This is a genomic window from Psychrobacter glacincola, from assembly GCF_965118485.1.
Classification (GTDB): Bacteria; Pseudomonadota; Gammaproteobacteria; order Pseudomonadales; family Moraxellaceae; genus Psychrobacter; species Psychrobacter glacincola_D.
In genome coordinates, this window is the sequence record NZ_CBCPJH010000009.1 from 1 (window position 1) to 115,343 (window position 115,343).

The window sequence follows — 115,343 nt, forward strand, 5'->3', positions numbered from 1 at the left end:
TAGCTAATAAAATTACAGGCTAGCAAATAGTACATTCAGCTCAAAATACAGCCGATACGCTAATAGCGACTTGCTACTACTATGAATTTTTCTGGCTTGCTGTTGGCAGTCCTGACAGAGGGTGCAAAAAATTTATACCAGCAGCACTGTATCGGTCTTAAGATGAATCAACTATAAATAAACAATATCATCAGGAGGCGACTATGTTGTCCATTAATAATAAAACTGCTTTATTAACCTCACAAGGCATACAAACATTATTGCTTAGTAGCGCATTGATGATCTTTGCTACAAATAGTGCGGTTGCTAAAAATAGCGACACTCCTATCCGTTTTGCGCAAGGTCAGATTAGTAAGACAATTACAGGCAAATTAAGCCCAAAACAAAACGAGCACTGGTATAAATTTAATGCCAGCAGTTGGCAATATATTGTGATTAATATTGCGCCCTTAGCTGGGACAGCTGAAACTGCCAATGTCGGCGTGCTGCAGATGCCTAATGGAACGCAAGATGGCACCAAAGGCGGTATTATTTATCAAGGCTGCTTGCCAGCAACGGGAGAATATCGATTACGCGTTGCGCGCAACCTTATGGTGACCCAAGGTAAAACGGCCGGTTATACTGTGGAAGTTGTGGTTTTACCTAAGTCTGCTAGCGAATCTTTGTGTGAATATTTATAAGCAATACAAGACAGATTATCGTTTATTCATTCAGCATTTTTTTATGATAAACAGCACTGATCTCTTCAACCTCAACGCATATTTGTAACGCTGCTCGCCCAAATTGCTCTGCTCCTATTGTCTCTTCGATTGTTGCAACCAGTAACTCAGCGAGCTGATTACGGATGACCATATCACGACCGCTCATTATTTTTAGATGGGCATAAATAAAGCCATTCACTTGTTCATCGTCTTCAATACCAACCAAAAACTTTGTGACTGGTAACAGTCGCGCTTTAATATCAGTCGGTTTACCAAAGTGCCCACTGTCCCACAGCGCTTTATTTAACGCATGAAGCAATGACTCTTCATGGGCAATACTAACATTTGGGGTCACTTGGATGGTTAAGTGTGGCATGACTATATCCTTATAAAATATCAATGCGTAGTGAAAAAAACGTTTGTACGAGGCTAAAATTTGCTAACAATCAATAATTTTTAATCGTCTACAATATCTTCAAACTTAGCAGCAAGCGTCGTCGCTAATTGTGTGGCTGGCAATTCAATCTCTAAACCACGGCGTCCGCCACTGACGTAAATAGTCGCTTGTACGAAAGCTGAACTATCTATGATAGTGGTTAAGCGCCTCTTTTGTCCCAATGGACTGACGCCTCCAAGCACATAGCCGGTAGTACGTTCGACTTGCTTAGGATCTGCCATCTGTACTTTTTTGCAGCCCAGTGCTTTTGCCATCTTTTTAAAGTTTAACGTTTTATGCACTGGCAGAATAGCGACCGCTAGCGTTCCAGATTCGGTCAATATCACCAAAGTTTTAAAAACTTGGCTCACATCAACACTCAATTTTTCGGCTGCTTCCAAACCAAAAGAAGCAGCATTACTGTCGTGAGTATATTCGTGCAATTTATAATCAAGAGCGCATTTTTTAGCAAGATTGATAGCTGGAGTCATAATATTTTAACTTAATTAAGTAACATGAATGATGGAGTGAGTAGGCCTACAATTCATCGTATCTTCTGCAAAACTATTATTACGCTAAACACTTTCATTTTCAAATCATTGCGCACCTTAACGGGTATTTACCTCACGATATGTTAACCAAATAGTATTAATATTAGTAGTATATACAGACACGATATATCGCTTTAATCGCTTTTATGGCATTATAAGGGCAATATATTTGACTAATTTTGATACTGATTATGATACCAAAGTTCTTAAAAAAACGGATTTTTAAAGCGCCAGTCGTTAGCGATAACGCTCCAGTAGCTGAACAGTCAGCAGTAGCAGAAACGGCTGGCAGCCCGATTGCAGCAAAGCCCTATACCAATGCGCCGATTAATCAGCTATATCGCAAGCTGTCGGGGCAGATGCTTGATGTTGCGGTCAAGCCAAAACTGTTAGGCGAGTTGCCTGAATTTGATCATGATGATAAGACACTAAGATTTTATGTGCTGCAAGATTACTCGCGCTCCAACAGTATTTTGATTGATTTGCAAACGCAAGAGCACAAGCTGCCGCCCGCATTGGTTGGAGTAAATGACAGTGCTCATAATATCAAAGAAAACGCTGCCATTATATTTTTGCACCACCCACACGCCAAAGACAATCAGCTATCTCCGCGTCTATCGCGTTTGGTATCTGCAGTTCTACAGTATCCGGAACTAAAAATACGTCTGGTACCGGTATCAATCCTTTGGGGACGCGCTCCAGAAAAAGAAGACTCCTTATTTAAGTTACTGACCGCTGATAACTGGGAAGACCCTAGTATCACTAAACAGTTATTTAATATCGGTGTCATGGGTCGCGATACCTTTGTACAATTTCATCCACCGCAAGACTTGCGTGCCTTAATTAATGATAGCCTTAAAGGTGATGATGAAGATGCTGCTGATTTAAATTTCGCTATCTTTGATTCTACTAACATTCATGTAGATGACAACACTGCTATAGATAGCACGCCTAAAAGCACAATCGATATAGCGCCAAGCTATACTATGGTCGCGTCGGCTGATGGCAATCGTGAACTTGTGCGTTCATTGCAACAACAGCTCAATATTTACTTAGATAAGCAGCGTGCCAGTATGCTAGGCCCTGACTTATCAGACAGACGCAATTTGGTAGATAAACTGGTTTATTCGCCAGCTATCAAACATGCGATAGAGGCTGAAGCTGCTGCGACAGGCACCAGTGCTCGCGAAGCCCGTATGCTCGCCAAAGGCTATGCCAATGAAATGGTTAACGATTACTCACACTCTATCGTTCGCGGTTTTTATAAGTTTTTAACTTGGTTGTGGACGCAGCTATATGACGGTGTGGAGGTGCATCATTTTGAGCGAGTGCGTGAGCTTGCGGCAGATTATGAACTCATTTATGTGCCCTGCCATCGCAGTCATGTCGACTACCTTCTACTGTCTTATGTCATCTACAAACGCGGCTTGAGTATTCCTTATGTCGCTGCCGGTGACAACTTAGATGTGCCTGTATTAGGCCCATTATTACGCGGTGCCGTTGCCTTTTATATTCGTCGCAGCTTCCGTGGTAATGCGCTTTATACCGCTGTCTTGCGTGAATATATGCATACTCTTATTACGCGTAACACTCCGATTGAATATTTCATTGAAGGTGGGCGTTCGCGTTCAGGACGGTTGCTGCCACCGAAAATGGGTATGCTTGCCATGACGGTACACAGCCAATTGCGCCAAAGCAATAAACCTGTAGTCTTTATCCCGACCTATATCGGTTACGAGCGTATCATGGAAGGCGGTACCTATATAGGCGAGCTAAAAGGCAAGCCGAAAGAGTCTGAATCTTTAATTGGGTTGTTGAAAGTCGGTCGTAAGATTGAGCGTATTTTTGGCAATGTACATTTAAGCTTTGGTACACCACTGCATTTAACTGATTTTATGACCAAATTTGATGTACCAGAAAACAGCTTACCTGCTGATCGTACTGATACACCACTCGATAGTAAAGCCAGTGCCATGGTCGATAATATCGGCGTCAAAGTCATGCAACATATCAATAAAGCGGCGGTAGTTACGCCGGTATCCTTACTGTCACTGGTGCTACTATCTGCACCGAAATCGGCGCTAGATGAAGCTATTTGCCGCGAGCAAATCGCCCTTTATCAAGGTCTTGCTCAGCAGCTACCATATTCGAGTGATACTGTGATCACCGACATGTCACCGCAGCAAATCATTGATTACGGCATTAAGCTAAAGCTGATTGAGCGCATCCCTCATATCTTGGGTGATATCATTCAGATTGCAGGCAAGCAAGCGGCACTACTGAGTTATTTCCGTAATAATATCTTGCATGTGTTTATTCTGTTGTCCTTCTTATCGGCATTGGTCGCACGTAACGGTCGTATCGAACGTAGCCGTTTGGATAATATTGCCAAACAGCTCTATCCATTCTTACAAAGTGAGCTGTTTTTATATTATCCTGCGCACGGCTTAGCGGATACGCTTAACAAAAAAATTGATATTCTTATCGCTCATGGACTGATTACAGAATTGGGCGATGGCATGCTGAGCGTCCCTGAAGCCAATAGTGAATGCTACCAACAGCTGCAAGTGCTTGCCACACCTGTTGAGCAAAGTCTTGAACGTTACTTTATGACCCTTGCCCTACTTGCTCAGCAAGGCTCAGGCAACTTAACTGAAAATGAAGTGGTTGATTTATGTCACTTGCTTGGTCAGCGTTTATCAGTACTCTATGCTGATGATATTCCTGATTTCTTTGACCGCGCGCTATTTACCAGTTTCCTTGGTGCATTGACTCGTTTAGATTATCTGCAAAAAGAAGCAGAAACCGGTATCTTAACTTTTGATCAACGTATCAATGATATTGCCCATCACGCTAAATACGTGCTGAGACCTGAAATGATGCAAATTTTGCAGCAAGTTGCCAGTCTTAATGAAGAAGAGATTGCTCATGCTATTACTGAGATAAGCAATAAAAAGCAGCGTAAATTTGGGCGTAAACGTTAATTTTTTAACTATTTAACGACGCATAAAAAAGACCTCTAAATCATTAGAGGTCTTTTTTATTGTGCAAACTTTTAGACAGCAATCCTAGGTAGAAATTTTCTTATACTTCATACGCTTAGGATTGGCATCATCACCCATCGTCTTTTTGCGATAGGTTTCAAACTCAGAATAGTTACCATCGAACCAAACTGGGCCTTCATCTTCAAATGCCAAGATATGGGTGGCGATACGATCAAGGAACCAGCGATCATGCGAGACAACCATAACGGTACCTGGGAAGACTTGAATCGCATCTTCTAGCGCACGTAAGGTTTCGATATCCAAATCGTTTGAGGGTTCATCAAGCAGCAAGACGTTGGCGCCCTGTTTAAGCGTCTTTGCTAATTGCAAGCGGTTACGCTCACCACCAGACAATTGACCAACGTGCTTCTGTTGGTCTGAGCCTTTAAAGTTAAAGCGACCGATATATGCACGGCTTGGCGTGGTGTAGTCGCCAACAGTAATGATATCAAGACCGTCAGAGATTTCTTCCCAAACCGTTTTGCTATCATCTAAGTTATCACGTACCTGACCGACATAAGCAACTTTGACGCTTTCACCCAAATCGACTGAACCAGTATCTGGCGTATCGCGTTCGGTAATCATGTTAAATAGCGTAGTTTTACCCGCACCATTTGGTCCAATAATACCAACAATAGCACCAGCTGGGACGTTAAAGCTAAGGTTTTCATATAGCAAACGGTCACCAAATGATTTTGCAATATCATTCACTTCGATGACTTTATTACCCAAACGAGGACCCGGTGGAATATAAATCTCAGAGGTCTCGTTACGTTTTTGGAACTCCGTTGAGTTCAACTCTTCAAAACGCTGTACACGAGATTTAGATTTCGCCTGCTGACCTTTTTGGTTCTTACGAATCCAATCCAGCTCTTTTTTCAGCGCTTTAGCAAACGATTCTTCTTGCTTATTCTGCTGCTCTAAACGAGTGTTTTTTTGCTCGAGCCACTCAGTATAGTTGCCTTCATACGGATAGCCATGACCACGGTCAAGCTCCAAAATCCACTGAGCAACGTTATCTAAGAAATAACGGTCATGGGTAATGGCAACGATGGTACCGCTATAATTCTGCAAGAACTGCTCTAACCATGCTACGGACTCAGCGTCCAAATGGTTGGTCGGTTCGTCAAGTAGTAGCATATCTGGGCGTGACAATAGCAGGCGACATAGTGCTACACGGCGTTTTTCACCACCTGAGAGTTTACTAACATCGGCATCCCATGGTGGCAGACGCAAGGCATCAGCAGCTTTTTCAAGTTGGGTATTTAAATTATGAGCGTCCCATGCTTGAATGATGTCTTCCATCTTGCCTTGTTCTTCAGCAAGCTTATCAAAGTCAGCATCAGGCTCAGCATATTCGGCATAAATAGCATCTAAACGAGCAAGCGCATCTAGCGCTTCACGCATACCGTCTTCGACGTTACCACGTACGTCTTTGCTGTCATCCAGCTGTGGTTCCTGCGGCAGATAACCAATTTTGGTACCCGTTTGCGCACGAGCTTCACCGCTAAACTCGGTATCCACGCCCGCCATGATGCGTAGCAAAGTTGATTTACCTGAACCATTGATACCCAAAACACCAATTTTGGCACCGGGGAAAAACGATAAATTAATATTTTTTAAGATTTCACGCTTAGGTGGAACAAGTTTTGACACGTTGTTCATCGTGTAAATATATTGAGCCATTAACACTCCGATAGACTGCATAAAAGAGGCAAATAAGCAGACTTAGCAATACTGCCAAGCACACTGTACCTCAAAATCAGGGGTATTCATTGACTATCATTATCGCATTGTGATGAAGCCCCTGCAAGCTAACTGGCTGTTTTACCGCTTGTTTCATACTTTTTAACGCAAAGCTGCGAGCATTTTACCTAAAAGCTTCTATTAAAATTACTATTCAGCTTACTGCCGTACCTTTCTGATTCATTACTGTTTTATAAAAGCCACAAAAAAGAGCCTTAAAGCTTTCGCAAAATTAATCAATAGCAGTTACTATGTTAGGTAATCTTAATAAAATAATTTTATAAATAGCAGCTTTATAAAAAAGGTGTTCTATGACGACTGGCTATCGCCCTAAACTTATCCAACGTGCGTTTGTTGATTTTATCAGTACGCGCCTGCATCCATTTTGGTCATTAACCGTGCCCAAGCTGCGGCTTATAGCACGCCGCACACTCAGTGATGACTTGATAGCTCTGCAATTTGAGCCTAATATTGCCTTTAAACAGCGAGTTTTTGGTTCAAGTTATCGCTCAGATCATAGTTCGTATGAAGGCTGGCATGGCGGACAGCATATTAATTTAAGCGTACTTATCGATGGTATTTATCATCAACGTCACTATTCATTGGTTGGTTTATCGCAGCAGCAATTATGGTGGTATGACGATAATAATGAGAAAAGTAATGATAGGCTTAATGAGAAACTCAAATCGCAAGCTATTACCTCGACGATAACTATTGCTATCAAGCCTCAAGGTCTGGTTTCAGATTACTTAAGTAAACGTGCAGCACTGGGTACTATATTTGATAGCAGTTTACCCAGTGGTGAATTTACTCTAGCTCATACAGTGTTAGCAAAGCAAACAAGTCAAATAAGCGAAACATTACACCTTACTTCTTTATCAGTACCAACACCACTATTATTTATCGCTAGCGGCAGTGGCATTACGCCTATGCTAGGTCTGATTACGCAGGGACTGCAAAACGGGCATCAAGTAACGCTGCTACATTATAGTCGTACCACTTTCTATAAATCGCCATTGCAGTATCAATGGCAGCAGTTAGCTGTTAAATATCCAGCATTTACTTATCATCTTATTCATACTGAAGACTCCAATACTTATCTGGCAGGCTCGCGACATTTAAGTGTAGACACTTTAATAGCATTAAAGTTACCACTGATGGATACACAGATATTTGCTTGTGGTTCGCCAGCATTATTAGCAGCTTTATATGGCGCTTGCGATGAGATTGATTTACCACACGGTAAGCAGCTACGTGACAACATTATGATAGAAAGTTTTAGTGCGCTAGAAAGCTTCGATTATATTTTTTCTGCTATAGATAAATTAAACGAAGAAGCAATTACTAGCGACGTAAAAACTATTTATTTACGTGGGCGGCAACGACAATATAACAGCATTACGACTTTATTATTGGGTGCGGAGAACGCTGGTATTCGTTTGAACCACGGGCTGTAGGCAAGGTATCTGTCAGCTGTGCCGCTGTAATAAAATCAGCGGTAGAGTGAAAAACATTCAAACTGGTAAGATAAGTGGTGACAGCTATGAATCTATCCAGACCTGCATTAATGTACCAATAACCGATGTCGTATTGGATATTTAGCAGAGTTATCAAGGCTAAAATAGCCTTCCATGAATATTTATAATCTGGTTATAGTGGCTCCACTTTTAGAATAATACAGTGCTACTGGTATTGATCGTTCGCAACCTCTGTCTGCGTAGGCACAGCAAGCAAGAAGAATTGATGCCAGTAGCACGTTATAATTTTTGTATTTCTTTTATTTAGCATTGACTATACAACCAAAGAGAATTTATTCGTATTTTGTCTTAAAACTGACATCAATGATTAAACCGAATATTGCGATTACGACTTATTAAAGCATTTTCGGATAAGGATGATCTATGCGCTTGTTACCCCCACTATTTAAAGCTAAATCTGCGGTGCCTATGCTAACCGTATTAACCGATGCACCATTCAAAACCACGCGATACCCGACGTTAACGGCTGCGCCACTACCAAAATCGCAGACGGAAGCCTTGGCTGATGAATTAAATGCACTGTATCAAAGCGTGATGGAATCATTAGGCAGCGATGATGCGCGTTATATTCAGCGTGTTTATGGGACAGTAGTTTATAGCGAGGTCATTTCACGTACGTTACTGGCAGTCGCTGGACGATTATCATCAAAACGAAGCAAACTTGGCGTTTGGTTACTTGGCACATCCTTGCTGAGCTTTAGTAAAATCTTAAACAATATGGAGCTTGGTCATAACGTCATGCATGGTCAGTATGACTGGATGCAGCATCCGCATCTTAATAGCCAAAAATTCGATTGGGATATCGTTTGCCCTGCACCGCTATGGCAGCATTCTCATAATTACTTACATCATACTTTTACCAATATCGTCGGTCGTGACCATGACGTCGGCTACCATTTGATTCGCGTGACTGATGAGCAACCTTGGACGCCAAGCGATCGCTATAATTTATTTAAGACGATGATATTGGCGTTAGGCTTTGAGTGGGCCGTAGCCTTCCATGATATTCAAATTAGTGTTGACGAATATGCAGATTCAAAGCAAATCAATGAAATAATGCAGTCAAAATCGCGCGCGCTATTTGGCAAAATCGCTAGACAAGTAGGTAAAGATTATATTGCTTTCCCTGCGGTGGCAGCTCTAGCATTCGGTCGTGGTAGTGCTATGACGACTCTAAGCGGTAACATCACTGCCAATATCGCGCGTAATCTATGGACATGGGCGGTGATATTTTGTGGTCATTTTACTGAGCAGGCGCATATGTATACCCATCTTGATGCCAATGAGAGCAAAGGCGACTGGTACGTGCGCCAAATTCTAGGCTCCAGCAATATCCAAGGTAATAAATGGTTTCATATGTTGACTGGCAATTTATCGCATCAGATTGAGCACCATATTTTTCCCGATATGCCTGCTAGACACTATGCGAAGATTGCACCAGCTGTACAAGCCATCTGCGCTAAGTACAATCTAGCCTATAATACGGGGCACTTTGGTCAGCAGTTTATGCAAGTACTCGGACGCATTCGGCATTTTAGTAAACCAAGTAGCGACGAATGGCACGCTTATACACAATCGTTATCAAATAATAATAGAAGCATTGCCAAGTCTACTTCTAATAGTAATTCTGTTTCAGAAGACAGTTCTCAAGCAGCAATAAATGATGCACAAGCTAAACGTGGCTTTAGAAGATTTCTTCCTCAAGTTGTGCGCCAAGCTATGTTTTATGCCTAATTTTTTATTAACGAGACTAGCAGAGTATTTAAGCTTGAACAGAATTTTTAAAATAGAAGCTCGTTAAAAATGTTAACATTTGCCCTATCTACTCTTACGGTAAAGGACTAGAAACTTGGAGTAAAAAGCCTCACAATGCAAAGACTAAAATGCATGATTAAGAATAAACTTTAAGAAAAATTAGTACTAATCTAAATGAATATAAATAACTATAAAGTCTAATAACAGGGAGCTTTTATGAGTAACGACAATACCAAAAAAGACATAGAAATCGTCCATAATGAAGCAGCAAAGCGTTTTGAGACTTCCATTGACGGGCATATAGGCTATATAAGCTATAAAGAGCGGGACGATAAGTTGGTGTATGATCATACTATCGTGCCACAAGAGCTAGGCGGTCGCGGTGTGGGTTCAGCATTAGTCAAGCAAGCACTAAACTATGCTCGTGAAAACGACAAAAAAGTCGTACCTCAGTGCTCTTTTGTATCTTCCTATATTGATAAACATCCTGACTATCAAGATCTGCTATAGTCCAACGAGTTTATGAACGTTTCCAGCTATACATAGTGATGATAGTTTCCACTATCAATTATTATACTGGAGATATATAGTCTAAATAATTACGCCTTACTCCCCTCCTATTTTTTTGATATTCTTGATTGTCTATTTGTAGCCAAATATATAATAAGATATCCGTAATAGGTGGGTTTTTTGTCCCAGTTTGTTTATAGTTTAAGCGATTATTACTGCAAGAAAGACGTCTGAAACTCATCTTAATCGCCACACTATTTATTGTTAATACTTTATTGCTAACATTAACTTCTCCATCCACCATAATAATAAAGGATATCACCATGAGTAGTTTATCTAATCAACAAGTCGATTTGCAGTTAGAAGAATTGCCAGGCTGGCAGCGCGATGGTAACGCTATCGTAAAAACTTACCACTTTGGCGATTTTGTTGAAGCCATGAGCTTTATGAATCAAGCAGCTTTTCATGCTGAAGCGTTAGAGCATCATCCTGAATGGAGTAATACCTATAATGTGGTTGAAGTTCGCCTAACCACTGGTGATACGGGCGGTATTACGAGCCATGATGTTCGTTTGGCAAAACGTATGGAACATATCCTGCAACCAAAACGCTTTTAATATTAAAAGTCGTGTGTATTTCACATGACTCAGCAGGTAAATCCAACGCAGTAATCAAATAGCCATAAAAAAAGACCTCAGATATTATCTGAGGTCTTTTTTACTCGCCAGTTTTCTAACTGGCTAATGTCTTTATAGGACAGGTATACTTTTCTATTACATACGGCGGCTAACAAACGCTACGATGAATAGAATCACCGCTAATGCTAACAGGATATAGGCAAAGTTTGCAGACAAGCCAGCAACACCACCAAATCCTAAGAAACTTGCTAACAATGCGATTACGGCAAAAATAATAGCCCAACGAAACATAATAATTCTCCTAAAATAACGATTGAAAAGTTAGATAATAAGGATGCTACAGTAGACGTCAACAAGCCAATTAACCGCTAGTTGCTACTTACTCTAATAATCCTACTCATCTACTATTTTACTTTTTATTTTTAATACTGCTTTCAGTACTTAGGCAGCGCTTAGGAATATAGAGTAGCAATGATTTCCAATATAAAAGGTTCATTTTGGTAATAATGTCGATAGGTTATGTAAACTTTGTAGTGAGTCTTACCATTTGAGGTGATTTTCTTAGTTTTACAGTACTTATGTGTGGAAAGGGTAAAGATTATATTAGCTTATACGAGCTCTATGAGAAGATAATTTAAGAAAAAATGGCTTATCGTTTATAAAAAACATCTATCACACTGTTTTTTAATATTCATTAACCACACCGATAAAAATTTTATAACCATCATTTTATAAAGTACACCCATAAGGAAAGAATCATGAATACGGACATATCAAAAAACAGTATCTCATCAACTGATAACAAAAAATCCAATAGCGACAAACGACCTTATGCGGTGGTTTTATATGGTGCTACTAGCTTTGTAGGGAAAATCACTGCTCATTATCTAGCAGAATTTCTATCTGCTAATAAAGATGCTAGCGATACTACTGTCACTTGGGCGATAGCCGGTCGTGACCAAGAGAAGCTCAACGAATTGCAGTCTAACCTTGTAAGCAAAGTAGATATCATCATTGCTAATAGCGATGATGCGGCTAGCCTTGACGCAATGACTAAGCAAACGCAAGTTATCATCTCAACTGTTGGACCTTATCTAAAATACGGCGAATTGCTTATCAAATCGTGTGTCGACAATGGCACAGATTATGTTGATCTCACCGGTGAAGCAATATTTATCAAAGATATGATGGATAAGTATCAAGAGGGGGCAAAACAAAGTGGCGCCCGTATCGTCAACTCTTGTGGCTTTGACTCTATTCCATCAGATTTAGGCGTTTATTTTACCCAAAAGCAAGCCGAAGCGAAGTTTGATAGTGCTTGTGACGTGATTCATATGCGTGTCAAAGCGGCAAAAGGCGGATTATCAGGCGGTACGATTGCATCGATGGCGACTATCTTTGAAGAAGTTAGTCAAGATAAATCTCGCCGTAAGCAGGTGGCAAACCCCTATTTACTGAACGATGATAAAGATGCGCCAAACGTGCGTCAGAGCAATGTCAGCAAACCTGAATACGATAGCGAACATCAGCGCTGGCTGGCGCCGTTTGTGATGGCAAGTATCAATACGCGTATTGTGCATCGCAGCAACCAGTTGCTTGGTTATGAATATGGTCGCGAGTTTAAGTATGATGAGGCAATGTGGATGAAAGATGGTATAAAAGGCAAATTGACAAGCTATGCACTAAGTGCAGGCTTGCTTGGTTTCGCCACTGCCATGATGATTACCCCAAGCCGCGAGTTATTGTCCAAACACGTATTACCTAAATCAGGCTCAGGGCCTTCCAAAGAAGAGCAAGAAAATGGCTTTTTTGACATTCGCCTCTTTGGGCAAACTGCTAATCAAGAAAGCATTGTGACCAAAGTAACGGGCGATAAAGACCCAGGCTATGGCAGCACCTCACGTATGTTGTCGCAAGCTGCACTGTGCTTAGCGCAAGATATCAGTAAAGATGAAATAGGTGGTGGTTTTTGGACACCTGCCTCGGCGATGGGTGACAAGTTACTTACCCGTTTAGAAAAATATGCTGGTCTTAGCTTTGAAGTAATCGATAGCTAATTTCAGGTTTTAAATAGCATTTTTAGGGCTATTAATCAGCAGTATTAAAATAACCGTATCTTGGTAACAAGGTGCGGTTTTTACCTAACAATAACACTACAGTAATTGCACGATATCACTTATTAGCACGAGTCTGTTAGATTTTTCATGGATGTACTACTGAATCATTAGTATTAATATTGTTATTATTGCGCTCAGTGTTTATAACGTATTTATAAATGATGTTTTTTGCTAACTAACATCATTAAACAGAATTTTTATACAAATTAATCATGATAGTCGCTTATTGGTTATCATGATTTTATTTTTCCTATTAATTATATGTTAGATATTTTAAATATATAGATACAAAATACTAAATAAATATACCTTTTATTAAATAGCATTTACTTAAAGTTATATTTACGACTATTCTATCTGACATTAGAAGATTATAAACTGAGGAACAAATTAATGAAAAATCATACTCTATCTTTATCACTACTTATCGGCGCGGCACTTACTATTCCAACATTGGCAATGGCGGCTCCAGCTAATACTAAACCTGTCAAAAAACAAGCTGACACGGCTGAGATGAATGTTGAAGCTAAAGCGGATATTACAGGTAGCGACACTGATATGAATGCCTCTAAAACAGAAAAATTAAGCCCGTTTGCAATTAGCGAAACCCAAACTATTTCACGCGCACGCGTTAATAACAATCTTGGTCAGCAACCAATGACTACTGAGACAAAAGCACCAAACGGTCAACAGCCAATGACTACTGAAATAAAAGCGCCAGCAGAAGCCTTACAAGACCAAGAGTTACAGACAACTGAAATGATATCTGAAGATGCTGTGTTAGATGCGCCAGAAGAAGACGATCTATAAATAATTATTTAAAAAATTTCGCTCACGTAATCTATGATTGATATATCGTTATGAAAAAATTAAAATCGATATAGTGGACGTAATAAAAAAGGCAGCCTAATGGCTGCCTTTTTTATTACTACTTAAAATAAGACGTCTTATTTCTTAGCTTTAGTCACGCCAGCTTCTTGTAGTAGCGCACCAAAAGTACCCATTTTGCTAGGAGCTTCAGCTTTTTCCGCACGAGGAGCCTTGCTACGGTCATTGCTATTACGGTTGCTGCTATCTTGACGCTTAGGCTTAGACGGGCGCTTATCAGCTGCTGGGCGATTGCTACGTGGACGACTAGCCTTTTCGTCATTAGTAGTATTTGCTAAAGGAGGTTTCACGGCTGGACGTACTGGTTTTTCAGCTTCAGGTTTCATACTAAAGCCAATACGACCACGTTTTTCGTCAATAGCAATGACACGTACAGAGATGATATCACCCGGTTTGACACGGTTCATCGGGTCAGCGACAAAGTCATTGGCCATCTGTGAGATGTGCACTAGGCCATCTTGATGGACACCGACATCAACGAAGCAACCAAAGGCGGTAACGTTAGTGACTACGCCCTCTAAAGTCATGCCTTCGCTCAAATCTTTAATACTATTGATATCATCACGGAAGTTAGCGGTTTTAAACTCAGGACGTGGATCACGAGCTGGTTTGGCAAGCTCTTCTATGATAGCTTTTACGCTGATATTCTCGTCGTTAGCAGCTAGCGCCGTGGTATCGATACTGTTTAGCGCACTATCATTACCGATGATTTCTGGTAATGCTTTACCTGTTTGCGCCAGTAAGCTGTCAACTAACGCATAGCTTTCTGGATGTACGCCTGTCGCATCAAGTGGGTTACTGCCACCGTGTACGCGTAAGAAACCTGCTGCCTGCTCAAATGTCTTAGCACCTAAGCGCGGCACACTTTTCAATGACTCGCGGCTATCAAAAGCGCCATGCTCTTTGCGATAAGTGACGATTTGCTGCGCGACGTTTTTATTCAAACCCGCAATATGTGCCAAAATAGCTGGGCTTGCGGTATTCACATCAACGCCAACCGCGTTCACGCTATCTTGGGTGACTTTATCTAGGCTGTCTGCCAACTGGGTTTGATTGACGTCATGCTGATATTGACCAACGCCAATGGCTTTTGGATCAACTTTAACCAGCTCTGATAAGGGATCTTGTAGACGGCGAGCAATAGAAACAGCGCCACGTACAGAAACATCCATATTTGCAAGCTCGTCACTAGCGAGCTCACTGGCTGAATAAACAGAAGCACCCGACTCATTCACGATAACGGCTTTAGCTTTTAGTGCATTGTTAGCGGCCAAAATCTCTTTAATCATTGTATCGGTTTCGCGACTCGCTGTACCATTACCAATAGCGACCAAATCAACGTTATAAGTGTTTAATAGCTGATCAATAACGGCTTTGGCTTCAGTCATTTTGTTATCAGGAGCAAATGGATAGACAGTTGCGACGACAGGCTTATCTTCGCCGTCTAGCATGACATGACCTTGAGCATCAACAATCGCCATTTTTACGCCATGACGAATACCAGGATCAACACCTAAAATCACTTTGCGACCTGCCGGTGCTGACATTAATAAATGCTGTAGATTATTAGCAAACACATCAATCGCATCAGCTTCAGCGGTGAGGCGCTTCTCTGTTAATAAACGGTGTTCGATATGCGGACGCCATTTGTCTTTCCACAAACTGGTCGCCGCTTCGGTCAAAAACGCTTGACGCTCTGCTGGCACTTTTGTATCAACGTCAAAATGCTTAATGATTTTTTCAATAAAAGGAGTATCTTCGCCTTCAATCTTTAGACCCAAAACGTTTTCTTGACGACCACGTAACATCGCCAATAAACGATGATTCGGTAGGCGCGCAAGACTTTCGCTATGCTCAAAATAATCCTTGAATTTTTCACCGACTTCACGTTTTTCATCACTAGCAACGCTCGATACGATACTGGCAGTTTTAGCAAAACCACTACGTAAGTTATCAAGTAAATCTAACGCTTGCGTCCATTCATCTACGATGATGGCTTGCACACCCGCCAGTTGCTTTTCGATATCACTAAAGTCAACGTCAATCTTATCACCACTCTCATCGGTAATAGTGGATTGAGCTTGATAGTCTGCTAGCGCATCGGTCGGCGTGACTTCTTGTGTCAACACAGCTTGAGCAGCAACGTCTAGACCTGCGGCACGTGCTTTGGCAGCAGGAGAGCGGCGACGCGGACGATATGGCAAGTAGATGTCTTCAAGCTCAAGTTTCGACGTCGCATTATCGATACGCGTCTGTAGCTCGTCGGTCAAATTGCCTTGCGTACTTAGTAGCTCAGTAATTTTGAGGCGACGAGTTGCCATATCACGCTCATAATTAAGCGACTTCTCTAGCGCGCGCAATTGCGCATCGTCAAGATCTTGAGTCTTTTCTTTACGGTAACGGGCAATAAAAGGAACAGTCGCGCCGTCATCGTAAAGCTTCACAAACGCATTGACTTGAGCAGTCTTAATGCCAAGCGCGCGAGCAAGCTTGTCGTGAATATTCGCGTGTGTGGTTGCATCCAAAACCTGCGCTTTTGTCGAGGTTTGAGATGGCGTTAAGGTATCAGTGCTACTCATAGACGTATCAATCGTTGAGAAATGTAGCTTTGCATTATAGCAAAAGCTGCATGAATAGAAATCCTTTTTATATTTTCGTTATTTATGACATTATTTATAGCAAAAATCGTCTGATAAACACGTTTTTGCAGCTTTATTAAACAAACGCATACAGCATTTACCGTTATCAGTGATGCAATTATGACGGCAATCTTATACACTAAAGTCTCAATCGCACAAATATTGCAGTTTACTACCGTACTGAACAATTGCTTATTGAATTTATAAATTTTCAACAATCGATGGAATGATGCCTAACTAGCGGCACTATTATTGATACTTTTATGGATGCTTGTCTGAATTCTGGTGCTATTTTTTAATAAAGCTATTCACCCTTGCATTTTTAATCACGATGTCTACTAATGACAATTTCTACTAATAATAATTTTTATAAGAGGATGCCTGTATGTCTGAAAATAACAGCCCTGATACCTTAACTCAGCGTATTTTAGTCGTTGACGACGATGCGCGTCTGCGCTCGTTATTGCAGCGTTTTCTGGAAGATGATGGTTTTGTGGTTCGTACGGCGCACGACGGCAATCAGATGGATAAATTGCTACAGCGTGAGCTTTTCTCATTGGTGGTGCTTGATTTGATGCTACCTGGCGAAGACGGTATCAGTATCTGTAAGCGTCTGCGCGAAGACAATGGCGATATTCCTATTATTATGCTGACTGCTAAAGGTGGCGACGCTGATCGCATCGCTGGTCTCGAAGCGGGTGCGGATGATTATCTACCAAAGCCCTTTAATCCAAAAGAGCTATTGGCACGTATCAAAGCGGTATTACGTCGTCAAAACCGCGAGCTACCGGGTGCGCCAAGTCATCAGCTTGAAGTGGTTGAATTTGGACCATGGACGCTTGATTTATCGACTCGGACGCTTAAACGCGACGGTAATGTCGTGACTTTAACGACCGGTGAATTCTCCGTACTAAAAGCATTGGTTCAACATCCACGTGAGCCATTGACTCGTGATAAGCTGATGAATCTTGCTCGTGGTCGTGAATGGGGTGCGATGGAGCGCTCAATTGACGTACAAGTATCACGTCTGCGCCGCTTAATTGAAGATAATCCTTCACAAGCGCGTTATATCCAAACGGTTTGGGGCGTGGGCTATGTGTTTGTACCGGACGAAGCAGAAGTCGAGGCAGCGAAAAGCGAATCACTATAAATTCCTAAGCGTTGCTTACAGCGATTGATATATCATACTATTAATATTTTCTTCTATTAATAGTATGGACGCCGCATTGAAATCACCTATTATTCTTCAAAATATACCCTGCACCTTGGTGACAGGGTTTTTGGGTTCTGGCAAAACTACACTCATCAATCAATTGATTGCCAGTAAACCTACTGATGAGCGTTGGGCTTTATTGATAAATGAGTTTGGTCGTATTGGTATCGATGGCGCGCTACTGGCAAGCTCACAAGCTACAGATTCGGCAAAAAACAATATCGCCATCCGTGAAGTCAACGGCGGCTGTATCTGCTGTACCAGTCAACTGCCGCTCCAAATCGCGCTGAGTCGCCTGCTCAGTGACCATCACCCAAAGCGTCTGCTTATCGAGCCCACAGGGCTTGCTCATCCACGTGAGCTTATACAGCAACTTAGCGCGCCGCATTGGCAAACGGCTCTCAAGATGCAAGCAGTCATAACTGTGCTTAATGCTCTACAGTGGCAAACAGACAAGTATCGTAACCATGAAGGGTTCCAAGCGCATGTCCGCGATGCCGATGTGTTAGTGATTAATCGCTACGCCCAATTAAGCACTGACGAAAAACAAACGCTGCAAACGTGGATTGCTAAGCTGAATGCACAGGTCTTTATTATTTGGGCAGAATCTGACAACCAGACAGCGACTAATGATATAAGTGTATTAACTGACTATCCAACAGTGTTAAATGCACAGCTTTCCAAACCCAGTTTCGTTATCTCACAGCAGCAGAGGGTCAATATCACTGAACCGTCCAAAACTATTGTGAGTTTGAAACCATTAAGCAACCATTTCCCTTTTAAAACGAGTAATGACATTGAAGCAGATAGCCATATAGAACTGCCCTATCGTTATCATGAGCAGCAGCAAGATATTATTCTGGCAGGTTGGCGACTGCCAGAAAACTATGTATTCAACGCTGATAAGTTACAGGATTGGTTATTAAAACTGCCAAACTGGCAACGCATCAAAGGCGTTATCCATACCTCTGACGGCTGGTTACAGATTAATTTTACGCCTGATAGCCTAACCACGAGTACGGTTAGCGCGCAGGTCGATAGCCGACTAGAAATTATTTTGCAGGAAGGTACTGAGCAAGAAGATATGATAGACAGTGAAATAGATTGGGAAGCATACGATCGTGAGCTGATGTCGCTGGTTATAGATTAACTATTAATGATTTAGATATTAAATTGATACGCAAAAAAGCGCCCCTGCTATTTTTTAGCAGGGGCGCTTTTCTAATTAACGTAACTGACTGTCTTTACTACCACGGCGATTGAATAACTCCGTGGCTTTTGCCTCTTGTTCTAGCTCACTCTGACAGCTAATGCAATGCTGCACACCAGGAACTGCAATACGCCGTGCTTCTGGAATCGGCTTACCGCATTCATCACAAAACTCCGCGCTTTTACCTGTCGGTAAGGCGCGACGTGCCCGCTCTAGCGCATCATTAACGGTCGCATCCATTTGTTCGTGTTCCGCCCCATCTCTTGACCAACCACCTGCCATAATCTTATCCTATTTATTTTTATTAATTATGCTCATTATTAATTTAGCATAAAGTTCTTTAATAACAAATAGATGGGGCTATAGATTAGCAATTTCAATCTATCGACTATGATAAATTTTGATTAATCCTTTGGCTGTAATTCAAGCACTTGTCCACGCACGCCGATACTCTCATCACTCATCAAGCATACATAACCTGCCATGATATCGTCAGGGGTTTTCAAACTCATCGGATTTTCACCTGGATAGGCATGGGCGCGCATATTGGTGCGTGTACCACCTGGATTGATACAGTTAAAACGTAGATTGGTGGTATTTTGCGTCTCTTGGGTAAAGATATCACTCATCCCTTCTACCGCTTGCTTGGATAGCGCGTAGGCACCCCAAAACGCGCGAGGATGGGTACCAACGCTACTAGAGGTAAATACGATAGAGCCATTCGGCGCATCTTTGAGTAACGGCAGTAACGCTTGGGTAAGCATAAAGGTCGAAGTGAAATTAATCTTCATCACTTGAGCAAACATATCAACATCGTACATCTCAAGTGGCGTCAATGGGCCAAGCATCCCCGCGTTATGCAACACCCCATCAAGCTGACCAACTTCTCTATGAATCAAGTTTGCTAGCTTTTGCATTTCTGCATAAGTCGCGCCTTCTAAATTCATCGGTAGCATGGCAGGTTGCTTTCCGCCAAAGCTTTCAATTTCATCATAGACATATTCAAGCTTGCTACTCGTGCGTCCTAATAACAACACCGTTGCACCATAGCGTGCATAAGTCAACGCGGCAACTCGACCAATGCCATCGCCTGCCCCTGTCACTAAAATAGTCTTGCCATCTAAACAATTTTCAGCAGGCTCAAAGTCACGAATATCATCGTGAGTTAAGGCGGCTAAGGCAGAGATAGGCGCTTGCAAATCATTCTGCTGGCTATCAAGATGGTTTTCTACATTTTCAGTTGAATGGCTTTCGGACTGATTGGCTAATGGATTGATATTGTCACTCATGGCATTACTCACTGCTTATCGTTTAATAAATAGGGTAGTTTTAAATATTGTGCTATATGCTTCAAATACTGACTAAAAATACGCTGAGTTTATGGTTCATTTAAACTATAAGTAATCAAACTTACCAGAAGAGAGCAATAATTTTTTCAATTGCTCAGGGGTATCGATAATATAATCTGCACCCCATTGCTTCAAATTATGCTGATCTTCAGGCGGGATATAACCGTAAGCGGCCAAAATCGTCGACATATCAGCCGCATTGCCCGCTTCGATATCACGGATATGATCACCCACGTAAAGTACGCTTTCGGCAGCACCGCGAGGAATACTGAGCTTCTCTAATGCCGCATACATAGGCTCTGGATCAGGCTTAGGACGTGATACATCATCAGGACAAACCAAAACTGCACAGCGCGTATCTAGCTGCATTTTTTCTAATAACAGCTCTGATAAATAGCGCGGTTTATTGGTCACAATACCCCAAGGTACACCTTTTTCTTCAAGTGCACTTAAAACGTCTTCGAGTCCAGTAAAAACGCAGCTATCCACACAAATATCCGCTTCATAATCGTCCAAAAACTGCTGACGAAACTCTAGCAACGTCTCCTCGCTAAGATCCATTTGCTCATTATAACGTAGCATCAGCTGCACCATTGCTGAAGCACCTGCAGAAACTTGCTCACGAATCTCCGTCTCAGGCGGCGCTTGCCAGCCGTTCTCAGCGCTAATTTTACCAATAATACGGACAAAATCGGCAGCCGTATCAATCAGTGTTCCATCTAGGTCAAATAAAACCGCTTTTACAAATTGGCTCATTAAAAAGGCTCTTAATTAGGGTGTTAAAAAAGGGTTAAGCAAGAGGTTTCTGTACTGCCATCATATAATTAACATCGACGTTTTGAGCCAACCAATAGCGCTTGGTCAATGGATTATAATGTAGTCCAATGATATCTTGGCGTGTAAACCCAGCGTCAATCGCCATTTTATCAAGCTCAGCTGGGGTGATAAACTTGGCATAATCATGGGTGCCGCGATCAAGCAAGCGCAGCACATACTCTGCACCAACGATAGCAAACAAATACGATTTAGGATTGCGGTTAATAGTCGATAGGACGCAAACTCCGCCCGGTGCCAACAGTTTAAAGCAAGCCTCTACGATAGCGGTTGGATCTGGTACATGCTCAAGCATTTCCATACAGGTGACCACATCAAACTGACCAGCATGGGTAGCAGCCAATGCTTCAATCGGGATATGCTGATAGCGTAAAGTATCTTTCAAATTGCTTTGTTCAGCATGTAAGCTCGCTGCTTTTAAATTTTCTGTACCAAGGTCAATACCCGTTACATCAGCACCGCGACGTGCCATTGATTCTGACAAGATACCACCGCCGCAACCGACATCAAGCACCTTTTTACCAGCTAAGCCACTTTCCGCTGTCTTACTAGTATCGCTACTCAGATAGCCACGCTTAACATTTTCTTCTATCCAGTTAAGACGTAGCGGATTAATTTCGTGCAAAGTGGCAAAAGCGCCGGTTTTATTCCACCACTCACCTGCCAATTTATTAAATTTCTCTACTTCGCTTGGATCGACATTGATAGCGTTTACGGTATCGTCAGCCATACCGCCATCATTTTCTTGAGTGAACAAAGGCTGCTCAGAAGATAAAGCTTGGCTCATAGTTTTTCCTTTATTGTTATAGTATGTGACTAAAGACTCAATATTAACATGAGAGCCACGAAGCTGCCGTAAGTACATCGTCACCGATTGTGAACTGCTTTATTAATGCTTTAAATATCAATAAAAATAGAATGACAGGCTATAAGTAAGATACCTTAAATAATGACTGACAGCATTACAACCATTAGTTAAGAATCGGGTTCACAAACTGCTGCATTTTACGCTATTATAGTTGCTATTCTATGGTAGGTCGACCGAGATGACTCTTCGTCGTCTATCAACTTTGTCATTGCTTATTTGCTTTGGCGTTTATGTGACTGTCAAAGATATGATTATCGAAGCTACAACTATCAACGCAAACTTCTGAATGTCGTTATTTCAAGGAATAAGTATGAAACGTATCATCGCATTAACTGGTTTGGCTTGCGCTATTGGATTTGCCAATATGGGTGCACAAGCTGCCAATTATGTCGCAGGAAAAGACTACCGTGTATTAGATAATCCAGAAAAAATCAGCGGTGATGCTATCATTGTGCGTGAATTTTTTTGGTATGGTTGCCCGCATTGCTACAACCTCAATCCGCATATGGAAAAATGGGCAAAAAACAAAGATAAAGATGTAGCTTTCTTTAAAACCCCAGCAGCCCTAAACCCAGTTTGGGAAGCCAGTGCCCGTGGTTTTTATGCCGCGCAATTACTGGGTTTTGAAAACAAGACCCATGACGCCCTATTTGATACGGTACATAAAGACGGTAAACAACTATTCGATCAAGCGTCATTGAGCAAATGGTACGCCTCAAAAGGGGTAAACGAAAAGAAATTCAACAGCCTTTATAACTCATTTGCTGTGGGTACAAAAATTGGTCGCTCACAAGCAGGTGCTAAACGTTATCAGATCTCAGGTGTACCAGCCGTTATCGTCCAAGGTAAATACGTCGTAACGGGCGAAAGCGCCACCGTACCTAAAGTGGTTGATTTCTTAGTCGACAAAGTACGTGCTGAAAAAAAATAACATGGTTATTTTTAATTAAGCATAAAGAAGCTATAGTCAGTCCAATACGAAAAAGATACAGCAGGACTGGGATAAATTTTTTGCAGCCTCTGTCTGCGTAGACACAGCAAGCCAAAAAAATTTATCCCAGTCCCTCGTTCTCAAAAAATGTATCCTTTTTATTTAGCATCGACTATATTTCTTAGAAAGTAAAAAAGCTCTTAGAAAACAAAAAAGCCAATCATTAACGATTGGCTTTTTTTATTGAATATTCTATCTTTAATTTTTTATAGGTAATCATTAAATCAAATTCGCTTACCTATGCCTCAATTTGCTATTTTTTTAGATTCGTCAAAATAGCAACTTCGCGTATATAACTCGCCAAATCGGCTTTTGATTCTGCCATTAGCTCATCATCGTTTGTATGCTTAGCATACTCAATCCAGAGTAAGAGCTGATACATACTATGCTGCTCAGAGGCTTTGTATTGTTTGACGAACTGCTTAAGCGTACCTTCATCATTGATATTTAAACGCTCATACCAGCTCTCTATCTTAGATACTTGCTCTTTAGGAAAGTAGGCATCAAACAATGCTTTTATCAGCTCATGGCGATTTTCTTCAATCATAAGCTTACCAACACGTTTGGTCTGACGATTGCGTGCATTGGCGCTGGTAATATCGGCAAGTGCCATCAATTCCGCCATAAAATAATCACTGGCAGGTAAAGCTTTAAGTTGTTTTTTCGATAAGCTGGCAAGCGGTATCGACAACTGTTGCAGGCGCTCATGAGCTTTTTTTAGCTCTGTGCGCGATACGCGCATATCTTGTTCTGACCAGTCAATCATAAAAGCTTTCCATTTTTAAAAATAAATAATAAGTATAAAAACAATAGGTATAAAGGGTTTTGTAGACGCTACCAGCGATGCTTTTCACGATGTTTGGCCGTCACGGTTAAGCCCTCTGGCAAGCTATCTTGTAATCTGTCTTGCAAGTGTTTGGTGATAAATACTGAGCGGTGCTTGCCGCCAGTGCAGCCAATGGCGACCGTTACCGTATGGCGATTGTTGTGTAAAAAATCCGGTAACCAACGATTCAAGAATGTAGCAATATCCTCAGTCATCTCAGCAACTTCTGGATAATCCGCAAAAAATACACCTACTTCGGCGTCAAGACCCGTTGCTGCTCGTAGGCTCGGGTTCCAATGCGGATTGGGTAAAATCCGTACATCAAAGACAAAATCTGCATCGATAGGGCTGCCATACTTAAAGCCAAATGATAGCAAGTTAATCACGATCTGATTGTCCACACCGACGTAATTACGCAGACGCTCTTTTAGCTGATGGATATTCAGCATACTGGTATCTATCTTGATATCGGCATGCTTAAATATTGGCTGCAGCATCTGAATTTCTTTCTCAATTGCTGCGGGTAAATTGTCAACGTTATTTTCTATGCTCTTGGTATCTAGTACCATCAACGGATGAATGCGGCGTGTGGCATTAAAGCGGGCAACCAGCGTCTCTTCTTGTGCCGTTACATACATCACCGTGACCGCCTCTTCACCATAAGTCTCTTTTAAACACTCATGGATATCAGCAAAGTTGGATAAATCTGCTCGCGGCGTACGAATATCAACCCCAAGCGCAATGCGTTTAATCCCACTATCACACACTAGCTTTTGCGCTGCTTCAGGCACAAGGGACAAAGGCAGGTTATCAATAGAATAAAAACCCAAGTCTTCAAGGATATTGAGTACCGAAGTTTTACCTGAGCCTGAACGTCCTGACACTACTAAGATACTCAGTTTATGAGCAACGGATTCGTTACAGTCTATAAGCTCTGATTGAGCATTATTAGCGTCCTGATTTACCTTCATGTTCCATCATCCTAATAAGATGCATCCAGCAAATGGCAATGTTATGAATAAAAATGACAAAAACGATATATCGGTTAACGATTCGTCACCAATTGATTATCAAGCAGTCGCGCACGACCTAACCATGCAGCAACGAATATCACCAAGTCTTGATGGTTATTGATACTCTCATCAACAGCAGTCAGCTCAGGCGTTTTCACTTCTAAATAATCAATAATAAAACCAGCACTGGTCATACGCTCGCGAGCTGCCACCAAAAGCAACTCTAATGGCTGCTGATTATCGCCAATCTGTTCGGCTAAATACTGCAACTCTTGCTGCAAGATAGGTGCTACTTTTCGCTCAGATTCACTTAAGTACTGATTGCGCGAAGACAAAGCCAAACCGTCAGTAGCACGAATAATAGGTGCGCCAACAATCTCGATTGGATAGCTTAAATCACGTACCAATTGCTTGATGATTGCCAGTTGCTGATAATCTTTTTGCCCAAATATTGCTACATCAGGCTGCACGATATTAAATAACTTAGAGACGACAATGCCGACGCCATCAAAATGCGTTGGGCGGGTTTTGCCACATAATTGCTCAGTAATAGCCCCAGTGAGAACTGATGTCGGCGGTGGCAATACTGGATACATCTCATCAATAGTAGGAGCAAAAACATAATCAGCGCCGACAGTAGCAAGTTTCGCCACATCTTCATCTAGGGTACGAGGGTAGCTATCAAAGTCTTCACCAACCCCAAACTGCGTTGGATTAACAAAAATACTAATAACCACAATATCTGCAAGCTGTTTGGCTATTTTTACTAGCTCTAAATGACCATCATGCAGATTGCCCATTGTAGGTACTAAAGCAATGCGCTGCGCTGTCCGGTAAGGCCGTAAAGCCAAGCGTAGCTCTGAGATATGGTGATGAATCGTTGGCATAGTTGACTGCTCTTTTACTGATAGATCTAATGACTGACGTTTAAATTTACTTAGCTAAACTGATGCTGCTCTGTGGGGAAACTGCTTTCACGTACCGACTGCTGATAAAGGGCAAATGCGCCTTCGATGCTATGCTCAGTATTGCGCTCATCAGTCAAAAAATCATGAACAAAACGCGGCGCGCGACCATGAACCATACCTAGCATGTCATGCATGACCAGTACTTGACCATCGGTATCAGCACCAGCGCCAATACCAATAACCGGCACTGCAACCGCTTCAGTTACCGCTTTAGCAAGTTCGGCAGGCACACATTCTAGTACCAAAAGTGCGGCACCAGCATTAACGACAGCTTTTGCATCATCGAGAAGTTTTTGACCTGCTTCATCGCCGCGACCTTGTACTTTATAACCGCCAAAAACATTCACCGACTGCGGCGTTAATCCCAAATGTACACACGTTGGCGTGCCTGCTTGCGCCAATGTTGTAACCAACTCGCAAAGCTCACTGCCACCTTCAATTTTGATCACGTGCGCCCCTGCTTGCATCAGCTTGCGGCTGTTAGCAATAGCTTCTGGCAGCGTCACATAGCTCATAAAGGGTAAGTCAGCTAAAATAAGCGCTTGCTTGTTGCTACGAGCGACATTGGCAGTATGATAAGCCATATCATCGACCGTAACCGGCAAGGTTGAATCATGACCCTGCACCACCATGCCCAAACTATCACCGATTAAAATCGTATCAATCTGCGCTTTTTCCATCATGCGCGCAAACATAGCGTCATAACATGTCAAACAAGTAAACTTGGTACCATCTTTTTTAAATTTATTTAAAGTAGATAACGTTGTCATATCACCCTCAATACTTTTAACTATAATAATTATGACTATTCATTAAGCATCAATAGCTTTAACGATTGGCATATCTATATTTGATTACAGCTTAGCTCATTATTTGATAATAATTTTAAGCCTGTCCAATCACTACTGTGTGGAAAATCCGTTATTGGCTTGAGAGCAATGATTAGCTCTGGCGCTAACTCGCGTAGCGGTATCAAGACAAAATTACGCTCATGTAAGCCAGCATGCGGTATTGTCAATTGTGGCTCTGCGATTTGTGCGTCGCCATATAGTAATATATCGACATCGAGACTACGTTCACCCCAATGGCGCAGGCGGGCACGCTTTGCTTGCTGCTCTAGTTGTTGGCAAAATGCCAGCAGTTCAAACGGCGTGAATATGGTTTCAAAACCAGCGACCGCGTTGACAAAGTCAGGCTGATCTTGTGGTCCCATCGGTACTGATGCATAGAATGAAGAAACACGCACCTTGCGCACTTTTTCATCTTTTTGCATCACTTCAAGTGCCTGCTGTAAATGCTCTACCGGCGAACCAAGCTCATTTGCTAAATTACTGCCCAAGCCCACATAGCAGGTAATCCAAGAGCAAGTGGCGATATTATTGCTATCAACATCAGTATCATTAAAGCGCATGTTCATCGTTATCACTTTACTCTCATATCCGCTGTCGACGTTAAACGTCATTGACGCTTGGCTGGCGACGGCGGCGCTTCGATGGCACAGGCCCTTTATTATTATTCATATTACTAACAACTGTTGGACTGGCAACTTGACTGGTTTTAGCAGGCTTTGCAGTTGATGCTTTAGCAGATTTTTGAACTTTATTAACCACTTCATCAGCAGAGTGAGTGACCGACTTAGGCGCTTTCTTTGCGTACTTGCCAGCTGCTTTCTCATTGCTATTAGCGTCTGTTGCCGTTGCTTTTTTGGCACTGCTAGCTTCTGCTACAACGTCAGAACTTTCAATCACAGTAGGCTGACGACGACGGCGTTTATGCGGTATCGGCTCATTATTTATGCTTACGAGTGCAGGTGACTGTGCTACAGTGCGAGTCTCATAGGATACAGCACGTGCGCCACTCGAAGATGACTGAGTCTCTACTGCTACTTTATTGTGCGAGAGGTTGTTTGAATCTACTTTAGCAGCAGGCACTTTAGCAGCAGCTTTTGTCTCTTGTTTCTGTGATTGAGTCTCTGTCGATGCTTTTTTAGCCGATGCATTTTGCTCCATAGGCGCTTGATTAGGCTTAGACCTCGCCTTCTCTGCAATTGGCAGCTGCTTTTTGAGAGGCGGCACAACGTTGCCATGCTCTATAACAAACAGTGGCGCAGGTTTTGGCGTATGCTGCTGATTGATACCATCACTATGGCTAGCCAAAGACAATTGCTGCAGCTGTGCCAGCTCATTATTGTCTTGTGTGACTTGCTGCGCGCTATAACCTTTATTTTTTTGGTTAGCAGATGTATGCTGACTGGCACGGCGGCGACGTGACGGTACATTTGAAGCGTCATTGACAGCAGTCGCTCTAGTATTGTTATGGTCAGATGCTTGGATCTCGCTATCTACTCGATTCACCTTGGCAGTATCGTTCGAACTCTGAAGGTTCTGACGATTACGCCCACGACCACGCTGTCCTTGTTTATAGGCACCACGGCGAATATTTTCATCAAAATTGTCAATGGCTTGATCTTGTTGCTGCTCGGACAAGGTTTGATAGGTCTGCCACCAGTCGCCCATACCATTGGTCGATTCAGATAATGGATGCTCAGCATCGCCACATTGCTCGCGCAATAACAAGAAATCAAAGCCTGCACGAAAGCGTGGATGCTCAGACAACTGTACAATCTGTTTGCTACGCGGCCCAGCTAGTTTTGGCTGCAATATCCAAATATCTCGGATAAACTGTTCAGCGAATTTTGGAATAGCAGTTTTGATACGTTGACGATCAATAACTTTACCTGCTGCATGCATTTGTGCGTCCGCAAAAGGCATATTGCGCTTTTTGGCTTTTTCTAATTGATGTAAATAATTTTCCCACAGCAAAGCAGCGTAAAAGAATGCCGGATTGATACTTTTACCAGCGCCAATACGTTTATCAGTATTAATAGCCACTTGCTGTACTAAAGCACTAGGCTCAGAAGGCGGATAAATAATTAAGCTATCAATCGCACCTGACTCAAACAATAACGGCAATAACGGCACCAGATAACCGCCGGTAAACATCTTTTGCGTTTCGTCATAAAGACGATGCGGAGAGATTTGTTCTAGCAGCGCCCAGTTGCCATCATTGAATTGTGCCGCTAATTCGTTATCAAATTCAAAGCCTAACTTAGCTTTAAAGCGCAAAGCACGCAGCAATCTGACCGGATCTTCTTCAATACGCGTCGGTGCATTACCTAATAAGCGAATAATTTTATTATCAATATCTTCAAGCGCCCCGCAAAAATCATGAACCACACCTTTAAGCGGTTGATAATAAAGGGCGTTGATAGAAAAATCACGACGGGCAAAGTCTTGTTTGATATCGCCCCAGACATTGTCGCGCAGAATCATACCATCTTGATTGGTATTGGAATCATTGATAGGTGGACCACGGAAGGTCGCCACTTCAATAAGCTCACGCCCAGAGTACACATGCGCCAACTGAAAACGGCGGCCGATAATACGGCAGCGCTTACCAAAGACATCTTTAATCTCATGAGGCTTGGCATCAGTGACTGCATCGAAATCTTTTGGACGCAGACCTAGCAAGGTATCACGCACGCCACCGCCGACGATATAGGCGTCAAACCCAGCTCGGGTTAGGGTGGCAATTACTTCAGTAATGGAATTGGGTAATTCAGATTTATTCAGTTCTAACTGCTTGGCGGCACGCTCGGCCATGCATCTACTCCTTGCCTTTATTCTTAACCAACCCTGACGAACACAGCGTCTATCAGGCGGATGTACCTGCTAGTTTAACAAATTTTAAGCTTGCTGGGTGTATTTAGACATTTACTTACATGCTAATTTGTCAATATTGGGGTTAATTAAAGCAAAATACAGCTATTAATCTTGCACGGTTAAACGTCCACGATTTTTCTCAACGGTTTTTGCACCAATCCCCTTCACCTTCGTTAATTCATCAACCGTTTTAAAGCTACCGAACATTTCACGATATAGGATAATGGCTTGCGCTTTGCTGCTGCCAATTCCATTCAACGCTGTCAGCTCACCTTCTGTCGCCCGATTGATATTAATACCTGTTTGCGTACGCGCTTGGGTCAGCGTCGTTTCTTGTTCCAAAAGGTATTTATAAGCACTTTGGGCATTATCAAAACACGGCGCAGCATAAGCGTTATTAAGTAACATGGGGAAAATGCATGCCAAATAGAGAGCAGTGCTCGTTAGCAAATGCGTGAGTGACGATCTATTATGTGCGTTCATGTTGTTTTGCCGCTTCCCACAGCACGTCCATTTCAGTTATATCACTATCTTCTAGACACTTACCCGCGGCGGCTAACTGTTCTTCAATATAGCCAAAGCGTGATTTAAATTTATGCACACAAGTCAGCGTCGCTGTTTCTGCATCGAGGTTTAATTTGCGCGCCACATTAACCAGCGCAAACATACAATCACCCAGCTCTTTTTCAATATCGGTAATATTGGCGTTTATCTCATCTTTAGACTTATCTACAATCTCAGCCTTCAGCTCGTTTATTTCTTCGTCAAGCTTATCAAAGGCGCCAGTGACACCTTCCCAGTCAAAACCCAGTTTCGAAGCCTGTTTTTGCACATCCTGTGCCTGCATAAGTGCACTACCTGCTTTGGTGCTATCTAAACGGCGTTTTGGTTTACCACGTGCTTCGCGTGCGTGCTGCTCTTCTGCTTTGATTTCATCCCAGCGCACTTTCACTGCCGCTTCATCTTCAAGGGTTTCAGCTTCAAATACATGCGGATGACGGCGAATCAGCTTCTCTTGCAAAGTAGTAATGACGTCACTGATATCGAAACGCCCTTGCTCAGCATACATCTGACAATGGAATACCACTTGTAACAGTACATCGCCAAGCTCACCTTTAATATCTTCATCATCATCACTTTGTACCGCTTCACCTAACTCATAAGCCTCTTCAATCGCATAAGGAATGAGGCTGTGATTGCTTTGTTTTTTATCCCAAGGACAATCGCTACGCAGCCGCGCCATTAATGCTAATAAATCGTCCAACTCACTGCTAGCAGCTGGTGTTCCTTGCACAGCTGTAGGTGCTGATATTTGTTTTTTTAGAATACTCATAAAGAATGCTCTTATATTTTAATTGATTAGGCAGCAGAATAAAGCGGCGTTCATAGCAATGGAGCAGTTAGTGTATCATTGATGCGCAATTGACTTATAATCATGTTACTACTGAATTATTTTAATTATTTCATCATTGCTCACCTGCAAGGAACCTTATTACTATGTCCAATTCTGCGACTACTGGCTACCAACCAGCCACTGAATTTAATCCTATTAGCATCAATTCATTTAAGGCTTATGATATTCGTGGCGAGCTTGGAGTAAATCTCGATGAAGATATCGCTTATCGTATTGGGCGTGCCTTTGCACAGATTTTATTTCAGCGTTATAACGTAGCTGATGCCTCTACTGAATTAAAAAACTTAAAGCCTGCTATCGTTATTGGTAGCGATATCCGTGATTCAAGCGAGCAATTAAAACAAGCCACGATCAAAGGCATAGTAGATGCAGGTGTCGATGTTATCGATTTGGGCATGACTGGAACGGAGGAAGTATATTTTGCCACCAGTCACTATCAAGCGTTAGGCGGTATTGAAGTCACTGCCAGCCATAATCCTATCAATTATAATGGCTTAAAACTGGTTAAGGAACACTCAAAGCCGATTAGTGGCGATGATGGCTTAGCAGAGATTCAAGCATTAGCAGAATCGGGACAATTTACTACTGATAAGCCATCCGGAAAGTTGCAACTGTTGACTGATAAAAGTGCCTATATCGACCATGTCATGAGCTTTTTAGATATCGATAAATTGAAACCGTTAAAGCTGGTTATTAATTCAGGCAATGGCAGTGCTGGTCCTGTGGTTGATTTATTGATTGATAAGCTGAAACAAGCTGGCGCGCCCATTGAAGTAATTAAACTGCACCATACACCTGATGGCAGCTTTCCAAATGGCATTCCTAATCCAATGATTTTGGCTAATAGAGCTGCCACTCAGCAGGCTGTCTTAGCAGGCACAGCCGACCTTGGTGTTGCCTTTGACGGTGATTTTGACCGCTGTTTCTTATTTGATGAAAATGGTGAATTTATTGATGGTAGTTATATTGTCGGTATGCTTGCTCAGGCGTTTTTAAATAAACATGCAGGTGAGTCGATTGTGTATGACCCTCGTGTGATTTATAACACTGAAGCCGTTATAAAAGAACATAATGGCAAGGCGGTCATCAGTAAATCTGGGCACTCATTTATCAAGCACGTCATGCGTGATTCTGGCGCTATCTATGGTGGCGAGATGTCCGCTCATCATTACTTTCGCGACTTTTTCTATTGCGATAGCGGTATGATTCCATGGTTACTGACCATTGAGTTATTATCAACCACAGGCAAGACGTTATCAGAATTGGTCAGCGGTTACATCAAAGCGTATCCGAGCTCAGGTGAACTAAACTTTCATCTTACCACTCATGATGCCCCGACGATTATTAGCGCAATTGAAGCTAAATTTAGTGCGCAACATCCAGCTAAATCGGTGCTTGATGGTCTAAGTCTTGATTGTGGCGAATGGCGCTTTAATCTGCGTGCCTCAAATACTGAACCACTTATTAGGCTAAATATTGAAAGTCGCGGTGATGCGCAGTTATTAGCAGACAAAACGCAAGAAATTCAGCAATGGCTTGCGACTCAAGGTGCAATTCCTGCTTAATGCTTTAGTTTTATCTCCTCTAAAAAACCACTGATTCTTCTATAAGAAAGCGCCAGTTAATGAATATATTAACTGGCGCTTTCTTATAGATTTAGTTTAATGCCTGTTGTCTGCTGCGCTAGTTTTGCACTTGATAAAAAGCCTTATTTAGCGCGACCAATACCTCTATATTCACCCACGAGACTGTCAATTTGCGCTCGTGTTAATACATTTTGTGCATCAAATATGGGCATTGCTTGTTGATTTAATGCTGTAATATCCAGCTGATCTTGTGGCGACCAACTGATGATGAAAACCGCCTGTGCTTCACTGAGCTGCTGATAAGGGCGGTGAATCAATTGAAGTAATGGCTGCGACCCATAGAGGGCAGCAAGCTCAGCCTGCGCCTTATCACTATAAACCAGAGTGCGGATATTATAAGACCATAATAACGCCAGTAGTGGATGAATGGCTGATTCCGCTGTCCGTCCCGATCCTGCTTTATAACTACCGCCCCAAATCATCACCGTCTTATTGTCGATAAAGCCATCAAAATATTGCCAAAACTTACGGAATATCAGCTCTTTTTGGTCTTCATTGATGTGCATGACTGACTGTAATAAGGACATCTCTAAGCTATGCTCTCGACTCGACTGCTGTAGTTTGACCAGCTCAGTCGGTAAAGTATTGCCACCAAAACCCCAGCCAGCTTGCAGATAGCTACTACCAACTCGCTCATCAAGTGCCATGATCTGGCTCACTTGTTGGATATCAACCTGTTGGCTATCAGCCAAGCGCGACATCTCATTCATAAAGCTTACCCTTGTGGCAAGCATCGCCATAATACTACTGCGAGCAAACTCTATGGTCGCAATATCAGCATGATGGGACGCGCGAGCATGTTGCATTAAGGGTTGCAGCATGCCTAAATGCTGGCTACTGTCCGCAGTTTTTTCACCCAGTAACCATAAAGATGGCTGCAACATCGAGCTATAAGCGTCACCGTCTTTTAAAAATACGAACGGTAAATAGTAGACCCACGCACGCTTTAGACGCTGTGCCAATGCGGCAATAGCACCTAGCTGCTCAATACCACTCATAATCAGCGGTTGAGTCTGCTGCTGGCTATGATTGAAAGCGGTAATCCAGCTATCTTCTATCCATGCTAACTTAATACTGTCTAAAAACAGCCAATATAGGGCAACTATTTTTTGGTTATTAATGTCATGGCTTATATGACTACGGCTATGGTCGTCATTGTGATTGACAACTTCATAGAACTGTATAAGTGCATCAGCACTGTCAGGCAGCGCATAAATGACGATTTTTTGCTGCTGCACATACATTTGCCATAATGCTTGTAAATGATGCTCAAAACCATATTGCTGTAACTGCTGCGTCAATAACGCTCTATCTGCATACAGATGAACGCACTGACCTAAACTTGCCAGCACCACTGCACTGGTAACTGCTTCAATACTATGACCAATAAGAACGCAGACGGTAGGACTCACAGCAGAATTATTAAGCGGATTTGGTTCAGGTGTGTACGTGTGTTTATCTATGACATCAGCGCTCATGAGTTTACCTTTAATAATGATTGACGTAGTAAAACTATCAAGACAACTGTTGAATGTGTTTTAAAAGCTGGTTGGTGGAAGTATCAAATTGGACACTTTCCTCTTGCTGCATGGCGTCATGAACTGACTCTGCCATCTGCTTGCCCATTTCAACCCCCCATTGGTCAAACGGGTTGATATCCCAAACACTCGCCATAACATAAACTTTATGCTCATAAAGCGCGATCAGCGCTCCTAAGCTATGCGGGGTTAGCTCATCGATAAGCAAGGTCGTTGAAGGCTGATTGCCTCGGTAGTATTTATATTTGTCGGCATTGAAATCTACCTGAGCTGCAGTATCGGCGATAGCGGCATTACCAAAAGCCAGCACGCGGCTTTGTGCTAGACAGTTGGCCAAAGACAATTCATGCTGTTGTTGTAGTGGCGTATTTTTTGCCTCATCATTATAACGACGTACGCAGGCGATAAAGTCGCAAGAAACTTGCTGCGTTCCTTGATGCAGTAGCTGATAAAAAGCATGCTGAGCATTGGAGCCAATCTCACCCCATAAAATTGGACAAGTGTCATAATCAATACGCTCGCCATACTGAGTAACCGACTTACCGTTACTTTCCATCTCAAGCTGGGTCAAGTAACTGGGCAAATAGCTTAAACGTCCATCATAAGGCAATACCGTATGGGCATTCACTTTTAAAAAGGTACTGTTCCAAACTGCAAGCAAGCCTAACAATACGGGTAAGTTTTCTGCAAAATCAGTCTGCGCAAAATGCTCATCCATGCTATGAGCACCGCTCAACAGCGCTTTAAACCCAGACATACCGATACGAATGGCAATAGCCAATCCAATCGCTGACCATAAAGAAAAGCGGCCGCCAACCCATTCCCAAATTTGTAGTTGATGCTCAGGATGAATGCCCCAAGCACTCATCTTTTTGCTATTGGCTGAGATACCGATAAAATGTCGACGTAACACACTGTCTTCAGTACCAGCGCGAAGACTTGCCGTGGCAAGTAACCATGATAATGCTGTTTTGGCATTCGATAGTGTATCAACGGTGCCAAAAGACTTCGATGAGATGATAAATAAAGTGGTCTCAGGATTTAAATGCTTGAGCAAATTATCAAGCTGGGTGCCATCCATATTTGAGACAAAATGCACTTCGATATCGGTATCTGCCCACTCATCAAGCGCGGTAGCCGCCATTAGTGGCCCTAAATCAGACCCGCCAACCCCGATATTGACCACATCGGTCATGGCCTTACCTGAGAAGCCACGCCATGTATTATCACGTACCCGCTCAGATAATCTGGCAACCTGCGCCAAACTGTGATGGACATCGGCAACCACATCTTGTTTGCCAAATTCTTGGTTAGCGACTTGTAACGTTGCTTTCGCCGGTAAGCGTAGTGCTGTATGCAAAGCTGCGCGCTCTTCACTGGTATTGACCATCGCCCCTTGCAGCAAAGCTTTAATACGCGCAGACAGATCACAGCTATCTGCTAAGCTCAATAAATTCGCTAATACCGTCTCATCAATACACTGCTTGCTATAATCCATATATAGCGCACCAGCTTGCGTACTAAAGCGAGTAGTACGCTCATCGTCCTTTGCAAATAGCTGAGCAAGCGACCATGGCTGTTCAGCTAGCGTTTGCAGCGGCTGCCAATATTTAGAGCGACGGGCGCTACCATACACTTTATCGTCTTTTATAACGTTCATCCGTTACTCTTTATCTGCTAATTGCTGCTGAGCGAAATAAATAAACGCCTGCATGTAAGAACGCATATCACCAGCATCATAACTATCACCGCGCATGGTGGTAACATTGACCCCATACTCACTGATAAGGGCGTCAATGGCATCCGTCAATTGAATCTCACCACCGACCGAAGCTTCAGTATTGGCTAAATAATCAAAAATTTTATTACTAAATACATAGCGACCAACCACGGCGAGTCTTGAGGGTGCATCTGCTACATTGGGCTTTTCTACAAAACCAGCAACTTTAAAGCTGACATTCATATCCGCTTCGTCATCTACTGGATTCGCATCGCTAAACATTTCATGTAATTGGGCGATACCATACTTATGCACATCCTCATCCGCAACTTTATCAACCAATATTTGCGAATGGTTATCTTTAGCGAAAGCGTCAATCATAAAAGCTAAATTATCAGCAGTCATATCGCCATTGAAGGGATCAAGTACCACATCTGGTAGTAGTACCGCAAAATCATGCTCACCAATAATTGGGCGTGCAGCAAGTACCGCATGACCTAATCCCAATGGCTTACCCTGACGTATCATCGATATGGTTACGTCATCTGGCAACCAGTTTAAGCTGTCTGCTAGCTCGTCTTTACCTTTCACACGCAATTGATTATCTAGCTCGGCATTGATATCAAAGTAATTTTCAATGCCACTCTTTTGGGCATGACCAACCAAGACGATATGTTTAATACCAGCAGCAATGGCTTCTTCGACTACATAATGAATGGCTGGACGATTACCAAGTGGCAGTAGCTCTTTAGGTACTGATTTAGACAGCGGCAACATACGAGTACCAAAGCCTGCGACAGGAATAACAGCATGAGTGATTTTATTCATAATTTTTAAACTGTATTAAAAGAAGAATGGAGGCAAATCTATATTCTATAAAATTTAAACTGTTTCATAACCATGAGGATTCCTACTTTGCCAGCGCCACGTATCTTGGCACATATCGGTAATAGAAAGGCTTGCCTCCCACCCTAATAGCTGTTTAGCTTTATCAGCACTGGCATAGCAACTGGCAATATCACCGGCTCGTCGCTCAGCAAACTGAAAAGGAATATCTTGAGCGGATACGGTAGAAAATGCTTTAACCAACTCTAATACCGAAGTTCCTTTACCTGATCCTAAATTGATAGGCAGAAAGCCCAAACTTTGGCTTTGCTGCTTTAGATAATTGAGTGCTGCAACATGACCCTCTGCAAGGTCAGTGACATGAATAAAATCACGTACACCCGTACCATCAACGGTAGCATAATCATTACCAAAAACACTGAGTTTATCAAGCTTGCCAACCGCGACTTGCGAGATATAAGGCATCAAATTATTAGGAATATCGTTTGGATCTTCACCAATTTGACCCGATGAGTGCGCGCCTACTGGATTAAAATATCTTAAAGGTATAAGGCTCCAGCTGTTATCTGATACTGCTAAATCTTCTAAAATATGTTCAACCGTAAGCTTGCTTTGTCCATAAGGATTTGTACAAGAACGCGGAGAATCTTCATTAATTGGCAGGATTTCAGGATCACCATAGACCGTAGCTGATGATGAAAAGACTAAGTTTTTAACATCATATTCAGCCATGACTTCAAGTAAGGTAATCGTACCACTCACATTATTATCATAATACATCAATGGCTTAGCCACAGATTCTCCAACCGCTTTTAAACCAGCAAAATGAATTACGCCAAAGAATCGATGGGCTGAAAATACTTTTCTTAATGAGTCAGCATCACGAATGTCACCTTCAATAAAATCGATAGGCTGACCAATAAGGCTAGAGACACGATTTACAGCTTCACGACTACTATTAGATAAATTGTCGTATATCATTACCTCATAGCCTGCTTCGTACAGTGCAATACAAGTATGCGAACCGATATATCCTGCGCCACCAGTCACTAATATTTTATTTTTATTATTTTCCATATCGATATCCAAAGCTATTTTCAAAATAAAAAAAGACACCCCATTGTAGGGGTGCCTTCATTTTTTTTCAACGTCATTTGAGTATTAGCAGTCAGTTAGCTGCTGATACTACCAGCCTGTTACTTCTTTTAGTTTCTCACCCAATTTTGATGGGTCACGCGTGTAAGCAATACCTGCCGCTTCGAACGCTTTAAATTTATCTTCAGCAGTACCTTGACCACCAGAGATGATAGCGCCGGCATGACCCATACGCTTGCCTTCAGGAGCAGTAACACCAGCGATATAACCAACAACTGGTTTAGTAACATGGTCTTTGATATAAGCAGCTGCTTCTTCTTCAGCAGTACCACCGATTTCACCGATCAAGATAATCGCTTCAGTTTGTGGATCTTCTTGGAACAATTTCAAGGCATCAATCTGGTTCATACCAGGAATCGGATCACCACCGATACCGATACAGGTTGATTGACCAAAACCAAGTTTAGTGGTTTGAGCAACAGCTTCATAAGTCAATGTACCAGAGCGTGAGATGATGCCCACTTTACCTGGTAAATGGATGTGACCTGGCATGATGCCGATTTTGCACTGACCTGGGGTGATAACGCCTGGGCAGTTAGGACCAATTAGACGTACATCGCCTGCTTCTTCAAGATAGCGTTTGGCTTTTAGCATATCAAGCGTTGGTACGCCTTCAGTGATTACTACAATCAGCTTCACACCAGCGTCAATTGCTTCAATGATAGAATCTAGTACGAAAGGAGCAGGTACATAGATAACAGAAGCGTCTGCTTGAGTCGCTGCCATTGCTTCGTTCATAGTGTTGAATACTGGTAAGCCTAGGTGCGTCTGACCGCCTTTACCTGGAGTTACGCCGCCAACAACTTTAGTACCATATTCGATGGCTTGTTCTGAGTGGAACGTACCATTTTTACCGGTAAAACCTTGCACCAATACTTTGGTGTCTTTATCAATTAATACACTCATTATCTTATCCTTGTATGCGGTTGTCTGGTAGGCGCTTGCCTATCCTGCCACGTTAAATGTTAACGGCAGCAGAATGACAGCAAACACCTTGTACTATTGAGCAATTAAGCTTTAACAGCGTCAACAATTTTCTGAGCGGCGTCTGATAAACCTTGAGCTGAAATTAATTTCAGACCAGATTCTTCTAGGATTTTCGCGCCAAGCTCAGCATTGTTACCCTCTAAGCGGACAACAACAGGTACTTTTACGTCAACTTCTTTGATAGCAGCGATGATCGCTTCTGCAATCATGTCACAACGCACGATACCACCGAAGATGTTGATTAATACACCCTCAACGCTGCTGTCTTCAAGAATGATCTTGAATGCTTCAACAACGCGATCTTTAGTTGCACCGCCGCCAACGTCCAAGAAGTTAGCAGGTTTGCCGCCGTACAATTTGATGATATCCATCGTTGCCATTGCAAGACCGGCACCGTTAACCATACAACCGATATTGCCTTCTAGCGCAACATAGTTTAGATCAAACTCAGCCGCTTTAAGCTCACGCTCATTTTCTTGTGATTTGTCTTGTAGCGCAGCAATTTTAGGCAAACGATATAGTGCGTTTGAATCGATACCAATTTTGCCATCAACACAAACGATTTCGCCATTTTCGCGAACCGCTAATGGGTTGATTTCAAGTAAATCAATGTCGTTTTCAATGAATGCTTGATAAGCACCAGTCATTAATTTAACGAATTGATTGATTTGCTTGCCTTCAAGACCCAATTTAAACGCCACTTCACGCGCTTGGAATGGCAATAAACCAACCAATGGATCGATGCTGGTTTTAAAGATTTTTTCTGGCGTATTGTTAGCAACTTCTTCAATATCAACACCACCTTCAGTTGATGCCATAAACGTCACACGACGTGAAGAGCGGTCAACAACAGCGCCAAGATATAGCTCAGTTTGTACTGGGTACATATCTTCTGCAACCAATACGAAGTTAACTGGCTGACCAGCAGCATCGGTTTGATACGTTACTAAGTTCGTACCGATAAGCTCATCAGTCACTTGCTTCGCTTCTTCGCGAGTTTTAACCAGTTTTACGCCGCCCGCTTTACCGCGACCACCAGCATGAACCTGCGCTTTAATAACAGCGATATCGGTTGGATTTTTGTCAAAAGCTGCTGCTGCTTCGTCGCCACTGTAGGCAATGATGCCTTCTTGAATTGGCAAGCCATAGCTTTTCAATAGCTGTTTTGCTTGATACTCATGTAAATTCATTGATTGAATCCTTTATTATTACCATTAATAAAAAATGAAAACCCATACATTGTAGAATGCTCTACGGTATTTAAGACCAACGCATCATTTAAAAATAGCCATTCAAAAATACAAATTCAAAACAGCTGTTTAAACAGTGCGATGGTCATGTCATCATCTAATAACCATTTAAAACACTTAAAGCATCTTTGTAAAATGTACCTTTATAAAAAAATATTTATAAAGAACACTTTAAGCGATTAAAATTATTTACGCTTTTTACGTTGGATTGCGTGAATCGGACGACCGTCTGCTGACAATGCTGCTTCATGTACCGCTTCAGAGATCGTTGGATGCGCGAACGTCATCAACTGTAAATCTTCGATGCTTGATACAAATTCCATCGCAATCATACCTTGATGGACGATATCGCCCGCGCCAGCAGAAATCGCATGCATACCTAACAAACGGTCTGTTTTAGCATCAGCAACGACCTTGATAGAGCCTTCGCCTTCACTTTGAGCCAAAGCACGACCATTAGCCGCTAAGCTGAATGAGCCCGTTTTAACTTCAAAACCTGCTTCAGTGGCTTCTTGCTCAGTCATACCTACCCATGCGATTTCTGGATGGGTATAGATAACGTTGATGATGGTGTCATAATTAATTTGGGCTTTTTCGCCATGAATACGCTCAACCGCCATGATGCCTTCTTCTGATGCTTTATGCGCCAGCATAGGACCACGTACCAAGTCACCGATAGCATAGACGCCATCAAGATTGGTTTTGCACTGATCATCAACATCAATCAAACCACGTTCAGTTAGATTAATACCGCTGTCATCACCTAGCAATTTTTCAGAATAAGCGCGACGACCGACACAAACGATTAATTTATCAAAGCGCTGCTCTGAAGACTCGCCTTTGTTTTCGCTAGTAACGACAACTTCTTCACCATCGATTTCAGCTTTGATAACTTTGGTATCGACACGAATATCAAGACCTTGCTTTTTGAACATCTTGGCCGCTTCTTTAGCCATGTCTTTGTCAGCAGCTGCTAAGAAACTTGGTAGCGCTTCATAAACCACTACTTCTGAACCCAAACGACGCCATACTGAACCAAGCTCAAGACCAATAACACCAGCACCGATTACGCCTAGACGCTTAGGTACTTCAGTGAAATCCAATGCGCCTGTTGAGTCAACGATACGGTCATGATCAGTTTTAGCAACAGGAATATCGATAGGGATAGAACCTGAGGCAAGGATGACATTCTTAGCAGTAATAGTAGACTCAGCAGCATCTTCAGCGGTGAATTTAACTTTTTTATCACTACCTTTACCGTCAACTAAAGTACCCCAGCCTTGTAGCCAGTCGATACCATTACCTTTAAATAAACCCTCAATACCACCGGTTAATTGCTTAACGATAGCTTCTTTACGGCCAATCATCGTTTCGATATCGATAGTCACATCACCAGTGCTGATGCCATGCTCATCAAGGTCATGCTTAGTCGCTTCATAACGATGTGAGCTATCAAGCAAGGCTTTTGATGGGATACAACCAACGTTTAAACAAGTACCGCCAAGTGCAGGTGCACCCTTATAGATACGTTTTTCGATACAAGCGACGCTCATACCAAGTTGGGCGGCACGGATAGCGGCAACATAACCACCAGGACCACCACCAATAACGACTAAATCATAATTGTCTTTCATAATAGGTTCCTATTTTAATTTTAGTTTAATTTTAGATATCATATAAACCAATTTTATCTCGTTAGTAAACCATCGACTTATCTGTTCGATAACCAATACGATATCTAAATGTTAGATAATAGATGCGTTTAAAAAAGACGATAAAGATGGCTGCTGGGTATTCTTAGCTCATTGCTCATAAGATAGAACTGAAAAAGCTAAAAGGCATTAAAAGATAGTCTATACAAAGCTAAAAAGCTTGTACCAGTCATCACTGATACAAGCCCAAAAACTTAAAGATCTAAAAGTAGCATAGTAGGGTCTTCAACCAATTCTTTAATCGTTACTAAGAATTGTACCGCTTCTTTACCATCAATCATACGATGGTCATAAGACAATGCCAGATACATCATTGGTAAGATAACCACTTCACCGTTAACCGCCATTGGGCGGTCATTAATAGCATGCATACCCAAGATAGCGGTTTGTGGTGGATTCAAGATAGGCGTTGACATCAATGAACCAAATACACCGCCGTTTGAAATGGTGAACGTACCGCCCATCATGTCATCTAGACCAAGCTTACCTTCTTGTGCTTTGCCACCAAACTCACGAATCTTAGCTTCAACATCAGCCATGCTCATGCTATCGGTATCACGTAGTACTGGTACGACAAGACCACGGTTAGAAGATACCGCAACACCGATGTCGTAGTAGCCATGATAGACGATATCATCGCCGTCTAACGAAGCGTTTACAGCTGGGAAACGTTTTAGTGCTTCGGTCGCCGCTTTCACGAATAACGACATAAAGCCTAAACGGGTGCCATGACGTTTTTCGAACTGATCTTTATACTTAGCACGCATGTCCATCAACGGTTTCATGTTAACTTCGTTAAACGTCGTTAGCATTGCAGTTTCTTGAGACGCTGCTAGCAAACGATTCGCAACTGTTTTGCGTAGACGCGTCATCGGTACACGGCTCTCGCTACGTGGACCAGCTTCAGCAACAGGCTGACCACTGTCAGTTTTGATGCTGCTATTTGCTTTTAGGGTTGGGCTTGCCATATCACTTTTAGTGACTCGACCGCCGCGACCACTGCCTTCAACATCCTTAGGATCTACACCAGACTCTTTTGCTGCTTTACGAACTGCTGGGCTTTGATCTTTATGATCAGATTCGCCTTTTTTATCAGTTACTTGTACTGGCTCGCCACCATCTGCCGCTTGCTTAGGTTGAACAGGGGCAGCTGGTTGATCTGGATCAACGGCTGGTGCCGCTTCAGCACTAGCACCGGCTTCAAACTCAGCAATTAACTCATCAGACAATACGGTATCGTCTACATGCTTAACGATGCGAGTTACCACACCATTGTCAGGGGCAACCACTTCTAATACCACTTTATCAGTTTCGATTTCAGCTAATAGGTCATCACGATTAACTTGTTGACCTTCAGTGACATGCCATTCAACGATTGTACCATCGGCAACCGATTCTGGAAAAACGGGGGCTTTAATTTCAGCCATCGATATACTCCTTAGATTTAGATATTACTATTTATAATTAAGTCGTGATAGACAGTCAATACCGCTTTCAATTGTGATACTTAAGTGATAAAACTTAAATTGGCTCACTTGGTATTGACTGCCATCGCCTGATTCATGTATTGCATATAATCTGTTATTTATTTAGAAAAACTGCTATTTAGACAGCTCATCTACACTGATACCAAGACCACCAGCGATTAAATCTAATTGTTGCTGCACGTGTAATTTTGCTGAACCTGTCGCAGGCGCTGCACTCGCAGGACGTGCTACCGGATCCAATAATTTTGCTTTGGTTGGGTGCGGTACGACAATACGGTACATATTAGGGGCTAAATAATACCAAGCGCCTTGATTTAATGGCTCTTCTTGCGTCCATACAATCTCTTCTAAATTGCTGTATTTTTCAATCTCAGCAACCAAACGCTTCTCTGGCATCGGATAAAGCTGTTCGATACGGACGATAGCCACATGGTCAAGACCGAGTGCACGGCGCTGCTCAAGCAAATCATAATAAACTTTGCCGCCACATAGCACCATACGAGTCACGTTGTCCGCATTTTGCTGATCGATCTCTGGCAATACGGTTTCGAACTTACCGTTTGCTAACTCTTCTAGTTGAGAGGTAGCAAGCTTATGACGTAGCAAGCTCTTTGGTGACATGACAATCAATGGCTTACGAATTGGGCGAACCGCTTGACGACGTAGCGCATGATAAATCTGGGCAGGCGTTGTCGGTGTGATGACTTGCATATTGTCTTCAGCACATAGCTGCAAGAAGCGCTCAAGACGGGCTGATGAATGCTCAGGACCTTGACCTTCAAAGCCATGCGGTAATAACATCGTTAGACCACAAACACGCTGCCATTTGGTTTCGCCACTCGCGATAAATTGGTCGATAACGACTTGGGCACCGTTAACAAAATCACCGAACTGCGCTTCCCAAACGACCAATGCATTTGGCACGGTAGTCGCATAGCCATATTCAAAAGCCAATACCGCTTCTTCTGATAGCAATGAGTTATAAGTGGCAAAGCGTGCTTGCTCTTCGCTCAGGTGAGCAAGTGGCACATACATGCTGCCGTCTTCAATATTGTATAGTTCACTGTGACGATGTGAGAACGTACCACGCCCGACATCTTCACCAGTAATACGTACCAAAACTTTGTCATGATCAACCAGTGACGCATATGCCAATGTCTCAGCGGCACCCCAGTTTAGAGGCTCTTCGCCAGTTTGCATGGCTAAACGCTGCTCAACCACTTTTTGTACTTGGCGTTGTAGCTTGTAGCCTTCAGGCATTTCTGCCATACGGCGACCATAGCCTTTTAGCACTTCGATATCGACACTGGTATCCCATTCATCGACCAATTCATGACCAAGATAAGGGGTCCAATCGACAAACATATCTTCATTCGGATCATTTACCAATGAATTGGCAACGTACTCACCGCGGTCTAACGATTCACGATAATGATCTTCTAAGCGCGTTTCGTCTTCTTTAGTTAGCAGACCTTCTTCAATCAACTTTTGCGCATAAATAGTACGCGTAGTCGGCAGCTTTTTAATGACAGCGTACATGAGTGGCTGCGTGGCAGATGGCTCATCGGCTTCGTTATGACCGTTACGGCGATAGCAGAACAAATCCATAATGATGTCTTTGTCAAACTCATGACGATAATCTAATGCCAATTGCGCCGCAAATACGACAGACTCAGGATCATCACCGTTGACGTGCAAAATCGGTGCATGGACCATTTTTGCCACATCGGTACAATATTCAGTTGAACGCGCGTCTTCTTGACGGCTAGTAGTAAAACCAACTTGGTTATTGATGACAATATGAACCGTACCACCCGTGGTATAAGCACGGGTTTGTGACATCTGGAACGTCTCTTGTACCACGCCTTGACCGGCAAAAGCGGCATCACCATGAATAACGATTGGCAATACTGAGTTGCCTGTTTTGTTATCTTGTAATGGCTGATCGTTACGGCGTACTTGACGCGCGCGTACCGAGCCTTGTAGTACTGGAGCAACGATTTCAAGATGCGATGGGTTAAACGCCAATGCTAAATGCGCCTCGCCACCTGGTGTCATCACGTTTGATGAAAAACCATTATGATATTTTACGTCACCTGAGCCTTTTTCTGGCTGTACTTTACCATCGAACTCATCAAACAAATCGGCAGGGTTTTTACCCAAGATATTCACCAATAAGTTCAAGCGTCCACGGTGAGCCATACCGATGACCATCTCTTTGGTACCATAACCGCCAGCACGTTGGATGATTTCATTGATAGCTGGAATAAAGCTCTCGCCTCCTTCCAAACCAAAACGCTTCACGCCTGTATATTTACGTGCAAGGTACTTCTCTAAACCTTCCGCTGCCGTCAAACGCTCAAGAATAGATAAGCGTTTTTCTTGATCAAATTTAATATGACCTAAGTTAGTTTCTAGATATTTTTCCATCCAGCGTTTTTCGGTACTGGTAGTCACGTGCATGTATTCTATGCCGATATAACGGCAATAGACACGCTCCATGATTTCAATGATTTCACGTAGCGGCGCTTCGCTTTTACCAATATTTAAATCATTGGTAGGAAATACCGTATCTAAATCTGCTTCAGAAAGATTGTGATAGGCAAGGGTCAAATCCTCTACTTCCGCGCGCGGATGTAGGCTTAACGGATCTAACTGCGCACGGCGATGACCACGGCGGCGATAGGCTGAAATGAGTTGCTGTACACCCATTTGCTTGTTATCACCAACATTGTTGCTATGACTACTAGCCGAACTACTATTATCAGTGCTGACCTTATTGGCCGTCTGATTACGGGCTAATAATAAAAACTGGTCTTTAATAGCATTGTGCTGCGCATCGTTTGGTGATTTGTATTGTTCAAAATACGTCTGCCAATCGCTGCCAACACTATCAGGGTCATCTAGGTATTGCTCGTAGAGGGCTTCAATATAACTGGCGTTATCAGCGGCCAATTCTGTTTGATCTACGCTTGCTGCTTCTTTAGTTATACTATTCATAATAATCGTCTATTTGATAGATAAATGAATGGAATCGTGCTTATTATTGTCAAATCTGTTAGATATGGTCGGCTTGATAGCCTATCTTGCGAAGAACTTGCTTATCCTTACTATATTTTTAATGACTTCCTGTCCTTTTAATCAATACGCTGTTAGAAAATAGCGATTAACCAGCATTTTCTGCAGAAAACTATTCACATTATTTGTGAACGTCCAGTTTTCTGATGGCGCTCGTCTCAAAACATTAATTTATATATACTGCTGTGAGCTATAACCAAACTGTTGCCTATGGCTTTTTATCAAAAATTTTTCAGCTGGCTTTTTTATGAGCCATTAGTGCTGAAAAATTTGGCTATTGCCAATTTTGATGAGCTTTTGACAAATGATACACTGCCGTATAGCGTAACATGGCTATTTGAGTACCCATAGTTTGTTTGTTCAATACTTGGTATTTACGTAATGAATATCAGTTATCAATTTGAGCAACTCATATTTGATTGACATTGTACCTTGCGGCTAGGCTTTAATCATAGCTTTGGCTATTATATACCTTCTATCCTCGTCATTCACCCCTATAATCTGGTATTAACCAAGCATTTTTTATGCTTAGCTATTACTATTTATAATTATATAGGCAGATGGCGCAGATAACAGCTTGTCTTACACATGAGCAACGTATTGTTAGTATCGCCTTACGTGCCATCATTGTTCTGCTGCAAATCCAAATATTGACTTAAAACAGCTGGTTTAAAACAACTGAATTAAAAATATTGACCAAGCCTTGCTACTATACGCTAACGTTTTGCTTATTTTAATGAATAAAAAACACCACCTTATCTCAGGTGGTGTTTTTTTATAGCACTATTATAAAGCTAATTGACGCTAAAAGGTATCTTAACCTGCTTGATCAATCAACAAGTTGCGTAGATGACCGATCGCTTTGGTTGGATTCAAACCTTTTGGACATACTGATACGCAGTTCATAATACCGCGGCAACGGAACAAACTGAATGGATCGTCTAAACGAGCCAAACGCGCACGTGTATCCGTGTCACGACTGTCCGAAACAAAACGGTTGGCATTTAGAAGTGCTGCTGGACCTAAGAACTTATCAGGGTTCCACCAAAATGACGGGCAGCTGGTTGAACAACAAGCACATAAAATACATTCATATAAACCATTGAGCTTGTCACGTTGTTCAGGTGACTGCAAACGCTCAGTTGCTGGCGCTGGCTGCTCATTAATTAAGAATGGATGTACTTTCTCATACTGCTCATAGAATTGGTTCATATCGACAACCAAATCACGAACTACTGGCAAGCCTGGTAACGGGCGAACCGTTACTTTTTCTGGCAAGGTATTCATGTTGATAAGACATGCCAAACCATTTTTACCGTTAATATTCATACCATCAGAACCACAGATGCCTTCACGGCATGAGCGGCGGAAGGTTAGTGTTTCATCTTCCTTCTTTAGGCGTAATAACACGTCAAGCAACATACGATCTGAGTCTAGTAGCTCAATCGTATAAGTTTGCATACGTGGCGCTGCGTCCATATCAGGATCGTAGCGATAGATTTCGATGGTGCGAGTACCTCGGCTCATAATGCTAAACTCCACACGTCGGTGATGGCGGGCGTACAAGGCTTGCAACCTAAAGATTGCAATATATCAGCGCTAATACTTATAAATTTTAGCGCTGATATCAGCTTGTAGCTGGCGGTCACCTTTTTAATAAATTAATAAGGGATAAAACGTTGGTGCTGTTTTCATATATCAGATATAAATCAGTCGCGCGCAATCTAAAATTAATAGACGCGAACCTTTGGCTCGATATAATCGACCGTCAGTGGAATTTTGCGAACGGGTTTATAAATAACTTTGTTGCCTTCAGAATACCATAAGGTATGCTTCATCCAATCGTTATCGTTACGGCCGTTTGGTGCGTACTCATCATCTTCAGGACGATCATAATCAGAAACACTGTGAGCGCCGCGACTTTCATGACGCTGGGCTGCTGATATCATCGTCGCTTTTGCTACTTCATAAAGATTGCCCACTTCAAAGGCTTCAATACGAGCGGTGTTAAAGACTTGTGATTTATCAGCCAAATGGATTTGATCAATCTTCTCACCTAGCGCTAAAATTTTTGCAACGCCTTCGTCCATCATCGCTTGCGTACGGAATACACTCGCATGCGTTTGCATAGTTGCACGAATCTCATCGGCGACATCTTGCGCATTGTAGCCTGAGGTTGACTGTTGCAGCTTATCTAAACGACCGACCGTATAGTCAAGGACGCGAGGATCCAGTGGCTTATAGTTGTGGTCAGCATGATGGAACTCATCAACGATATGCTTGCCTGCCGCGCGACCAAATACCAATAAATCAAGTAACGAGTTAGTACCTAGACGGTTGGCACCGTGGACACTAACACAGGCACATTCACCAATAGCATAAAGGCCTTTAACCACATTACCTTTTTGATATAGACCCTCTTCATCAGCACCAGCTTCTAAATCAGGTACAATCACTTGACCATGAATCGTGGTTGGAATACCACCCATCATATAGTGAATGGTTGGAATAACAGGAATAGGCTCTTTCGTGATATCAACGTTAGCAAAGTTTTTACCAATCTCGAATACTGAAGGCAAACGTTTCATGATGGTTTCAACACCCAAATGGGTCATATCCATTACGATATGGTCAGCATTTGGACCACAACCACGACCTTCTTTGATTTCTTGATCCATAGAACGAGAAACCAAGTCACGCGGTGCCAAGTCTTTAACCGTTGGCGCATAACGCTCCATGAAAGCTTCGCCATCTTTATTACGTAAGATTGCGCCTTCACCACGACAACCTTCGGTCAATAGTACGCCTGCACCATGAACGCCGGTTGGGTGGAACTGCCAAAACTCCATATCTTGTAATGGAATACCTGCACGCACCGCCATGCCAATACCGTCGCCAGTATTGATATAAGCGTTAGTAGATGCCGCAAAGATACGACCTGCACCGCCCGTTGCCAATACAGTGATTGGTGACTGGAATACAGCAACCGTGCCTGTTTCTTGCTCAATCGCGATCACACCATTGATATTACCGGCGTCATCTTTGATCAAATCAAGCGCAATCCACTCGATAAAGAACTCAGTGCCTTGCTGTAGATTTTTTTGATATAGCGTATGTAGTAGCGCATGACCGGTACGGTCAGCAGCAGCACACGCACGTTGTACGGCTTTTTCGCCATAGTTTGAAGTATGACCACCGAATGGACGCTGATAAATCGTACCGTCTTCATTACGGTCAAACGGCATGCCCATATGCTCAAGCTCATAAACGACTTTTGGCGCTTCACGGCACATATATTCAATCGCGTCTTGGTCGCCCAACCAGTCTGACCCTTTCACGGTGTCATAAAAGTGGAAATGCCAGTTATCGTTGCTCATGTTACCGAGACTTGCACCAATACCGCCTTGCGCTGCAACTGTATGCGAGCGGGTTGGGAATACTTTGGTCAATACTGCCACCTTCATGCCAGCTTCAGCTAAGTGCAATGATGCACGCATACCTGAACCACCACCACCAACGATGACGGCGTCATAGTTTAGGGTTTTGATATTGCTAATGGTATTGTCTTGTCTAGTTGCCATTACGGTTTTCCTAATGCCTGTTAATACTTGCGAAGTAAATACAAAGACGGCTTAATCAGTCATGCAACCTGAGCTGAATCATAGATTCAAAGCACGGATTACATAATAAAAAGCTACAAACTGGATGTTTAAGCTGCCTTCAGCCACTTACTAAAATGTGCAAATCTATCTGAGCGTTAAACAGCAACGATACCGAAGCCGTTACCCCAAAAAATCATGATGCCCCAGAATAAAAATACTAAAACGGCAATAATCATTAATGTCTGTAAGACCAAACGTAGACCCGCTGCGCTTGAGCCCAATTTACCAGTGGTAATATAGTCAGTAAATACTGTCCACATCCCAACCCAAGCGTGACCTGCCAGCGCCAGTACGGCTATTAAGCTGAATAAACGCATCGGCAAGCTGGTCATAAAGCTTGACCATTCCACGTAGCTAACATCACCATGGGTCAAAAAGAAGCCCAATAGCACCACACTGTAAACTGCTAACACCAGAGCACTGATACGTTGGACAATCCAATCGCGTGAGCCTGAACCGGTTAAACTGGTTGCACTTTTGATTGATGAATCATTTTTCATTAGAACATCACCCATATAAATGACGCGACAATTAAGATCGCTGCAATGACAAAGCTAATCATAGAAGCGGCACGGCCGGATTTTAGCTCCTCATTCATGCCCATATCAGCAAATAAATGCTTGATACCCATCACAAAGTGATACGCGATGGAAGCGACAAAAATCCATGCCAAAAAGCGTACTAGGACATTGTCAAAGACGGTTTCAAAACTCTCAGGCGACGCCAAAGAATTCTGCAATAACCACAGCATGACAGGGATAAGTAAAAATAAAATAATGCCAGAGATACGATGCAAGATCGAAGCGATTGCAATCGGTGAGCGGTTCACGCTAATCACTTGGCTTAAGGGCAGATCGATAGGTCGGTTGCTTTTCACAGCGGGCATCCTTTTTGCGGTTATGTCCGGTAGTTACTTATGATTTAGCAATCGTCTGCCAAATGCACTGAGTACCACACAAGACGAATAAAGTAAGGAAGGGCTAGCTGACGTCGTTTAATTTGCGCTAAATCTGACAGGCAGCAATGAGTGACACAGTCTTGATTATCTTTATGACCTTTATAGCACTCAGTCATCGCTCATTGAACCAATACACCCTTTCAACAACAAGCTATCTATATATTATAGACTCTAAAACCAAACAGAGGATACATCGATTAACTATTCTATTTTTACTGTTGCCATTAACAAAAAAAGATAACGCCATAGGGTCATCTCCTTATTATCCTTTTTGTTAAGGTAAACTTCACTGTCAGCTGTTTAAAAATAGAACAATTAACAAAAATATTCAAGCAATATGCTCAGTTTCGATCTATAAAGGCTTGTTCAATCGTAACAAAGTATGATTAGAACAAAGCTTATTAGCTACTTGGTTAAGACATACCATCGATTTGCGCAAAGATAGTCCTAGTTACATCCTTGTAATTATAAAATGACTGGCCTCTAATTACAAATTTATCCCCTAAATAGTGGTTATTGGAAAGTCATTAACAAAAAACTGGCTATTTGCAACATGGATTCATTAATATTAATGAGGATTGATAGGCTATATACGCAAATGAATCTTTCAGCTAATGATGCGCTGTCTGTTCCATGGTCGATAGTAGAATATATTTCCACCTATATTCTAGGTTAGCAATGCCCATTTATCATCATGTTAATGATAATCATTACATTACGATGGTTAAGACGGTTTACAGTCAAATTACCTATTAGACATATTTTGATACAAAGTTTACAGACGATAACCACTATATAAGGCACGTCTATTAGAGAACCAACTGCTAAAAGTCTTTTCAAAACCTAAGTAATAGCTGCTAATATAGCCTGCATATTAAATGGGTTAAATTGATTTTGACCATTTATGGCGCGAAGGTATGCGTCTCTACAATTTTATTCTAACAAGTTAAAACAATGGAGATTAAATTATGGCTGATAATCAAGCCACATTAACCGTAGATGGTAAGGATTACCAACTTCCTATTACTGAAGGTACGCTAGGTCCATCAGTTATCGATGTTTCGGCTTTCCAAAAAGCTGGCTATTGGACTTACGATCCAGGTTTTATGGTAACAGCGCCTGTTGAATCAAAGATTACTTTTATTGATGGTGGTAAAGGCGAGCTATTACATCGCGGCTACCCTATCGATCAGCTAGCAAACAATGCAGAATATTTAGAAGTCGCTTATGCGCTGATTCATGGTGACTTGCCTAATGCTGAGCAAAAAGCCGATTTCTTTGAAAAAATCCGTAAGCATACTGGTGTTCATGACCAATTGCGTAAATTCTTTGAAGGCTTTCGCCGTGACGCTCACCCAATGGCAATCATGGTTGGTGTCGTTGGTGCTTTATCAGCGTTTTATCATGAAAACCTAGACGTCAGCAATGAAGAGCATCGTGAAATTACGGCGATTCGCCTAATTGCTAAAATGCCAACGCTTGCTGCCATGAGTTATAAATACTCACAAGGCGAACCGTTCATGTATCCGCGTAATGACTTCAATTATGCTGAAAACTTCTTATATATGATGTTTGCAACGCCTGCTGATGTTGATTATAAAACTAATGACGTCATCACTCGTGCCATGGACAAAATCTTTACTTTGCATGCTGACCATGAGCAAAACGCCTCAACGTCTACGGTACGCCTAGCAGGTTCTACTGGTGCAAACCCTTACGCTTGTATCGCTGCTGGTATTGCTGCGCTATGGGGTCCATCACATGGTGGCGCGAACGAAGCTGTGCTTGAGATGCTAGATGAAATCGGTTCAGTTGAAAACGTGCCCGAATTCATGGAAAAAGTGAAGAGCCGTGAAGTAAAACTAATGGGCTTTGGTCATCGGGTTTACAAAAACTTTGACCCACGCGCGCAAGTACTGAAAAAGACTTGTGACGAAGTACTACAAGCGCTAGGTATTGACGATCCTAAGCTTAAGCTTGCGATGGAGCTTGAGAAAATTGCTTTAGAAGATCCGTTCTTCATTGAGCGCAACCTGTATCCAAACGTTGACTTTTACTCTGGCATTATCTTGAAAGCCATTGGTATCCCAACGTCAATGTTTACTGTTATCTTCTCATTGGCACGTACTTCTGGATGGATCAGCCATTGGCTTGAGATGCACAGTGCACCGTTTAAAATCGGTCGTCCACGTCAGTTATATACTGGTGAGACAAAACGTGAATTCATTAAAGTTGAAGATCGTAAATAGTTTTTAATAATGCATAAAAAAATCTCGCCATGTGCGAGATTTTTTTATGGCTAGAATTAACGAATTATTTAAACTCTTTTAGCGTTTGCTCATATTTAGCGATTTGCTCGTCATAACCTTTGATGGTCTCGTTAAATTTTTCCATCAACATCTCAAATTCTTGCTGTTGATTCTGTTTCATTTGCTGCATATCTAATACTTGTTGGGCTTCTATCTGCTCCCACACTTGATGTTGAATAACTAAGCGTGCCAATGCAGGACTTTTGGCGCTGAGTCTACCTGCGATTTCGGCATCTTCAAAAAGCTGTGGTACTAAAGTTGCGATATTAATCAAAGTATCAATATCTTCTGCACTTAACGGCATGGTCACTGGCTGATAAAGGGCTTCCATCGCCTGGTCATAGCGCTCTACGATTTGCTCTTTAGTCAATATGACAGGCTTACGCGGCTCTAAGCTGATACGTTTTAATACTGTTAAGTCGCGCTTACCGACTTCAGTATTGGTGTTAATTTCAGCGTCTACATCAGCATTGATTTCAGCAGGTTCGCCATTTGCTACATTCTTTGTAGCTGCTGCCGTAGCCACTGTAGAAGCTTGGTTGCTGTTATTTGGCTGATTAACATTAGCTTCAATAGTATCAGATTTATTAACATCAGAATCAGCCCCATCAAGCAGTAAAGAGTTGACACTGTCTGAGCTATCAGCAGCTTGTAGTGAATCGTATTCTGCTTGCAAGCGTCCCTGTAAGCCTTGGTACTGGGCGACATATAAAGGCTGAAACTGTTCTATAAGTGCCGCAGCCGAGTCACTCTGCGCCATAGGTTCACTGTCTTCAGCACGCGTCTGCTCACTAGTTTTGGTTTTATCTGCCACATTTTCATCATCGGCGACTTGCTGCTGACAACCGCTCAATAATAAAATGCTCGCCAATGCCGTCGCAAGCAATGTTTTTGATTGCTGTGAGTATCCGCTGCCTTTATTGATTAGGTCAGTATCAGCGCCACTATCCAGCTTGGTTGGTAAAAATTTAAACATCTAAATTTGTGTCCTGTGTTAAAAACAAAATATCACATGGTTTTAGAGAAACTAAACGTTAGTATCAATCACGGTAGCTATTAGATCTCAGCGGTAACATCATTTTCATCAATTGATTGCACTGCTAAAAAAGGAATACAACGTGCCAAATCCTGACAGTCCTGTCCACGTTGACGACGTATAAAATAGTCTTGTACCATGCGCGCTTGCTGCTCAATGCCGTAGTTAAGAAAAGGCTTATTAGTCTTTAGTACATATTCATAGCGACGATTAATCAGCGCGCCGCGTACTACTTTTAAGCCTTGTTGCAACTGCCAAACGTGGGTCAGTTCGTGCATCAGCCAACTTTGCTTGCCCAAGGGTGCTTGACTAAAATCCTCTATCCAATCTGCCGGATGAAAATAAATAGAGCCATTAGGGCTGACGGCATAATGCTTAAGTACCCACCAAGCGGTTTTAAGCTGAATGTCATCAAGTTTGAGGCTATCGCCGAAGACCGAGCGTGCCAGCTTAATTTCACCGTCAGTAAGGTAGCGCATTTTTCTTTTAGTCGCTTTGGCAGTTACTGAGTGAGCAGATAACGAATTACGCTTCAATAGCTGCTTAAAAATCGACTGCAACATTCTTACTGTCATCCCTTATAAGTGAGATATTATCTTTGTAGATTAAGTTAACGCCTTAATAGGGATAAAACACTGATAAATAAAGTATTAAAGACAGAAGCTGTACATTTAGCTGACTTTTATTAACGTAAATTTGGGTTAGCCTAACTTTTATAGTGTTTTTAGCTTTTATGCATAGTAAAGATTGAAGTATAAAGTCACCATTCGATGCTGTCATTCATGAATAACTGCTTAAATTTATAATAAAAGCTATTCGATAATAAAAATCCTTAAATAATAAAAGCCCTTAAACAATAGAACGAATAGAGAATTTTATGCCACCTAATTTTCATGCTGATACCCCTCTCGCCCAACGGATGCGCCCTGCTACCCTTGACGCTATTATTGGTCAAGAGCACTTGTTAGCAGCAGGTGCGCCGTTACGACGCTTGGTTGAGCAAGGACATCTGCCGTCTATTATTTTGCATGGGGAAGCAGGCATTGGCAAAACAACCATTGCTATGTTGCTCGCCGATGCCGTCGGACGACCCTTCCATGCGCTATCTGCCTTAAATACTGGCGTTAAGCAGTTACGTGAAGTGTTAGATAGTAAGGATTCATTGAGTTTTGAATCGCCAGTAGTTTTTATTGATGAGATTCATCGCTTTAATAAAGCCCAGCAAGATGCGCTACTCGGCGCCGTAGAGTCTGGTGATATTACCTTGATTGGTGCAACGACCGAAAATCCCTCTTTTAGCGTTAATAACGCTCTCCTTTCACGTTGCCAAGTCTATCGTTTAGAACCGCTAACACCTGAGCAAATTAGTGCTGTATTAAAACGTGCGCTTTTAGAAGATAAGGTACTAATAAATCTAACAGTCGAGTTGCAAGCACAGCAAACCATTAGCCAATTGTCACATGGTGATGCAAGAAAAGCCCTTAACTTGTTAGAGCTTGCCATTCAGACGGCTGATAGCAAACAATCACCACTCATCATCGATGATGCTTTGGTCGCTCGTGTCGCCCAGACGGCACTGGTACGCTATGATAAAGATGGCGAGCAGCATTATGATATGGTATCAGCTATGATAAAGTCGGTGCGCGGCTCAGATCCAGATGCGGCGCTATACTGGATGGCGCGGATGCTCGTTGGTGGCGAGCCTGCCGATTTTATTGCGCGGCGTTTGGTGATTTTGGCTAGCGAAGATATCGGTAATGCCAACCCCAATGCCTTACTGCTCGCGGATGCAGCATTGCGTAGTGTGCAATCCATCGGCATGCCAGAATCGCGTATTATTTTAGGGCAAGTCGTGGTATATCTAGCAACCAGCGCCAAGAGTAACAGCACTTATAACGCTATCAATGCCGCGATGAGCTTAGCAGAAAAAGATGCCTCATCAGTGCCGCTACATCTGCGTAATGGCGTAACCAAATTGATGCGTACTCAAGGCTACGGACAAGATTATGTTTATCCGCACGATTATCCCAACCATTATTATGCGCAAAGCTATTTACCGGATAATTTAATAGGTACGCGCTTTTACGAGTTTGCGGACAATCAGCGTGAACAGCACAGCAAACAATTTATGGCATGGTTAAAAAGCCAAGCGGCTAGTAATGACTGATATATTTTGAACTGCTTTTCAAACTATCGATAACAAGCGACGAAAGTAAGCCCAGTTATCTACCATTTCTATTACCCATCTTTTACCTTTCAAAATTGCATGCTATAGCCATCATTAATAATACTTATCACTATTTTTGACCGGCTAGTTGATATATTAAGAAGATGAAACAGCACGTTGGGATGAAAAGCGTTAAAATGTCCTCATAATGATATAGACAAGCCAATTGAGCAGGTCATTTTTATAGCATATTACTGTTATCAAGATTTTACCGAGGCACACTTTGCTTTATGGTAACTGTGCTTTGGGCAATCTACTGCTACAATAGGCAGATAATAATTTATATCTCCAATCAAACCTATTTATACATAATAAAATATTGAGATTTGCTATGAGTTTAAATACGATTCCTGAGATTATCGAAGACATTCGTGCAGGTAAAATGGTCATTTTGATGGATGATGAAGATCGCGAAAACGAAGGCGATATTATCATGGCAGCGACGCATGTACGCCCTGACGACATCAACTTTATGATTACCCATGCTCGTGGCTTGGTGTGTCTAACCTTGTCGCAAGCACGTTGTGAGCAATTGGCACTACCATTGATGTCTGATCGCAATGAAGCGAAATTTAGCACCAACTTTACGGTTTCTATTGAAGCGGCTGAAGGCGTGACTACAGGCATCTCAGCTGCTGACCGCGCGCGTACCATTCAAGCAGCGGTTGCAGCAGCTGCAAAACCAGAAGACATCGTACAGCCTGGGCATATTTTCCCAATCATGGCACAAAACGGTGGCGTATTGCACCGTGCAGGGCATACCGAAGCGGGTTGTGACTTGGCAAGATTGGCTGGACTTGAGCCAGCTGCGGTAATTGTTGAGATTATCAATGCCGATGGCACCATGGCACGCCGTGATGACCTTGAAATATTTGCCAAAGAGCATAATCTAAAAATTGGTACGATTGCAGATTTGATCAACTACCGCATTGCCAATGAGCAAACCGTTGAAGAGGTTGCATCGCATCCGTTTGAAACTGAATACGGTACCTTTACCTTACATCGCTTCCGTGAGTTTGGTGCTACTGAAACCCATTTAGCCTTGGTAAAAGGTGATGTCAGTCAAGGTGTTAGCACCGTTCGCGTCCATGGTTTCCACCCACTACGCGATTTGTTTGCTGCCAAAAACGACACCACTGGTCGTAGCGGCTGGAGCGTGCAATCTGCCCTAAAAGAAATCAATGCATCGGAGCGCGGTGTCTTGGTATGGATTGGCAATCATGAGCCAACTGACTTGGGTGATGCCTTGGATAAAGCGGCTTCCAATGAAGCGCTGTCTACTATTACTCAACAACCATATCGCAGCATTGGTGTGGGCGCACAGATACTGCGTCATCTAGGCGTACGTGATATGCGTTTATTATCATCACCGATGAAGTTTTATGCATTGTCAGGTTTTGATTTGAATGTGGTTGATTTTATCCATGCACCAAAGCAAGATTAATATACTTAATTAATAGAAACTTATGATCAATAAAAAGGGCGCATCAACTGAGGTTGGTTCGCCTTTTTAGTATTTGCTTAATATGCCGTCGTAAAATATCCTACTTATACTTGTGGAATATGACCAAATGTCGCCTCTAATGCCAAAAGTCGCTCGCGCTCTTCAGTTGTCCACGGTAATTTATCTTTTCCGTCGCTGTCTAAACGGACAATGACTGCGTCTGCCGTGGCGACAATTACTTCTTGGGCGCAGCTATAATAGCTATACTCGATTACTATGCTGGTATTACCCAAACGCTGACAGCGTACACCTAATAACAAGGTATCTGGGTACGTTACTGGGCACAGATACTGACAGCTTGATTGTGCCAATACCGTGACCATACTGCCATCGAACATACCAAGTGCTTGCAAATAGCCAATACGCGCCGACTCCGCATAGCGATAATACACCACATTATTTAAATGGTTAAAGGCATCCATCTCACCCCAATGAATAGGCTGATGATGAATAATAGGATAATGAGATAGCTCGTCAGGACGATGATTATCCAAAGTATTGGCTAAAGATGTTTGATGAAGAATTTCCATAACTGTCTATCTCTTATTTTTTGATTGTTCTCTAAAACGATAATCCTTTAAAACAACAGCGTAAACCAGTAAATCATTAACGTCGCGGCTTATTCAAAATCTGCGAGGTTAATAACGGCGACGCTGTTGGTGCGTTGGCAATCAAGCGATCTAAACCCTCTATTACTTCTGCAATACTCTTAGGAGAGGATTTGGCTGATAAGGAATTGTCCTCAGTAACGGGTTTGCTATCGTCAATAGGCTGTCCTAATTTTTTAGGGACAAGCGTTTGTAGCTGCTTGCCTGCTTCGTTTAAATACGTCACCAGCTGTTCACGGTCATGCATATTGCTTGCCTGACTCGCTAAGTTTAAGGTCATAATGACTTCATGAATCGTGAGTTGCTTGCGCGTTAAATTACTATTATTAGTGGATGTATTCTTTTGTGAGGTATCAGCATTAGCGCCTATATCAACATAAACAGCGCGCTCATGACGGTATAGAAAATCCTGAATATTTTGAATGGCAAGGTTTTGTAGTTGCCAAGGACTTGGCTGAGCGCTCCTTGCCTGTAAACGCTCGATATCTTTTACCAAACTTTGCTTAATGACGACCGTGAGCGCAGGCGCAATCTCATTACTGCTTTGTGATAGCTGCCAATGTAATCCTTGCAATAGATCAATGGCAGCGCTGTTATTGCTGTCTGCCAATAGTCTGTCTGCTGCTTGTACCTGAATGCGTAATAGATCCAGCTGGTTTTGCGCTTGGCTACTAGCAGCAGTTCTAGGCGTAGGCACTGCCTGTTGACTCACAGCAAATAAGCGGTCATCCATCTCATTGAGACGGCTGACCACTTGCTCATTGCTTTGCAAACGCTCATTAACCGTATGCTCAAAACGCTGCTGACTGATATAAAGCCATAGCAAAGCCGCTATCAGCAGTAAAATAACCACCCATTGCAAGCGTATCAAAAACATATTTGCTTGCCGGCGCTGCTGTAAAGCAGACGGGTCTTTCGGTAACGAGTCAGAGTTCATTGGCATAAGGCCACACCGTTCATGATTGATAAGATTAAGCGTCTTACATTTTTAAATATTATAAGCAGGCGGTATCAATAACACTAAGAATGGTCTGCGGTGCTAAATTCTCCACCCGCCAATAGCTTAGCTGCTGCTCAGCGACCATATTAGCTAGGCGCTCACCCAATACCACATAAGCAAAGTCTGATAGCTTAAGTGCTTTATTAACTGACAGCGCTTGATTTTCTGCACCTAAATTTGATACTTGAGTAGCCTCAACGATACCTTGCCAGTGCTCAAAGGCGGTACCACTACTCACAATAACAATAGGTTTTTCTGGCTGTGATGCCGTTATACCATCTATCTCATTCTGACTATTAAAACCTTGCAACCAATGCTGATACTGGGCGATAGCACCCACAGGCATCTTGCGCTCATACCACGCAATACTATCAATATACACACCGCGTGCTTGCAAGGTATCGACTAGCAATCGTCGTCCCCCAAGACCGCGCCATACCAACAGCTTATCCCCTGCTTGCAAGCCTTCAATCTCAGGCATTGCTAGCATTCCTTCATTGTTGGCTATGGTAGGCTGTCGCACTTGATAGCTAGCAGCTGGTAGCTTTACATCTTTTAGCACCGCAGCAGTCGCTTCACCGACGGCGATAATATGACTTGGTGCTGTTAAAATACTAACACTGTCATGCGTATCGCTAATAGCGACATCCAACGCTTGGCGCTCATTTTCAAACGCTTGCCAAATAGCCAAACCTGACGCTGCTGCCGTTGGGCTAACGATAACGAGCGCTTGATACTCGCCCGCTAGCCATTGGCGTATCAGCCGCATATCATTATCGCTAGTCGCACGCGCTTCTAATGCTAGCATTGGTATATCTACGACTGTGAGACCTGCCTCTTGCAAATGTTGCGTAAGCGGCGCTGCTCGCTCTACTGGGCGTGTATTGATGACAGTTCTTGCTAGTGATAACGGCTTATCATTTGACTGATTGCAATCAGTCGACTTAGATGAGTACCCAGACATAAACATACCGTAAAAAAGCGAATATAATAAAGTTAAATGTAAAATTATCTATATAACGATGCCTTTACATTTAAGGTAATAACAAGCGTTAAATAGTATTAAATCTAGCTGTTATTTGGCGTTGTATATCGCTGCTAAAATTTCACCAGCACCAGCTTCCAATAACATATCAGCTACCTCTATGCCCAGCTGATTAGCTTGTGCTTCTTGCTCAGATTGGCTGCCAGTTAGTGTCACCTGTTTATCAGCTTTAAGCACCTCACTACCATCTTCTTGACCGACGCGACCACGTAACCACAAGATATCGCCTGCGTCATCATTACCATTATTGTCGTCAGTAACAGTCGTCGATGCTTCAGTCTTTTGTAGTACGGCATAAGCAGCAATTGGTACTTGGCAACCGCCTTGCAGATGACGATTAAGCGCACGCTCAGCAATCAGGCGAATACGAGCTTTGTCATCATTAAGTGGAGCTAACAGCTTTAACACTTCAGCATCATCGGCGCGACATTCAATCGCCAATGCACCTTGCCCAACTGCTGGCAAGCAAATATCAATATCTAGCTCACTACGAATGCGCTCATCAAGCTCAATACGCTGTAAACCACTAGTTGCCAAAATAATCGCATCATACTCGCCCGCATCAAGCTTACTTAAGCGCGTACCAACGTTGCCGCGTAAGGTTTTGATTTGCAAATCTGGACGATAGGCTTTGATTTGGCATTGACGGCGTAAACTGGCAGTACCGACTACTGCACCTTGTGGCAGCTCATCGATACTACTATAAGTATTGGATACAAATGCATCAGTTGGTGAAGCACGTTTACAGTAAACGCCTAACATCAATCCTTCTGGCAAATCCATCGGCACATCTTTGAGTGAGTGCACGGCAATATCTGCCTGCTTGTCATACAATGCCTGCTCAAGCTCTTTAACAAATAAGCCTTTACCGCCAATTTTCGCCAGTGGGGTATCCAAAATCTTGTCACCTTTAGTGACGATTTTTAATAGATTGATGGTCATCTCAGGATACAAGGCAAGTAGCCGGTCACGAATATGCTCAGCTTGCCATAATGCCAAAGGGCTTTGGCGTGTAGCGATATTTAAGGTAGTCAAAGCAGGTTGTTGCATGGTGCTCATAAAAGGCCTCAATCATTTTATTACTAGAGTGTCAGTGCTCGACAATCATGCAAGCATGTCACTCGAAATGGGTCAAAAAATCGTCTATAACAATAATAAGGTAAAAAAAATACCCCTATTTAAGCATAAATAAGGGTTTGATGATATGGCATGATTATTTTAGGAGGCAAGGCATACTATGATTAAATATTCTGAATCTTTTCGCGCAGTGCTGGCAGGTGACGACGACTGACCGCTAAAGTCTCATCAATCCCCTTAAAATGCAGCTGATATTGACCGGCATCTAGCGTCTCTAAAAAATCCAAATATTTGACATTGATAATAGCATTACGATGCACACGGAATAGTTTGTCTTCAAACTCTTGTTCAAGCTCTTTTAAAGTGTCATCAATCAGCACAATACCATCTTTGTGCCGTACTTTGACGTACTTTTGATCTGCTGTAAAATAGTAAATATCTTTCAGTTTTATCAATTCAACACCGCGATGGGTACGCGCAGCGATATGCTCGCGCACGGGTCGCGAGGTCGGATTCTCAAGCTTAAGAATCTCATTTAACTGTGCGGCATTGAGGTTGGTCGCCTTTTGTAGGGCTTCTAGCAACTCATCTTTATTAGCAGGCTTTAGCAAATAACCAATGGCGTTGGCTTTTAGAGCGGCAATGGCATAATGATCATAGGCGGTCACAAAGATGACAGCAGGCGGATGCTTTAGCTTGGCAAGCTCTTGTGCGCATTCTACGCCATCCATCTCCGGCATACGGATATCTAGTAATATAATATCTGGCTGATGCGATTTTACGGCGACGATGGCTTCTATACCCGTCTTTGCTTGGGCAACTACGATATGACCTGACTCTCGAACAATCCTAACCAAACGCTCACGAGCTAATGGCTCATCATCACAAACTACGATCCGCATGCAAGCTCCTTCCAAGGGCATACTTTGAATATATATTTAATAGTATCAATTCATATGATTATTACGATATGATAAAAGATGCAATAAATATGCCACGGCAAATAAATACCAATAGTAGTCACTAATATGGTTATAAGCTCACATCTTGTAGTGGATAGTCAATAACCGTCACAATCTGCTTGTTTGTCACCGTACTTTGAATATCTGCACTTTGTCCAAAGTACGCACGTAGGCGCTCTGCTTGAATATAAAAATCCATATTTTGGCGCAAATCATGGTGAATCATTAAGCTGTTTTTAGGTAATTGCATACTGATGGTAATCGTCACACGATGCTGTATCCAGGTAACCTTAATATCACTGTAAACGGTTTCAGTGCTCATCTCAACCACATTAATCAACATTTTTTCAATCACGCTTTGTAAACTTAAAGCGGTGATGGTCATATCGTACATCACATCTTCATCAGGCAACTGCCAACTGACGACCAGCTTATCTGCTAATCGAATCGATTCAATCGCTAAATAATGCTCACAAAGTGCAACTTCTTCTTCAAAACTAATCTCGCGCGCACCATTAAAGCTGGCACGAAATAGTGCTGACACGTGCTGTAATAAGTCGGCAGCACGTGTTGGATTGGACTCAATAAGTGACATCAATGTATTAATAGTATTAAAAAAGAAATGCGGGGCGAGACGGGCTTTAAGTACATCGTTTTGCGCGCTAAGTTTTTGCTCAAATGATTGCTTAAGCGCCGTCATATCACGATAACGACGTAAAAAGACCAGCAATCCTGTAATGGTAAATCCTGCAATAATTAATACATTAAAGATGACGGTTGAGATAAAAGCTGACAGAGTAAAGTCAAACAAACTCGTATTCATCATCAATAGCAGAACCAATGTCAGCGTAGTTACGGCGTTTATGGTAATGATGAGCAAAACATATAAGCTGGCCTTTAAGGTGCTCATACGTTTAAAAACAGGGCGCAGGTAGTCGATGATATAAAAGGATGGCAGCAGCGTTAAGGTAGTTTGGACAAATCTTGCCGTCATTTTTATGATAAATTGCGTCTCATTAGCCACGCTATTGCGATCGACAATCGCCAAAAAAAGCGACCAGAAAAAAATTGTAAGCAGCCACTGCCCAGGTTTCATGATTTCCATGAGCCTCGGTATAAAAAACTCTAAGCGCTCCGCTAGTAAGGCAACCTCATCATTTGCTATACTTGAGTTCTTATTCTCTTGACTGGCCTTAGACTGATATGAACGCCAACTCTTCAAATATTAGTAATCCTGATTCAAATAAAAATCCATCTGTTTCTGATTCTAGCACAGATGCTTCTCTAACAAATACTGCTGCGCAAAACAGCCCTACCAACTCTCAGGGTCAGCAGATGTGGGGTGGTCGCTTCAGTGAAGCAACAGACAGTTTCGTTGCCGCCTTTACCGCCTCTGTTGGCTTTGACCAACGCTTTGCGCGCCATGATATTCAAGGCTCAATCGCTCATGCGACCATGCTTAAAGAGTGCGATATTTTAAGCAGAGATGACGTTGCTGTCATTATTGATGGTTTGCATCAAGTCCTACGCGAAATCGAAGCCGGTGAATTCCAATGGTCTATTGCGCTAGAAGACGTGCACATGAACGTCGAATCACGCCTAACCAACATCGTCGGTGCGGTTGGCAAAAAGCTACATACTGGACGTAGCCGTAATGATCAAGTCGCTACCGATATTCGTCTTTGGTTGCGTGAAGAAACCGACAATATCGTTGCATTATTGGTGCGCTTGCAAAGTGGTTTATTAGATTTAGCCGAACAGCATACCGATACCATCATGCCGGGCTTTACGCACTTGCAAACGGCACAACCAGTCAGTTTCGGTCACCACGTCATGGCATGGTTTGAGATGTTATACCGTGATACCGAACGCTTAGTCGATGCACGTCGCCGTATCAATCAGATGCCATTGGGTAGTGCTGCCCTTGCCGGTACAACCTTTCCAATCGATCGTACGATTACCGCTAAGCTGTTAGGTTTTGAAGGCATTTGCCAAAATTCACTCGATGCGGTGTCGGATCGTGATTTTGCCATTGAATTCACCTCGGCTGCTTCTATCTTGATGATGCACATGTCGCGTATGAGTGAAGAGATTATTCTTTGGATGTCAGCGCAATTTAACTTTGTGCAGATTCCTGACCGTTTTTGTACTGGTTCGTCGATCATGCCGCAAAAGAAAAACCCTGATGTTCCAGAGTTGGTTCGCGGTAAAGCAGCGCGCGTATTTGGTCAGCTAATGACTTTATTAAGCCTAATGAAAAGCCAGCCGCTTGCTTATAATAAAGACAACCAAGAAGACAAAGAGCCACTCTTTGATTGCGTTGATACCTTAACGGGTTCATTGTTGGCGTTTGCTGAGATGTTACCCAACATCACGCCAAATAAAGAAAATATGCGCGCTGCCACCATGAAAGGCTATGCGACTGCGACCGATTTAGCTGATTATCTAGTACGTAATGGCGTTGCGTTCCGTGATGCCCATGAAGTGGTGGGTAATGCCGTTGCGTTAGGTATTCGCGAGGGCGTAGATTTAAGTGATTTATCCTTGGCTCAATTGCAGCAGTTTAGCGATGCCATTGGCGATGATGTGTTTGAGTATTTGACTTTAGAAGGCTCACTTGCCGCGCGTGACCATTTAGGTGGCACGGCACCGAATCAGGTCAAACAAGCCATTAGCCGTGGTCGTACACGCTTAGAAGTATTTGCTTAACAGCTGCTTAATATCTATTTAAAAATATTAGCGCTTTATTATTAAAAATACCCGCCTTTGTTGCGGGTGTTTTTTTGAGCAGAATCAGGTACAGTATTAGGCAATCTCACCTATCCTTAACATCATTAAAAAAATCATTATAAATCAGGAGTCATTCATGACCGAAACTTTTAACCCACAAGCCAATACCGTTTTTTGCCGTAAATATCATCAAGACTTGCCAAAAATGCCGCATCCGCCTTTTCCGAATAAAAAAGGTCAAGAACTACAAGAAACAGTCTCTGAAAAAGCTTGGAAAGAATGGCTTGAGCAACAAACGATGCTGATTAATGAAAATCATCTCAGCATGCTCGACCCTGAAGCTAAGAAGTTTTTAACCGAGCAGCGTGATAAATTTTTGGATAATGAAGATTATGAGCGCGCGCAAGGTTGGACACCAGAGAGTAAAGGATAAGTCATTCTTTAAGCTTTACGTATAGCCAGTTAGCAACAGTGATAGAAATACCACGCTAAAAATAAAGCCGCTAAATGGCTGGGACTTGCTGGTGAAGTTTGCTAGTATAAAGGTGATTTACAACACTGACAGACTCGGGGTGCGATATATATTGACTGCTTAATGTGCAGTTAACGTATGGTCGCTGAGAAACCACCCGCCGAACCTGATGCGGTTAGTACCGACGCAGGGAAGTCTTAAGCCTATGTTGTATCGTACAAAGGGCGCGCAGAAATGCCTTTTTATTATTGCCAGTATCGAGCAGCGATTTATACTGCTAAATGCTGTTTTAATAAAAATGATGCCCACCAATCCTTTATAGATGACTTATCAATATTTATTTTGATAAGCCATTATCTTGCGATTGAATTTGTCGGTATAAGATAGTCTTGCCCCGCAGCTACTGGCGGTGTTGCCTTTACCACTGGACAACACGCTAGGACAGCATATGAATACTTCAGATATTGGCTCACCAGCCACCACGCATACCCCTGTAAAAACAAGCAAGGTAGACGCGCTAAAAACCCCAGCCCATCGCAGCGAAACTGACGCTCGTTTTGAAGAAGACGCGCGCGACTTGCATCGCATTTTGCCTGCCTCGCGCAAAGTTTATATCGAAGGCTCACGTCCTGACATTCAAGTGCCGATGCGTGAGATTACCCTTGACCCTACTCCCATCCAAGGCGTTCCTGAAAGTAAATGGGAGCAAAATCCGCCGTTTTATGTTTACGATACCTCAGGCGTTTATACCGACCCCGATGCCCACATTGACTTGACTAAAGGTTTACCAAAACTACGCGAAGGCTGGATTAAAGAGCGTGGCGATACCGAACAATTAGACGGCTTATCTAGCGAGTATGGCTTATCACGTGCCCGTGATATCAGTACTGCCAATCTACGTTTTTCTCATATCGATAAGCCGCGCCGTGCTAAAACTGTTGATGGAAAAGTAGGTAATGTTACTCAACTACACTACGCCCGTCGCGGTACTATTACCCCTGAGATGGAATATATCGCCATCCGCGAAACCCAAAAACAGCACGCCTTGACCGATATGCGCCAGCACGAAGGCGAAACGTTTGGTGCGCACACGCCTGCTATTATCACCCCTGAATTTGTCCGTGATGAAGTTGCTGCCGGTCGTGCCATTATTCCAAATAATATCAATCACCCTGAATCTGAGCCAATGATTATCGGGCGTAATTTTTTAGTCAAAATTAATGCCAATATCGGTAACTCTGCGCTGGGTTCTTCTATTGATGAAGAAGTATCGAAAATGACGTGGGCGACGCGTTGGGGTGCGGATAATATCATGGATTTATCAACAGGCAATCATATCCATGAAACCCGCGAGTGGCTGATTCGTAATTCGCCAGTACCAATTGGTACCGTACCCATTTATCAAGCGTTAGAAAAAGTCGATGGCGTTGCAGAAGATCTAACGTGGGAAATCTTCCGCGATACCTTGATTGAGCAAGCCGAACAAGGTGTTGATTATTTCACCATTCATGCTGGTGTACTGCTGCGTTATGTACCGCTGACGGCAAATCGTTTGACCGGTATCGTATCGCGTGGTGGTTCTATCATGGCGCAGTGGTGCATGTTTCATAATAAAGAAAGTTTTTTATATACGCATTTTGAAGATATCTGCGAGATTATGAAGCAGTATGACGTGGCGTTTAGTTTAGGCGATGGTCTGCGCCCTGGTTGCCTGCAAGATGCCAATGATGAAGCGCAATTTGGTGAGCTGCGTACCTTAGGTGAGCTGACCCAAGTCGCATGGAAGCACGATGTACAGGTGATGATTGAAGGTCCCGGACACGTGGCAATGAACCGCATTAAAGAGAATATGGACTTGCAATTAGAAGTCTGTGCTGATGCGCCTTTTTACACGCTAGGACCCTTGACCACTGACATTGCACCCGGTTATGACCATATTACCAGTGCGATTGGCGCGGCGATGATTGGCTGGTTTGGCACCGCAATGCTCTGTTATGTCACGCCAAAAGAGCATTTAGGCTTGCCGAACAAAAAGGATGTCAAAGACGGTATCATCACTTATAAAATCGCTGCTCACGCCGCTGATTTGGCAAAAGGTCATCCGGGTGCGCAGGCGCGTGATAACGCCTTATCCAAAGCCCGTTTTGAATTCCGCTGGGACGATCAGTTTAATCTAGCACTTGACCCTGATACCGCGCGCGAATTTCATGATGAAACCTTACCAAAAGACGCGCACAAGTCCGCGCACTTTTGCTCCATGTGTGGCCCTAAGTTTTGTTCTATGAAAATCACCCAGAACGTGCGTGAGTATGCTAAAGGGTTAGACGCTAAAGAAAATGGTATACAAGCTACAGACGCTATGAGCGTAGCGGATATCCAAAAAGGTATGGACGAGATGACGCAAAAGTATCACGCGGAAGGACGTCAGTTGTATAAAGAGATGTAGTAAGATAAAAGTAACTGATTTATTTCGACCACAAAAAAGCCTCTGTAATAATTACAGGGGCTTTTTTATAGTTGAGTTTTAAGTTTTAAATCCTAGACGCCTGATAAATCTCTTCGATTGAGTTATCAATGATACTTGCAAACTCTTGATCGTTTTGTTGTTTGCTCAAGCCTTCGGTAAAGGCACGTGAGAAGCTGGCAATCATACCTGGGTTTTGTTTGAGCTTAGCGCAGGCATCGCTACGGCTATAGCCACCAGATAACGCCACGACTTTTAATACTTTCGGATGGTCAATCAGTTCTTGATAAAAACCAGCTTCTTCAGGCAGGGTCAGCTTTAGCATGACTTGCTGCTCATCGTTTAAACGCTCAAGGTTGCGCAAAATATTGGTTTTGAGTATTATTTCGCAGTCATGTTTTTTAGTACTATTAATATCAACTTCCGGCTCGACGATAGGCATTAAGCCTTTTGAGATAATTTGCTTAGCGACATCAAACTGCTGCTGGACGACTAGCTCAATACCATCGACATTTGGCTCATAAATCACTGAACGCATTTTGGTACCAAATACGGGATAGTTCTTTGCTTTATCTAATAACAAATCTAAACTTGGCATCGGGCGCATCACTTGCACACCACTCATGTGCTCAGCTAGGCCCTTATCAACCTTTAAAAACGGCACGATATTTTTATCTTCCCATAGATAATTGGCAGTCGGCTTACCATTGACTTCACGCTCCATCGTATCTTCGAATAAAATTGCCCCAAGGACGCGCTCATTATCAAAAGCGGTGCAAGTCATAATACGGGCACGCATTTCATGTACCAAATCAAACATGGCTTCGTCGTTGTCATAAGCATCACCATTGATACCATAATTTTCGAGCGCTTTTGGGGTGCTGCCACCACTTTGATCGAGAGCGGCAATAAATCCTGAACCATTTTTGATACGTTGTAGCTGTTTGTTATATTGGTTTTGATATTCCATTGCAAGTGCATCCTATTCTTATTCATTAAAGACAAATATTACAAGGCAAATAGCTTTTCCCAGCTATATTAGCCTTGCTGTTTGTAGATAACCTTATCATAGGACGCCCTGCATGCCTATATCTGATGCAATAAAGCTTTTATAAAATCACCACCACATTCATGAGGCTAGATGACAACTCTTATGCTAAAAACAGCACTGCCACACAGCAAATCGCTAATAATAAGCCCAAGATATTGATACGGTTGAGGGATTCTTTAAACACACCGACGCCGATTAAAGTAGCCACCGCAATCACACCGACATTCATACCAGTAAAGACAATGCTTGGCGACTCCGACAATACTTGATGGGCGCGAATATAAGCATAAATATTACCAACATTCAGCGCGCCCAATAACAATCCAGCAGCCAAGGCATTGCCTTGCCAGCGAACGCGCACAATTAACAAGTAAATGAATAACAACAAACCTGCTAAGCCAAAACTAATAAATAATGTCAGCGGAAAGGCAGCACCTTGCTTGGCAACTTGCTTGAATAAAATATCAATAATGCCATAGCCTGCCCAGACACCAAACAGCCAGAGCGGTGTATATTTGGCTTGTTTGTTAATCTGCCGCTGCTGCGGACGATAAATCAGCGCCCCGAGTGCCAAAAACCCAAGCAATAAACCAAAAATACGTGTGCCAGTGAGTACTTCACCAAATAATAAAAAAGCGGCGACAATAGGAATAATTAACGATAATCGCTGAGCGGCGTCAGTTGCCACCATACCGACCGCTGCAATCGCACGCCCGAGAACGATAAATACCGCAGGCAACAGTACGCCAAGAGCGATGATAATTACCCACGCACCGCCAAGTGCGCTCATGCCACTGACATCTGGCTTGAGTAAAAACCAAGTCAGTAAAAAAGCGACGGGATAACCAGCAACGATGGTTTGGCGGATATCAATATCACGCTGGCGCAATACTTTCAATAACACTGAAACGGCGACACTACACAGTACCGCTATCGTTAAATACATCATAATTCTTTGCCTTAGTCTTAGTCCTAGTCTTGCTTTAACCATCCAAAATGTCGAGGATGTATATATATCAAGGTTAATTTTAAAAGGAGAGAAAGCCATAGAATGTAACAATATATTTTTTATGCAGCAAGCTATTTATCCTTATGCCCGATAAGATGAGCTTACGGGTGTCTGCTGCGTTCAAATTACAATTACCATGCAAGACTGATTGCGAAGTTTTGCTAAAATAGAACGCTATTTTATTAACATAAGTAACCACTCAGGATAACGTTTGCTAGCGTTTATCTTGACGTATTGCTGTTGACGTATTACTACTGCCTATGAACGCTTTATTTCGCTTTTTTGAATCCCGCCTATCCGCTTTCCCCGACACCCCCTTGCCCTTACCTCGTGATGGACTGATTAAGTTCTTGTGGGCGTGTACCGAGGGCTTGCGCGGCTGGCTACTGCTATTTATGATTTTGTCCGCTGGTATCGGTATCTATGAGGCGATGCTCTTTGCATGGATTGGTAATATCGTTGACTGGCTGGGCACCTATACCCCGCAGACGCTATGGACCGAAAAAGGCGATATTTTACTGCTCATGCTAGCAGTATTGATTGTCAGTCCCTTCTGGATTTCCTTGTCATCCTTGATTCGTTTTCAGTCGATTCAGGGTGTGTTCCCAATGCAGATGCGTTGGCGTTTCCATCAGCGCATGCTGGGTCAATCCATGCAGTTTTATCAAGACGAGTTCTCTGGTCGTGTCTCTGCAAAGGTTATGCAAACGGCATTGGCAGTACGCGATACGGTGATGACGGTCACTGACATGCTGCTCTATGTTTTGGTCTACTTTATTACTACGGGCGTTATTTTATTTAATTTAGACGTTTTATTATTAATCCCGTTTGTGATTTGGTTTGTACTGTTTGGTTTGAGCATGTGGTTTTTTATTCCTAAGCTCAAACATACCGCCATTGTGCAGGCCGATGCCCGTGCCCTAATGGTTGGTCGCATCACCGATGCCTATGCCAATATTATGACGGTGAAGCTATTCAGCCATTCACGTCGTGAGCTGAGCTATGCTAAGGATGCAATGGGGCAATTTTTAAGCACAGTACACTCGCAAATGCGCTGGGTCTCGCAACTCGAAATCGTTAATCATACCATCAGCGTTATTTTATTGGGGTCGACCGCTGGCATTGGCTTGTATCTCTGGCAACAGGGCTCGCTTGGTGTTGGTGCGATTGCCGCAGCAACCGCCATGGCACTGCGTTTAAACGGTCTTACCAAAATGATTATGTGGCAAACAGCTAGCCTATTTGAAAGTATCGGTACGGTACAAGATGGTATGCGCACTTTATCTGCGCCACAAACTGTTGTTGATAAACCAAATGCGCCAGAGTTAACAGTTACCGAAGGTCGAATTGTCTTTGATCATGTTGACTTTAGTTATGAGAGTGATGAGATTAACGAAGATATCGAAGGCGATTATATTGATGAGGTCAATCCTATGATTGCCACGCGGATGAAGCTACTTGATAATTTTTATTTAGATATCAAACCGGGTGAAAAAATTGGTTTGGTTGGGCGTTCAGGTGCTGGTAAATCTACCTTAGTGAATCTGCTACTGCGCTTTTTTGATGTTGATAGCGGTAAAATTTATATCGATGGACAAGCGATTGATGAAGTTACTCAAGAGTCCTTACGGCAGCAAATTGGTATGGTCACTCAAGATACGTCTTTATTACATCGTACTGTGCGTGAAAATATCGCTTACGGTCGTCCTGATGCCTCTGATGAAGAAATTATTACTGCGGCAAAACAAGCCCAAGCATGGGACTTTATCAAAGATTTATATGATGATAAAGGTAATACTGGGCTTGATACCCAAGTCGGTGAACGCGGCGTCAAACTTTCTGGCGGGCAACGTCAACGCATTGCCATCTCTCGTGTTATGCTAAAAAATGCACCGATTTTATTATTGGATGAAGCGACTAGCGCCCTTGATTCTGAAATTGAATTTGCGATTACTGAAAGCTTGAACGATATTATGACTGGCAAGACGGTTATTGCTATCGCCCATCGCCTATCAACCATTGCCGCACTTGATAGACTGGTCGTGATGGATAAAGGTCAAATTATCGAGCAAGGTAGCCATGATGAGCTATTGAATCTACATGGCGTCTATGCGCGCTTGTGGCATCGTCAAAGCGGTGGCTTCTTAGGTGAAGACAGCTAATTACAGTGCGTTACTAGCAATATTACCAACAACCTTTCACAGGAACGTGTTTATTTTATGGAAGCTTATACCAATCGTGTCAACCTAGCGGGCAAGCAAGCCCGCTATTACGACTTAAAGCAGCTTAGCTCTACTGCTCGAACTGATGATAAACGCGCGCCTGCGCATTTTTATGGCGGTAATAGCTTTACTGTCGGTACTTACACGCCATTATTAAAGAAACTATCAGCTAACTTTGAGCTGAGTTCCTTAGCATTACGCGGCTATTGGTACGATAAACCGAATAGTCGTCGCCTGACACGTGAGCAAGATGCTGATATGCTGATTGAGTTTTTAGAAAAAACCCAAGATAAACCTGTTGTCGGTATTGGACATTCGCAGGGTGCGACTTCTACTGCCATAGCGGCAGCGAAGCGTCCAGAGCTATTCTCACAGCTATATCTTATCGAGCCTGTGACCTTTACCAAAAAACAAGCGACCATTTATAACTTACTGCCGCGTCGATTTTTAATGAGCAGACAGCCATTTAAAAGTACGCTAACTAAGCAATCAACTTGGGCAAGCGTCGATGATTACTACGAGAGTTTACGCGCGCAACGTGCTTATAAACGTATCAGCGATGAGCACTTAAAGGTGTTTGCTGAGCAAAGTTTGGCTGCCAATAATGACGGAAGCTACAGCTTGATGTTTGCACCGGAACAAGAGCTTGCCAATTATTTTGGTGCGCCTCATATTGATGCCGCGCTCAAAAAACTGAGCTGCCCTTATACTTTGATTACTGGAAAGCCCACTTTATTTATCAACCCAAAAGTACGCAAGCAATGGCAAAATTTTGTCCCTGACGAGAGCATAATCTCCTTGCCAGAGTATGGACATTTATTGCCCATGGAAGCACCAGAAATATGCGCCCAAGTCATCAATGAGCATTATCAGAGTAGTAAATAGGCTTATCTATGACTGACCTTTTTGCGCGCAAGCCGACTGACAACCTCTTGCCTTATGACGGACAGGTAAATGATTTAGGAATTGCGATTGATTATCCCAGTCCTTTATTCTACAACCTAGTGACCGAGCTACCTTGGCAAGCGGATGTTGTCACCTTATTTGGCAAGACGCATACTACCACGCGGCAAATCGTTTGGATGGGCGACAGTGATGTCAGTTATCAATATTCTGGACAGTCTCATCAAGCCATAGCATGGACAGACACTGTGTTTCACGTGAAACATCATATTGAAGAGCAATTATCGGCACTTGGCATTGATATTAATTTTAATTCTTGTTTGCTCAACTACTACCCTTCTGGTGATGATGGTATGGGTTATCACGCCGATGATGAGAAAGAGCTTGGCGTGGAGCCGATTATCGCTTCGTTATCACTTGGCGCTACACGGAAATTCGTCTTCAAGCATAAAAAAACTCAAGATAAAGTCGAGCTTTATCTTGAGTCAGGTCAGCTAATTGTGATGCACGGCGATACCCAAAGCTTTTGGAAACACAGCATCACCAAGACTAAAATGGTAAATACAGGACGTATCAGCTTAACCTTTCGCCAGATACACCCGAATAATCGAAGCTAGCTATTAGCTAAATTTAGCAAAAAATTAAATTTGGCTCAGCTGACTTTCAATACTAATTTACCAAAGGCATCACCTTTTTGCAACTCATGATGTGCAGCAACGACCTCTGACAACGGATAGGTCTGTTGCAACCGTAAAGTCAGTTGACCATCTGCCACCAGCTGTAAAACACGCGCCATATCTTCGCCATTACGCTGTGCAGCATAACCTTCAACGCTTAGGTTTTTTTGACTACCTGCGTCTTTCAATTTATCTACCCAAATCGTTGGCAGAACATATACCCGTCCAGATGCTTTCACAACGTTTAACGCTCGTACACCTGCTTCATCACCAACCAAATCGAGTAATACATCAGCTTGCAGCTCAGGGAACGCATCATTTTTGGTATAATCAATCCAACCTGCAAGCTCACTAGTAGCTATCAAGCTATCCAGTTTTTCATATTTTTCTGCTGAACAAATAAGCGTGACTTTGATATTATTTTTCGCAACTTTATTCATCAACAGCTGAAGTAACAAATGACCAACACCGCCTGCTGGAGCATTCATTACTACGTGCTCGCCCTCTTTTATATTAGCAAATTCAGCAAACTGCAACGCTGTTTGTCCGATACAAGGTAATGCTCCTGCCTGCTCTAAGGTAACTCCTTCAGGTACAACTGCCAGCATTTTGGCATCAACCGCGACGTATTCAGCGTAGCAGCCGCCATCAAAGGTTAATGCCGCTACTTTATCACCAACCGCAAAATCTGCACTACGGCTTTCGACTACGGTGCCTGACATATCAAAACCTAAAATTGCGGGCTGATCATGGTCAAATTTATCTTTTTGAATGTTGGTAGCGCCCCAACCTTTACCTTGGCGGGTTTTATAATCGACTGGATTGATACCTGCGTAAGCAATTTTTACCAGCACTTGATTGTCAGTCAACTCAGGAATGGCTACATTGCCTTGATATATCATCACTTCAGGTTCACCAAACTCACGTATGAGTACTGCATGTTGAGTTATTGGTATTTGTTTATCAGACATAATTTACCATCCTTTTTATTTTAATATTTTATCAATTCTTGATTTTATATTTTAAGGTAATGCTAATTCTGCACTCAATGGCAGATGGTCAGACAACGTCGACCACGGCTTACCGGTATGTACCCAAGCGTCTTTTACTCTCAGATTACGGACGTAGATACGGTCTAAGCTTAGCACAGGCAGCTTCGCCGGAAAGGTTGGCAGCAACTTGCCGTGACAATGTTTAAAGGCTTCAGTCATACCTAAACTTGACGCTAATTTATCACAGGACATTTTTTTCCAATCATTAAAATCGCCTGCCAAAATCAGTGGCTGATCAGGTGCAATCTCATCGCGGACATAATTGGCAATCGCTTCGTATTGTTTGATACGATCACGCTCAAATAGGTTTAAATGCGCGCATAAAACCACTACTGGCACATCCCAACCTATCGGTTGTACTTCGCAGTGTAGGACACCGCGTTGTTCAAGCTTATTGACCGTAATGTTAACATTATGTTTAGGATCAAGCGGAAAGCGGCTTAATACCGCATTGCCGTGATGACCATTTTCATACTCTGAGTTTTTGCCATAGCTATTTTCTAGCTGCAGATATTCACCAAACCATTCGTGCTGTGATTGGTCGGGGTACTCGTTGTATTGCATATTACGTTTTAGGTTCTGCCCCTGTACTTCTTGTAGGCATAGTATGTCTGAGCCGATAATATCAAGGGCTTGAGCGATACCTTGAATTTTGACTTGGCGATTCATCGGCGACATGCCTTTATGAATGTTATAGCTAGTCAGTACAAAAGAGGTAGTAGTCATAATTTTATCAGTCATAAACTCAGCATTTAAAGAGTAAGTATTGGGTGTTGATTGGGTCGGCTTAAAATAAAAAATCGTTTACAGCATATTAAAGATAGTATAAAACAATATAAATAAAAAGAGCATTGGCTCATATCGAACCAATGCTCTTATACTATACCTATCTAGTGTTAATAACAGTACCATCAATAACCACTGGCTCATTCATTGCTGAATTTAAGCCGTCTATTAATAGCGGGTCACAAGAGCAATCGGTTGGTCTGCACTCATAATATCTTGTGGCATAAAGACCGCTTTACCGCCATTATGAATAACATGCTCAATGATTTCACCAATGGCATCGTCAGTGATACCCTCTGCGCTAGCATCATCAGCCAGACTTAACGTTTGCGCTTTTTCATCGATTTTAGCGGCTTGGATGTAACCACGGCGGACATATAAGGTCTCGCCTACCCCTTGGAAAGCACTACGATAGACTTCTTGCAAGTCAGTTTGCAGCATACTTGCACCGCGCGCTTTATCAATCTCACCCAATGCTGCATGATGTAGCGAAGTACGATACTCTTCTACTGCGTCTTGCACACTATCGATAATACGCTGAGCGCTACCATCTTCTAAGTTAGTGGCATTCGATACCGTGGCAATAATATTATCAGGACGGTCACAAACATCTTTATAGTAACCGATATTTTTGGTGTCACCAACGATAACGAGCGGCATTTTGTGCTCGCCCCACAGCTCTTGAACACTCTTATCTACTTGGTTAAAGAACTCTTTTAAAGCGCTGCTTTCATTATTAGCTGAACGGTCTGAGCCGCCATCACTTGTGGTATGTAGCCCATTATTTTCGATAGGAAATGGAATATTTTCCATATTGTTTTGAACTGCTTCATCTGGCGTAAACTCACGTACCACACGGTCATTAGAGGCTTCAATCAAACGCGCCTTATCACGAGTCAATACCACGGTATAGTAATGTACCGCACTTGCCATATCACGCACCAAATCACGGGTCGCAAAGCGATGTGAGATGACTACACGCTCAGTGGTATCAATGGGCATACGAATCACTTGTACATCGTCAGTACTAGCGAAAATAGCCAAGGTATCTAGGTTATGATTATGATTGAGCTCTTTGGTCTTAGCATGAATATTGTCTAAGATAGTAGTCGCGGTACGTTTGTCATACTCATTGGTTAGGCGTTCTTCGACGACTTTTAATTGGTTTTTTAGGGCAATGGGATCTTTGTCGTTAGCAGGGTGTTCGCGATGAGTTTTGACAAAAATACTGACTGCTGGATTTGCCTTTGTTTCACGTAAGCTTTTTAGAGTTGCTTTCATAAATACTGCTCCTTGTTTTATGACCATGAATTTACAGTACTACTTTTGGTATGCTTTGCCTGTCGCTGCTTTTTAAATTTTTATATAAGATAGCAACATGCTCTTAATCACCATACTCTTAGTAACATAGCATGCTTAACACGCTATTCATACTATAACAATTAAGTCATATAACCCTATCAACTTGACATCATAAGCTATAGGGTTGATTTGCAAGCAAATGATGACGCTTTGTAAATGCTAGCAACACAAAACGTAACCGCTATAACAAATTTAGCTTATTCATCAGCTTGGTAAAGCTTTATTTCTGAGCTTGTATTTTTGCCGGTGAAGACCCATCTTTTAGATAGTGCACTAATAATCATTAATGATGATTGGCGTACACACTACAAAATTAGTCTCGCATTGAGACATTTATTTTTGAGATATTTTGATATCAATTTATCTTATTTAAATATAAACAACAATGCCCTTCTATCATTTGAACGATTTGAATAATTACACTATATCAAAGCAGCTTATTTATCATATTCATTATTTATAACGGACCCTTTTATGACTTCTATTTCTCAAGAGCTACACCTTGTCGATTTTGCCAATACTGCGCCAGCTACCTTACAACAGCAAGTGATTAGTGCTATTGACGCTGCCAATGCATTTCTTGATGAATTAACGGTAATGACAGATAACAAGGAATCAGAGAACGCTCTAAATACTGAGCAAGCGCTGACCGATATAAAAAACTTTGATCATATCAACTTGGCATTAGATCGCAGTTGGGGAATTTTATCGCATCTTAATAGCGTGATGAGTAACGATGAGATTCGTCATGTCCATCATGAGCTGTTACCAAAGCTGTCTGCCTATGGCACGCGAGTCGGTCAGCATCAACCGCTATTTAGCCGCTATCAAACTATCGTCGATGACAAGGTATTCTTTGCAGCCCTTGAGCCAGCTCGAGCACGTGCTATTGAGCTTGCGCTACGCAGCTTCGAGCTATCAGGGGTCGCATTACCAAAAACTGAACAAGAAAAATTTGCCGCGATTCAAAGCAAGTTATCTACCTTGTCAGCAACTTTTTCCGACCATGTGTTAGACGCCACTCAAGCTTATGCGTTGCCGCTTAAAACAGAACAGTTAGCAGGTTTGACTGAAAGTGGTTTGGCATTAATAGCCGATGCTGGTGAGCAATATAAAACAAGCCAGCTTGCAAATGGTTCGCTCACGCAAGCAGAGATTGATGCCTTACCAATGCCTTATTATGTGGCAAGTTTGAACATTCCTGTCTATCTTGCCATCATGACCCATGCCGACGATCGCAATCTGCGTGAGACTTTATATCGTGCTTATGTTACTCGTGCCTCTGAGTTTGATGAGCACACCAATGCCAAGGGCGAATCATTAAATAACGCCGATATTATGAGTGAGATTTTGCAACTACGTGAGCAAAAAGCCAAATTGCTAGGTTTTAATAACTATGCAGAGGTATCGCTATCGACCAAAATGGCAGATAGTGTGGCAGAAGTAGAAAGCTTTTTGCATGATTTAGCGGTGCAAGCAACGCCAACTGCTGAGCAGGATTTGGCACAATTGCAAAAATATGCGCAGGATTATGGTATTAAAGATTTGCAGCCATGGGACAGCGCTTATATCGCTGAGAAAGTAAAACAAAGCGAATTTAGCCTATCACAAGAAGAAATCCGCCCATACTTCCCGTTACCAAAAGTAATTAGCGGCTTATTCGCCATTGTTGAGCGTTTATACGGCATCAAAGTACAAGAGCAAAATGAATCTGTGTCGCGTTGGCACGATGATGTTCGTTTTTATCAATTATTTAATGCTGATGACAATCTGCTTGGCGGTTTCTATTTTGATTTATTTGCCCGTAGTGGTAAACGCGGCGGCGCTTGGATGAGCGGCTTTCAGTCACGTTATAGTTATGACGAACAAAACCATCAGCAGCTACCAGTATGCTTTATGGTCGGTAACTTTACCCCAGCGCTCGATGGTAAGCCAAGCTTATTGACCCATGATGAAGTCGTTACCTTATTCCATGAGTTCGGTCACGGTTTACATCATCTTTTGACTCAAGTCACTGTAAGTGATGTTGCTGGCGTCAATGGTGTAGAGTGGGATGCTGTCGAGCTACCAAGCCAGTTTATGGAAAACTGGGCATGGGATGCGGAAGGTATTGAGCTGATTAGTAGTCATGTCGAAACAGGCGCGCCATTACCAAAAGACAAACTTGATGCCCTATTGGCCGTTAAAAACTTCCAAAGCGGACTTCAAGCTCTGCGTCAAATTGAATTTGCATTGTTTGATTTATTAATTCATGCACAAACGCCAGCGCTTGATTACAAAGGTATATTAATGACTCTAAATACTGTACGTCATGATATTTCGATTATGCAGACACCAGACTATAACCGCTTTGCCAATGGTTTTAGCCACATCTTTGCTGGCGGTTATGCGGCAGGTTATTATTCTTATAAATGGGCCGAGCTACTATCTGCCGACGCCTTTAGTAAGTTTGAAGAAGACGGTATTTTTAATCCTGTGACTGGTAAAGCCTTCCGTGAGACCATTTTATCCGTTGGTGGTAGCTTCCCTGCCAAAGTAAACTTTGAGAACTTCCGTGGTCGCAGTGCCAGTATCGATGCTTTGCTACGTCATAGTGGTTTTATAGATACCAAAAACCAGACTAAAAATAGTGCTGCTGCTAATGCTGCAACCACACGTGAGGTGATTTAGATGCGTTATCAATCGACGCGCCCAAAGCGGCAATTTCTATCGGGTGTTCGCTGCCCTAAGTGTCAAACGATGGATGCTGTGGTACAAATAAATATCGTCACTCCAGAACCTGATGAGTATATCGAATGCACATTGTGCGGACATAGCGAACATCGTCCCGATCCTGATGCTATCAGTGCCAAGAACCATCTTGAGGATCAACTTATCCGTGATGCAATGCATACCGGAACCAGTGGTACAGTCAAATTTAAATAAAGACTGATTAAACCCTGAGTATCAAATAGTCATATCTCATTACCGTTGTAAATGAGGTTATAACTACTGGCCTATCTAGCAATAGATGGGCTTTTTTATTTCGAGTTTGCTATAGTATGGCAACTAATATCTCAACCTAAATTGACTGTAGAATGAAAAGCCAAAAAATGCGTCCTTTACCCAATAAAGCTTCAAGCAAAAAAACCACTAAGACTGCCAACTTTAATAAGCCGCGCCCAAAATGGTGGTTTGGTATTCTATTAATTGTATTATTGGTTGGTTATTTAGTTTGGAAAAGCATGGCATCTCAGCCTAATTATACCACTGCTGAAAACTTACCAGTTACTTCCGAACAAGATGAGCCTACACGAATTGCTTCCGTGCCATTAGAAGATGACGTTAGGGATGTTATTAATGATGAAAATCAAGACAGCGCTAACATAACTGATTCTAATATCTCTAACCCTAAAGCCATCTTAGAAGCCCCATTACCAGAAACAGACAGTTTGGCAAAAGAAGAAATAGATCGTTTAGAAGATGAGCGCAAGCGCCTAGTCGAACAAGAAAAGCTCGCTGCTGAGCAGATTACGATGACCAAGAAATTGACAGAATTGAAGGCGGAGGAGATTGCTTTACTCGAGCAACAAATCGCTCAATTAGAGATCGATACTGCTGCTAAAATGGAAGCTAAATAATAACAATACTAAATAAAACCTAATGCTAAACAACGTATAATTTTATATAGAAGATGAATGATGGCAACTTTGCAACTCACTCACGCCCCTATTCTAAATAGTAGCGCGCAGCTGCTTATACTGCCAGTCAACACTGCTGGTATCCTTTTAGACACTATTCTTAGTAGAGCCAAAACCTTATACCCTGATAACTATCAACGTTACTTCCGTGCTTGCCGTGATAGTAGCCTAGCAGTAGGTAGCTGTTTGCTACATAAACGCTCACTTGAGCATGCTGGTCTAGGTATCAGTAGTAATGGTAACCAACCAAGTTATATCGCCAACCTCGTCATCTCAGACCACCCTTATCATCCAACAAGATTACGCTGGTTAATGGCTGCTTTAGGCGATTTGCAGCAACAGCTCATACCACTAATACGTTATCAAGGTATTCGCAGAGTTGCCCTACTAGCACGTCCTCTTATTTTTAATAAGCCACAACAAAATAGTACCGATGAATCCAACATAGAAAATCTGATTCCTCTGGATTGGCATACGCATATTTTACCGTTACTGACGCAAGCGCTAAAAAATTTACCTAACATTCGCATCGATATTCATCTGCCAAAAGACATTACCTTATAACAGCTTATTTTGATATCCGTTGTTATTTACGCCCATAAAAAAACCGCCTTGAACACTCATAATAAGTGATTCAAAGCGGTTTTTTAAATATTAACGCTATCAAATATCAAGCATTAGTTTTGCTCAATACCTTTCATGGTCAGTTTAATACGACCACGGTTATCCACGTCTTGTACCAATACTTTAACGATTTGACCTTCTTTTAGATAGTCAGAAACGTTTTCTACGCGCTCATCAGCGATTTGTGAGATATGTACCAGACCATCAGTATTTGGCAATACGTTAATAAAGGCACCGAAGTCAACGATACGAGCAACCGTACCCTCGTAAGTTTTACCTACTTCAACTTCTGCTGTGATTGCTTCGATTTTAGCAATCGCCAATTTGGTTGCTGCTTTGTTTTCACCAAAGATACGAATAGTACCGGCATCATCGATATCAATAACGGCACCAGTTTCTTCGGTTAGCTGACGAATCGTCGCACCGCCTTTACCGATAACATCACGGATTTTGTCCGGATTGATTTCGATAACCGCGTAGTTAGGTGCATGAGCATTGATTTCAGTACGGCTCTCAGGCAATACTTTGTTCATCGCGTCTAAGATATGGATACGACCAGCATGCGCTTGTTTTAACGCTTGTTCCATGATATCTGGGGTAATACCTTCGATTTTGATATCCATTTGCAGGGCGGTAATACCGTCTTTAGAACCAGCCACTTTAAAGTCCATATCGCCAAGATGATCTTCATCGCCTAGGATGTCAGACAATACAGCAAAGCGCTCGCCTTCTTTGACCAAGCCCATCGCAATACCGGCAACCGGTGCTTTAATTGGTACGCCCGCGTCCATTAATGCCAAGCTTGCGCCGCAAACAGAAGCCATTGACGATGAACCGTTTGATTCAGTGATCTCAGATACCACACGGATAACGTATGGGAAGCGATCGCTATCAGGCAGCATCGCTTGTACACCGCGGCGCGCTAGACGACCATGACCGATTTCGCGACGTTTAGGAATACCTTCACGACCCGTTTCGCCTACTGAGAAATGTGGGAAGTTATAATGCAGCATGAAATGATCACGGATTGTGCCCGCTAGCGAGTCAATCATGTTTACGTCACGAGTATTACCAAGCGTGGTCGTTACTAATGCTTGAGTTTCACCGCGAGTAAATAGTGCTGAACCATGAGTAAATGGCAAGACACCGACTTGTACATCAAGCGCACGAACGGTTTCTAAATCACGACCGTCAATACGTGGCTTACCTGACAAGATATTGTCACGAACGGTGCGATATTTTAGATCGTTATAGATTTCTTTTAGCTCAGATACTGTATCAGCATAGCCTTCTGACTCAGCGTCTCCAGCAAGGGCTGCAATAGCAGCGTCTTTAATTTCATCAAGCTTGCTGTAACGAGCTTGCTTATCAGTGATGGTATAAGCGTCAGATACTTGCGTACCAAACTGCTCTTTCATACCAGTCTCTAACGCTTGATCGCGTACAGGAGCAGTATATTGCTGCTTAGCAGTACCGATTTCTGCTGCCATTGAAGCAATGTTATCGATAACGATTTGCTGCTGCTGATGACCGTATAAAACCGCACCTAGCATTTGATCTTCTGACAGCTCTGCCGCTTCAGATTCCACCATCAATACCGCAGATTTAGTACCAGCGACTACCAAGTCAAGATCACTTGCTTTAAGCTCTTCAAGGGTCGGGTTTAGTACGTATTCACCGTTAATAAAACCAACACGGGCTGCCGCAACAGGACCATTGAATGGGGCATCAGAGATAGCTAATGCCGCTGAAGCACCGATAAGTGCTGCGATATCCGCTGATTGGGTTTTATCAGATGACACCACTGTCGCTGTGATTTGAATCTCGTTCACATAACCTTCAGGAAATAGCGGACGGATTGGGCGGTCAATCAGACGCGAGGTCAAGGTTTCGGACTCGCTCGCACGACCTTCACGTTTACCGTAAGCGCCTGGTATCTTACCTGCAGCATACATTTTTTCTTGATAGTTAACCGTTAATGGAAAGAAGTTTTGACCTTCTTTAGCATCAGACTTTACAACCGCAGCTACCAATACAGTAACGCCGCCCATATGGACTAAAATAGAGTTGGCTTGGCGCGCAATACGTCCAGTCTCGATGACAACCTGTTGGTTGCCATATTGAAACTCACGCTTAATGGTATTAAACATTGTCATATAATTTTCCTAATATTGACTGACGAAATAATATCAGCAAAAAAACACTGATATCTGTCATTAAAATTCTTTGTATATAGCTTTTAATAGACCGTCTTTATACTTGTAAATCCTGTCTATAAAAACTATTATTATCAAATACTTATCTTATGTAATTGGCTGGTATAGAACGCGCAGCCATACATATGAATTAATACTAAAATTCGGTTTACTATAGCGATTATTTAAATCTTTATAGCATCAAAATCGCCCCATCTATGGAGCCTTTCAACTTCGTTACTTATGCATTTCTGTCTATAATAAGCAATACAATGAAACCTAGAAAGCATTATTTTACAGTGATTTATGGTCATTGACCAATCAAATACCCCACTGTCTATTTATTCAAAATACTTACTACTTAGTAAAATATAAGCTTTTTTAGCGACTTAAGCTTATACCATACTGATAAGCATAAAAAAACGGCGTGAAACTATTCCACACCGTTTTTAGAAAAATCTATTGTATCGATATTAACAAGCAAGTTCCAACTGGCTGCGCAAAAACTCTAAAATACTGCCTGATTAAGGCATCTTTTGTTTCAACGACCACTTGTACTACTGTCGTCAAATTAACGACGTAGACCTAACTGGCTAATAAGGGTGGTATAGCGACCAAGATCTTTACCTTTTAGGTAATCAAGCAATTTACGACGGGTGTTAACCATACGGATAAGACCACGGCGGCTATGATGATCCGCTTTATGAGCTTTGAAATGGTTTTGTAAATCGTTGATACGAGCACTTAACAAAGCTACTTGAACTTCTGGTGAACCTGTATCGTTTTCGCCACGTTGGTACTGAGCAATGATTTGTTCGCGATCGGCATTAGTTAGCATAAATCTCTCCGGCAATGCTAAAAATCTACAGTTCATCAATAAATTTTAATGAGTGTAAAATGATAGAATAAATGAAATAGTCTGACTGACATTCGGGACAACCCTGCATTACTAGAGTTGACCTAGTGTACGACAAGCTCAATAAGTTGTACTTTCATTTGAATAAGACTCCAAGTAATACACTATTACCCAATCCCTATTTATATAAAGGTTTGAAATAAAGCTTATTACTTAAGCACATTCTAAATGTGAGGGCAATTATAACAAAAAACTGCTGAGCTAACAGCAGTTTTTTGTTATGGTTTATAGGCTATATCTAGAGAGTATATCAAACAATATCTTTAAAAATGACAGACTAAAATTCTGTACTATCGGCTATTTTTATTTTTAATACCATCTTCGTTCACGGTACCACCAAGATCATCATCTTCTAGAGGCACAGTCGTCGCTTCTGCTAAGCTATCTGGAGCAACATCTTCGCTAGGATTTATATCCTCTGCAAGATTGTGAATTTCCTGCTCTTGTTCGTCCATATTCTTTACTGAATCACTCATAGTGGCTCCTAATTATGGTTATTTTTGGGCCTTTCTTTACTAATAATTTATTAATTAATAGTGAGCACATTTAAGCTAATTCTTATAGTTCGCACTATCTATAGTGATAATAAATTTAAATAATCTATTATTGGTCTTTTTTAGTGTTTTCTAAATTATCGGCTACATGCTCAGCGGCAGTGTCGGTATCTTTCGTATTATTACCTTCAGTTTGTTCTTCAAGAGCTTTGATTGCCGTATCTGAACGTTGTTGCTCAAGCTTGGTATCGTTTGGATTAGGGTTTGACATAGTGTTTTCCTTTTTTAGATTTACTTATAAAAAGTTCTAAGAACTGAAATTTAGTAACAGCTATCTAATTACGAGAGTGCTTTATCAATCGCTTCTACAAAATTCTTAATATCGTCTGGGTTACGTGAGGTAATAAGATTACCATCTACCTGTACGCTTTTATCTACAAATTTTGCCCCAGCATTTTCTAAATCAGTTTGTAACGTCTTATAGGCAGTTAACGTTTTGCCTTTGGCAATGCCAGTATTGATGAGAGCCCAAGGAGCATGGCAAATAACAGCTAATGGTTTATTTGCATCGTTAATAGCGTTAATAATATTATGGGCTTCTTTATTACCACGTATCGTATCCGCATTAACTGTGCCGCCAGGCAAGACTAAAGCATCGTAATCCGCTACTTTTGCGTCTTTAGCAAAAATATCAGCTGTGAAAGTATCACCTTTATTGACATCTTGCTGCATTGCTTGAACTTCTTTATCCTCATTAGTAGTAATAAGAAGCGTTTTATAACCTTTGGCTTTTAATTGGTTATTAACCTCCTTATACTCTGCCTGTTCAAAGTTATTGTGCAATAAAAAAGCAATGGTTTTCATAATATTCCTTATATTTCTTGATTAGTTCTTCGATATTTTTTTAATTACCTCTAAATTTAACTGTATGCCTTTATATTAGTTAATGTCTTATTATTTTTATGTTTAGGAATTATTGTTATTTATTTTAATTTTTATTATGTGCCTGTTTTTATTATTATAACTTTTCTTATTATGACTTTCTCCTTGTCCGTTTTTCCCTAGCCGACTTAACTAAGGTACAAAAAAAACAGGTTTCACTATAGGTGAAACCTGCAATAAAATGTGATGATATGTGACTTGTGTGAATTCTTAGTAAGTTTTACAGTTCTTGAGTGATAAAAATACTCGAATTCACCTACTTAAATTACAACTGAATCAACTTTTTAGGTTGTAATCGACCATTTAAGCTAACTGACCCTAAGCCGATAAATTCTTTTTGCTCATTTATAAGACGAATATCTATCGCTATTTCATGCGCCAATTGCTGCTCTTTAATATGGTTATCATCGTTAGTTTCCTGATGATTAATAGCGTTTTCATCCGTAGCTAATTGGTATTCGATCTTGGTAGTAATATAGCGCTGCAATTCAGCAGTGAGCTGGTCAATGACATTCAGGCGTTGACCCATCTGTACACGTGCACACTGCTCTGTCGTCAGCATAAGCTCGGCTTCGAGATTAACACACGCATCCACAGGCAATAAATGCGTCTGACGACTTTCTAATGCTAATGTTTCTAGGTCTGACAAAGTAATGGCATCATCTATGCTAAAGTCACCTACTTGAAGACGGCGCAATGCGGTTAAATGGCCTAACGTGCCTAGGACTTTAGCGATATCTTCTGCCAATACGCGCACATAGGTACCTTTAGAGCAAGTCACCGTTAGCTGTACTTTCTCATCATCGATAGCTTTTAGAGTAATTGCTTTGATCACTATATCTCTTGATGGTCTATCTATCTCAATACCAGCGCGGGCATACTCGTAGAGTTTTTTGCCATCCTTCTTTAAAGCAGAATACATCGGAGGAATTTGCTGCTGCGCCCCTAAGAATTGCTGAGCGACAGTATCTAGCATCACTATATCGAACGATGGAATAGCGGTCTGCGCAATGATTTTTCCGTCAGCATCACCCGTATCTGTCTGACTACCAAGTAAAATCGTCGCTTGATAAGATTTATCAGCATCAAGTTGATAATGACTAAACTTAGTCGCTTCACCCAAACAGATAGGCAATAAGCCAGTTGCCATCGGATCAAGCGTACCCGTGTGACCAGCTTTTTTACTATCATGATTTGGTGATTTAAAAAGATACTTTACCTTTGATACCACCTGCTGTGAAGTCATACCTTGAGGTTTATCTACTAATATAACACCCGAGACCTTGACTTTGGTAGGCACTTTATTAGCGCTATTATCAGCTTGCGTAGAAGCTTTTGTAGAGGCTATCGTCATGATTGTTTTTGTACCTTTTTACTCTTCGTTTTCAGACTCGTCAGACTCATTTAGCTCAGTTTTGCTGACGGCTTGACTGATTAAATCCATCATATAGTTACCACGTGCGGTAACTTCATCGTAGTGAAAACGCAGACGCGGTGTGGTACGTGTCTTTAAGCTGTGGCTAAGCTCAGTACGCAAAAATCCTGCCGCTTTATTAAGCACTTTAACGCTTTCTTCGTGATTTGACATGGTCATAGCATCATTAAGCTCAGGCTCCATGATGGTGACATAAACGTCAGCGTAGCCCAAATCCGGACTGACCTTGACGCTAGAGATCGTGACAAAACCGGTCAAACGCGGGTCATTGACGGCGTCACGAATAAGAACAGCAAGCTCACGCTGAATCTGATCAGCTAGACGTTGTAAACGTTGATTCATGTTATTACCTTATTTTCGATATGACTTGTCTTCATTAAATAGTTTATTTATCAATAAGTTTGAAGACTAAAATTTTTGGAGATTAAAATTGTTGAAAAAGGCCTAGCAGGATGTACCTGTTAGGCCTAAGTACAGCTGAATACTGATAAAATAGCTAATATGCCCTGCTTAATAAGCAGTTTGTATATTAGCTACCTTAGTTTTAAGCAGTGACTTTAGATAGTACGTGCGAACTCTTGAATTTCAAAGACTTCAATTTTATCGCCGGCTTCTACATCATAACCGCGAACGGCTAGACCACATTCCATACCGGTACGTACTTCATTGACGTCTTCTTTATAGCGACGCAATGACTGCAATTGACCGGTAAAGATAACTTGGTCATCACGCAATACACGGATAGGCTTGTTGCGATAAATTGTACCTTCAACTACCATACAACCGGCAGCAGCACCAAATTTACTAGAGCGGAATACTTCACGAACGTCTGCAACACCCAAGATTTTTTCACGATGTTCAGGCGCAAGCATACCACTCATCGCAGCTTTAACATCATCAATCAAGCCATAGATAACACTGTAGTAGCGAATATCCATATTTGCTGCATCTGCTTTACGGCGTGCAGTTGCATCTGCGCGGACGTTGAAGCCTAGTAATACTGCTTCGCTAGATTCAGCTAAAGTAACATCAGATTCAGAGATAGGACCAACGCCTGAGCTGATCACACGAACTTTAACTTCGTCCGTTGATAACTCGTTCAATGCAGCAAGTAATGCTTCAAGTGAACCACGAACATCTGTTTTTAGAACAATGTTTAAGAATGATACATTACCTTGTTCCATCTGATCGAACATGCTTTCTAAACGCATCGCATTTTGACGCTCAAGCTGACGCTCACGCTCACGATTGGTTCTGAAATCTGCCACTTCGCGCGCTTTTTTCTCATCTGTTAAGACTAAGAATTCGCTACCAGCTGCTGGCGTTTCAGGTAACCCTAAAATCTCTACAGGAATTGAAGGACCAGCGGATTTAATACGCTGACCATGCTCATCAGTCATCGCACGAACTTTACCGTAATGCTCACCTGCCAAGACTAAGTCGCCTTGTTTCAATGTACCTTTTTTGACCAGTACACTCACAACCGGACCACGACCTTTTTCAAGTCTTGACTCGATAACCACACCTTGAGCAGCACCATCTAATGGCGCTTCTAGCTCCATCAGTTCAGCTTGTAGGCTGATGAGTTCTAACAGCTCGTCAATACCGTCACCAGTTTTGGCTGAAATGCGGGCCATCGGGGTATCACCGCCCCACTCTTCTGAAACCACTTCTTTAGCCGTTAATTCATTCAGTACACGATCAGGATCGGCACTAGGCTTATCCATTTTATTGATAGCAACAATGATAGGTGTACCAGCGGCGCGAGCATGATCAATCGCTTCTGCAGTTTGTGGCATCATACCATCATCAGCAGCGACAACGATTACAACGATATCCGTTGCTTGTGCACCGCGTGAACGCATGGCACTAAATGCCGCGTGACCTGGGGTATCAAGGAAAGTGATAACACCGCGATCCGTCTTCACATGGTAAGCACCGATATGCTGGGTAATACCGCCCGCTTCACCAGTCGCGACTTTTGTTGCGCGAATTTTATCTAATAGTGATGTTTTACCATGGTCAACGTGACCCATGATAGTGACCACAGGTGGACGCGTTTGCACGTTACTGCTGCGCTCATCAACGGCGTCTTGTAGATCGTCTTCAACTTTAGTATCACTAACCGGTACTGGATTATGACCCATCTCTTCTACGATTAGACTGGCTGTTGCTTGATCAATCGTATCGTTTTCGCGAGCAATTTCACCCATTTTCATAAGTAACTTGGTTACTTCACGGGCTTTGACCGCCATACGCTGAGCAAGATCAGAAACCGTGATTTGCTCACTGATTTCTACGTCATAAACGATTTTTTCGACAGGTTTTTCAAATTTATGCTGTGAGGCTTGCGTTGAACGTAAACCATTTTTACGGTTTTTAATTTCACGCTCGTCTTGATTTTTACGACGACCACGGCCACCACGAGCACTAGTAGTACTGGTACCACGCTTGATTTCGCGACGCTCTTTTTCAAACGACTCTTCTAATGCATCACCGACCAAACCTTCTGCCAATGGTTCATCTTTACGAACTTCAGTCGTTGGTTGATCAGTATATTGACCAGCCATTTTACGCATTTGCTCAAGTGTACGCTTTTGCGCTTCTTCAGCTTGGGTACGGCGTGTTTCAGTTTCGATTTCACGTAGACGTGTTTCTTCTTTCTCACGTAATTCGCGAGCCTTACGCTCAACAGCCGTTTCAACTTTTGGTTTCGTCGCCGCAACTTTCTTCTTAGGCTGTTCTTTTGGCTTGACCTCAACTGTGGTCTTACCACCTTTTTTCACAACCACTGAGGTTGAGATATCATCGTTCTTGTCACTAGACTTCTTGCTAGAACCCAAACTTGCACGCATTGCAGCTAGGGTCGCTGCTTGACGATCCTCAGATTTTTTCTTGGTAGCAGCACGATCTTCAGCATCTTTAGCAGCACGCGCTTGCGACTCAATCATCGCTTGCTCACGCGCAGCCAATTCTTCAGCCATTTTTTCTGGATCAGGCTTTTCGAACACTTTCTTTTTACGTACTTCAACATTGACACTCTTAGATTTACCTGAAGAGCCGGTCACGCGTGCGGTACTAGTTGTCTTAGACTTCAGACTAATGCGACGCTTTTCTTCCTGACCATGACTTTGCTTTAAATACGTCACCAACTTTTCCTGCTCAAGCTCAGTGACTAGGTCACCCTCTGCGCGCGCAGGCAGTCCAGCATCTACCAGTTGCTGTTGTACAGCACTTGCGGTTTTGCTTACCATATCTGCCAGTTCTTTGACGGTCTTATCTGCCATTTATTATCACCTACTGTCTATTATTTGCTATATGTTCAATTCAGTTGTTGGCTACAAATGATTGGGGTAAGGCTGATATAGATGTTGCTCATATCAGCACTTTATTATCGATAGCATATCACCAAAAGACAGCGATATGCAGTTACCGCTTATTCATTGAACCAAGATTCCCGAGCTTTCATGATGAGTTTTCCTGCAGTTTCGCTATCTAAGTCTTCGATATCTTCTAAGTCGAAGACGGCTTGTTCTGCCAAGTCATCTACGGTAATGATATCTTTTTGAGCCATTTTATAAGCCCAGCTGACCGTCATACCTTCAAGATCTTGTAGTTCTTGACTTGGCTCTTTCATGTTCTGTTGTTTGACCAATTCGTCGGCGATGACCACTTCTTTTGCACGCTCTTGAATCATCTCAATCGCTTCATCATCCAAACCTTCAATATCATAGAAAGTTTCAGCTGGTACATAAGCCACTTCTTCAATACTGGTAAAACCAATATCAACAAGCGCTTGTGCTAAGTCTTTATCAACTTCTAAACGTTCATAGAATAGTTCAATAAAGGCTTTAGATTCGTTTGCTTGACGCTGCTGATACTCTTCTTCTAGCATCATATTGAGCTTATAGCCGGTCAGCTCAGAGGCTAAGCGTACGTTTTGACCTTGTGAGCCAATTGCGCGCGCCAACTGATCATTGGTGCTAAAAATAATATCAGCCGTTTTTGTATCTTCATCTAAAATGATACTACTAACGTCTGCAGGCTCTAATGCGCTGATGATAAACTGGGCAGGATCGTCTGACCAAACCACCACATCAATACGCTCGCCATCAAGCTCTTGCTGTACTGCTTGGATACGTGTACCACGCATACCGATACAAGCACCAACTGGATCAATACGATGATCATTGGTCTTAACCGCTATTTTAGCACGAGTACCCGGCAAGCGAGCGACATTACGAATTTCGATAATTTGTTCTGCAATCTCAGGCACTTCTTTTTGCATCAATGCCGAGAGCATTTCAGGGTGGGTACGTGATAATAGCAATTGTGCGCCGCGGTTTTCACGGTTCACATGATACAAAATAGCGTTGATACGCGATTTTGCACGTAGCTGCTCACGTGGCAACATCTGATCACGTGACAAATAACCTTCAGCGTTATCACCTAAATCGATAATAAAACCATCACGAGTCTGTTTTTTGACTTCGCCATACATCATCTCACCAACACGTGGCTCAAAAGCATCGGCTACTAGATTACGTTCAGCTTCACGAATCTTTTGGATGATAACTTGCTTGGCTTGAGTGGCAGCAATACGACCAAATTCGATCGACTCAATTTGCTCTTCTTTGATATCACCGATTGACCATTCTTCTTGATCAAGGTCAGTAATTGCAAGCTGACAAGCAGGCATTTCATGGTCTTCATCTGCAACCACTGTCCAATAACGATAAGTATCATAATCGCCGGTTGCACGGTCAATTGACACCCGCACTTCTACTTCCGGCTGATCGGTGTATACTTTTTTCTTAGTCGAGACGACCAAAGCATCTTCGATTGCTTCAAAGATATCTTCAGGATTCAAGCCCTTCTCGTTACTGACAGTTTCTACTACCGTTAAGATTTCACGACTCATGCTATACCTGTCCTATCATTTTTAATTGACTTAAATTTTATAATTTTTAACTTACTCTATATTTTCACCATCAGCCATCTAAGCTATTAGACTAACTGTATTTACACATAAAACGCTTTACTCTAATAGCGAATAGATTAAGCATCTTCATAAATTAAATTGGCTTTATCGATATTACTTAATGCAATCTCAAACTGCTCGCCATCAGTGGCGGTTAGCTTTAAAGAGCTGGCATCAATACTATCTAAAGTACCAGTCGCTTTACGGCGCTTCTTATCACCTTCACCAATTGCTTGTATCAAACGTACGCTCACTGTTTGACCAACATAGCTATGCATCTGCTCATCTGAGAAGAAAGCACGATCAAAACCAGGTGAAGATACTTCTAAAATAAACTCGCCAGCAATTGGATCATGAACCTCTAGGATACCGCTCACTTGATGATTTACTGCGGCACAGTTTTCAATCGTTACTTGCTTATCTTGGGCTTTATCTTCTGGCAATGCCTCAATATAAATGCGTAACAAAGAGCGATTACCCTGTGGTGCAAACTCTATACCCCATAGTGCCACATCGCAAGCCGCGACGGCAGGGGCAATGATATTGGTCAATTCTGTAACTTTGGTCGAAAGCTTCATAATCTGTTTATCTTTTCCTATTCACTGATCCATCTTACTTAATAAATACTACTGAAGTTTTTCTTCATCATTATTTATTAAGAACCTATCGTTATTGAAAGCGAAATGATTGTTTTATGCTTAAAGTATAAACACAAATTATATCTACTGGGTGTGTATATCAGGGTAAGCCTGACAAATATCAAGCTCAGCCGCGCCATGCTTTTATTACTTATAAAGCAGTACTATCGATAAAAGAGTGAGGGATAAAAGATAGTGTGCTTAAGTATCAACGCGCCATGAATGGCATGTGACGACAAGCTGCTATAGATGGTATCGCACTCTATAGACATAGAGCTTAGCATAACTAGGATAGATATCGCGATGACACAGACCGTCAGATACAAAAAAACCCACAAGCATAATGGTGGGCTGATTGTTACTGACTAATTTAGTGTGCAATACATCAGTATAAAAAGTGGTAGCGGGGGCTGGATTTGAACCAACGACCTTCGGGTTATGAGCCCGACGAGCTACCAGACTGCTCCACCCCGCATCAATCTATGGTGCATATTATATGGGGATTTTATAGTAGTGTCAATCTTTATTTAAAATAAATTTAAATTAAAAATCTTACCTACTTATAAACAACTCACTTAATACGATACAACTTTAAAACTTGGTGCGATTGGGGGGACTTGAACCCCCACAGCTTGCGCCACCACCCCCTCAAGATGGCGTGTCTACCAATTCCACCACAATCGCATTACTCTAACTGCTCTATCTGTATACTTAATACCCATTAATAGTTGACGCGTAAGGTAGGCATCAAAGGCTTAAAACTTGTAAAAACAGAAAAAGCATTGTAAATGTAACGCTTTCAAATAGCAAGGGCTGCCTACTTAAAAAACGTAGAGTAACAGCAGCTACTGAGGATTTTGAGTCAAAGGGCGCGGCGTTTGTGGTGCTGAAACTGGCGCATCTAAACGAAACTGATCTTCTGCCTGCTTACGAGCATGAACCGCAAGGGTCATACTGGTGATAAAAAAGATGGCAGTCAATACGGCTGTCGCCCTTGTTAAGAAATTAGCCGTTCCTGCTGCACCAAATACCGTACCTGAAGAGCCGGCACCAAAAGAAGCCCCTGCGTCTGCCCCTTTACCATGCTGTATCAAAATCAAGCCAATCATGGCAATCGCCACAATAATATGCAGGGCTAATATAAACGTAAACATGGTGGCCTCTTTTGCCGCGTAATGACGACTGATAACGAAAAATAAATCGTGTGGTTTAATAGTGATAAAGATTGGCGGTAAATGACGCCATATCGATGATATAAATAGGGCGTATTGTACACGATTGCAAGGGCACTGTTAAAGCCACTTTTTCTAACTGTTAAAGACATTTTTTGAATCAGAAATAAAATAAAGACTCACACCTTTATTCAATCTAGCAATGATCTATTAAATACTGCCTTTAGTAAAGGCAGTAGCAATCGCTAAAAAGCTCTCTGCTTTTAGGGAAGCGCCACCAACCAAAGCGCCATCAATCATAGGATCAGCAGCAAAGCTATCGGCATTATCAGCATTAACACTACCGCCATACAAAACAGTCATATTAGATAAAGAATCGGCAAATCCTGCCAGCGTTTGTTTAATATGTTGATGATTGGAACTTACCTCTGCTACCGTTGGTACTTTACCAGTACCGATTGCCCATACCGGCTCATAAGCAATAATGAGACAAGTCGACAATATATCAAGAAGTTCTGCATGCTGTGCAACAAGCTCTTTGACTACCGCTAACTGATTATCGATGACTGTCAGCGTTTGCTTAGCATCATATTGTGCTTGGGTTTCACCAATACAAAATACCACGCCTAGATTTTGTGATAACGCATGAATCATTTTTTGCAATAAGGTATCGTTAGATTCTTGATGATACTGACGGCGCTCAGAATGACCAAGGATAGTCCATGTAGCTCCTGCATCCGCAATTTGCTGTGCTGAACACTCGCCGGTATAAGCACCTACGCTAGCGCTATGGGCACTGACGTCTTGAGCAGCGCATAGTACTGATGTGTCTTGAAGGCGACGATTGACTGCTGCTAAATGCACAAAGCTTGGTGCGACCATTATTTGACAGCGCGCGGAATTGTCGTGGCTAAGTTGCTTGGTTGTACTAATAGCAGCACATAAATCTTCCAGTAGCGCGTCAACGTCATGACTCGTTGCTGGATTCTGCTTCCAATTTCCAATGACCCAAGCTTGCATTCTTCTCTACCTTGTCTGATGTATGGCTGCCAATGTGGCTAATATACGCGCAAGTATAACAAAAATTTCACAAGTGCTATAGTATAGTGCGCTTCAAATCAGAACTGACCTTTTAACGAATTTTTTAATAAATTTTATTATAAGACTATTTTTTATTACACATTTTGATTGGACAATCACGCTATTGCCTATAGAACCTTTCAGCTCACGTAAAACTCTATATGATTCCCTTCATATAAGATAAAGTGCAGACAATAAAAATATGGGATAAAGTACAGGCAATAAATTCGTCTTATATCTCAAAACAATATTAAAAATGATTATTTTAAAAATATATGAAAGCGCAAGTTAGTTATCGATAGTTATCAACAATAAAATGGCGATTCATCAAGCATAATATAAGCCAGTAGCTTATATCAAAATATCGCTTACTAGATACTAAGCAAGGAGAAGTCTGAATGTCTATCACAACCAGTAAATATGGCGGCTTGGCACAGCAGCTAATTAGCGAAGGTATCGTAAGCGAAGCACACATGAAAGCGGCGCAGACAGATTCGCAGCAACAGCAAATAGGACTAGTCTCTTATCTCGTAGAGCACAAACTTGCCAATGCCTATCAATTGGCACAAATGCTATCGCAAGCATTCGGCGATCCTTTATTTGATCTCGACGCGCTAAGCTCGGACGTTATCCCAAAAGACTTGGTTGATGAAAAAATTGTACGTAAGTTTAATGCTTTGCCACTATTTAAGCGTGGACAACGCTTGTTTGTGGCGCTGAGTGATCCAACCCGTATAGATGCTATCGATGCAATTGCTTTTAACTCGCGGCTATCAATTGAAACAGTGGTGGTTGAAGAAGACAAACTCAAAAGGCGTATCGAAAACCTTTACGCTGATACCATGCAAAGTTTCGATAGCTTTTCTGATAACGATTTAAATATTGGCTTTGATGAAAGTGAAGAAGAGGACGGCGAGACTAAACTTTCTGATAGCGTCGAAGAAGCACCGGTCGTCAAGTTTGTTAATAAAATGCTGGTTGATGCTATTCGCATGGGCGCTTCAGACTTACATTTTGAGCCCTATGAAAAAAGCTATAGAGTACGTTTTCGAGTGGATGGCGTCATGCAAAAAATGGCCAATCCGCCCGTACAACTTGCGGGGAAAATTGCGGCGCGCTTAAAGGTGATGTCACAGATGGACATCTCAGAACGCCGTGTACCCCAAGATGGTCGTATTAAACTGAAGATATCTAAAGATAAAGCCATCGACTTTCGGGTAAGTTGCCTACCTACTTTGTTTGGTGAAAAGCTCGTTTTGCGTATTCTAGATCCCTCATCAGCCATGCTTGGTATTGAAGCATTAGGCTATGAATCTGACCAAAAAGATATGTTTTTGGAAGCACTACAAAAACCACAAGGGATGCTTCTGATTACCGGTCCTACTGGTTCTGGTAAAACCGTTTCACTATATACTGGTATCAACATCTTGAATACTGGTGATACTAATATCTCAACCGCTGAAGATCCGGTCGAGATTAACCTTGAAGGCATTAATCAGGTTAACGTAAACCCGAAAGTGGGATTGACTTTCTCCACTGCGCTTAAGTCATTTTTACGTCAAGATCCTGATATCGTGATGGTTGGTGAAATTCGTGACCTAGAAACCGCTGAAATTGCGATTAAAGCCGCACAAACAGGGCATATGGTACTCTCAACCTTACATACCAACTCTGCACCTGAAACCTTGACGCGTCTACGCAATATGGGTGTAGCCTCCTTTAATATTGCCACCTCCGTTAACTTAGTTATTGCCCAGCGTCTTGCTCGACGCTTGTGTAAAAATTGCAAAAAACCGTTAAATGTTCCCCGCCAAAGCTTGCTTGAACTTGGTTTTACGGAAGTTGACTTGGACAATCCAGACAATGTTATCTATGAGCCAGTGGGTTGTAATGAATGCCGCGAAGGCTATAAAGGACGTGTCGGTATCTATGAGGTTATGAAAGTTACGCCAGATATTTCCCGTATTATTATGGAAGACGGTAATGCAATAGATATCAAAGATGCGGCGCTCAAAAATGGTTTTAGAGACTTGCGTCGTTCTGGCGTTCTAAAGGTTCTACAAGGCGTGACCAGTATTCAAGAAATGATGCGTGTTACTTCTGAGTAATATAGTTAGCTATAAGAACTACTTTAGGTTCGCTATGAGTAAAGCCTTTTTGATACTTGTTATTTGATTCATACTTAATAATAATGAACGGTAGGAAAAATAAAACAGATATACACTGGTTTTTTGCGCTAAAATAAAGTATATCCAGCTAAAATATTGATCTCGTTTTAGCACCGCATTATTTCTATTGGACTCTATCAGTCCATTTTTCAAGGAAAGGGACATGGCAAAAGCTAAGACCGACATGCTGTTAGACTTTGTCTATGATGGCACCAATCGGCGCGGGCAGAAGGTAAAAGGCGAGACGACCAGTCGTAGCTTAGAGCTTGCCAAAGCCACGTTGCGCAAACAAGGTATAACCGTTAAGGGTATCAAGAAAAAGCCGAAACCTTTATATACCTTCAAAAAGTCTATCAAGCCTATCGACATTGCTATTTTTGCACGTCAGTTGGCAACCATGATGAAAGCTGGAGTACCATTAACCCAATCCTTTGAGATTGTTGCTGACTCCCTTGATAACCCAAGTATGAAAGACTTGGTATTACAAATTAAAGCCGATATTGAAGCCGGTGGTACCTTTGCATCGGCATTACGCCGACATCCACGCTATTTTGATGATCTTTTTTGCTCGCTTGTTGACTCTGGTGAACAGTCAGGTGCGCTAGAGACAATGTTGGAGCGAGTTGCTACCTATAAAGAAAAGAGCGAGCTGTTAAAAGCTAAAATTAAAAAGGCTATGAAGTACCCTATTGCGGTCATTGTAGTCGCCATCATTGTCACTATGATTCTACTGATAAAAGTAGTTCCTGTATTTTCAGATTTATTTGAATCTTTTGGTGCAGAACTGCCGGCTTTTACTCAAATGGTTGTAAATATGTCTGAGTGGATGCAAGCTTGGTGGTTTATTTTAATAGTAATGATTGGTGGCGCTATTATTGGATTTTCAGAAGCCAAAAAACGCTCAAAGAAATTTCGTGATTTATTAGACCGTGCGGTATTAAAAGCCCCCATATTTGGCAATATCGCTTATCAAGCAGTCATTGCGCGTTTTGCGCGTACTCTTTCTACCACCTTTGCCGCTGGTGTACCATTACTTGACGCTCTAGATTCTACTGCTGGTGCAGCCAATAATGTAGTTTTCTATAATGCTATCCAACAAGTAAAAAATGACGTATCTACTGGTCAACAACTGCAGTTTTCAATGCGCTCAACCAATGTATTCCCCAGTATGGCTATCCAAATGGTTGGCATTGGTGAAGAGTCTGGTAGTTTAGAAGAAATGCTAGATAAAGTTGCTGTCTATTACGAAAACGAAGTCGATAATGCCGTTGATGGACTAACTAGCTTAATGGAACCAATGATTATGGCGGTACTAGGGGTGTTAGTCGGTGGCTTGGTCATTGCTATGTATTTACCTATCTTCCAAATGGGTGCAGTAGTAGGTTAAAAACCAGTTAAGGGATAGCTCATTGATGCAATTTATACAGTTACTACAAGAAAATATGGCGTTGGCTTTAATTATTTTTGGACTGCTCGGACTTTGTGTCGGTAGTTTTTTGAATGTGGTGATTCATCGCATTCCATTGATGATGTTATCCGCTTGGCGACAAGAATGTAGCCAGTTTATGCATGAACAAGCAGATATGCCACGTGAGCATACGGCCCCGCTGATCGATATTGTTAATACTGATAAGCCGATTACCTTAAGCTGTCCTACTTCACGCTGCCCGCATTGCGCACATAAAATCAAATGGTACGAAAATATACCTTTAATCAGCTGGCTAGTACTACGCGGACGTTGCTCAGAGTGTAAAGCTACTATAGGGGTGCGCTATCCTATCGTTGAGCTGGCCACCGCACTGTTATCTGTCTTGGTTATTTATAAGTTTGGCGTAACTACAGCAGGGCTGTCTGCATTGGTTTTGGTCTGGACACTGATTGCCTTAACCGGTATTGATTTTGATACACAGCTGCTACCTGATCGTTTAACTTTTCCATTGGCTGGATTGGGACTCGCGGTAAACTCACAAGGTTGGTTCGTCTCCCCTACTCAGTCGATTTGGGGCTTGTTGCTTGGATTTTTATCGTTGTGGATTGTGGTCAAGGTCTTTTATTTGATTACCAAAAAACATGGTATGGGACAAGGTGATTTTAAGTTATTAGCAGTACTCGGCGCTTGGCTTGGACCAATGATGCTACCCTTGATTATTTTATTATCATCCTTGCTTGGCTCAATCGTTGGTATTATCCTGATAAAAAAACAAGGTGAAAGTAGACCGTTTGCCTTTGGTCCTTATATCGCGATTGCTGGTATCGTGGCTTTGTTATATGGTTCAGATATTGTCAGTTGGTATTTAGGGATGTATGCCTAATTAAGAGGCATTCCTCGACAATTATTTTAAATTCTCGTTTATTACTGTCATTACTCCTCTATCAGTCAGATAAGTACTTATTATGTCAAAATATACAGCAGCACCTTCCCCTTATTTGCATCAACCACAAGTACCTGAGCCTAAAAGCAAAACCTTAGTGGTGGGTTTAACGGGTGGTATTGGCAGTGGCAAATCAGCTGCTAGCAACTGGTTTGCGCAGCAAGGAATCGATATTATCGATGCAGATGTCATAGCCCATGAAGTGGTAGCTAAAGGTAGCGCTACCTTGCGTAAAATCAAAAGGAAATTTGGTGATTGGGTGTTAAATGCTGATGGTGAAATGGACCGACCTGCCGTACGAACGCATGTCTTTACCCATCCTGATGCGCTGATTGAGCTAGAAGCAATTACACATCCTGCCATACGTGAAGCAGCAAAAACACAGTTAGCAGCAAGTACTTCACCCTATGTGGTGTTAGCAGCGCCACTGCTTATTGAAGCGGCGGAGGCTGGGCTTGCCAATTTATGCCAGCGTATTTTGGTAATGGATGCCACCGAAGATACCCAGCTTGCGCGTGCCAGTCAGCGTGATGCTCAAAGCGTGCAAAAAATCAAAGCCATTATGGTCAATCAGCTTAGCCGTGAAGAGCGTAACCGTCATGCAGATGATGTGGTATTAAATGAAAGCGATTTAGCGGCTCTATATTTACAATTAGAGCCACTGCATCAAGACTACCTTACGCTTGCCCAGCAGCTAAAGTTCGCTGCCGATTAATCTCATATAAAGCCATACCAGTCGCTACACTGACGTTTAGGCTTTGTAAATTGCCATGTTCGTTACCTGACATCGGAATATAAACCAGCTCATCACAGCTTTCTGTTGTCAGGCGACGCATGCCCTCACCTTCTGAGCCCATGATAAGAGCGGTCTTGCCAGTCAAGTCTGCGGCATGGATTGGTTTGGCGTCAGCATTTAGCGCCGTACCAAAGACAAAGACGCCAGCATTTTTGATTTTTGTCAGCGTACGAGCTAGATTGGTCACGCTCACTATCGGCATCATCTCAGCCGCACCCACAGAAACTTTGGCGACCGTTGGTGTCAAACTTGCCGCATGATGCTTTGGACAAATGACTGCATCGACACCCATTGCCACCGCAGTACGTAAACAAGCGCCAAAGTTATGGGCGTCAGTGATTTGGTCTAGCACTAGTAGCAAACAATCCTCGCGTTCAGCAAGAGTATCTAACAAGCCTTCATCAGCAAAGCCTAATGGGCGAGCGTTCAATACCACGCCTTGATGTTGCGGGCTACCACAGAGCTGGGTAAGTTTGTCTTTTTGCGTGGGTTGAATACTAATGCCATTATCACGTGCTTGCGCCATAATTGCTTGCACATTACTGTCAGTCTCACGACCTTGTTGTACAAATAAGCTGAGCCCATCTAAAGGACGGTATTCGAGCAAGGCATCAATCGCATGAATGCCATAAAAATAGGTAGGTTTTGCCATAATAGGCCTATTGATTATAAAAAAGTGGGTATCGCACTGTGTAATAAAAACACGCGATAAAAATAGAGGTGTGTAATTGTAGCAACTAATGACTATCTTCATATAAATAATATGAGCAAAAAAAAGAAATAAACCTGATAAGATTTATCTCTTTTGAATAATTTTCTTGTTGGCGTCATCAACCCGCTAATCGTACTTTGAGGCGTATTAGCCTTCTAAATGGCAGATATACTGGACGATTTCTTCGGTACGTAAGTTAAAGCCACTATTACCTTCGACCACGAAAGATTGTCCTGCGCGGTAATAGCTGAAATCTTCTTCACCGTTTATTTTGACTTCACACTCACCGCTTGTAATTTCGATACGCTCAGAGGTATTGGTAATAAAGTGATAATGCTCGACCAAATTGTCGCAAGGTAAGATGATACCCAAGGTTTTATGACGACCGTCTTCGAACATAATGGTATGGCTTGAGCAACGACCATCGTACGATATCGTGGCTTGAGCATTGACTGTTACATTGGTAAATTGCGCCGCTGTCATAGTGGCTTCCTTATCAAATAATTATTGCCAAACTAAAACACCAAATTAAAAACTAAGCAACTTTATAGATGACTGTTATCCTACTCTCTATCAAAATCTGGTAGTAAGAGTTTATCATTATGTGAGATTATGCTACCACATTATATCTATAAAGTTTGTTACAGCGGCATGAAAGTTTCGCTTATTATCATAGTTGCAACGGATGTTATTGATTACCTTTATAATTTGTATTTAAGGTTATTTGCCACCATACTATCTTTAATTTTGTCCCTTAAATTTTTACTTTAATTGGCTTAGAGATGATACTTTTGCGTTATATGCAAGATTTATTGTCGGTCATGAGAGGCGTTGATGCTAGTATCATTAACTTTACATCAGTTTGCGTTGATTGCTCAGCACGAGCTGAGTGTCGCTGAAGGCTTCAATGTCATTACCGGTGAGACGGGTGCAGGCAAATCGCTATTGCTTGACGCCCTATCTTTATGTGTCGGCGAGCGCGCAGACAGTGCGATGGTTAGGCATGGCGCCGCTCATGCTGATATTTACGCGCAGTTTGATGTAAAAAGCAATAGCGTCATTGCTGAATGGTTTGCCAAAAATGAGCGCGCGCTGGAAGAGCCAGAAATACTGATTCGCCGCCAATTAAGTAATACAGGACGCTCAAAAGCGTGGCTAAATGGCACGCCTGTTAGTTTGGCTGAGCTTAAAAGTTTGGGCGCGTTACTGGTTAATATTCATAGCCAACATGCCCAGCAGGCTTTGTTAAAACCGCAATTTGTGGTGCAATGGTTAGATGCCATGGCAAAAATAACATCGCTTGCGTCGCAAACGATAACCAGCTATCAACACTATCAGCAGCTCAAACGCCGCGCTGACGAAATCGCTAGCCGTGAAGCCCAGCGTCAAGACCGTATCCAACTATTACAAAGCCAATTGGCAGATATCGCGCCGTTATTGGTTGTTAATTATGCAGAGGTCGAAGCGGAACATGAAGAGTTATCGAATATTGAAGCATTAATGACGGAGGCAAGCCATGGTCTGCATTTACTCGATAATGATACCGATGAGCCAGATGTGATGACCTTGCTTGGGCAAGCGATTAAGCTCTGCGACAATCAAATGAGCGTCAGTCAAACCTTTGAGCAAGCATCAGAGCAGCTACATTTAGCCCAACAACAAATTACCGAAGTGATCGGCCTGTTATCAGATTATGCTGAGCAGCAATTGCCTGACCCTGAACGTTTGCAGGCTTTAGACAACTTAATCAGCTTAGGTCATCGCTTATCACGTAAACATAGTTTGCCAGCTAACGATTTGATTGAAGAAGCAAAAGGTTGGAAGATTCAATTAGAGCAATTAGAAAACGAGCCAAGCAGTGATGCAATGGCAGCACAAATTGAGCAAGCGTGGCAAGAATATCTTGCGTTAGCGACTGAGCTTAATAAAGCCCGTAGTAAAGCAGCGCCTATTGTGAGCAAACAGCTGATTAAACAATTACAGCCGCTTGCCCTGCCTAATGCGCGCTGCGAGTTTGTCTTTACTAAAAAGTCCGATATCAGTCAGTACAACGGTCAAGGCTGTTATAATATCGACTTATTGTTTAGCGCCAACGTCGGTATGCCCATGCAGCCGCTACATAAAATCGCCTCAGGTGGTGAGCTATCGCGTATGGCACTGGTGATGCAAGTTCTACAAGCGACCAATGCAGATAATAATGCTGCCAAACCTATGCTGGTATTTGATGAAGTTGATGTCGGTATTAGTGGTGGTACCGCGCAAGTGGTTGGTGAGCTCTTACGCGCGCTTGGAAAAACGCAGCAATTACTTGCTATTACCCACCAAGCACAAGTCGCTGCGCAAGCGCATCAGCATATCTTGGTACAAAAACATCATGACCAGCAGACTGAAAGTGAGCTTGTCATCTTGACCGAGCGCGCGCAAGTGGATGAGCTGGCACGTATGTCTGGTGGTGTGATTATCACCGACGTCACCCGTGAACATGCCCGCAGTTTATTAACCGATGTTAAATAGTCATTTATTATTGATAATAAGCGAATTTTAACCGCTAAATACTTGCTTTAGTTGATTTTTTATTCATTATCGCCATATAGTGGTCTCTCACCCTTATTAGTAGGTTACATTTGTCTCTATGTCTAAAGCCAATTTGACCCATCATTTCTTAATCGCCGCGCCTGAGCTGTCAGACCCAAGGTTTGAGCAGGCGCTGATTTACATCTGCCGTCATGATAAACATGGCGCGCTTGGTCTAGTGGTCAATCGTCCGCTGGAGCAATCACGCGTGGGTAAGCTGTTAGAAGATTTAGATATTGAGGTCAGCGATCCGCAAGTGATGGAAGATTTACCGTTAGAAGGCGGTCCTATGTATCCGGAAGTTGGCTTTGTACTGCATACCGGTCAGCCTGAATGGGCATCCTCTTTTGCTATTTCAGAAAACGTCTGTATTACCACTAGCCAAGATATCCTTAGACGTATTGCAGCAGGTCAGGGCGTTGTTCATTATCAGCTCTGTTTAGGTCATGCCAGCTGGGGTAAAAAACAGCTTGATCGTGAGCTTGCTAACGGTGACTGGCTGGTCTGCCCTGCGGATTTAAATCTGTTATTTGATACACCATTTGAAGAACGTTGGCAAATTGCCGCTGACAAAATTGGCGTTAATTTTGATTATTTAAGCAGCGATATTGGTCATGCTTAACTAATATAATTGGCTTCATATATTTAGCACTATATGTTTAGCCTCATACATTTAATGAATACAGCCAAAAAAAACGATATAGGAAATAGCCATTACTATGGTACATAGCACCCTTATAATAGATAGCACAGATAGCGCCAATGCTATAAATAATGATGTAGATAGTGATAGCAGTGCTACTGAACCAACCATTAAGCCGCATCTTATTTTGGCGCTTGATTATGGGGTCAAAAAAATGGGTATGGCGCTAGGTAATAGCATCACCGAGACGGCACGCGCTTTTGATATTTTAGCGATGAATAATGGTCAACCTGATTGGGATAATTTGCTCGGTATTATCAAGGTCTGGGGCGTGACTAAAGTGGTCGTCGGTCTGCCTCTTAATATGGATGGCAGTAGCTCTATGTTGTCTAAACGTGCGCACAAATTTGCGCGGCGCCTAGCGCATCGATTAATGGAGCAGCATTTGCCTGTGACAGTGATACTTTTTGATGAGCGCTTAACATCAGTAGCAGCGCGCGAGATTGCGTGGGATAATGGCTGGATTAAACACGAGCGCGACCCAATTGATGATATTTCTGCCTGTATTTTGATGTCGACCTATTTTGCTGATCCTAATAGCAGTGTTGCCATCGATGCTATCAAAGCAGATTAAAAAGTGCCACTGATCTTTCCTATATCATCATTCTAAATCAATATATGACTGCTTATTATGACCACTGTTTCAAACCAAGCTTTGCAAAATAAAACGCAACATGGTTTTGCGCCGCTTGCCATTGCCCGTATTAAAGGCGCACAACGCGCAAACCAAATCGCGATTTATCTCATTTATGCCGCGATTATCGCTTTTATGGTTTTTGGTACTATTGCCAGTATCAAAGCCTTCCATGATAACCAGCTGCTGTATCAATTGTTCTATAACCTGCCGTATGCTTTGATGGCGCTGACCATTCCGCTGACGCTATATGATGCTTTTATTATCTATCGCTATCGACTCAATCAGACGTCGATGGTCATTATGACCATAGGTGTCTCGAGTATTATTCTGATTGGCGGGCTATTATTTGCCGATACCGCGTGGCTAGGATTGGCATCATGGCTTGGTGTGGCATTTTTATTTAAAGTCAGCTTTAAACGTTTCTTTGATTTTTTAGCGATAGCAGACTTACCTGAGACTAAAAAAGACTCTGAAAATGATAAAACGATTCTTGCAGCTGACGCAGAAAACATCTCTTTATAAAGATATCTTTATAAAATAAGCAATTAAAAACTGTTCAGCTATCCAGCATATCTATTGGGTTTATAAAATACAATATGACAATTTCATTATTAAACACCACTATTCACCATCATTTGGACACTCAAGGGCTGATTTGTCCCGAGCCAGTCATGATGCTGCACAAGACTGTTCGTAAAGCAAAAGGTGGCGATATTATCGAAATCTTAGCGACCGATCCTGCTACTACGCGCGACATCCCTAATTTTTGCCGGCATTTAGGTCACACCCTTGTTCATCAAGAAACGCTCAATGATGCGCCAACCTATCGTTATTTAGTGCAGAAGAAAACGGCTTAATAATAGTTGCCAACTGCAATACGTTCTAATTGGTGCTAAACACTGATAACAGCGAAAGTCATAAAATAAAAACACTTTAAATTTTAAACATATTCCCATTCAAACAAGGTAAATCGCGTGTTATCGACAGAAAAGCAGTATGTACAGTGGTCCGAAAACGAAACTTCATATCAAGCACTTTGGTTGTCTCAAAGCAACCATATGCCGCCTGCGCGTATCGCTTTAGTTGATGACAAAACGACCGCAGATGACGCTTATCGCTTGGCTTGCGAAGGCACATCATTGCTGTGGCGCGGTGACTTTCATAATGCGCGGCAATTGCTACAAGCGCTTGGTCGGCGTATTGATCGTACTAATGAGCGTTCTGAGCTGCGTAAAATTAAAAAAGCAGCAAATAAATCGGTTACTCCTAAAGAAATACCCAACTTATTCCATCAGCAACGCCAACTACAAGCCCAGCGTTCGCGCATATTAAGCCGCTTACTATTAGAGCTTGATACTGGTTACATCAGCAAACTACGCCGCGCACCTGATATGAGCGTTGCTTGTACGGCAGCTTTTGGTGAGCTTGACGAGTCGTGTGTGTTGTCGTTTCGTGACCTGCAAGGGGCATTAGGCGCGGCGCAGTGGCGTGAAAAAGGCGTACCGATTAAGCCTTTAAACGTATCAGTTTTTCCACATTATGGCGTTTTTGCACCAACTCGTCATGAGTATGTGCAGCTATTGCTTGATGCACCGCTGCCAGATGTTTGCGGGGTCGCTTATGATATTGGCACCGGAACCGGATTACTGGCGATTATATTAGCGCAGCGCGGTGTGAAACAAGTGATTGCTACGGACTTAAATCCGCAGGCATTGGCTTGCGCTAGCGACAACTTTACGCGTTTAGAGCTGTCATCTATACAGTTGCAGCAAGCAGATTTATATCCCACTGACGCCCCACTGGCTGACTTGATTGTCTGTAATCCACCTTGGCTACCTGCTAAGCCTAGCTCACCACTTGAGTATGCTGTCTATGATCCTAATAGCAAAATGTTGCGTGGATTATTACAAGGTGCAAAACAGCATTTAGCTGCGCATGGAGAGCTCTGGTTAATACTGTCAGATTTAGCGGAACATTTGCAGCTACGTACTCGTGATGAGTTGTTAGGTTGGCTTGCTGATTCTGGATTAGTGGTAAAATATCGTCTCGATACCAAAGCTAAGCATAGTCGCAGTCAAGATGATACTGACCCGTTATTTGCAGCTCGCAGTACCGAAGTCACCTCGTTATGGTGTTTACAAAGTGTTTAGAAATCAAACATCGAGCAGGGTCTTATGAGCCGCGACCGTGCTGTACAACAACGTCAACCAAAAGCGCTAGCCGTTGATGACGAACCGACTTATATGACAGAGTTTCGGCAAGCTATGCTCGCCCGAGGACTGGCTACGCGGACACGCAATGCTTATATACGCGATTTGCGCTCTTGCGAGCTGACCAATCCTCTTGCACTGACCCGTTGGCAGCCTGATGATGTATTGCATTGTTTATCAACGCTCACTGTCGAGGGCAAGACACCGCGCACCCAAGCACGTATGCTCTCAAGCTTGCGACAGTTTTATCTATGGATGATTGCTAGTAATCTACGTGAAGACAATCCTTGCGAACGTATCAAAAGTCCAAAGCTTGGACGCCCATTGCCAAAAGATTTGAGTGAAGCAGATGTCGATAATCTACTGGCTGCTCCCGATACGAGTACAGTGCTTGGCTTACGTGATAAAGCTATGTTAGAGGTGCTCTATGCCTGCGGTCTGCGTGTCAGTGAGCTAATTAATTTATCATTAGAGCAAGTTAATCTTAATTCTGGCTGGCTACAAATCACTGGCAAAGGTAATAAAACTCGATTAGTGCCACTAGGAGAATATGCAGCAGATGCACTTGAAGATTATCTGACCCATGCACGTGGAGAATTAATTGCGCATCTAAAAGCAGGAAATTGCCAAGCAGTATTTTTAACCGCACAAGGCGGCTACATGACACGGCAAAATTTTTGGTACCTGCTCAAGAAATACGTCAAGGTTGCTAGTATAGATAAAGAATTATCGCCGCATACCTTACGTCATGCCTTTGCTACCCATCTACTCAATCATGGTGCAGATTTGCGTAGCGTACAATTATTATTAGGACATAGCGATTTATCAACCACCCAAATCTATACCCATGTGGCGACGGCAAGATTACAAAAACTACATGCTGAGCATCATCCACGCGGTTAAACGGCTCTTGTATGAAAGACGCTTAGAAAAATAAACGTCTTCTCAAAGAATTACTTACACAGAAACACAAAAAGCGGCATTATCAATGATAATGCCGTTTTTTCGCATTGATTAAATAACTATTAGAAACGTAATCTTATTTATACTTAATATAATTTCTATAGCTTATGACCTAAATTTCTATAGTGATAAAGAAGATAAGTTTGCGTACTCGGTGCCTTTTGACAACACATAACGCTTATTGGTTTCACCATCGGTCAAAAAGCCACCAAACGTTTGCGATACAGCGCTAAATAGAATAATGCTGACAGCAGACAATGCCTCTTCAGCCAACTCTTCAGTGTGTAATAATTCTTTAGCTTTTGCCACACTAATCACTGCGCAGCTTTCATTTTCACTAAGACGTGGTCTGCTCTCTTCATTATAGTTTTTATAACAAAAAGCGATAGACACATATTCATCAGAACCAGACAGCTCAGCGAGGTAAGCTTTATCAATGGTTTTTACCGCTTCAACACATTTCACGCCCGGTTGTTTCTTGAGTGGCTTGATACGTTTACTATGTACGATATGAATAAACGTTTCTTGTGCTGGATTTATTTTCTTAGACTTCATATTTAAGCATCCTTTCTTTTTAAGTAAAGTTTAGTGAATGTAAGCTTGATAAGCTAGCTGGCATACCTCCTAGTATGACAGGAAGCATTGCTCATAAGATGTCACTATAAGAAATAGTTGACCAAAGCGTTAGCTTTATAAGTATTCCATAGCTTTAATAAGTATGCTATAGCATTTAATGAATAAATGCGTAAATGAATGGTTTTAGCTAACTAAAATACAGCTTTAAAAGGTAATTCTATCTTTATTTAGAAATTCAGCTATATTCGTATAATCTTTTTTAGCTTATATGGTTCATTGCAGCACAAAAGATACGTACAAATCTTTGCTTTTAAATCGTTTTATATACTCACTAGCCTCGTTAATGTTGTCCTCAACATTCACTTAATATTATTTAAATTTAATACCAATCACAACTTCTACCAATTCATAGCTGCAAATTCTCACTTTTCTCGTTACAATACTCGTCATGATATGTACGCTGTATGATTAGGCAGCGCACCACCTTTTTACTTATCCATTATCTGAGACCCCTATGAGCCATAGACCACCTAGCGATCTATTAGAAAAAACCAAATACTGGCGCGAAGACATTAATTTTCGCGAAGATGTGCTCGGCAAGCCATTCGATTTTGCGACGACGTGGGGCATTTTCTCACCGCAAAAGCTCGATGATGGCAGCCTCATGCTACTTGATTATATAGATTTTCAAGCGGATGACGATTCTATAGATTTGGGCTGTGGCTATGGTGTACTAGGCATGACGGCAGCGCGCGAATGTCCAAACGGTCAGCATACTTTGATTGATAAAGATTTTATGGCAGTAGAGTATGCGCGCCAAAATTGTGAAAAGAACGGTCTAAATAACGTCGATGTACATTTATCAAACGGTTTTAATCATGTGGATAAAGCGAAAGATTTTAGTCTTGTAATGTCGAACCTGCCAGCCAAGGTCGGCAAAGAGCAGCATTATCTATATTTCCTCGATGCCCATGCGCGTATGCGTAAAGGGGGACGCTTTTACGTAGTGACAATTAACGGCTTACGTCAGTTTATGAAGCGCTCATTTACCGAAGTATTTGGTAATAGCGAAAAAATCAAACAGGGCAAGACTTATACGATTACCATGGCAACCAAAGATTAAATGCTAGAAGTAGACAACAAAAAGCACGCTAAATCATTGTGATTTAGCGTGCTTTTTTGTGGATGATTGCTTGTATTTACATCTGCCGTTTCAGTAAATATCCACCCAAAACCGCACTGACAATAATCGGTAGTATAACCATCAGTAACGGCGAAAAGCCAGTCGCTAGTGAGACAAAACCGACCAAATCCTGCACATAACTAAATAGTAAACCAAATAATAGTGCGACGACGATACGCAATCCTAAACTATGCGTACGTAATGAGCCAAAGACAAACGAACAAGCGACAATCACTAGTGACAGAATTGATAAAGGCGATAGCAGCTTTTGCCAAAACGCCAGCTCATGACTTAGAGAGCGCGTGCCTTGTTGGCGCATAAACTGCCGATGCTCATATAGCTGGGTTAATGATAAATCCTCTGCTTGACGCGTGAGCAAATATACAGACTCAGGGGCAAATGGCAAGCTCAAGGTATCTGACGGTGAAACCGCTTTGCTACTCTCGAAGCCTTGGTTGATGGAAAGCTTAGTCATGTTATTTAATTGCCACTCATACCGATATTGCTCACTTGGTTTGCTACTAGCGGTAGCAAGCGGCTCACGGCCGATATATTGTCCGCCCTCAGCGTGAACGGCAGTTTGCAGATTGCCATTATTATCCAAGTGCCAACGTTTAACCTCCCCAATATTACCTTTCACATCAGCATAATCGATATACAGAATATCGCTGCCATCCGCTTTTGTTTTGCCATCTGTTGTCTCTTCAAAGCGCGGCTGCACCGTCCAATAACCACGTACAGAGGTAACTAATGAGCTGTTATCTTCACTATTAATAGCTTTCGCTAATTGATTGGAATACGGCAATACGAACTGATTGATAATCAATGCCAATATCACAAAAATTAAGGCAGGTTGCAATACCCAACCGACGATTCGATAGACACTGACACCAGCAGCGCGCATGACGACCAGCTCACTATTATTAGCCAGCAAGCCCAAACCAACGACCGCACCTAATAATGCCCCTGTTGGCATAAATTGCTCTAAAAAATAAGGTGAGCGATAAAAAATATATTTAATCGCCTCTGCCATCGTATAGCTATCATCTAGCGAATCAAGCTCAGATAAATAGGAAAATACTAGCTGTAGTGCCCACAGCCCTATGACCGCCGCGATAATCGCTAACAAAGCATTTATCTTAACGTAGCGACTGAGCACTTTGAGGTTAGTCGGTTTTGGGCTAAGTAGCGATGTAGGATTTGGCGAATTAGACTTCGAAGGTTTAGAGAATAGAACGCTCATTAGGATTGCCCTCCTTGTGAGCCGCTGTTTTGATTGTCAGCAACCATTAAAGGCTCAGGCTCTGGCTTGCGAAAGCGCAAGCGATGCTGCACGCGGCTACCCCAATTCATATAAAGTGCCAATGCCATAAATCCTAAAATCAGCCAAGCGTATGCCCAAACGCTAACGCTTCCCTTACCAACAGCATTTTTGAGCGAAATGATACCAAGCGCACAGCTGACAAATAATAAAATAGAAGGAAACAGCCGCAACCAGCGACCTTGACGCGGACGTACTTGCGCCAGGGGTACAGCGAGCATCGGTGCAATAATCATCAACCAAGGTAGCGATAAGCGATAGCCAAGCTCACCTTGCGCCGCACGCATGGCATTGTTACTGCCCACTTGGGCGCTGCCAGTAGCTGCTTGCCATAATGGACCAATAGCTTGCGTCTCGATATTGCTTTCAGTAATGACTTCTTTGGAAGGTTCCGTCAAGGTAATTCGATAACGATCAAAGCTTACTTGATTGTATTTTAGACTACCGGCGCCGACTTCATAACGACGACCTTGAAATAAATCTAATTGCGTCACGCCACTGTTGCCAGTGTCTACTTGCTGCGCACGTTTTGCAAGCGTAATGGTGTCTTTACTAATATTGGACTTATTGGCAAGCGCTGTAGGTAGTTCTGGAATATTGAGCTGCTCGGCAGTTTTTGCATCGACATTATTCAGACTATTTTTAGTCGCACTGCCCTTTTTTTCGGGCTCAGACTGAATCAGTATCACATCTTGCAATTGTTTTTTATCATCACTTAAACTGCCCACATACAGATGATAGTTACCACTGCTGATAAATTGATTGGGGCGAATTAAATCAAAAGCACTGGTCAACGCTTGCTGCTGCCAAACATTCTCAGATGAACGCACGCCCCAAGGTTTTCCAACGATGGATAAAGCTGCCTCGCCAACGAACAATGCCAGAATCAATGGCGTCATCAAGCGCCCAAGTCTACCGCGTGAGACGCCACTGGCATTAATCACTGCCATTTCTTGGTCAACGTACAGCCGTCCAAATACCAGCATTAAAGCGATAAAAAATGCTAATGGTAGGATAAGCTCTAAGAAATACGGCAAGTTATAACCAATGATGGTAAACAATAAGCCAATATCTAAATTACCTTCAGCTGCGATACCAAAATAGCGTATTAAACGACCGCCAAGCATCATCACCACTAAAAACCCCAAGACCAATGCGGTCGTTGAGGCAACTTGTTGGGTCATATAGCGGCGTAATATCACAATAGGTACTCTTAGCGATTGTAGCGGTTGGCGTTCGTGCGGTTCGTATGTATTAACAAGGTCAGTTAAGTTTGACTAGAGACGATAGGCATAACCGCTAATGCTAGCATATTTCTATAAAAAATAGCGTGGAAATGTGTTTGAAAACATTACCTAGCCCTTATTGATAATGCATTTATTACTCGCTCATCAACAGGGTTAAAGTGAGATGTAACTACGCTAGTTAAAATATAAGCGCACCATCTAAGACATAAGTGCATTAACTAAAACATCACGATTAATTCTCTAATGCATTGTTTATCATTGAATTTGTGTACTGTACGTATCAGGTACTGAATACTATCAGCGTTAGTTGTTAGTATTTAACGTCAGTTAGCATTCAAAATTATTGAAGATTTAGCATCTACACTCATGTCGCTTACTAATGAACGGAGCCTAAAATGTCTATTCCCTCTACCTTACTTGGATTAGCTGGTGGTCAATTTAATGAGATTGATTGGTCAAACTGCGCTATTGTTATGATTGATTTTCAGAATGAATATGTGGACGGCGCGATGCCGTTGGGTGATGCGGGTAGTAAAGCCACAGTGAACGCGCGCCTGCTGCTCGATAAAGCTAGAAAAGAAGCTATTCCGATATTTCATATTGTTCATCACGGTCAGGATAATGATAAAATTTTTGATCCGTTATCATCGAAGGTAGAGATTATTGACAGCCTGCAGCCCCTTGATGATGAAAAGACCATTGTCAAAATGCATCCTAATGCCTTTTATGATACCGAGCTTCAAGCGCTTATAACGTCGGCTGGCAAGCAACAGATTATTTTTGCAGGCTTTATGAGCCATATGTGCGTCAGCTCAAGTGTTCGAGCTGCCTTTGATTTGGGTTTTGAGAGTTTTGTCTGCCACGATGCCTGTGCCACGCGTGACCTGCCTAGCGTGACAGGACAAGTCATAACGGCTAGCACCGTGCATGATAGCGCAATGGCTGCACTTCAAGATAGGTTTGCAGCTTTGGTAGCGACTGATAAGTTAATTAATGGCTAACTGCGGATTTTAAAGTCATGCAGGAAATAGCTTCAGAAACATTACCTAACCCTAGCTAACTGCGTACTGCGCGCCGATATGCTACACTATTACGCTTGCCCGATAGGCGTGCCTATTTAAGATAAGTAGCTGCTCAAATATAATATCGATTCAAATGTGTTAGCAGTTTGAATTTGATATCTTTTTAAATTTGACACCTTACTGTATTCACGCTTTTAAAATAATGCATTCATCTAATAAGGATAAAAACATATGAATATTAAATTAACGCAAAGTTTACCAAAAACCCATACACAAAAAATTCTTAAAAAAGAAGCCAAGAGCAAAGACGCCGCCTGTCTTGTGGTCTTAATTGACGATCAAAAAAATATCTTAGCTGAGTCGGTATTGAGCGATTATCAAACCCGTATTGAGCAATTGATTGAAGTATCGCACTTTAATGGTAAAGCTTGTGAAACGGTTGCTGACTATGCGCTGGCTGGTGATAAAAAAACCACCAAAGAAAATCCAGTACAACTATTATTGGTCGGTGTAGGTAATCTTGATAAATTGCGTCATAGCGTCCTAGAAAAAGTTGCCAATACTATTTATAAGAGCACGCAAAAGCGCGTCGACTCTATCACTGTCGTATTAGGTGATATCTTAGAAGAAAACCAGTTTGGTCAATTTGCCCTAAGTCTACTGGCAGCAAGCTATCGTTTTGACAAGTACAAATCTGAACAGCAAACCCCTGTTTTAACGGATATTTACTTATTGGCAGAGCCGTCTTTAGAAGAGTCATTAGACTTTGCACAAGCGGTCTTTACTGGTCAAAGTCTAACCCGTGATGTCGCCAATGAGCCGGGCAATATTTGTTTCCCGGCGTATATGGCTGAGCAAGCACAGGAATTGGAAGCCACTTATCCTGACCTATTAAAAGTCACCGTATTAGGTGAGAAAGAGATGTCTGCACTGGGTATGAACTGCTTCTTATCGGTCGCGCAAGGCTCTACCAAAGAAGGCAAACTTGTACTAATGGAATATCGTGGTCAGTCTAATTTTAGTGTCAATGCTGATGGCAATACTAGCAAAGTTACTACCAACAGCGCAAAAGTGGCTGGTGGTCTAAAAGCGTTGGCTGATAAATTACCAACCAAATCTGCTAGCAAAAAAGCCGCTAAAAAAGTTGACCAAAATAACGAAGACAGTGCCCATGCTGCAAATGATGATGCGCCTAT

99 protein-coding genes, 2 tRNA genes and 1 riboswitch (1 of these 102 running past the window's edge) are annotated in these 115,343 nt (G+C 42.3%); of the genes, 39 read left to right on the top strand and 62 right to left on the bottom strand.

Annotation, left to right across the window (positions count from 1 at the left end; all coding sequences use genetic code 11):
* Window positions 1–203: 203 nt before the first annotated feature.
* Window positions 204–680 (top strand): hypothetical protein, encoded by a 477-nt coding sequence (locus tag ACMHKH_RS04635; RefSeq protein WP_413519496.1) that lies wholly within the window; start codon window positions 204–206, stop codon window positions 678–680.
* Between the two features lie 22 nt (window positions 681–702).
* Here ACMHKH_RS04635 and ACMHKH_RS04640 read toward each other — a convergent pair whose 3' ends face one another.
* Together ACMHKH_RS04640 and ybaK are read right to left on the bottom strand one after the other, a co-directional pair.
* Window positions 703–1,077: a 5-carboxymethyl-2-hydroxymuconate Delta-isomerase gene (locus ACMHKH_RS04640; RefSeq protein ID WP_413519497.1), complete on the bottom strand. Its 375-nt coding sequence runs from the start codon at window positions 1,075–1,077 to the stop codon at window positions 703–705.
* A gap of 80 nt (window positions 1,078–1,157) precedes the next feature.
* Window positions 1,158–1,628 carry a Cys-tRNA(Pro) deacylase gene (gene ybaK, locus ACMHKH_RS04645; protein WP_413519498.1) on the bottom strand — a complete coding sequence of 157 codons (471 nt, stop codon included), beginning with the start codon at window positions 1,626–1,628 and terminating at the stop codon, window positions 1,158–1,160.
* Between the two features lie 251 nt (window positions 1,629–1,879).
* Between ybaK and plsB the strand changes: the two genes are divergently transcribed.
* The gene (plsB, locus tag ACMHKH_RS04650) at window positions 1,880–4,672 is read left to right on the top strand and encodes a glycerol-3-phosphate 1-O-acyltransferase PlsB (protein WP_413519499.1); all 2,793 of its coding nucleotides are present in this window, start codon (window positions 1,880–1,882) and stop codon (window positions 4,670–4,672) included.
* Window positions 4,673–4,756: 84 nt separating this feature from the next.
* On the opposite strand, the gene ettA is transcribed toward plsB, so the two are convergent.
* A complete protein-coding gene (gene ettA / locus ACMHKH_RS04655; RefSeq protein WP_413519500.1) occupies window positions 4,757–6,418 on the bottom strand; it encodes an energy-dependent translational throttle protein EttA in 1,662 nt (553 codons plus the stop codon).
* A 371-nt stretch (window positions 6,419–6,789) separates the two neighbouring features.
* Between ettA and ACMHKH_RS04660 the strand changes: the two genes are divergently transcribed.
* The 4 genes from ACMHKH_RS04660 to ACMHKH_RS04675 all read left to right on the top strand — a co-directional run bounded on the left by ACMHKH_RS04660 (window position 6,790) and on the right by ACMHKH_RS04675 (window position 10,898).
* Entirely contained in the window at window positions 6,790–7,935 is a 1,146-nt protein-coding gene (locus ACMHKH_RS04660) for a hypothetical protein (protein WP_413519501.1), read from the top strand.
* 444 nt (window positions 7,936–8,379) lie between these two features.
* Window positions 8,380–9,750, top strand: a complete 1,371-nt coding sequence (locus ACMHKH_RS04665; protein ID WP_413519502.1) for a fatty acid desaturase family protein — start codon at window positions 8,380–8,382, stop codon at window positions 9,748–9,750.
* Between the two features lie 237 nt (window positions 9,751–9,987).
* On the top strand, window positions 9,988–10,281 hold the full coding sequence (locus ACMHKH_RS04670) for a GNAT family N-acetyltransferase (protein WP_413519503.1): 294 nt from the start codon (window positions 9,988–9,990) through the stop codon (window positions 10,279–10,281).
* Between the two features lie 323 nt (window positions 10,282–10,604).
* The gene (locus ACMHKH_RS04675; RefSeq protein WP_413519504.1) at window positions 10,605–10,898 is read left to right on the top strand and encodes a 4a-hydroxytetrahydrobiopterin dehydratase; all 294 of its coding nucleotides are present in this window, start codon (window positions 10,605–10,607) and stop codon (window positions 10,896–10,898) included.
* Between the two features lie 156 nt (window positions 10,899–11,054).
* Here the strand turns inward: ACMHKH_RS04675 and ACMHKH_RS04680 are convergent, their stop codons facing one another.
* Window positions 11,055–11,210, bottom strand: coding sequence for a DUF1328 domain-containing protein (locus ACMHKH_RS04680; protein WP_011512513.1), 156 nt, complete (start codon window positions 11,208–11,210; stop codon window positions 11,055–11,057).
* Between the two features lie 467 nt (window positions 11,211–11,677).
* On the opposite strand from ACMHKH_RS04680, the gene ACMHKH_RS04685 reads away from it, so the two are divergent.
* On the top strand, window positions 11,678–12,976 hold the full coding sequence (locus tag ACMHKH_RS04685; RefSeq protein WP_413519505.1) for a saccharopine dehydrogenase family protein: 1,299 nt from the start codon (window positions 11,678–11,680) through the stop codon (window positions 12,974–12,976).
* Window positions 12,977–13,429: 453 nt separating this feature from the next.
* Window positions 13,430–13,846 (top strand): hypothetical protein, encoded by a 417-nt coding sequence (locus tag ACMHKH_RS04690; protein WP_413519506.1) that lies wholly within the window; start codon window positions 13,430–13,432, stop codon window positions 13,844–13,846.
* A gap of 137 nt (window positions 13,847–13,983) precedes the next feature.
* Here ACMHKH_RS04690 and ACMHKH_RS04695 read toward each other — a convergent pair whose 3' ends face one another.
* Window positions 13,984–16,503: a Tex family protein gene (locus ACMHKH_RS04695; RefSeq protein ID WP_413519507.1), complete on the bottom strand. Its 2,520-nt coding sequence runs from the start codon at window positions 16,501–16,503 to the stop codon at window positions 13,984–13,986.
* 445 nt (window positions 16,504–16,948) lie between these two features.
* Here ACMHKH_RS04695 and ompR point away from each other — a divergent pair, with 445 nt between their 5' ends.
* Window positions 16,949–17,713: a two-component system response regulator OmpR gene (gene ompR, locus ACMHKH_RS04700; RefSeq protein ID WP_413519508.1), complete on the top strand. Its 765-nt coding sequence runs from the start codon at window positions 16,949–16,951 to the stop codon at window positions 17,711–17,713.
* 64 nt (window positions 17,714–17,777) lie between these two features.
* Window positions 17,778–18,926 carry a CobW family GTP-binding protein gene (locus ACMHKH_RS04705; RefSeq protein ID WP_413519509.1) on the top strand — a complete coding sequence of 383 codons (1,149 nt, stop codon included), beginning with the start codon at window positions 17,778–17,780 and terminating at the stop codon, window positions 18,924–18,926.
* A gap of 75 nt (window positions 18,927–19,001) precedes the next feature.
* Here ACMHKH_RS04705 and ACMHKH_RS04710 read toward each other — a convergent pair whose 3' ends face one another.
* The 4 genes from ACMHKH_RS04710 to ubiG all read right to left on the bottom strand — a co-directional run bounded on the left by ACMHKH_RS04710 (window position 19,002) and on the right by ubiG (window position 21,956).
* Window positions 19,002–19,268, bottom strand: a complete 267-nt coding sequence (locus ACMHKH_RS04710) for a DksA/TraR family C4-type zinc finger protein (protein ID WP_413519510.1) — start codon at window positions 19,266–19,268, stop codon at window positions 19,002–19,004.
* A gap of 122 nt (window positions 19,269–19,390) precedes the next feature.
* The gene (locus tag ACMHKH_RS04715; RefSeq protein WP_413519511.1) at window positions 19,391–20,275 is read right to left on the bottom strand and encodes a YciK family oxidoreductase; all 885 of its coding nucleotides are present in this window, start codon (window positions 20,273–20,275) and stop codon (window positions 19,391–19,393) included.
* 105 nt (window positions 20,276–20,380) lie between these two features.
* Window positions 20,381–21,091: an HAD family hydrolase gene (locus ACMHKH_RS04720; RefSeq protein WP_413519512.1), complete on the bottom strand. Its 711-nt coding sequence runs from the start codon at window positions 21,089–21,091 to the stop codon at window positions 20,381–20,383.
* Between the two features lie 34 nt (window positions 21,092–21,125).
* The gene (gene ubiG / locus ACMHKH_RS04725; RefSeq protein WP_413519513.1) at window positions 21,126–21,956 is read right to left on the bottom strand and encodes a bifunctional 2-polyprenyl-6-hydroxyphenol methylase/3-demethylubiquinol 3-O-methyltransferase UbiG; all 831 of its coding nucleotides are present in this window, start codon (window positions 21,954–21,956) and stop codon (window positions 21,126–21,128) included.
* A gap of 391 nt (window positions 21,957–22,347) precedes the next feature.
* Between ubiG and ACMHKH_RS04730 the strand changes: the two genes are divergently transcribed.
* Window positions 22,348–22,968, top strand: coding sequence for a thiol:disulfide interchange protein DsbA/DsbL (locus ACMHKH_RS04730; RefSeq protein ID WP_413519514.1), 621 nt, complete (start codon window positions 22,348–22,350; stop codon window positions 22,966–22,968).
* 313 nt (window positions 22,969–23,281) lie between these two features.
* Here ACMHKH_RS04730 and yjgA read toward each other — a convergent pair whose 3' ends face one another.
* The 8 genes from yjgA to mazG form a co-directional block, all read right to left on the bottom strand.
* Window positions 23,282–23,794 (bottom strand): ribosome biogenesis factor YjgA, encoded by a 513-nt coding sequence (gene yjgA, locus ACMHKH_RS04735; RefSeq protein WP_413519515.1) that lies wholly within the window; start codon window positions 23,792–23,794, stop codon window positions 23,282–23,284.
* Between the two features lie 68 nt (window positions 23,795–23,862).
* Entirely contained in the window at window positions 23,863–24,825 is a 963-nt protein-coding gene (gene rapZ / locus ACMHKH_RS04740) for an RNase adapter RapZ (protein ID WP_413519516.1), read from the bottom strand.
* A 74-nt stretch (window positions 24,826–24,899) separates the two neighbouring features.
* Complete coding sequence (gene panC / locus ACMHKH_RS04745; protein WP_413519517.1) at window positions 24,900–25,754, bottom strand: pantoate--beta-alanine ligase; 855 nt, start codon at window positions 25,752–25,754, stop codon at window positions 24,900–24,902.
* A gap of 50 nt (window positions 25,755–25,804) precedes the next feature.
* Window positions 25,805–26,605: a 3-methyl-2-oxobutanoate hydroxymethyltransferase gene (panB, locus tag ACMHKH_RS04750; protein ID WP_413519518.1), complete on the bottom strand. Its 801-nt coding sequence runs from the start codon at window positions 26,603–26,605 to the stop codon at window positions 25,805–25,807.
* Between the two features lie 74 nt (window positions 26,606–26,679).
* A complete protein-coding gene (folK, locus tag ACMHKH_RS04755; RefSeq protein ID WP_413519519.1) occupies window positions 26,680–27,252 on the bottom strand; it encodes a 2-amino-4-hydroxy-6-hydroxymethyldihydropteridine diphosphokinase in 573 nt (190 codons plus the stop codon).
* A gap of 34 nt (window positions 27,253–27,286) precedes the next feature.
* Window positions 27,287–29,497: a polynucleotide adenylyltransferase PcnB gene (pcnB, locus tag ACMHKH_RS04760; protein WP_413519520.1), complete on the bottom strand. Its 2,211-nt coding sequence runs from the start codon at window positions 29,495–29,497 to the stop codon at window positions 27,287–27,289.
* A gap of 165 nt (window positions 29,498–29,662) precedes the next feature.
* Window positions 29,663–29,965: a ComEA family DNA-binding protein gene (locus tag ACMHKH_RS04765; protein ID WP_274902797.1), complete on the bottom strand. Its 303-nt coding sequence runs from the start codon at window positions 29,963–29,965 to the stop codon at window positions 29,663–29,665.
* 61 nt (window positions 29,966–30,026) lie between these two features.
* Window positions 30,027–30,890 carry a nucleoside triphosphate pyrophosphohydrolase gene (gene mazG, locus ACMHKH_RS04770; protein WP_413519521.1) on the bottom strand — a complete coding sequence of 288 codons (864 nt, stop codon included), beginning with the start codon at window positions 30,888–30,890 and terminating at the stop codon, window positions 30,027–30,029.
* A 164-nt stretch (window positions 30,891–31,054) separates the two neighbouring features.
* Here mazG and ACMHKH_RS04775 point away from each other — a divergent pair, with 164 nt between their 5' ends.
* On the top strand, window positions 31,055–32,536 hold the full coding sequence (locus ACMHKH_RS04775; protein WP_413519522.1) for a phosphomannomutase CpsG: 1,482 nt from the start codon (window positions 31,055–31,057) through the stop codon (window positions 32,534–32,536).
* A gap of 143 nt (window positions 32,537–32,679) precedes the next feature.
* Here the strand turns inward: ACMHKH_RS04775 and ACMHKH_RS04780 are convergent, their stop codons facing one another.
* From ACMHKH_RS04780 to sdhC, 13 genes are all read right to left on the bottom strand, one after another.
* Window positions 32,680–34,095, bottom strand: a complete 1,416-nt coding sequence (locus ACMHKH_RS04780; RefSeq protein ID WP_413519523.1) for a UDP-glucose/GDP-mannose dehydrogenase family protein — start codon at window positions 34,093–34,095, stop codon at window positions 32,680–32,682.
* Between the two features lie 37 nt (window positions 34,096–34,132).
* Entirely contained in the window at window positions 34,133–35,815 is a 1,683-nt protein-coding gene (pgi, locus tag ACMHKH_RS04785; RefSeq protein ID WP_413519524.1) for a glucose-6-phosphate isomerase, read from the bottom strand.
* Between the two features lie 3 nt (window positions 35,816–35,818).
* A complete protein-coding gene (locus ACMHKH_RS04790) occupies window positions 35,819–36,703 on the bottom strand; it encodes a UTP--glucose-1-phosphate uridylyltransferase (RefSeq protein ID WP_413519525.1) in 885 nt (294 codons plus the stop codon).
* Between the two features lie 54 nt (window positions 36,704–36,757).
* On the bottom strand, window positions 36,758–37,798 hold the full coding sequence (galE, locus tag ACMHKH_RS04795; RefSeq protein WP_413519526.1) for a UDP-glucose 4-epimerase GalE: 1,041 nt from the start codon (window positions 37,796–37,798) through the stop codon (window positions 36,758–36,760).
* Between the two features lie 108 nt (window positions 37,799–37,906).
* Window positions 37,907–38,782 carry a succinate--CoA ligase subunit alpha gene (gene sucD / locus ACMHKH_RS04800; RefSeq protein ID WP_413519527.1) on the bottom strand — a complete coding sequence of 292 codons (876 nt, stop codon included), beginning with the start codon at window positions 38,780–38,782 and terminating at the stop codon, window positions 37,907–37,909.
* A gap of 104 nt (window positions 38,783–38,886) precedes the next feature.
* Window positions 38,887–40,053 carry an ADP-forming succinate--CoA ligase subunit beta gene (gene sucC, locus ACMHKH_RS04805; RefSeq protein WP_413519528.1) on the bottom strand — a complete coding sequence of 389 codons (1,167 nt, stop codon included), beginning with the start codon at window positions 40,051–40,053 and terminating at the stop codon, window positions 38,887–38,889.
* A gap of 245 nt (window positions 40,054–40,298) precedes the next feature.
* Window positions 40,299–41,747: a dihydrolipoyl dehydrogenase gene (gene lpdA, locus ACMHKH_RS04810; RefSeq protein ID WP_413519529.1), complete on the bottom strand. Its 1,449-nt coding sequence runs from the start codon at window positions 41,745–41,747 to the stop codon at window positions 40,299–40,301.
* A 272-nt stretch (window positions 41,748–42,019) separates the two neighbouring features.
* Window positions 42,020–43,252 carry a 2-oxoglutarate dehydrogenase complex dihydrolipoyllysine-residue succinyltransferase gene (gene odhB / locus ACMHKH_RS04815; protein WP_413519530.1) on the bottom strand — a complete coding sequence of 411 codons (1,233 nt, stop codon included), beginning with the start codon at window positions 43,250–43,252 and terminating at the stop codon, window positions 42,020–42,022.
* Window positions 43,253–43,426: 174 nt separating this feature from the next.
* Entirely contained in the window at window positions 43,427–46,312 is a 2,886-nt protein-coding gene (locus ACMHKH_RS04820; RefSeq protein WP_413519531.1) for a 2-oxoglutarate dehydrogenase E1 component, read from the bottom strand.
* Window positions 46,313–47,206: 894 nt separating this feature from the next.
* A complete protein-coding gene (locus tag ACMHKH_RS04825; RefSeq protein ID WP_413519532.1) occupies window positions 47,207–47,917 on the bottom strand; it encodes a succinate dehydrogenase iron-sulfur subunit in 711 nt (236 codons plus the stop codon).
* A 203-nt stretch (window positions 47,918–48,120) separates the two neighbouring features.
* Window positions 48,121–49,971: a succinate dehydrogenase flavoprotein subunit gene (sdhA, locus tag ACMHKH_RS04830; RefSeq protein WP_413519533.1), complete on the bottom strand. Its 1,851-nt coding sequence runs from the start codon at window positions 49,969–49,971 to the stop codon at window positions 48,121–48,123.
* A 176-nt stretch (window positions 49,972–50,147) separates the two neighbouring features.
* On the bottom strand, window positions 50,148–50,534 hold the full coding sequence (sdhD, locus tag ACMHKH_RS04835; RefSeq protein WP_413519591.1) for a succinate dehydrogenase, hydrophobic membrane anchor protein: 387 nt from the start codon (window positions 50,532–50,534) through the stop codon (window positions 50,148–50,150).
* Between the two features lie 17 nt (window positions 50,535–50,551).
* Window positions 50,552–50,938, bottom strand: a complete 387-nt coding sequence (gene sdhC, locus ACMHKH_RS04840; protein WP_413519534.1) for a succinate dehydrogenase, cytochrome b556 subunit — start codon at window positions 50,936–50,938, stop codon at window positions 50,552–50,554.
* Window positions 50,939–51,978: 1,040 nt separating this feature from the next.
* Here sdhC and gltA point away from each other — a divergent pair.
* On the top strand, window positions 51,979–53,259 hold the full coding sequence (gene gltA / locus ACMHKH_RS04845; protein ID WP_413519535.1) for a citrate synthase: 1,281 nt from the start codon (window positions 51,979–51,981) through the stop codon (window positions 53,257–53,259).
* 64 nt (window positions 53,260–53,323) lie between these two features.
* On the opposite strand, the gene ACMHKH_RS04850 is transcribed toward gltA, so the two are convergent.
* Window positions 53,324–54,295: a hypothetical protein gene (locus ACMHKH_RS04850; RefSeq protein WP_413519536.1), complete on the bottom strand. Its 972-nt coding sequence runs from the start codon at window positions 54,293–54,295 to the stop codon at window positions 53,324–53,326.
* Between the two features lie 80 nt (window positions 54,296–54,375).
* Window positions 54,376–54,918 (bottom strand): type IV secretion protein Rhs, encoded by a 543-nt coding sequence (locus ACMHKH_RS04855; protein ID WP_413519537.1) that lies wholly within the window; start codon window positions 54,916–54,918, stop codon window positions 54,376–54,378.
* A 314-nt stretch (window positions 54,919–55,232) separates the two neighbouring features.
* Between ACMHKH_RS04855 and ACMHKH_RS04860 the strand changes: the two genes are divergently transcribed.
* Together ACMHKH_RS04860 and ribBA are read left to right on the top strand one after the other, a co-directional pair.
* A complete protein-coding gene (locus ACMHKH_RS04860) occupies window positions 55,233–56,522 on the top strand; it encodes a replication-associated recombination protein A (RefSeq protein WP_413519538.1) in 1,290 nt (429 codons plus the stop codon).
* A gap of 391 nt (window positions 56,523–56,913) precedes the next feature.
* Window positions 56,914–58,026, top strand: coding sequence for a bifunctional 3,4-dihydroxy-2-butanone-4-phosphate synthase/GTP cyclohydrolase II (gene ribBA / locus ACMHKH_RS04865; RefSeq protein ID WP_413519539.1), 1,113 nt, complete (start codon window positions 56,914–56,916; stop codon window positions 58,024–58,026).
* 104 nt (window positions 58,027–58,130) lie between these two features.
* Here ribBA and ACMHKH_RS04870 read toward each other — a convergent pair whose 3' ends face one another.
* From ACMHKH_RS04870 to ACMHKH_RS04895, 6 genes are all read right to left on the bottom strand, one after another.
* Window positions 58,131–58,616 carry an acyl-CoA thioesterase gene (locus ACMHKH_RS04870; protein ID WP_413519540.1) on the bottom strand — a complete coding sequence of 162 codons (486 nt, stop codon included), beginning with the start codon at window positions 58,614–58,616 and terminating at the stop codon, window positions 58,131–58,133.
* 76 nt (window positions 58,617–58,692) lie between these two features.
* Window positions 58,693–59,637: a hypothetical protein gene (locus ACMHKH_RS04875; protein WP_413519541.1), complete on the bottom strand. Its 945-nt coding sequence runs from the start codon at window positions 59,635–59,637 to the stop codon at window positions 58,693–58,695.
* A 52-nt stretch (window positions 59,638–59,689) separates the two neighbouring features.
* Entirely contained in the window at window positions 59,690–60,658 is a 969-nt protein-coding gene (locus ACMHKH_RS04880) for a uroporphyrinogen-III synthase (RefSeq protein WP_413519542.1), read from the bottom strand.
* 111 nt (window positions 60,659–60,769) lie between these two features.
* Entirely contained in the window at window positions 60,770–61,798 is a 1,029-nt protein-coding gene (gene hemC, locus ACMHKH_RS04885; RefSeq protein ID WP_413519543.1) for a hydroxymethylbilane synthase, read from the bottom strand.
* A 182-nt stretch (window positions 61,799–61,980) separates the two neighbouring features.
* A complete protein-coding gene (locus tag ACMHKH_RS04890) occupies window positions 61,981–62,718 on the bottom strand; it encodes a LytR/AlgR family response regulator transcription factor (protein WP_413519544.1) in 738 nt (245 codons plus the stop codon).
* A 130-nt stretch (window positions 62,719–62,848) separates the two neighbouring features.
* On the bottom strand, window positions 62,849–63,883 hold the full coding sequence (locus ACMHKH_RS04895) for a histidine kinase (protein ID WP_413519545.1): 1,035 nt from the start codon (window positions 63,881–63,883) through the stop codon (window positions 62,849–62,851).
* A gap of 230 nt (window positions 63,884–64,113) precedes the next feature.
* Here ACMHKH_RS04895 and argH point away from each other — a divergent pair, with 230 nt between their 5' ends.
* The 3 genes from argH (at window position 64,114) to thiC (ending at window position 68,426) form a co-directional block, all read left to right on the top strand.
* Complete coding sequence (gene argH, locus ACMHKH_RS04900; protein WP_413519592.1) at window positions 64,114–65,487, top strand: argininosuccinate lyase; 1,374 nt, start codon at window positions 64,114–64,116, stop codon at window positions 65,485–65,487.
* Window positions 65,488–65,644: 157 nt separating this feature from the next.
* Window positions 65,645–65,941 (top strand): oxidative damage protection protein, encoded by a 297-nt coding sequence (locus ACMHKH_RS04905; RefSeq protein ID WP_413519546.1) that lies wholly within the window; start codon window positions 65,645–65,647, stop codon window positions 65,939–65,941.
* Window positions 65,942–66,066: 125 nt separating this feature from the next.
* Window positions 66,067–66,190, top strand: a riboswitch (TPP riboswitch).
* A gap of 238 nt (window positions 66,191–66,428) precedes the next feature.
* Window positions 66,429–68,426: a phosphomethylpyrimidine synthase ThiC gene (gene thiC / locus ACMHKH_RS04910; RefSeq protein WP_413519547.1), complete on the top strand. Its 1,998-nt coding sequence runs from the start codon at window positions 66,429–66,431 to the stop codon at window positions 68,424–68,426.
* Window positions 68,427–68,511: 85 nt separating this feature from the next.
* Here thiC and ACMHKH_RS04915 read toward each other — a convergent pair whose 3' ends face one another.
* Both ACMHKH_RS04915 and ACMHKH_RS04920 read right to left on the bottom strand, forming a co-directional pair.
* On the bottom strand, window positions 68,512–69,414 hold the full coding sequence (locus ACMHKH_RS04915; RefSeq protein ID WP_413519548.1) for a fructose bisphosphate aldolase: 903 nt from the start codon (window positions 69,412–69,414) through the stop codon (window positions 68,512–68,514).
* A 181-nt stretch (window positions 69,415–69,595) separates the two neighbouring features.
* Window positions 69,596–70,444 carry an EamA/RhaT family transporter gene (locus ACMHKH_RS04920; RefSeq protein ID WP_413519549.1) on the bottom strand — a complete coding sequence of 283 codons (849 nt, stop codon included), beginning with the start codon at window positions 70,442–70,444 and terminating at the stop codon, window positions 69,596–69,598.
* A 320-nt stretch (window positions 70,445–70,764) separates the two neighbouring features.
* Between ACMHKH_RS04920 and ACMHKH_RS04925 the strand changes: the two genes are divergently transcribed.
* From ACMHKH_RS04925 to ACMHKH_RS04935, 3 genes are read left to right on the top strand one after another with little or no spacing between them, the layout of a single operon-like run.
* Complete coding sequence (locus ACMHKH_RS04925; protein ID WP_413519550.1) at window positions 70,765–72,666, top strand: ABC transporter ATP-binding protein; 1,902 nt, start codon at window positions 70,765–70,767, stop codon at window positions 72,664–72,666.
* A gap of 57 nt (window positions 72,667–72,723) precedes the next feature.
* On the top strand, window positions 72,724–73,611 hold the full coding sequence (locus ACMHKH_RS04930) for an alpha/beta fold hydrolase (RefSeq protein WP_413519551.1): 888 nt from the start codon (window positions 72,724–72,726) through the stop codon (window positions 73,609–73,611).
* 8 nt (window positions 73,612–73,619) lie between these two features.
* A complete protein-coding gene (locus ACMHKH_RS04935) occupies window positions 73,620–74,246 on the top strand; it encodes an alpha-ketoglutarate-dependent dioxygenase AlkB family protein (protein ID WP_413519552.1) in 627 nt (208 codons plus the stop codon).
* A 35-nt stretch (window positions 74,247–74,281) separates the two neighbouring features.
* Here the strand turns inward: ACMHKH_RS04935 and ACMHKH_RS04940 are convergent, their stop codons facing one another.
* The 3 genes from ACMHKH_RS04940 to ACMHKH_RS04950 all read right to left on the bottom strand — a co-directional run bounded on the left by ACMHKH_RS04940 (window position 74,282) and on the right by ACMHKH_RS04950 (window position 77,425).
* On the bottom strand, window positions 74,282–75,277 hold the full coding sequence (locus ACMHKH_RS04940; RefSeq protein WP_413519553.1) for an NADP-dependent oxidoreductase: 996 nt from the start codon (window positions 75,275–75,277) through the stop codon (window positions 74,282–74,284).
* A 51-nt stretch (window positions 75,278–75,328) separates the two neighbouring features.
* Window positions 75,329–76,099 carry an endonuclease/exonuclease/phosphatase family protein gene (locus ACMHKH_RS04945; RefSeq protein ID WP_413519554.1) on the bottom strand — a complete coding sequence of 257 codons (771 nt, stop codon included), beginning with the start codon at window positions 76,097–76,099 and terminating at the stop codon, window positions 75,329–75,331.
* A 213-nt stretch (window positions 76,100–76,312) separates the two neighbouring features.
* Window positions 76,313–77,425 carry a hypothetical protein gene (locus ACMHKH_RS04950; protein WP_413519555.1) on the bottom strand — a complete coding sequence of 371 codons (1,113 nt, stop codon included), beginning with the start codon at window positions 77,423–77,425 and terminating at the stop codon, window positions 76,313–76,315.
* 555 nt (window positions 77,426–77,980) lie between these two features.
* Between ACMHKH_RS04950 and ACMHKH_RS04955 the strand changes: the two genes are divergently transcribed.
* The 4 genes from ACMHKH_RS04955 to ACMHKH_RS04970 all read left to right on the top strand — a co-directional run bounded on the left by ACMHKH_RS04955 (window position 77,981) and on the right by ACMHKH_RS04970 (window position 81,750).
* The gene (locus tag ACMHKH_RS04955; protein ID WP_413519556.1) at window positions 77,981–80,176 is read left to right on the top strand and encodes a M3 family metallopeptidase; all 2,196 of its coding nucleotides are present in this window, start codon (window positions 77,981–77,983) and stop codon (window positions 80,174–80,176) included.
* Window positions 80,177–80,431 (top strand): hypothetical protein, encoded by a 255-nt coding sequence (locus ACMHKH_RS04960; protein ID WP_413519557.1) that lies wholly within the window; start codon window positions 80,177–80,179, stop codon window positions 80,429–80,431. It abuts the gene before it with no gap.
* Between the two features lie 152 nt (window positions 80,432–80,583).
* Window positions 80,584–81,126, top strand: coding sequence for a hypothetical protein (locus ACMHKH_RS04965; RefSeq protein ID WP_413519558.1), 543 nt, complete (start codon window positions 80,584–80,586; stop codon window positions 81,124–81,126).
* Window positions 81,127–81,186: 60 nt separating this feature from the next.
* Complete coding sequence (locus tag ACMHKH_RS04970; protein ID WP_413519559.1) at window positions 81,187–81,750, top strand: hypothetical protein; 564 nt, start codon at window positions 81,187–81,189, stop codon at window positions 81,748–81,750.
* A gap of 113 nt (window positions 81,751–81,863) precedes the next feature.
* Here the strand turns inward: ACMHKH_RS04970 and pnp are convergent, their stop codons facing one another.
* The 14 genes from pnp to tpiA form a co-directional block, all read right to left on the bottom strand.
* Window positions 81,864–83,966, bottom strand: coding sequence for a polyribonucleotide nucleotidyltransferase (gene pnp, locus ACMHKH_RS04975; RefSeq protein ID WP_413519560.1), 2,103 nt, complete (start codon window positions 83,964–83,966; stop codon window positions 81,864–81,866).
* Window positions 83,967–84,576: 610 nt separating this feature from the next.
* On the bottom strand, window positions 84,577–84,843 hold the full coding sequence (gene rpsO, locus ACMHKH_RS04980; RefSeq protein WP_079690572.1) for a 30S ribosomal protein S15: 267 nt from the start codon (window positions 84,841–84,843) through the stop codon (window positions 84,577–84,579).
* Between the two features lie 368 nt (window positions 84,844–85,211).
* A complete protein-coding gene (locus tag ACMHKH_RS04985) occupies window positions 85,212–85,397 on the bottom strand; it encodes a hypothetical protein (RefSeq protein ID WP_413519561.1) in 186 nt (61 codons plus the stop codon).
* 127 nt (window positions 85,398–85,524) lie between these two features.
* Complete coding sequence (locus ACMHKH_RS04990) at window positions 85,525–85,686, bottom strand: hypothetical protein (RefSeq protein WP_413519562.1); 162 nt, start codon at window positions 85,684–85,686, stop codon at window positions 85,525–85,527.
* Between the two features lie 68 nt (window positions 85,687–85,754).
* Entirely contained in the window at window positions 85,755–86,279 is a 525-nt protein-coding gene (locus tag ACMHKH_RS04995; RefSeq protein WP_413519563.1) for a type 1 glutamine amidotransferase domain-containing protein, read from the bottom strand.
* Window positions 86,280–86,622: 343 nt separating this feature from the next.
* Window positions 86,623–87,711: a tRNA pseudouridine(55) synthase TruB gene (gene truB, locus ACMHKH_RS05000; RefSeq protein WP_413519564.1), complete on the bottom strand. Its 1,089-nt coding sequence runs from the start codon at window positions 87,709–87,711 to the stop codon at window positions 86,623–86,625.
* An 18-nt stretch (window positions 87,712–87,729) separates the two neighbouring features.
* The gene (locus ACMHKH_RS05005) at window positions 87,730–88,134 is read right to left on the bottom strand and encodes a ribosome-binding factor A (RefSeq protein ID WP_413519565.1); all 405 of its coding nucleotides are present in this window, start codon (window positions 88,132–88,134) and stop codon (window positions 87,730–87,732) included.
* A gap of 215 nt (window positions 88,135–88,349) precedes the next feature.
* Window positions 88,350–91,079 carry a translation initiation factor IF-2 gene (gene infB, locus ACMHKH_RS05010; protein WP_413519566.1) on the bottom strand — a complete coding sequence of 910 codons (2,730 nt, stop codon included), beginning with the start codon at window positions 91,077–91,079 and terminating at the stop codon, window positions 88,350–88,352.
* Between the two features lie 149 nt (window positions 91,080–91,228).
* The gene (gene nusA / locus ACMHKH_RS05015; protein WP_413519567.1) at window positions 91,229–92,713 is read right to left on the bottom strand and encodes a transcription termination factor NusA; all 1,485 of its coding nucleotides are present in this window, start codon (window positions 92,711–92,713) and stop codon (window positions 91,229–91,231) included.
* A gap of 137 nt (window positions 92,714–92,850) precedes the next feature.
* On the bottom strand, window positions 92,851–93,351 hold the full coding sequence (gene rimP / locus ACMHKH_RS05020; protein ID WP_413519568.1) for a ribosome maturation factor RimP: 501 nt from the start codon (window positions 93,349–93,351) through the stop codon (window positions 92,851–92,853).
* 458 nt (window positions 93,352–93,809) lie between these two features.
* A tRNA-Met gene (locus tag ACMHKH_RS05025) sits at window positions 93,810–93,886 on the bottom strand.
* Between the two features lie 124 nt (window positions 93,887–94,010).
* A tRNA-Leu gene (locus tag ACMHKH_RS05030) sits at window positions 94,011–94,095 on the bottom strand.
* A 161-nt stretch (window positions 94,096–94,256) separates the two neighbouring features.
* Entirely contained in the window at window positions 94,257–94,565 is a 309-nt protein-coding gene (secG, locus tag ACMHKH_RS05035; RefSeq protein ID WP_011512446.1) for a preprotein translocase subunit SecG, read from the bottom strand.
* Between the two features lie 228 nt (window positions 94,566–94,793).
* Window positions 94,794–95,603: a triose-phosphate isomerase gene (gene tpiA, locus ACMHKH_RS05040; RefSeq protein ID WP_413519569.1), complete on the bottom strand. Its 810-nt coding sequence runs from the start codon at window positions 95,601–95,603 to the stop codon at window positions 94,794–94,796.
* Between the two features lie 458 nt (window positions 95,604–96,061).
* Between tpiA and pilB the strand changes: the two genes are divergently transcribed.
* The 4 genes from pilB (at window position 96,062) to coaE (ending at window position 100,918) form a co-directional block, all read left to right on the top strand.
* Window positions 96,062–97,771, top strand: coding sequence for a type IV-A pilus assembly ATPase PilB (gene pilB, locus ACMHKH_RS05045; RefSeq protein ID WP_413519570.1), 1,710 nt, complete (start codon window positions 96,062–96,064; stop codon window positions 97,769–97,771).
* A gap of 223 nt (window positions 97,772–97,994) precedes the next feature.
* Entirely contained in the window at window positions 97,995–99,218 is a 1,224-nt protein-coding gene (locus tag ACMHKH_RS05050) for a type II secretion system F family protein (RefSeq protein WP_413519571.1), read from the top strand.
* 25 nt (window positions 99,219–99,243) lie between these two features.
* A complete protein-coding gene (locus ACMHKH_RS05055) occupies window positions 99,244–100,143 on the top strand; it encodes a prepilin peptidase (RefSeq protein WP_413519572.1) in 900 nt (299 codons plus the stop codon).
* Window positions 100,144–100,225: 82 nt separating this feature from the next.
* The gene (gene coaE / locus ACMHKH_RS05060; RefSeq protein ID WP_413519573.1) at window positions 100,226–100,918 is read left to right on the top strand and encodes a dephospho-CoA kinase; all 693 of its coding nucleotides are present in this window, start codon (window positions 100,226–100,228) and stop codon (window positions 100,916–100,918) included.
* Here the strand turns inward: coaE and rlmB are convergent.
* Window positions 100,881–101,651 (bottom strand): 23S rRNA (guanosine(2251)-2'-O)-methyltransferase RlmB, encoded by a 771-nt coding sequence (gene rlmB, locus ACMHKH_RS05065; RefSeq protein WP_413519574.1) that lies wholly within the window; start codon window positions 101,649–101,651, stop codon window positions 100,881–100,883. The two genes, coaE and rlmB, sit on opposite strands and share 38 nt — an antisense overlap.
* A gap of 207 nt (window positions 101,652–101,858) precedes the next feature.
* The gene (locus ACMHKH_RS05070) at window positions 101,859–102,194 is read right to left on the bottom strand and encodes a pyrimidine/purine nucleoside phosphorylase (RefSeq protein ID WP_413519575.1); all 336 of its coding nucleotides are present in this window, start codon (window positions 102,192–102,194) and stop codon (window positions 101,859–101,861) included.
* Between the two features lie 351 nt (window positions 102,195–102,545).
* Between ACMHKH_RS05070 and recN the strand changes: the two genes are divergently transcribed.
* The 7 genes from recN (at window position 102,546) to xerD (ending at window position 108,738) form a co-directional block, all read left to right on the top strand.
* Window positions 102,546–104,225: a DNA repair protein RecN gene (gene recN, locus ACMHKH_RS05075; RefSeq protein WP_413519576.1), complete on the top strand. Its 1,680-nt coding sequence runs from the start codon at window positions 102,546–102,548 to the stop codon at window positions 104,223–104,225.
* A gap of 118 nt (window positions 104,226–104,343) precedes the next feature.
* Window positions 104,344–104,907, top strand: coding sequence for a YqgE/AlgH family protein (locus ACMHKH_RS05080; protein ID WP_413519577.1), 564 nt, complete (start codon window positions 104,344–104,346; stop codon window positions 104,905–104,907).
* 97 nt (window positions 104,908–105,004) lie between these two features.
* Entirely contained in the window at window positions 105,005–105,562 is a 558-nt protein-coding gene (ruvX, locus tag ACMHKH_RS05085; RefSeq protein ID WP_413519578.1) for a Holliday junction resolvase RuvX, read from the top strand.
* A 57-nt stretch (window positions 105,563–105,619) separates the two neighbouring features.
* Window positions 105,620–106,147, top strand: a complete 528-nt coding sequence (locus tag ACMHKH_RS05090) for a hypothetical protein (protein WP_413519579.1) — start codon at window positions 105,620–105,622, stop codon at window positions 106,145–106,147.
* Between the two features lie 74 nt (window positions 106,148–106,221).
* Window positions 106,222–106,482, top strand: coding sequence for a sulfurtransferase TusA (tusA, locus tag ACMHKH_RS05095; protein WP_413519580.1), 261 nt, complete (start codon window positions 106,222–106,224; stop codon window positions 106,480–106,482).
* Window positions 106,483–106,599: 117 nt separating this feature from the next.
* Window positions 106,600–107,775, top strand: coding sequence for a methyltransferase (locus ACMHKH_RS05100; RefSeq protein WP_413519581.1), 1,176 nt, complete (start codon window positions 106,600–106,602; stop codon window positions 107,773–107,775).
* A gap of 24 nt (window positions 107,776–107,799) precedes the next feature.
* Window positions 107,800–108,738, top strand: coding sequence for a site-specific tyrosine recombinase XerD (xerD, locus tag ACMHKH_RS05105; RefSeq protein ID WP_413519582.1), 939 nt, complete (start codon window positions 107,800–107,802; stop codon window positions 108,736–108,738).
* Between the two features lie 180 nt (window positions 108,739–108,918).
* Here xerD and ACMHKH_RS05110 read toward each other — a convergent pair whose 3' ends face one another.
* Window positions 108,919–109,353, bottom strand: coding sequence for a hypothetical protein (locus ACMHKH_RS05110; RefSeq protein ID WP_413519583.1), 435 nt, complete (start codon window positions 109,351–109,353; stop codon window positions 108,919–108,921).
* Window positions 109,354–109,888: 535 nt separating this feature from the next.
* Here ACMHKH_RS05110 and ACMHKH_RS05115 point away from each other — a divergent pair.
* Window positions 109,889–110,497, top strand: a complete 609-nt coding sequence (locus ACMHKH_RS05115; protein ID WP_413519584.1) for a class I SAM-dependent methyltransferase — start codon at window positions 109,889–109,891, stop codon at window positions 110,495–110,497.
* Between the two features lie 76 nt (window positions 110,498–110,573).
* Here ACMHKH_RS05115 and lptG read toward each other — a convergent pair whose 3' ends face one another.
* Entirely contained in the window at window positions 110,574–111,800 is a 1,227-nt protein-coding gene (gene lptG, locus ACMHKH_RS05120; protein ID WP_413519585.1) for an LPS export ABC transporter permease LptG, read from the bottom strand.
* A complete protein-coding gene (locus ACMHKH_RS05125) occupies window positions 111,800–113,062 on the bottom strand; it encodes an LPS export ABC transporter permease LptF (protein ID WP_413519586.1) in 1,263 nt (420 codons plus the stop codon). Before ACMHKH_RS05125 ends, lptG begins: the two co-directional genes overlap by 1 nt.
* 458 nt (window positions 113,063–113,520) lie before the next feature.
* Between ACMHKH_RS05125 and ACMHKH_RS05130 the strand changes: the two genes are divergently transcribed.
* Together ACMHKH_RS05130 and ACMHKH_RS05135 are read left to right on the top strand one after the other, a co-directional pair.
* Window positions 113,521–114,126, top strand: a complete 606-nt coding sequence (locus ACMHKH_RS05130; RefSeq protein ID WP_413519587.1) for a cysteine hydrolase family protein — start codon at window positions 113,521–113,523, stop codon at window positions 114,124–114,126.
* Window positions 114,127–114,378: 252 nt separating this feature from the next.
* Window positions 114,379–115,343, top strand: the 5' portion of a protein-coding gene (locus ACMHKH_RS05135) for a leucyl aminopeptidase (RefSeq protein WP_413519588.1). 715 nt of this gene lie beyond the right edge of the window; the window shows 965 of its 1,680 coding nt (coding positions 1–965); it begins with the start codon at window positions 114,379–114,381; its stop codon lies beyond the right edge, outside the window.

What these genes read in the sequence shown, in the direction of transcription:
- recN (WP_413519576.1), top strand. Translation starts at nt 102,546, where the DNA reads ATGCTAGTATCATTAACTTTACATCAGTTTGCGTTGATTGCTCAGCAC.
- ACMHKH_RS04780 (WP_413519523.1), bottom strand. Translation starts at nt 34,095, where the DNA reads ATGAGCGCTGATGTCATAGATAAACACACGTACACACCTGAACCAAAT.
- panB (WP_413519518.1), bottom strand. Translation starts at nt 26,605, where the DNA reads ATGACAACGTTATCTACTTTAAATAAATTTAAAAAAGATGGTACCAAG.
- pcnB (WP_413519520.1), bottom strand. Translation starts at nt 29,497, where the DNA reads ATGGCCGAGCGTGCCGCCAAGCAGTTAGAACTGAATAAATCTGAATTA.
- ACMHKH_RS04905 (WP_413519546.1), top strand. Translation starts at nt 65,645, where the DNA reads ATGACCGAAACTTTTAACCCACAAGCCAATACCGTTTTTTGCCGTAAA.
- ACMHKH_RS04985 (WP_413519561.1), bottom strand. Translation starts at nt 85,397, where the DNA reads ATGAGTGATTCAGTAAAGAATATGGACGAACAAGAGCAGGAAATTCAC.
- argH (WP_413519592.1), top strand. Translation starts at nt 64,114, where the DNA reads ATGTGGGGTGGTCGCTTCAGTGAAGCAACAGACAGTTTCGTTGCCGCC.
- truB (WP_413519564.1), bottom strand. Translation starts at nt 87,711, where the DNA reads ATGACGATAGCCTCTACAAAAGCTTCTACGCAAGCTGATAATAGCGCT.
- lptG (WP_413519585.1), bottom strand. Translation starts at nt 111,800, where the DNA reads ATGAGCGTTCTATTCTCTAAACCTTCGAAGTCTAATTCGCCAAATCCT.
- odhB (WP_413519530.1), bottom strand. Translation starts at nt 43,252, where the DNA reads ATGGCTGAAATTAAAGCCCCCGTTTTTCCAGAATCGGTTGCCGATGGT.
- pnp (WP_413519560.1), bottom strand. Translation starts at nt 83,966, where the DNA reads ATGACAATGTTTAATACCATTAAGCGTGAGTTTCAATATGGCAACCAA.
- ACMHKH_RS04660 (WP_413519501.1), top strand. Translation starts at nt 6,790, where the DNA reads ATGACGACTGGCTATCGCCCTAAACTTATCCAACGTGCGTTTGTTGAT.
- ACMHKH_RS04715 (WP_413519511.1), bottom strand. Translation starts at nt 20,275, where the DNA reads ATGAGTGACAATATCAATCCATTAGCCAATCAGTCCGAAAGCCATTCA.
- ACMHKH_RS04640 (WP_413519497.1), bottom strand. Translation starts at nt 1,077, where the DNA reads ATGCCACACTTAACCATCCAAGTGACCCCAAATGTTAGTATTGCCCAT.
- ACMHKH_RS04895 (WP_413519545.1), bottom strand. Translation starts at nt 63,883, where the DNA reads ATGGAAATCATGAAACCTGGGCAGTGGCTGCTTACAATTTTTTTCTGG.
- ubiG (WP_413519513.1), bottom strand. Translation starts at nt 21,956, where the DNA reads ATGAGCCAAGCTTTATCTTCTGAGCAGCCTTTGTTCACTCAAGAAAAT.
- ACMHKH_RS04855 (WP_413519537.1), bottom strand. Translation starts at nt 54,918, where the DNA reads ATGTTGCAGTCGATTTTTAAGCAGCTATTGAAGCGTAATTCGTTATCT.
- folK (WP_413519519.1), bottom strand. Translation starts at nt 27,252, where the DNA reads ATGAACATGCGCTTTAATGATACTGATGTTGATAGCAATAATATCGCC.
- gltA (WP_413519535.1), top strand. Translation starts at nt 51,979, where the DNA reads ATGGCTGATAATCAAGCCACATTAACCGTAGATGGTAAGGATTACCAA.
- lpdA (WP_413519529.1), bottom strand. Translation starts at nt 41,747, where the DNA reads ATGAAAGACAATTATGATTTAGTCGTTATTGGTGGTGGTCCTGGTGGT.
- rimP (WP_413519568.1), bottom strand. Translation starts at nt 93,351, where the DNA reads ATGAAGCTTTCGACCAAAGTTACAGAATTGACCAATATCATTGCCCCT.
- ACMHKH_RS04955 (WP_413519556.1), top strand. Translation starts at nt 77,981, where the DNA reads ATGACTTCTATTTCTCAAGAGCTACACCTTGTCGATTTTGCCAATACT.
- ACMHKH_RS04945 (WP_413519554.1), bottom strand. Translation starts at nt 76,099, where the DNA reads ATGACTGATAAAATTATGACTACTACCTCTTTTGTACTGACTAGCTAT.
- mazG (WP_413519521.1), bottom strand. Translation starts at nt 30,890, where the DNA reads ATGAGTATTCTAAAAAAACAAATATCAGCACCTACAGCTGTGCAAGGA.
- pilB (WP_413519570.1), top strand. Translation starts at nt 96,062, where the DNA reads ATGTCTATCACAACCAGTAAATATGGCGGCTTGGCACAGCAGCTAATT.
- hemC (WP_413519543.1), bottom strand. Translation starts at nt 61,798, where the DNA reads ATGAGCACCATGCAACAACCTGCTTTGACTACCTTAAATATCGCTACA.
- thiC (WP_413519547.1), top strand. Translation starts at nt 66,429, where the DNA reads ATGAATACTTCAGATATTGGCTCACCAGCCACCACGCATACCCCTGTA.
- sucD (WP_413519527.1), bottom strand. Translation starts at nt 38,782, where the DNA reads ATGAGTGTATTAATTGATAAAGACACCAAAGTATTGGTGCAAGGTTTT.
- galE (WP_413519526.1), bottom strand. Translation starts at nt 37,798, where the DNA reads ATGGAAAATAATAAAAATAAAATATTAGTGACTGGTGGCGCAGGATAT.
- panC (WP_413519517.1), bottom strand. Translation starts at nt 25,754, where the DNA reads ATGCCAACGATTCATCACCATATCTCAGAGCTACGCTTGGCTTTACGG.
- ompR (WP_413519508.1), top strand. Translation starts at nt 16,949, where the DNA reads ATGTCTGAAAATAACAGCCCTGATACCTTAACTCAGCGTATTTTAGTC.
- ACMHKH_RS04925 (WP_413519550.1), top strand. Translation starts at nt 70,765, where the DNA reads ATGAACGCTTTATTTCGCTTTTTTGAATCCCGCCTATCCGCTTTCCCC.
- ACMHKH_RS04685 (WP_413519505.1), top strand. Translation starts at nt 11,678, where the DNA reads ATGAATACGGACATATCAAAAAACAGTATCTCATCAACTGATAACAAA.
- ACMHKH_RS04915 (WP_413519548.1), bottom strand. Translation starts at nt 69,414, where the DNA reads ATGGAATATCAAAACCAATATAACAAACAGCTACAACGTATCAAAAAT.
- ribBA (WP_413519539.1), top strand. Translation starts at nt 56,914, where the DNA reads ATGAGTTTAAATACGATTCCTGAGATTATCGAAGACATTCGTGCAGGT.
- ACMHKH_RS04775 (WP_413519522.1), top strand. Translation starts at nt 31,055, where the DNA reads ATGTCCAATTCTGCGACTACTGGCTACCAACCAGCCACTGAATTTAAT.
- xerD (WP_413519582.1), top strand. Translation starts at nt 107,800, where the DNA reads ATGAGCCGCGACCGTGCTGTACAACAACGTCAACCAAAAGCGCTAGCC.
- ACMHKH_RS04995 (WP_413519563.1), bottom strand. Translation starts at nt 86,279, where the DNA reads ATGAAAACCATTGCTTTTTTATTGCACAATAACTTTGAACAGGCAGAG.
- ACMHKH_RS04940 (WP_413519553.1), bottom strand. Translation starts at nt 75,277, where the DNA reads ATGTCTGATAAACAAATACCAATAACTCAACATGCAGTACTCATACGT.
- ACMHKH_RS04790 (WP_413519525.1), bottom strand. Translation starts at nt 36,703, where the DNA reads ATGAATAAAATCACTCATGCTGTTATTCCTGTCGCAGGCTTTGGTACT.
- ACMHKH_RS04710 (WP_413519510.1), bottom strand. Translation starts at nt 19,268, where the DNA reads ATGGCAGGTGGTTGGTCAAGAGATGGGGCGGAACACGAACAAATGGAT.
- ACMHKH_RS05005 (WP_413519565.1), bottom strand. Translation starts at nt 88,134, where the DNA reads ATGAATCAACGTTTACAACGTCTAGCTGATCAGATTCAGCGTGAGCTT.
- ybaK (WP_413519498.1), bottom strand. Translation starts at nt 1,628, where the DNA reads ATGACTCCAGCTATCAATCTTGCTAAAAAATGCGCTCTTGATTATAAA.
- ACMHKH_RS05050 (WP_413519571.1), top strand. Translation starts at nt 97,995, where the DNA reads ATGGCAAAAGCTAAGACCGACATGCTGTTAGACTTTGTCTATGATGGC.
- coaE (WP_413519573.1), top strand. Translation starts at nt 100,226, where the DNA reads ATGTCAAAATATACAGCAGCACCTTCCCCTTATTTGCATCAACCACAA.
- nusA (WP_413519567.1), bottom strand. Translation starts at nt 92,713, where the DNA reads ATGAGTCGTGAAATCTTAACGGTAGTAGAAACTGTCAGTAACGAGAAG.
- ruvX (WP_413519578.1), top strand. Translation starts at nt 105,005, where the DNA reads ATGGTACATAGCACCCTTATAATAGATAGCACAGATAGCGCCAATGCT.
- ACMHKH_RS05115 (WP_413519584.1), top strand. Translation starts at nt 109,889, where the DNA reads ATGAGCCATAGACCACCTAGCGATCTATTAGAAAAAACCAAATACTGG.
- ACMHKH_RS04730 (WP_413519514.1), top strand. Translation starts at nt 22,348, where the DNA reads ATGAAACGTATCATCGCATTAACTGGTTTGGCTTGCGCTATTGGATTT.
- sdhC (WP_413519534.1), bottom strand. Translation starts at nt 50,938, where the DNA reads ATGCCCGCTGTGAAAAGCAACCGACCTATCGATCTGCCCTTAAGCCAA.
- ACMHKH_RS04635 (WP_413519496.1), top strand. Translation starts at nt 204, where the DNA reads ATGTTGTCCATTAATAATAAAACTGCTTTATTAACCTCACAAGGCATA.
- pgi (WP_413519524.1), bottom strand. Translation starts at nt 35,815, where the DNA reads ATGAACGTTATAAAAGACGATAAAGTGTATGGTAGCGCCCGTCGCTCT.
- ACMHKH_RS04880 (WP_413519542.1), bottom strand. Translation starts at nt 60,658, where the DNA reads ATGTCTGGGTACTCATCTAAGTCGACTGATTGCAATCAGTCAAATGAT.
- tusA (WP_413519580.1), top strand. Translation starts at nt 106,222, where the DNA reads ATGACAATTTCATTATTAAACACCACTATTCACCATCATTTGGACACT.
- ACMHKH_RS04870 (WP_413519540.1), bottom strand. Translation starts at nt 58,616, where the DNA reads ATGGAAATTCTTCATCAAACATCTTTAGCCAATACTTTGGATAATCAT.
- ACMHKH_RS04680 (WP_011512513.1), bottom strand. Translation starts at nt 11,210, where the DNA reads ATGTTTCGTTGGGCTATTATTTTTGCCGTAATCGCATTGTTAGCAAGT.
- ACMHKH_RS04930 (WP_413519551.1), top strand. Translation starts at nt 72,724, where the DNA reads ATGGAAGCTTATACCAATCGTGTCAACCTAGCGGGCAAGCAAGCCCGC.
- ACMHKH_RS04765 (WP_274902797.1), bottom strand. Translation starts at nt 29,965, where the DNA reads ATGTTACTTAATAACGCTTATGCTGCGCCGTGTTTTGATAATGCCCAA.
- rlmB (WP_413519574.1), bottom strand. Translation starts at nt 101,651, where the DNA reads ATGGCAAAACCTACCTATTTTTATGGCATTCATGCGATTGATGCCTTG.
- ACMHKH_RS04990 (WP_413519562.1), bottom strand. Translation starts at nt 85,686, where the DNA reads ATGTCAAACCCTAATCCAAACGATACCAAGCTTGAGCAACAACGTTCA.
- sdhA (WP_413519533.1), bottom strand. Translation starts at nt 49,971, where the DNA reads ATGGCAACTAGACAAGACAATACCATTAGCAATATCAAAACCCTAAAC.
- secG (WP_011512446.1), bottom strand. Translation starts at nt 94,565, where the DNA reads ATGTTTACGTTTATATTAGCCCTGCATATTATTGTGGCGATTGCCATG.
- ACMHKH_RS04860 (WP_413519538.1), top strand. Translation starts at nt 55,233, where the DNA reads ATGCCACCTAATTTTCATGCTGATACCCCTCTCGCCCAACGGATGCGC.
- ettA (WP_413519500.1), bottom strand. Translation starts at nt 6,418, where the DNA reads ATGGCTCAATATATTTACACGATGAACAACGTGTCAAAACTTGTTCCA.
- ACMHKH_RS04965 (WP_413519558.1), top strand. Translation starts at nt 80,584, where the DNA reads ATGAAAAGCCAAAAAATGCGTCCTTTACCCAATAAAGCTTCAAGCAAA.
- ACMHKH_RS04920 (WP_413519549.1), bottom strand. Translation starts at nt 70,444, where the DNA reads ATGATGTATTTAACGATAGCGGTACTGTGTAGTGTCGCCGTTTCAGTG.
- ACMHKH_RS05125 (WP_413519586.1), bottom strand. Translation starts at nt 113,062, where the DNA reads ATGACCCAACAAGTTGCCTCAACGACCGCATTGGTCTTGGGGTTTTTA.
- plsB (WP_413519499.1), top strand. Translation starts at nt 1,880, where the DNA reads ATGATACCAAAGTTCTTAAAAAAACGGATTTTTAAAGCGCCAGTCGTT.
- ACMHKH_RS04890 (WP_413519544.1), bottom strand. Translation starts at nt 62,718, where the DNA reads ATGCGGATCGTAGTTTGTGATGATGAGCCATTAGCTCGTGAGCGTTTG.
- ACMHKH_RS05070 (WP_413519575.1), bottom strand. Translation starts at nt 102,194, where the DNA reads ATGACAGCGGCGCAATTTACCAATGTAACAGTCAATGCTCAAGCCACG.
- yjgA (WP_413519515.1), bottom strand. Translation starts at nt 23,794, where the DNA reads ATGATTGACTGGTCAGAACAAGATATGCGCGTATCGCGCACAGAGCTA.
- ACMHKH_RS04665 (WP_413519502.1), top strand. Translation starts at nt 8,380, where the DNA reads ATGCGCTTGTTACCCCCACTATTTAAAGCTAAATCTGCGGTGCCTATG.
- tpiA (WP_413519569.1), bottom strand. Translation starts at nt 95,603, where the DNA reads ATGCAAGCTTGGGTCATTGGAAATTGGAAGCAGAATCCAGCAACGAGT.
- ACMHKH_RS04675 (WP_413519504.1), top strand. Translation starts at nt 10,605, where the DNA reads ATGAGTAGTTTATCTAATCAACAAGTCGATTTGCAGTTAGAAGAATTG.
- ACMHKH_RS04950 (WP_413519555.1), bottom strand. Translation starts at nt 77,425, where the DNA reads ATGAAAGCAACTCTAAAAAGCTTACGTGAAACAAAGGCAAATCCAGCA.
- ACMHKH_RS04720 (WP_413519512.1), bottom strand. Translation starts at nt 21,091, where the DNA reads ATGAGCCAATTTGTAAAAGCGGTTTTATTTGACCTAGATGGAACACTG.
- ACMHKH_RS04960 (WP_413519557.1), top strand. Translation starts at nt 80,177, where the DNA reads ATGCGTTATCAATCGACGCGCCCAAAGCGGCAATTTCTATCGGGTGTT.
- ACMHKH_RS05055 (WP_413519572.1), top strand. Translation starts at nt 99,244, where the DNA reads ATGCAATTTATACAGTTACTACAAGAAAATATGGCGTTGGCTTTAATT.
- ACMHKH_RS05080 (WP_413519577.1), top strand. Translation starts at nt 104,344, where the DNA reads ATGTCTAAAGCCAATTTGACCCATCATTTCTTAATCGCCGCGCCTGAG.
- ACMHKH_RS04825 (WP_413519532.1), bottom strand. Translation starts at nt 47,917, where the DNA reads ATGAGCCGAGGTACTCGCACCATCGAAATCTATCGCTACGATCCTGAT.
- ACMHKH_RS05090 (WP_413519579.1), top strand. Translation starts at nt 105,620, where the DNA reads ATGACCACTGTTTCAAACCAAGCTTTGCAAAATAAAACGCAACATGGT.
- sucC (WP_413519528.1), bottom strand. Translation starts at nt 40,053, where the DNA reads ATGAATTTACATGAGTATCAAGCAAAACAGCTATTGAAAAGCTATGGC.
- ACMHKH_RS04820 (WP_413519531.1), bottom strand. Translation starts at nt 46,312, where the DNA reads ATGAATAGTATAACTAAAGAAGCAGCAAGCGTAGATCAAACAGAATTG.
- rpsO (WP_079690572.1), bottom strand. Translation starts at nt 84,843, where the DNA reads ATGCTAACTAATGCCGATCGCGAACAAATCATTGCTCAGTACCAACGT.
- ACMHKH_RS05110 (WP_413519583.1), bottom strand. Translation starts at nt 109,353, where the DNA reads ATGAAGTCTAAGAAAATAAATCCAGCACAAGAAACGTTTATTCATATC.
- ACMHKH_RS04705 (WP_413519509.1), top strand. Translation starts at nt 17,778, where the DNA reads ATGGACGCCGCATTGAAATCACCTATTATTCTTCAAAATATACCCTGC.
- rapZ (WP_413519516.1), bottom strand. Translation starts at nt 24,825, where the DNA reads ATGAAGGTAAATCAGGACGCTAATAATGCTCAATCAGAGCTTATAGAC.
- infB (WP_413519566.1), bottom strand. Translation starts at nt 91,079, where the DNA reads ATGGCAGATAAGACCGTCAAAGAACTGGCAGATATGGTAAGCAAAACC.
- ACMHKH_RS04970 (WP_413519559.1), top strand. Translation starts at nt 81,187, where the DNA reads ATGGCAACTTTGCAACTCACTCACGCCCCTATTCTAAATAGTAGCGCG.
- ACMHKH_RS04850 (WP_413519536.1), bottom strand. Translation starts at nt 54,295, where the DNA reads ATGTTTAAATTTTTACCAACCAAGCTGGATAGTGGCGCTGATACTGAC.
- ACMHKH_RS04935 (WP_413519552.1), top strand. Translation starts at nt 73,620, where the DNA reads ATGACTGACCTTTTTGCGCGCAAGCCGACTGACAACCTCTTGCCTTAT.
- ACMHKH_RS05130 (WP_413519587.1), top strand. Translation starts at nt 113,521, where the DNA reads ATGTCTATTCCCTCTACCTTACTTGGATTAGCTGGTGGTCAATTTAAT.
- ACMHKH_RS04690 (WP_413519506.1), top strand. Translation starts at nt 13,430, where the DNA reads ATGAAAAATCATACTCTATCTTTATCACTACTTATCGGCGCGGCACTT.
- ACMHKH_RS04875 (WP_413519541.1), bottom strand. Translation starts at nt 59,637, where the DNA reads ATGCCAATGAACTCTGACTCGTTACCGAAAGACCCGTCTGCTTTACAG.
- ACMHKH_RS04670 (WP_413519503.1), top strand. Translation starts at nt 9,988, where the DNA reads ATGAGTAACGACAATACCAAAAAAGACATAGAAATCGTCCATAATGAA.
- ACMHKH_RS04695 (WP_413519507.1), bottom strand. Translation starts at nt 16,503, where the DNA reads ATGAGTAGCACTGATACCTTAACGCCATCTCAAACCTCGACAAAAGCG.